This window comes from Mycobacterium sp. IS-1556 (assembly GCF_001499985.1).
In the GTDB taxonomy this organism is placed as follows: domain Bacteria; phylum Actinomycetota; class Actinomycetes; order Mycobacteriales; family Mycobacteriaceae; genus Mycobacterium.
This window is the reverse complement of sequence record NZ_LQIM01000001.1, coordinates 399891-513676: the sequence shown is the minus strand read 5'-3', so window position 1 is coordinate 513676 and position 113786 is coordinate 399891. Positions and strand designations below refer to the sequence as shown.

Below are 113786 nucleotides of genomic sequence, written 5' to 3'. Positions count from 1 at the left end.
CGGAAAGGAGGTCATCGACGGCCTGCTCAGCGCCGGCGACGTCGGCCACTTCGACGAAACCGGACGACTCTACGTCGACGGCCGGGACGACGACATGGTGATCTGCGGTGGCGAGAACGTATATCCCCTCGAAGTCGAGAACCTGATCTGCGGCCACCCCGACGTCGACGAGGTCGCCGTGATCGGCGTCGACGACCCCGATTTCGGCCAACGGCTGAACGCGTACGTGGTGCCCGTCGAGGGCAGCGCCATCAGCCCTGAGGACATCAAGGACTACGTGCGCGCGAACCTGGCTCGCTACAAGGTGCCCCGCGACGTGGAATTCCTCGATGCACTGCCCCGCAACGCCACCGGCAAGGTGTTGCGTGCCCAGCTGATCGGCGGTGCCGTGAAATGACCGACACCCGGACCATGCAGCGCGAAGTCGCGGGCCGCATGAGTGCAGCCTTCTCGTCGATCCTCACCGGCAAGGGCAACGCCGTGGAGGTCCGAGCCAGCCTCAAAGCCAGCCGCAGACCTCCGCTACCGAACCCGGTCGCCCGAATCGAGGAGCGCGGCATTCCAGGACCCGACGGTGGCGACGGACCTCGGGTTCGCATCTACTTTCCGTTGGAGCCGGACGGATCCGCCGACGGAGTACCGGTGCTGATCTACTTCCACGGCGGCGGGTTTGTCCTGTGCGACCTGGACTCGCATGACTCGTGTTGCCGCAAGCTCGCCAATGGCGTTGGCGCGGTGGTGGTCTCGGTTGACTACCGGCTTGCGCCGGAGTTCCCGTTCCCTGCCGCCGTCGAAGACGCGTGGGCTGCCACCAAGTGGGTGGCCCACCATGTGGGCGACCTCGGCGGCGATCCCGCGCGTCTGGTAGTGGCCGGAGACAGTGCCGGCGGCAACCTGGCAGCGGTGATCGCAATGATGGCCCGTGATTGCGGTGCACCGTCGATCGCATTCCAGGTGTTGATCTATCCCGTGGTCGACCAACGGCGAAAGACTTCGGCGAAGAGCCGGCACGCCGCCAAAGGTGTACTCACCGCTGAACACATGCAGTGGTTCACGGAGCAATACCTTGGGAAAGACGGCGACCGGACGAATGTGTTGGCATCGCCCATCCTCGGCGAATTCGATGGACTGCCGCCCGCGCATATTGTCACCGGTGATCTGGATCCACTGTGTGAAGAGGGTGAGGAATTCGCTCAGCGGCTTCGTGCTGCCGGGGTTCCGGCCACGGTTCGGCGCTACGAGGGCGGGTTCCATGGATTCTTCAACTTGGCCGACCACCTGCCGGCCGCCCAGAAAGCCAACGATGACGTGTGCGCAATCCTGCGTGACGCTTTGAGAGGGGAACCGCAGTGCAATTGAGAAATACCCGCGCACTCGTCACGGGCGCCAGTCGTGGTCTGGGCAAGAGCATTGCCGAGGCGCTCGCGCAGCGCGGCGTCGATGTCGCACTGGTGGCGCGAAACGGCGATTCGCTCGCGATCCTGGCGAAAGAACTCGACGGCAAGGCTTATCCGACCGATCTTGGCGACCCCGACGCGGTCGGCGGCCTCATCGAGCGCGTGGAAGCCGACGGCCCGATCGACGTGCTGATCAACAACGCCGGGATCGACCAGGTCGGCCGGTTTTACGAGGCCACCGCCCAGGAGGTGCGAGATCTCCTGCAGGTCAACCTGAACGCGCCGATGGAGCTGTGCCGTCAAGTGTTGCCGCTCATGCTGGCGCGACGGCGTGGTCACATCGTCAACGTTTCGTCCATGGGTGCTATCTCGACCGGCCCGGGCGTCACCCTGTACGGCGCCTCAAAGGCAGGACTGAGCCACTTCACAGCGGGTATCCGTTCGGAACTGCGGGGCAAGCCGGTCGGTACGACGCTCGTCCAGATCGGCGAGGTCAAGACCGACATGATCGACCACATTCGCCAGTTCGGTCCGGCACGGCGCACCATCGAGCGGTCATTGAAGTGGAAAGCGCTCCCGTCGGAGGCTCTGGAACCTGACGAAGTCGCCAACGCGATCGCGGTGGCGATCGAGCGCAACCAGCGGCATGTCATCCTGCCGAAGCGGATCGCCGTGATGGCCAACTTCACCGAGTTCCCTCGCCGCGTTTCCGAGCTCATGCTGACAGGCATCGACCAGGATTCGGACTAGGCGATGGTGGGTCTGGTAGACCTTTCCGGGAAGGTCGCGATCATTACCGGAGCGGCCCGCGGACAGGGAGCCGCCGAGGCCCGCTTGTTCGCCTCCCTCGGCGCCCGAGTGATGCTCACCGACATCCTCGCCGACGAAGGCAAGCAGGTTGCCGCATCGATCGGGCCGTCGGCGCGCTTCTTTCGCCACGATGTCGGCGATGAGAACCACTGGCGCGCAACAGTTGATGCGGCCCTCGACGCATTCGGCGGGGTCGATGTCCTCGTCAACAACGCGGCGATATGCGTCAATCAGCCCATCGTCGAGCAACCCACGGACGGGTTCGAACAGATGCTGCGGGTGAATGTGATCGGCCCATTCCTCGGTATCCGGACCGTGACAGAACCGATGAAGGCGGCCGGCGGCGGGTCGATCATCAACGTCTCGTCACAGGCGGGCCTGCAGGGCCTTGCAGGCTACAGTGCCTACGGCGCCTCGAAATGGGGGCTGCGCGGGATGTCCAAGGTTGCGGCAATCGAACTGGGTCCGTTCGGCATTCGGGTCAATACCGTTTATCCGGGCATGATCGACACGCCGATGATTGCGCACTTGTCCGTTAGGCGCGGCCCGGGCGGGCATCCGGGTGCGCCACTGACCCGAGTAGGGACACCGGACGAAGTCGCCGACGTCGTCGCCTTCCTGGCCTCAGACGCCTCCTCCTACATCACCGGGGCCGACCTAGCTGTGGATGGCGGCGCCAGTGCCGGTCGAATTCCGGTCACCTCCCCGGCCCGAGAAGACGCAAAGGCACCCTGATGCGGATGCATCTCGCTGAGCGAGACTGGTCCACACGAATCGCAGTCGCCCAAGTAGAAACATCTTGTGTGAATGTCAACGCGTCGCTAAGTGGGATCCACCCCGACAGCCGATAATTCCATGGGGACCAACGGAATTCCACTGGACCGAGAACTGCGGCAGCAACTGCAGCCTTTCGCGGCGACGATCGAGAGGTGAGGAAACAGTGGAATACTCCGGTGCTATCGCGCTATTTGTCATCATCCTGTTGCCGCTCCTGCCGGCACTATTGCACCTGGCCGTCAACGTCGTGGAGCGAAGCTCAGAACGCCTGCGGAGGTCGGTTCGGAAGCAGGGCAACGGCATCAGCCTCGATCACTGACTGACGTTCCCGGAAGTACAATGCCACGCCAGGACTTCATCACGTCGTAAGCGGCACCGCGAGCGGGGGAACCGCTCACCGTTCGGTGACGGCGGTTTCACCCTGATTCCGTTATCGCGTCGCCACGCTACGGCGCCCTTTGCGACGGGTGGCAGCCATTAGCTCATCCAATTCCGCTGACACCAATCCGGTCAATGCCCAAGGGTCTTCGACAAGAACTGGGTCGACCTGTATGCCGACGTCGACCACGTCCCGATAGCTGAAGACGGTGAGGTTTATCCCCATCCCCATCGTCAGCGGACCGACGGGGATTATGTGTTCGATTCGCGCGCCCGCGAGGTACAGCGTCGATCGGGGACCGGCCACATTCGAAATGATCAGGTTGGTGGACAACGGGCCCTTCTGTTCGAGTCCCGCTGCCTGGATCCCTCGAAACAATAGGGTGACCAGCCAAGGCGGAGCCACCTCGTTGATTCCGAGGTTCTGCTTCTTCGTCAGATCCTCCGCCAACTCCTTCGTGCTGTCCATATTTCGATGAATGGCCGAGAGCCTCTCGACCGGATCCTCGACGTCTGAGGCTATCGAGGCGACCATGGGATGCACCGCGTTGCCAAGGTGCTTGTCGTCCCCGACACGGGTGGACATCGGGACGGTCGCCAGCAGGCTCCGCTCCGGAAGGTCGTCGCGATCAAGGAGATAGCGACGAATTGCGCCCGAAACGACACTGAGAATCACATCGTTCACCGTCGCGTCGAAGTGCTTCTTCACGTGCTTGATGTCGTCGAGCGACAAAGAGCAGTAGACGAATTCCCGACGGCGCCCGATGGCGCCATTGAACGATGTTCTAGGTGCACTCATGGGTCGCGGAGGGGGATCGTCGCGTCGCAGGTGCCCGATGGTCGTCACCGCATCGCCGAGTGCATTCCGAGCCAGTTGGACCACCCTGGGCGGCGATCTGAGTGCCGAAAGCGCTCCCCTGGCAACGAGCTCGAGAGCCGATCGTTCCGGATCCGATTCCTCCTCGACCACCTCCGCCGGCAGATGCGTCGGCCGCTCCTCGAAATCGCAGATGATGTCGGACAAACCAGCTCCAGAAACTCCGTCGACCATCGCGTGATGCTGTATCAGCAGGACCGCGACGCGATCGTTCTCCACCCCCTCCAAGTACCACGCCTCCCATAGCGGCCGCGATCGATCGAGCGGATGCGCAAGTAGGTTTCCGACCAGCGTGCCCAATTCCTGCGGACCACCCGGAGAAGGAACCGCCGCACGGTGTACGTGTGCCTTGAGGCTGAAACGATTGTCATCCACCCACACTGGACGGTCGAGCCGCAGCGGCACCTGCTGGACGCGACGTCGGAATTCGGGCAGATAGCGAATGCGATCCTCGAGGTGCGCCCGAAACGTGTCGAAGTTGAACCGGGCATTCGACGACGGGTCCAGAATCACAAGGCCCGCAGTGTGTTGCGGCCATGCCGTGTTTTCCAGGGCCAGGAAGAAGGCATCAGTACCCGCCACTCGCTTCATTCGAGATGCACTCCGCTCACAAGGCTTTACATTCTTTGGATGAACTATGTCCGACTCCCGGCGTCAAAACTATTGAAGTCTCGGTGAGTAAGACATCCGATCTGCCTTTACCGCCGCCCGCTCTAGGGTCAAACCCGAACGACTGACCGATCGTCTGCACGTCGCGACGGCCAGTGTTGCGTTGAACGGAGAAGGAAACACCGGATGTTCTCAACTGGTCCCATCACCCACGTGTTACTTGACATCCGGCGGCAGCGGTGATGAAACACTCGGCGCCGCAGACGAATTGGACACGCCGAGCGGCGATGGCCCCGCACGTTGCGCTTGACGAGGCCATCTTGTCCGTAATCCGCACACGGCAGCCGAAAACACCGACTCTGGCAGAGGCAGAACGAACTGTCGCGGAGATGGCGTCAGCGTCGGATCTGTTCGAGGAGCGTGGTTGGGTGGATAGGCCGGCGACGTATCACCGCCAGCCACCGCCGCTGCGCGATAACGACATCCTTGAATTGCGTTGCCGAACAGGGCCACTACGTCACGAGACGCTGACATTTCCGTCGGGATTTCGCCCCCGGCTCATAGAACCGGGCGCCGAGCGATGGTCCAGAAATAAACGGAACGAGACCGTCCTCGTTCGGTTGCTGCGCCACCAGCAGACCAACGCCCCGTGGGTGATCTGCCTGCACGGTTTCGGTATGGGATCGTCTCGTTTCGATCTGGCCACCCTGTGGGCAAGCTACCTGCACGCCAAGTTGGGATTCAACGTGGCACTGCCAGTCGCTCCTCTGCACGGCTCACGGCGATCATCTGACGACGGACAGCTCTTGTCCCTGGATCTGACATCGATGTTGCATGGGATAAGCCAGGCGGTCTGGGACGTACGCCGGCTGGTGAGCTGGCTGCGAAGTACAACCGGAACAGCTATAGGTGTGTACGGGCTGTCTCTCGGTGGCTATCTCGCTGCGTTGCTGGCCGGCATCGAGGAACTCGACTGTGTGGTCGCGGCTCTTCCGTTCGCCAACGTCCTTGGTTTGATGGAGCACCATGGACCGCCGCCGATGTATCTGGATGTGCTGCGGTCCGGTCCTGCACAGAAATCCTTCCGCGTTACGTCCCCCCTTGCGATGCAACCACAACTGCCGCCAGAACGGCTCACACTCTTGGCCGCACGTGGTGACCGGTTGATTCCCCAGGACCAAACGCACGCTTTGTCCGCGAGGTGGCAGACGTCCCATGTCCATTGGACCAACAGCGGCCATGTCGGGTTTACGTGGTCCCGTCAAGCCAAACGCCTTGTGGGCGAGCAATTGAGCGCCGGGTTGTGTAGCTCGATCCAACATTGACCGTACTACGGTCGCGGCCACCGCTTCACCCTGCGCCCTTGACATATTGTTTCTGCACCATGGCTGCAGAAATCGCGCTGGGGTGCGTAAGGCGTTAGCCCACAACCGACTTCAGTCCATCTAGCGGAGCAGCACGGTCTTTCCCACGGTCCTACGGTCGCTGATGGCGCGGTGCGCATCGGCTACCCGCTCGAGTGGGTAGCTACTGCCGATCACCACCGTGATCGCGCCGCGCGCCAGCCACGTGAGCAACTGCTGCGCCGTCTGCGCGGCCTTCTCGGGCCGATGGCGCAGCCAATCGGTCAGCGAGTAGCCGACGACGGTCGCGCCGTGGTTCATCAACTCCGTGCTGAGGTAGTCGGCTGGTGCACCGCTGGCCGCGCCGAACGTGACGATCCGCCCGAACGGCGCCAAGCATTGAACGCTTTGGCGGGCAATGTCCCCGCCGACCGAGTCCAGCACGAGATCGACGCCGCGGCCGGCCGTCTGTTCGAGCACCGCCTGGGGCCAGGAGTGGTCGGAGTAGTCCACTGCAATGTCAGCCCCGTGGCGCCGAAGGTGAGCGAACTTCTCGGGCCTGCTGACCGCACCCACCACGGATCCGGCGCCGAGCACTTTGGCGATCTGGGTGGCCAGCGTCCCGACTCCCCCCGCCGCCGCGTGCACCAGAACCGTCTCTCCTTTCTGCAGGCCGCCGGCTTCCACAAGCGTCTGGTAGGCCGTAACGCCATGGATCCACACCGCCGCAGCGCTGGCGTCATCGACGTCCGCGGGTACCGGGACCGTCAGCGAGGCGGGCGCCACCGCATACTCGGCGTATCCATGCTCCACGAGCGCGGTGACCCGCGAACCAATCGCCGGCCCGTCGACGCCCGAACCAAGCGCAGCGACGGTCCCGGCCACCTCCTGGCCCAGTCCGCTTGGTAGCGGCATGTCGGTGCCAAATGCGCCCTGGCGCTTCATGATGTCGCCGAAAGCCACCCCGGCGGCCTGCACGTCGATGAGAATCTCGCCGGGTGCCGGGGCCGGAGTCGCCACTTCGGTTATCCGCAACATGTCGGGCCCGCCGAATCCGGTCATCCATACCGCCTTCAACGGTTGGCCCCCTTCTCCTCGGTGAACATCTGTGTGAGATGGCGGCGCAGTGGCGCTGCATCGCGGCTACCGCTGAGGTAGCCCACATAGCCGTCGGGCCGGATCAAGACCAGACCTCCGCCGTCCAGGCCGAAGCACGCCGCGACGGCTAAATCGTCGATCGGCACCGAATGGATGAGGTCGGCGAATCCGCTGATCGTCTTCGTGAGATCGCTGGCGGCTGAACCCAAGCCGAACAGCGTGTGCCTGTCGCGATGTAGCAGGTCGAACAAGCGGGTCCTGCCACCGCGTCGTTGTGCAACCTCGACGTCAGGCGCACGGTCACCGACGGCGACCCTGCCGCGCGGACCGGCTCCGGTGGCGTCGTGATAGGAGACGTCGATCTGGGAGATCGCTCGGGTGAGCTTTCGCTGGACAGCGTCGCGGCCCAACACCACTGGAGCGACCCGACGGCGCACGGCGGTAGATACAGGATTGCGCAGCAACGTCATCCGAGTGATGCGCCGGGTTCCCCTGACCAGCCGGTCGGCCACCGGAGCTCGTTCGGCCGCGTAAGTCTCGAGCAACTCTGGCCGCGCAGCCCCCCGCACCACGGCTGCCAGTTTCCACCCCAAGTTGAAGCTGTCGGCGATTCCGGTGTTCATTCCTTGCGCACCTACCACGGAGTGGATATGCGCGGCGTCCCCTACCAGGAAAACCCGTCCCCGAGCATGAGTTTCAGCGCGGCGCTGGTTGATTCGGAAACGGCCGGCCTGTCGGATCTCGGCGATCCGGGCGCCCGGGGGCGCACAGATATCGACGGCAGCCTGCAGCTCCTCGTGGCTGACCGGGAGCTCCGATGACGCTGCGTCAGGCGGTTGCGCGACGGCGATCCGGTGCCATCCGCCGAGCATCGGGAAGTACGCGACGAAACGTCCTCGGTTCAGGTACGCGAAGAACTGGTCGTGCGGTAGCGACCAGTCCATCCGCAGATCGGCAACGGCGAAGTTCTCCTCGAATGCGCCGCCGAGAAAACCGATCCCGAGCGCGTGCCGCACGGTGCTGTGTGCGCCGTCAGCGCCGATGAGCCACGACGCCGTGGCTGTGTCGACGGTGCCGTCGGCACACCGCACCTGCACATGGACGTGTTCATCGGTCTGGTCCAACGACACCAGTTCCGTGTCGCGGTCCACCTCGACCCCTAGCGTGGCGAGGTGCTCGGCGAGAACCTCTTCGGTGTCGTTCTGCGGAATCATCAGCAAGAAGGGAAAGGGACTGTCAAGGCCGGCGAAGTCGGCGCGCAGGATCTGGCGGTTCTCGCTGAAGACGTTGAAAACCCGGGCCCGCAGACCCCGGTCGAGCAGGGGCTGGACGACCCCGGGTTTCTCGAACAGTTCCAGCGTTCGGGCTTGCATGCCAAGTGCCCTCGTGTCGGTGGCCGGACCGGCCGCGGCGTCGATTATTCGCACCGCGACGCCGCGTCGTGCCAGCTCGATCGCCATCGTCAGCCCGGTTGGACCGGCACCCACGATCAGCACGTCGTTCATCGGGTCTCCCCCTTCGTGGCCGGCATGTCCACCGATTCCGGCAGTTGCGCAACGAGCATGCGATCGAGCAGTTGAAGAACACCTCGCCGGTGCGCTGCGAGGTCTAGTTCGGCGCGGAAGACATAGGCGTTGTGCAGGTTGTTCAATGCGCCGAGGACGGCCACCGCGGTCATCTCGGGATCGGTGACGACGAAATCGCCGACGGTGTCCCCTTCGTCGATCAAGGACGTGACGCTCGGCAGCAGTTGTGCGGCAACTGTGTTCGACACCCGATGGTCTAGATCGGCGACCGCGGTAGGCTGCGGTGAGCGCAGGAAACCATCCGGATCATCCGCCAATCCGTATGTGTAGTCGAGGAACGCCACCAGGCGTTCGGCCGGCCGCGCGGCGGGGTTCTCGAGAATGCCGCGATAGTCGGCGAGCAACCGCTCCGAAACGATCTCCGCACACGCCCCGAAGAGGTCTTCTTTGGACCGAAAGTAGTGGTAGAAGCAACCCTTCGCGACACCCAACTCCCCGATGATCGCCTCGACGGTCGTCTTCTCGTAACCCCGGTCGGCGAATAGCCGTAGCGCGGTATCGACGATCTCGCCTCGGCGTACTTCTGGCTTTTTCAGCTGCCGCACGGCTGCTAGCCTAATAGACCGACGGTCGGTCTGTCACGTGCAGGCCGGTGTCCGACCCACTATCAGGAGAAACTGGAGCGACCTGTGGAACTCGAGACGGTCAGGCTCATCGGCGCACAAGAAACCACGCTCGCCACGCTGTACGGCAAGGCCATGGAGAGCCGCCGACCGAACACCGTCCTGGCCGATCGCGAAGCCGATAAGGCGCTTCAGCGGATCGACTACGACTTCAGCCGGCTGCGGATTCGTCGCACCGACCACACGTCACTTGCGGTGCGCGCCAAGGCTTACGACACCTGGGCCCGGCGGTTTCTCGACAGCAATCCGCACTGCACCGTCTTGCACCTTGGCTGCGGCCTGGATACCCGGGTGTACCGGGTGGACCCGCCCTCCACGGTGCGGTGGTACGACGTCGACTTCCCCGATGTCATGGAGTTGCGCCGGCGGCTCTTCCCCCCGCCACCCGCCGGCACGCACACGGTCGCCATGTCGGTCACCGATCCGCAGCTGCTCGACGAGGTCCCCGGCGACAGGCCGGTTCTGGTGATCGCCGAAGGTCTCACGCCATACCTGCCTGCCGACGAGGGCGTCGCGTTGCTATGCCGGATCACCGAGCACTTCCCCTCCGGTGAACTGCTGTTCGACGGCTATGGCCGCGGAGGCTTGTGGTTCCTGCAGCGCTACGGGTGCGTGAAGGCCTCCGGCGCGAGACTGGGCTGGGCCATCAACGATCCGCGCGAGTTGGAGCGCGCGGTGCCCGGCCTGGTCTTCGACGCCGAACTCTGGTACACCGACGCGCCGGGGATGGACCGTCACTTTTCGCCGCTTCACCGAAGCCTGTTGCGTGCCATGTACCGCGTGAGCGCGACCCGGCGGCTGGGCCGACCCCTGCGCTATCGCTTCGATCGACGCCGCGAGGCCGGGTAGTTGTCTAACCGTGCGCGCCGGTCGTCACCACGAGACGGCCGGTGGTCGCGCGCGCTTGCATGCGCTCCAGGGCGGTCGGCAGTTCCACCCACGGCACCTCGGCGCCGACGACGGTCCGGATCGTCCCGGTCCGAATCATTTCGAGGATCTTGGTATGGGCGTCGAGTCCGTCGGAGCGCGCCGGCCAATTGAAGCCCAGGGTGCGACGGACGGCGAGTGGATCGGTGACGTAGACCAAACACACACCGCACACGTCGAAGTTGCCGTATGCGATCGGCCGCGGCGAGAGATAGTCGCCGTCCTCGAGCGCGATGTCCTCGGCGAAGCCTGCCATCAGATGACGTCCGTTGAGCCCCATACACCGGAACGTCTGCACGGTCACGTCGCCACCGACGGCATCGAAGGCGACGTCTACGCCACGGCCGTAGGTCAACTCCATGACTTCATCGACCCAGTCGCCGCGCCGGTAGTTGATGGCGTGATCGGCGCCGAGTTCCTTGCAGAAGGCGACCTTCTCGTCGCTACCGGCCGTCGCGATGACCCGAGCGCCCAGCGCTTTGCCGAGAACCAAAGCGCCTGAGCCGGTTCCACCGGCAGCGGCGTGGACCAACAACGTCTCACCGGGTTGCAGTCGGCCCCGTTCCCGCAGCGCGAACCAGCCCAGATGGAACGGGTAGTGCAGCGCCGCGCCATCGGTGTCGCTGATCCAGTCCGGCAGCTCCAGAGCTGTCGCCGCGTCGACGATCGCGTAGGAGGCATAGCCGCCGAACGCCATCACCGGAATGCCGACGATTCGTCGACCGACAAGATGCTCGGCGCCTAGACCCGCACTTTCGACGACTCCGACCGTCTCCATGCCCGGTACGAACGGTGGTTGCAGGGGCAGTGTCGAGTAGCGCCCTCGAATGATGTCGATGTCGTTGAAGTTCAGACAGAAGGCGCGGACAGCGACTCGGACCTCGTTGGGCCCGGGCGGCCGCACGTCCACCGTCTGTTGCTCGAGCACCTTGGCGGGGTCACCCAGGCTCGTGGCCACCCATGCTCGCGACGAGATAGATTGAGGTGCAGTTTCATTCATCGTTCCTCCAGGTTCAATCGGTGAGAAACCGGCTGCGATAGGCGCTCAGTCGGCTGTCGATCTCGTCGGTGTCCAACCCGAGGTCGGCGGGCTGATAGAGCACGCCGCCATAGCGGCCGCGTGGGTGATCTGACCGGAACTGCGCCATCGCAGCGCGCGAGTTCGCCTCGAAGGGCTGATCGGCGAGTTCGTAGATCGCCGCGATGGTGCCTTCCTCGTCGGCCATGAATTCCTCGAACCGCACGTCGACCGATTGTGCGGCGGGCAGCGCGTCGCGGTCACGCACACAGCCGTTCAGCAGGTCCTCGACACGCTCGAGCCAGTAACGCGAGATCTCTTGTGGGTTCGGACGGGCACACGCCATCCGCGCCGCGTAGCTGACCATGGTCGCCATCGACTGCGTCACCTCGACCGGATCTCGATGCGTCACAACGAAGATGGCGTCCGGGAACGTGGAGACGAGCGTCGGGAACTGCTCGAGGTGCTGTGGCGACTTCAGCACCCACCGGGTTCCGCCGCGCAGCCACTGCAACGCCTGCAGGCTGCGCTTCAGGTACGCGTACGACGGCGCCTGGTCGTTCGCCTTGTAGTGCGCCGCGAAACTCGGTACGTGATAGGTGGTTTCGAACAGCATGCCCGAGATGTCGTTCACCAGGAGCTGGATCTCCTCGTGCGCATGGTCGACCGTCATGTCATGCATCCGCTTGAACTCGGGCATCGACGTGTTCACCAGCTCAAGGCCGGTCGCGCATCGATCCCGCCGGGGCTGCGAATCGTGTTCATCGGGCGCCGGGAACGGCTCGAGGCTTTCCCAGTACGGCAGATAGCGGATCGCGGGGTCGGCGGCGATCAAGTTGTGCAGATGGGTCGTTCCGGTGCGCGGAAGTCCGCAGATGATGATCGGACGTTCGATCGGGATGTCCTCGATCTCCGGGTGCTCGGTGATCAAGGCCGCCAACCGAAGCCGATTGACCAGGTTGCCCACCAACTGCTCGAACACGACGGCGGTGCCGGTGTCGGAGAGCCCGGCCTCTTCGACGAGCGCGCCGCACAGCACGTCGAGGCGGTCCCGAAAACCCGGGTCGCCCCACTCGGCGAGGCCCGTGCGCTCGGTCGCCGCCGCCAGCAACGCCTGCGGTGACAGTTCCAGCGTTGCGCCGTAGGCGGCCAGCGCTTGACGCATCGGTTGTGCCTCCGCCGGATACACCGGATCGGCAAGGTCCGTCAGCCTGATCGACGCCGGCCGCGTCACTCCGTCGATCACGCGCGCAACTCCGCGACATCCACCACGCGACACTGCGGACGGGCCGGGGTGTCCTCCGGCAGGAACCAGCGCAGCCAGATCAAGCCCTTGGACCTACCGGCGGTCGATACCCAGTTCGGGTGCCCCGGATCCTGATCGCTGATGACGATCCGCCACGAACCGTCGTCCTCATAGCTGACCTGGGCGCCGTTGATGGTGACCCGCTCGTGGGTGTAGTCGTAGGTGTGCAGGAAGGGGTTCCACAGACAGAGATTCCAGAAAACGCAGTCCGGTGAGGTGCCCTCGATGATGAGCGCCTGGTGCGGTTCGAGGTGGTAGGCGCCCATGGCGTATGCGGCGTCGCCGGCCGCCCATCCGTAGGTCTGGGTGGGCACCGGGAACGGTTCGTGAATCTCGTTGGGCGGCTCCACCCGAACGGGCAGCATCTTGCACTGCTCGTTGAGCCACGTTCGCGCCGCGCGCAGGCGCCGGGTCAGATCGGCACGGTCGTCGTGCCGACGGGCCGGCGGATCGATCGCCTCGATCTTCCATTCCGGGCGCCGACCGTCCTCGGGCGCTTCCATGTAGTCGCGGGTGAGGGCGAACACCGCGTCGGGCTCGAGTTTGAGCCACGCGCCGGCTTCGGGTGGGGTTGCGCTGAGGGTGAACTCGAAGTTGCCGTCGGCGTCGAATTCCAGGGCGCGGTCATTGATGGTGCCGACGATCCGGTCGCTGTAGCGTCCGTCGTCGGGGCCGCCGTAGACCGTCATCGACAGGTAGACGGCGTCGCCACGGTTGCCGCTGACGCGATATCGGCGGTCGGGGTCGATCGGCGAGAGTTGGTAGAAGGCATCGGAATTGTCGCCACCCCATTTCAAGTAGGGGCTGATGACATCGACCAGGATGGGCTTTTCCTTGTCGCCCCAGACATAGGCGTCCACGGCGACGCGCAGCAGGCTGAAAGCCAGTCGGTAGCCGTCGAGGATGTCCGGTTCGTCCAACGGCGGATCGGCGTCGCGCACCCGTTGTTCGACGGCGCGGACCTCGTCGAGCAGGTCAGCGAACGCTGCCGAAAGGTCGTCGGCCGGTTGCACATTGCTCACGGGTTCTCCTCATTTGTGGTTGCGGCTCCCTGCATGATTAGTGAGCAGAGTCTGCTGACCACGTCGTCGCTGTCGTCGCGCTGCAGCACCTGCGCGGCGTAGAACGTGGTGCCGACCAGCACGTCGTAGACCATCTCGACGTCGAGGTCGGGCCGGACCAGCCCCTGCTCGATACCCGACCGCACCAAAGCCGCGAAGTCGTGGCGGGTCTGCTCATCGAGAAGTTGCTGGGTACGGATGACGAGTGCGGGGTCGCGGTGTCGGTCAGCCAGGATGCCCATGGTGGCGCTGGCCACCACGGGTTCGCGCCAGAACCTGAACACGCCCTCCACGAATTGCCTTAGGTCTGAGTGGAATTCACCCGATCCCGCCAACACCTCGGCGCTGTCCGCGGGACCGAACACGGCATCGAAGACGACGTGGGTCTTCGACGGCCAGCGCCGGTACACCGTCGGTCGGCTCACCTCGGCTTCGCGCGCGATCGACTCGATGGACACCTGCTCATAGCCGTCACGCGCCAGCAGTCGACGCGTGGCCGCCATGATGGCCTGCTGAGTGCGCGGATCACGTGGACGACCGCGCGCCGGTTCTGCCCTCGTCACCGACGACGCCGGGTCGTTGTCGGTCGCCACATGCGCATTATCTTTACAGGACGTAATGTAAACATGTCAACGGCTCACGGGTCGATCATCACTAGGCCCGCCCCGAGGTCCGAGTTCTCCGACATGCTGCATAAGCGCGACGACGACGTCAGGGTGGTAGTCATGGCACAGGGGTTCTCCAGTGCACCGGGGACCGAGGGACCGCTCGCGGAGGTTCCGGCCGCGGGACTGCGAAGGATTTGGTCTTGGGCGATCCTGATCGCGGTCGGCGGCTTCCTGTTCGGCTTCGACACCGGCGTCATCTCCGGCGCGCTGCTGTTCGTCAAGACCGATTTCGAACTGAACGCCTTCCAGCAGGGCAGCGTGGTGAGTGTCCTTCTCTTGGGCGCGATGGCCGGCGCGCTGGGGTCGGGACGCATCGCCGACCGAATCGGCCGCAAGAGAATCTTCGGGCTGCAGGGCGCGGTCTTCCTGCTCGGCACGGCGGTCGCGGCCTTTTCGACCGGGTACTGGACACTGCTCGCCGGCCGACTGGTGCTCGGCCTCGCGGTGGGTGCCGCCTCGGCAACCGTTCCGGTTTACCTGTCTGAGATTGCTCCGTCAGAGGTTCGGGGCCGGATGCTGACCCTCAACCAGCTGATGATCACGACCGGGATCCTCGTCGCGTATCTGGTCAACGTGGTGTTCTCCAGCGCTGAGAATTGGCGCGCGATGATCGGGTTCGGCGCGGTCCCTGCCCTGGTGATGGTGGTCGCGGCGGTAGGGGTCCTGCCCGAGTCTCCGCAGTGGCTGTTGACCCACGGCCGCGCCGACCAGGCCCGCCGGTTGATCGCGTCGGTCACCAACGAAGCGACTGCAGATCGATTGCTGCAGCGACGTCAACAGCGCCTGGGGCGGGCCTCCGATGGGCAGGACGACGATCGGGACACGAATGGATGGCGTGCACTGCTCGCCGCGCGGGTCCGCCCGGCGCTCGTGGTAGGGCTCACGCTGGCTGCCATCCAGCAGTTCGGCGGAATCAACACCATCATTTACTACGCGCCGACCATCATCTCGCAGTCCGGGCTGACCGCGTCCAACGCCATCGTCTATTCGGTGGCCATCGGCGTCATCAACCTGGTCATGACGCTTGTCGCGATTCGTCTGATCGACCGGCTGGGGCGCCGCCCTCTGTTGATCGTCTCGCTGGCCGGCATGGCCGTCATGCTCGCGTTGCTCGGGCTGTCGTTCGTCGCCGGGATGAGCGCCGAGCTGTCGCTGGTGTTCATGGTTGTCTACATCGCCGCCTACGCGGCGGGCTTGGGCCCGATCTTCTGGGTGCTGGTCGGCGAGCTCTTCCCACCACGCGTGCGCGCGTCGGGCTCGAGCGCGGCGACCGCGGTGAACTGGACGTCGAACTTCGTCGTCAGCCTCGTCTTCCTTACCGTGGTGAACGCGCTCGGACAGGGCCAGACATTCTGGCTCTTTGCATTCATCTGCGCGTTCGGACTGTGGTTCGTCAAACGCTATGTGCCGGAGACCAAGAACCGCGACTACGACCAGGTCGACGCCGACTTACAGCACCGATTTGGGCGATAACCAGAGCAACTCAGCTGGCGGTCAGGCCCAGAAGCGGCGGGACGAGATAGCGGCGCGCGAAGGCCCGCGCAGCATCGTCGTCGCCGAGTGCGATGTTCACCGACGGTGTCAGAAAGAACGACAAGATGATTCGCACCGTCACCTCCGAGACCTCGAGCAGTTCCAGCTGCGTGCGGTCGTCCTCGGGTAGTTCCACCGCCAGCTGGTATGCGAGAAATGATGACGCCGTCTGGACGACGCCGTCGCCTTCGACGGTCAGGAACGGCAGCACGGTTTCGGGTTCGGTGGCCAGTATCCGCTGCAGCAACGTGTGCTGACGCAGGGTGTTGAGGGTGAAGACGAACCCTTCGACGAGCTTGTCTTCCTTCTCGGAATAGCGGGCGGCTTCGTCTCGCAGGTCGGCAAGGAACCGCTCGAGCTCGCGCAGGAGAACGGCCTCGATGATCTCGTCCTTGCTGGGGAAATGCCGGTAGAGGGTGACCCGGGCGAGTCCGGACCGACGGGTGATGTCTTCGACGGTCGAACGATTGATGCCGAACAGCTCGAACTGTTTCAACGCGGCGTCGAGGATGCGTTCGCCGGTGCCCTCCACCGCCGGCGAGCCGAATCGCTGCACGGCCTTTGCGAGCAAACCGGTGTACTTCACGGCCGGCACCTCCCCCATTGAAACAAATACACTAAATATGTACCTTCGTTCTTCATGGAACGCAATGGAGCTTCCAAGGTTTCTGCGCCAGCGACGTCCGGGGCATTCGCCGCGCCGAGCGTGGCCAGCAGGGCACTGTTCGCGCTGAGCTCGGCGGTGATGCGACCTGTCACTGCACTGCTCCCGTCCAACGCGGTCGGAGTCTGCGGCCTCGATGTCATCCTGCGGGCGTTTCTCGCCGCGGCCTCCGCGCCGCGCCGCGGACTGACGGTCACGCCGGTCGACGCCGCGTTCGGCGGCCGACGCGTCCGCGGGGAGTGGGTGTGCGCCCCCGGCGTCGACCCTGACGGGGCCGCGGTGCTCTACATCCACGGAGGCGCCTTCGTCGCGTGTTCACCACGTACTCACCGGGGCCTGATCGGCGAGCTCTCGGCGTCCTCCGGTCAGCCGGTGTTCGCCGTCGAGTACCGCAAGGCGCCGCGTCACCGCTTCCCGTGTGCCGCCGACGACGCACTGGCCGCCTACGAATGGCTGGCGTCGACCGGACGGGCCGTCGCGGTCGCGGGCGACTCGGCCGGTGGTCAGCTGGCGGTCGCCACGACATTGGCCGCGCGCCGACACGGCCTGCCGGATCCCGCGGCGGTGCTGCTGTACTCACCGGCGTTGGATCTCACCGGCGCGTTGGCTCTCGCGCTGGACGGGCGACGACGCGATGCGTTCGCGCCGGCGCGACGCGTAGCGCCGACATTCGCCCTCTACGTCGGCGACGCCGACCCCTGCGAAGAACTGCTGTCGGTGCTCGACGCCGACGTCGCCGGTTTCCCGCCGACGATGATCCACGTCGGCAGCACAGAGATGTTGCTCGACGACTCGCGCCGTCTCACCCAGTGCCTTCGCGACGCCAACGTGACAGTGCACCTGCACGTCGCCCGCGGACAGATCCACGTCTTCCCCGCGATGTTCCGCTTCGTTCCCGAGGCACGCACCGCAATCCAGCAGAGCGGCACGTTTCTCGCCGACCACCTTGCCTCCGGCGCGGCCCGAGAACCATTCACCGCCTGAAAAGACAACGACCACAGAGGAGTTCGCCATGGCCATGGACCTTTCCGACATGCTGGCCAAGATCAAGGACCGGCAGTGGGCGCTCGGCGACATCGACTGGGACGCCCCGGGTGCCGAACTGATCACCGACGAGCAGCGCCCCAAACTCAAGGAATTCATGTCGGACCTGGTGTGGATCGAGCAGGTCGGTGCCCGCGGATTCGCCGCGCTGGCCCTGAAGGCGTCCGACGACACCCTTGCCGAGATCTACCGGTATTTCCACGCCGAAGAGCAACGCCACGCCAATGCCGAACTGGCCCTGATGCGCCGGTGGGGCATGCTCGAAGAAGACGAGATCCCCGAACCGAACATCAACATCCGCCTCGCGATCGACTGGCTCGACACCTACGCCGACAAGGCATCGCTGAGCATGCTCGGCACCATCATCCCGATGCTCGAGGTGGCGCTGGACGGCGCCCTGCTCAAGTTTCTCCTCGACGAGGTCCAAGACCCGGTGTGCCACGAAGCGTTCAAGCTGATCAACGCCGACGAATCCCGGCACCTCGCAGTCGATTTCCACGCATTGGAGTTGCTCGGCAATGCGCCTGCCCGCAAGCTGCTGATCAACACCGTCGGCGCCGTGGCCAGCCCGGCCTTTCTGATCGGGGTGCTCATCTACACCCCGCTGCTGTCGAAGATGCGTGACAACGTGGTCGCGATGGGACTGAAGGAGGAGAGCCTGTTCGCGGCCATCAAACGGTTCTCCAACGTGGGCGACCGCAGCGAGTACACCAGCCGCAACCCCATGTACCGCATCGTGCGCGGCCACGGAAATCTGGTCGTCGAGAGCAACGTGCGGTTCCGCCGGTTCATCGCCGACCCGCTGATCGCGCTGTCGGCTCGCTACCCGAAGCGGATGCTGCGGCCGGTGCCGTCCTGGATCCGCGAGCTCACCCCCGAACCGGTGGCGTCATGACGGCCTCAGTGGTGATCATCGGCGCCGGCTTCGCTGGGCTCGGCGCGGCAATCCGGTTGCGCCAGAGTGGAATCGAGGACTTCGTGATCCTCGAGCGTGCCAGCGCAGTGGGTGGCACCTGGCGCGACAACGCCTATCCGGGCGCCGCCTGTGACATCCCGTCGCTGCTGTACTCATACTCGTTCGCGCCGAAACCGGACTGGCCGCAAGGCTATTCGGGCAGCAACGACATCCTCGGCTACATCGAGTGGATGGTCGAGAACTTCGACCTGCGCCGGTTCATCCGGTTCGACACCGAAGTCACCGCGTTGTCGTTCGATGAGTCCGACGGCGTGTGGTCGATCGCCACCGCCGCCGGACACACCTATTCCGGTGCCTCGGTCATCATGGCTCAGGGGCCGCTGTCGAACGCGAGCCTGCCGCCGATTCGCGGCCTCGAGACGTACACGGGAGAGAAGATCCACAGCGCCCGTTGGGATCACGAATACGATTTCAGCGGCAAGAGGGTCGCCGTCGTCGGAACCGGCGCCAGCGCGGTGCAGATCATCCCCGAGTTGGTCAAGACCGCCGCGCAGGTGAAGGTGTTTCAGCGCACTCCGGGCTGGGTGCTGCCGCGGCTGCAGTACCGCACTCCGGAGTGGAACAAGCGGCTCTACCGGCAGCTTCCGGTCACCCAGAGCGCGGCGCGCAAAGGTGTGTTCTGGGTCCATGAGTTCATGGCGCTCGGCTTGGTGTGGCCGACGGTGATGACGCGCGCGCTGCAGGGAATCGCGAAGATGCAGTTGCGCCTGCAAGTCAAGGACCCCTGGATGCGACGCCAGCTCACCCCGCGATTCACCGCAGGCTGCAAACGGCTACTGATCAGCAACGACTACTACCCGTCCCTGGCCAAAGAGAACTGCAAGCTGATCACGTGGCCAATCGCGACATTGTGCCCCAACGGGATTCGCACTTCCGACGGCATCGAGCACCAGGTCGACGCGATCGTCTTCGCCACCGGCTTCGATGTGTGCAAGGCGGGCACGCCGTTCCCGGTCACCGGGCTGGGCGGACGGTCACTCGGCGACGAATGGTCCTCCGGCGCTTACGCATACAAGAGCACAAGCGTCGCCGGCTACCCGAATCTGTATCTGACCTTCGGTCCGAACTCGGGTCCGGGCCACAATTCGGCGCTTGTGTACATGGAGGCCCAGATCGAATACGCGGTGCGGGCGATCCGGACGCTGAACCGATGGGGTCTGAAGTACCTCGACGTCCGCGTCGATGCCCAACGCCGCTTCAACGAAGAGCTCCAGCAGCGGCTGGCGAAGACCACCTGGAATTCGGGTTGCCGCAGCTGGTATCTGACCGAAGACGGCTTCAACGCCACCATGTATCCCGGCTTCGCCACCCAGTACCTCAACCAGATGGCCGACCTGCACTACCCCGATTACCACGCTGTCCAGAAAGTGACGACATGACCGCATACCGCTCCAGCTGGCTCGACGACGACCTCGACGCGCTGCGCGAACTAGCCCGCTCGTTTTGCGAGAAGGAGATCAAGCCCAACGCCGAGAGGTTCATCGATCAGCATCACGTCGACCGCGAGCTGTGGACCAAGGCCGGCGAGCTGGGCCTGCTATGCATGTCGATTCCCGAGGAATACGGCGGCGGCGGAGGAACTTTCGCGCACGAGGCGGTTCTCATGGAGGAGCAGGCGCGCATCGGCGACACGTCGTGGGGCCAGTCGGTGCACAGCGGGATCGTCGCGCACTACCTCAACGCGTACGGCACCGACGAACAGAAGCGGCAGTGGCTGCCGAAGATGGCCAGAGGCGAGGTGGTCGCGGCGATCGCGATGACCGAGCCCGGTACCGGCTCAGATCTGCAGGCCGTCAAGACCAAAGCCATCCGCGAGGGTGACGAGTACGTGGTCAACGGTTCGAAGACCTTCATCACCAACGGTGCTCAGGCCGATCTGATCGTCGTTGTCGCCAAGACCGACACCTCCGAAGGGGCGAGCGGGATCTCGCTGGTGCTGGTCGAGGCCGACCGACCGGGGTTCCGGCGCGGGCGCGTGCTGGACAAGATCGGCCAGAGGGGCCAGGACACCTCCGAACTTTTCTTCGAGGACGTCCGGATTCCGACATCGAACCTGCTCGGCACCGAAGAGGGCCAAGGGTTCGTGCAGCTCATGCTCCAACTGCCGCAGGAGCGATTGATCATCGCGGTCGGTGCGGCCGCGGGCGTCGAGGAGGCGTTGGCGCAGACCGTGCAATACACCAAGGACCGGCACGCGTTCGGCAAGCCGCTGTTCGCGTTCCAGAACACCAAGTTCAAACTCGCCGAAGTGGCCACCGAGGCGCGCATTGCGCGGGTGTTCGTCGACGACTGCGTGTCGCGGCATCTGCGCGGCGAACTCGACATCCCCACGGTCGCGATGGCGAAATGGTGGACCACCGAACGCTCGATGGCCGCGCTCGACGAATGCCTGCAACTCCATGGTGGCTATGGATACATGACCGAATATCCGATAGCGCGGGCGTGGGCCGACAACCGCGTCCAGAAGATCTACGCCGGCACCAACGAGATCATGAAGGAAATCATCGCGCGCTCCCTCTAACGGTTATGGTCGCGCCCGGGGGATCTTCGTATCGCCGGCCGCGTCATCAGCCCCCAGGCAGCAGGGCCGCATCGAAGAACGCCAGCTCCAGCCGCATCGCCCGCCGGTAGGCAGTACGCGCGGAGGGGACGTCATCGGCGTGCTGATCGAGCAGTCGTTCCAGCAGTGCAGCCACGTCCTCGAAGCCCGGATCGGCATAGGTCTGCACCCATTGGGCGTACGGTCCGGCGGTGTCGGCGTCCAACGTGGTTCCGATGTGCGCGTAGAGCCGCATGCACGGTGTCATCGCCGCGCACACCACCCCGAGATCACCAGTGGCGGCGGTGGCCAGCAGGAACTCGGTGTAGGCCAGCGTCGCCGCGGCAGGCTCGACGCCAGCCATGTCGATCCCCCACGACGCCGCATACGACGCGTGCAACCCGAGTTCCTCACGCACCCCGGCGAGCAAATCGGCGAACGTCAACAAGGTGGCCGTGTCCGAGCTGCGGGCTAACGCCAAACCATAGGCACGGGCGAACGATGCGAGGAAAAACGCATCCTGTGCGATATAGCCCGCGAAGAGATCGCGGTCCAGTGAGCCGTCTCCGATACCCCGTACGAACGGGTTGGCCAGCACCTCGGCCACCACGTCAGCGTTCTCCGTCCACAACTGCGTTGCGAGCGTCATGCCGCCTCCCACGCCGTCTCGCAGAACCCGAGCACCTTACGAACTCTAGTCGTGCGGCGCTTGGCGATGGTTGGGGCCGAGGCGCGTAGGTCTCAAGTCGTGATGCGCATCTCGGCGCCCGGATGGGAGCTGAGCGTGACGACCACCGTGCCGCTACCCGTCTCGAACGTGGTGCTGGCGTAGCCGATGAAACCGTAGTGCCCGTCGATCGTCGACACGGCGGTGATGTCGCGGCTTCCCGACGCACCAGTGTCGAGATTCACCCAGTCGGCGCTCACGGTGAGTGCGCACGAACCGTCGTAAATGGCGGCGTCGTAGTGGATGGCAACGCGGACACCATCCTCGACACGATCGCCGACCTGCACAGGGGCCACTTGGGCCTCGGCGCTGACGGTACCGGCACACGTCGGGGAAGCCACGACCGGAACACGGTCGAGTTGCGCGAAGCCCTCCGCGTGCGCCGTTGCCACCCACAACCAGGGCGCAGTCAGCGCGACAGCGAGCGCGCCGGCAGCACGAAACAGAGGCATGTCCCTGTAATCGTCGGCGCCGACGGCCGTGTTAGCGGATCAGGAGAACTTGCATACCAACGCCGGCGATGACTCTGCCCGCGGCCGCGAGTCTATTTGTTGATAGTGACCACCGACGTATCAGGAGTCCGCGCATGGGCCTCATCTACCTAGAACTGTTCGCCACCCTCGATCTCGTGGGGCAGGCACCCGGCGGTCCCGACGAGGACCCGGCGGGGTTTCCGTTCGGCGGATGGCAGGCGCCGCTGATGGACGAGGCCACCGGCGCCCAGATCGCGGATGCATACGAGGGCACGGACGCGCTGCTGCTCGGCCGGCGCACGTACGACATCTTCGCCGCCCATTGGCCGCACCAACAGGGTGAGATCGCCACGCTCTTCAACCGTGTGCCGAAGTACGTCGCCTCGCGCGGCAAGCCCGACCTTTCGTGGGCAGGGTCTACACAGCTGGGTCCCGACTTGGGGGACGCCGTGCGCGAGGTCCGCGACCGGCACGAGAACGTGAAGGTCGTCGGCAGCCTGAACCTGGTGCAGACCCTGCTGCGGGAGAAGCTCTTCGACCGTGTTGACCTCTGGGTGCACCCGCTCATGCTCGGCGTCGGAAAGAAGGTCTTCGACGACGGCACTGTGCCCACGAACGTCACGCTCCTCGAACCGCCCGCAATAAGTTCCAAGGGGACCGTGTACTTGCGTTACGGCCTCGCCGACGGCATCCCGGCGACTGGGGACATGAGTGCGACGGATTGAAGGGAGCTGTCGACACTGAACCCACCTTCGGTTGGCCCGAACACGCCGTCACCACGCACAGCGCATGACAGGCTGGTAGGTCGAACGAAAGGCCAGTGATGTTCGACCCGAAGACGGTCGTCGCCGAGATGACGCTTGCGGAGAAGGCCGCGCTCGTCACCGGCGGCGACATGTGGTCGACAGTGGGAATCGATCGGTTGAACGTGCCGTCGCTGACCTTGACCGATGGACCGCACGGCGTGCGGCGGATGGCCGAAGGTGCTGCGCCGCAGAACTTCTACGAGTGCGAGCCGGCGACGGCGTTCCCGACCGCAGCGGCGACCGGATCGTCGTGGGACCCGCAACTGCTCGAGGAGATCGGCGCCGCACTCGGCGCAGAGAGCCGCGCATTGGGAGTCGACGTCCTGCTCGGCCCGGGCGTGAATATCAAGCGGAGCCCGTTGTGCGGACGCAACTTCGAATACTTCTCCGAAGACCCGGTGTTGTCCGGCGAACTGGGCGCCGCATGGGTACGGGGCCTTCAGCGCTGCGGTGTCGGCGCGTCGGTCAAGCACTTCGCGGCCAACAATCAAGAGACCCATCGCATGCGGGTCAGCGCAGAGGTCGATGAACGAACACTGCGTGAAATCTACCTGCCGGCATTCGAGCACATCGTCCGGGACGCAAACCCGGCCACGGTGATGGCAGCCTACAACGCCGTCAATGGTGTTCCGGCAGCCCGGAATCCGTGGCTACTCACCGAGATTCTTCGCGACGACTGGCAGTTCGCCGGTGTCGTCGTGTCCGACTGGGGCGCGGTGGTCGATCCGGTTGCATCCCTGCAAGCCGGGCTCGATCTCATCATGCCCGGGACCGGCGGCGGTGCGGCAGCGGCGACTGTGCTGCAGTCCGTCGCGAGCGGAACTCTCGAGGAGTCGGTTGTCGACCGAGCCGCCGAGCGGATCCTGGCGATGGCAGCGCGTCTGCTCAACGACCGCGACACAGACGTCGGGGTGGTCGACCGGGATCGTCATCATCGCCTGGCTCGCCGGGCTGCCGCCGAGTCGGCGGTGCTCCTCACCAATGACGGTCTGCTTCCGCTTGATCCGGCGCGCCGCGGGCCTGTGGCGGTCATCGGCGAGTTCGCCCGGACCCCGCGCTACCAAGGCGGCGGAAGCTCCCACGTGCGCCCAACCCGTATCGAATCAGCACTGACCGAGTTGACTGCCATCGTCGACGGTCGGTGCGAGATCCGATTCGCGCCCGGGTTCACCCTCGACGACTCAGCTCCCGAAGCGTTGCTCGCCGATGCCATGGCGGCGGCGCGGGGTGCCGAGGTCGTGCTGATGTTCCTCGGCCTACCTGAGGTCGCCGAATCGGAGGGCTTCGACCGCACGACGCTCGAACTGCCCGCCGATCAACTCCGACTGCTGGGCGCAGTGGCCTCCGTGAATCCCAACATCGCGGTGGTCCTGAGCAACGGCGGTGTTGTGCTGACAGCCGGCGTCGAGCAGCACGCCCGCGCCGTCCTCGAGATGTGGCTCCCGGGACAAGGAGGCGGGGGTGCGGCCGCCGACATCCTGTTCGGGCTGGCCGAGCCGGGCGGGCGGCTCGCCGAGACGATTCCCTGGGTATTGACCGACACCCCGGCCTACTGCAACTTCCCGGGCACCGCGCAGCGGGTGCTGTACGGCGAGCGGCACTATGTCGGCTACCGCTGGTACGACACGACACATCGCGCCGTCGCCCACCCATTCGGACATGGCCTGTCCTACACCACCTTCGACTACAGCGACCTTCGTGTCGACGTGCCGGATCCCGGGCGAAGCGAGGCGACGGTGTCGTTCACGGTCACCAACACCGGCGGCCGAGCCGGAAGCGACGTCGCACAGATCTACGTCAGCGACCTGGCCGCGTCGGTCGACCGGCCGCAGCGTGAACTCAAGGCATTCCGCAAGGTGCATTTAGCGCCCGGGCAAAGTCAACAGGTCGAAATAGGCTTGAGTGAACGTGATTTCGCGTTCTGGGACGACCAGCGCGGGGCCTGGACCGTCGAACCCGGCACGTTCCGGATTGCTGTCGGCGCGTCCTCACGTGACCTGCGTTTGGCGTCCGACATCGATCTCACCGTGCCCGTTCCCGCCTTGCCCCTGACAGTCCACTCGTCGGTCGGGGAGTGGATGGCCAGGCCGGACGGACGCGAGGCGTTGCTGAAGTTGATGGCGGAAGGCGACAATGCTCAGGCATCAACGCTGCAGCAGCACCCCGAATTACTGCGCATGGTGGCGTCGATGCCGTTGAGCCACGTGCTCACCCTCTCGGGGCGAACGCTCCCGTCGGCCGCCACGGCGGCGCTGCTCAACGCGGTGAACAACACCGACGATGGGCCGTAACGCCCTGTAGACGGTCGTCACTGTTCGCGGGTTCTTTCGGTCTACCGGAAATATCGACCGCGAGCTAAACGGGGTTCTCGTTCGCGCTATGAGCGACCGTCGACGAGCCAGAACACTGCCCGCTCGATTGACGGCACGACGTCGGTGACGTCGATGGCGTCGCTGGCGAGTTGGCCGAGCACGCCATACACGAGGCTGGTGAGGATCCGCTCGAGATCCTGAGCGAACTGGGGATCAGCGTGGGCGAGGACATCGCGTGCCGGCGGCGTGACCGCGTCAATCCCGAGCTTGGTGAGGCGATCTCCCCCCGGCCCCGACAACGCCCGGAAGTAGGACTTGAGCAGTTGCGGATGGGTTTCCCACGGCTCGAACACCGTTCGGAATATGTGCATGAGCCCGCCGTACAACGTGGCGTCATCCGCCGGTGCGAGGTCGGCGTAACGGTTGGCGGTCAACCACCATTCGAGCGCGGCGATGATGAGTTCGTCGCGCGTGCGGTAGCGCTTGTAGATCGTCGACAGTGACATGCGCGCGCGGCGTGCGACCTCCCTCAGCTGAACCGCCTCGTACCCTTCGGTGTCGAGCAGTTCCACGACGATGCCGATCAGAGGGTCCGACGCAACTGTCTCCAGTCGACCCTCGGTGGGTGCCGTTTGCATAACGCCTCCCGCGGACACGGTAACGATGTTACTGTGCGCTCGAGAGTAACGCCGTTACACCACGACGGCGCGGAAAACTTCAGCCGAAATCGCAACGAAGCGAGGACAACAATGGGCAGATTGGACGACCAGGTCGCCTTCATCACGGGCGTGGCCCGCGGCCAGGGCCGCAGCCATGCGGTGCGGTTGGCCAGCGAGGGCGCCAACATCATCGGCGTCGATATCTGCGCAGACATCCGGTCGAACGGATATCCGATGGCGACCGGCGATGAGCTGGACGAGACAGTCGCGCTCGTCGAAGCCGCCGGCGGCAAGATGCTGGCGACCGTCGCTGATGTCCGCGACTTCCATCAATTGCAGTCCGCCCTCGACGCCGGTGTTGAACAGTTCGGCCGCCTTGACATCGTGTGCGCCAATGCCGGGATCGCGACGATGACGTTCCGCGAATTGACGATCGATGAAGAGCTCGAGCAGTGGACCGACGTGCTCGACGTGAACCTTGTCGGCGCCTTCCACACCGCCAGAGCCGCAATTCCACACGTGATCGGCGGACAGCGCGGCGGGTGCATCATCTTCACCAGTTCGACCGCCGGACTTCGAGGCTTCGGCGGCATCCAGGGCGGTGGGCTGGGCTACGCGGCGTCCAAACACGGAATCGTGGGCCTGATGCGCACACTCGCCAATGCCCTTGCTCCACATAGCATCCGCGTGAACACCGTCCATCCGACCGCCGTGCGCACCATGATGGCCGTGAATCCCGCGATGACCGCATTCCTGGAGGCCTACCCCGACGGCGGACCACACCTACAGAATCCGATGCCCGTCGACATGCTCGAACCCGAGGATGTCAGCGCGGCCATCGCTTACCTCGCTTCCGATGACGCCAAGTACGTCACCGGGGTCACCTTTCCTGTCGACGCCGGCTTCTGCAACAAGCTCTGATGACCACAACTGATGCCGTCCACACCAGCCGCCGCGAGCGCGGACTGCGCGCCTTCACCGAGGTGATGACGGTCGAACCACCCACCGACACCACTCCCGCGATCGCCGAGGGACTGATCGACTTCGTCTTCGCCGACGTGTGGACGCGCTCGGTGCTCAGCCGGCGGGACCGCCGGTTCGTCACGCTGGCATGTGTGGCAGCGGCCGACGCCGACGCACCGCTGGAGCAGCACATCTACGCCGCCCTGAAAAGCGGTGACATCTCGATCACCGAAATGCGCGAAGCGGTCCTGCATTTCGCTGTCTACGCCGGATGGCCCAAGGCGTCGCGGTTCAACATCTTCGTCGACATTCAGTGGCAACGAATTCACGATGAACGTGGCGAGGCGCCTCCCCCGCCAGAACCACTTCTCCCGCTGCCCACCGAGAGCGACCCCGAGAAGCGCCTCCAGGGCGGGGAACAGGCGTTCGTCGACGTCAACTGCATCCCATTCGCGCCCCCCAGAGACGACCCCTATCAAGGTGCGGGCATCCTCAATTTCGTCTTCGGCGAGATGTGGCGGCGGCCGGGCCTGGGCATGAAGGAGCGGCGCCTCATCACCGTGGCGTGCGTGGCGTTCCAGGACGCCGATATCCCCATCCTGTCGCACGTGTACGCGGCGCTGAAGAGTGGCGACATTTCTTTCGACGAGATGGACGAAGTCGCATTGCAGTTCACCGCGTATTACGGCTGCGCCAAAGGGTTCCGGCTGAACCAGGTCATCGGTGAACAGAAGCGGCGCGTGCTCGCCGAGGCCGCCGACGCGCAAGGTTGACGGAGGCCGCGGACGTGGAGTCATTGCGTGACAAGGTTGCAGTCGTCACCGGCGGGGGCAGCGGCATCGGCCGCGCGGCCGCACTCTCGCTGTCCCGCCGCGGCGCATCGATCGTCGTCGCCGACGTCAACCCGGATCGCGCGGCTTCGGTCGCCGAAGAGATCCGGGACCAAGGTGCACGATCGATCAGCGTTCCGTGTGATGTGGCCGACGAGGACAGCTTCGAGTCGCTCAGGGATGTCGTGCTCGACCAGTTCGGCCGGGTGGACGTCGTGATGAACAACGTCGGCGTGCTCACCCGCGGTCTACCCGAGCACCTTCCGCTCACCGAATGGCAGCGCATCATGAACATCAACCTGATGTCCTACGTGCGCAGCAACATCGCCTTCTTGCCGACGTTGCTCGACCAGGGCAGCGGGCACATCGTCAACACCGCTTCCTTCGCAGGCCTTTTCACCTACTCCTACGACCGACTGCCGTACGCGGTGTCGAAGGCGGGCGTCATCCAACTCTCCGAAGGACTGCGGCTCTACCTGGCGCCGCGCGGGATCGGCGTGACGGTCCTGTGCCCGGGACCGGTGATCACCAACATCATCGAATCGCTTCCGCCGTCCTTCGGCCCCGAACCCGAGATGCGTGGGCCCGGAACGCAATTCGCACTACTGACGCCCGAGGAAGTCGGTGAGCAAGTCGCCGAGGCGATCCTCAGTGACACGTTCATGGTCTATACCCACCCGCAAGTGCGTGACGTCCTCGTAAGCCGCGCGTCGGACTGGAATGCGTTCATCGACGAACGGACACGCACCATATGACCCGCACAGACCGGGTGTTGGTCGTCATCAGGCGAGCAACCTTCTCGACCTGGAGGGGCCGATCACTTCAGGAGAGCTCGCACGCCGGCTGCGGCTGACCACTGGCGCGACAACCCGGGTGGTCGACCGGCTCGTGAAGGCGGGTCTCGCTCGCCGTCAGGACGATCCAGCCGATCGGCGCCGAGCGCTGGTCGCGCACACCGGTCACCGGCCAGCCGGTCTCGACGAGATACTCGCTCGCGTCCGTGAGCCGATTCAAGAGGCGCTGCAGGATTTCAGTACTGAGCAACTTGCGGGCGTCCAGCGCTACCTCGAGGTGGCTACGCGTGCTTACGCAGACGGCGCTCGCACGCTGTCCTAAGGTCTCTGCCCGCTGAGGACGGAGACGACCTTCTTTGCCGTTGCCTTGGCCGACGCGGGATTCTGTCCCGTCACCAGGCGTCCATCGACGACGGTGTACGAGACGAAGGGAAGCAGGCCCTTCTCATACCGTGCGCCGCGCTTCTTGACTTCTTCCTCGGCGTTGTAGGGCACCAGCTTGTCGACGCGGGCGAGGACCTCCTCTGACCAGGCGAATCCGGTCAGCTTGCGGCCATCGACCAGCAGCGATCCATCCGACAGTCGGGTATTGAGCAGACCGCAGTAGCCGTGACAGACCGAGGACACCACGCCGCCTTGCTCGAAGATCTCCCGGGTAATTCGTTGCAGACCTTCACTATCGGGGAAATCGAACATCACCGCATGCCCGCCGGTGAAGTAGATTGCATCGAAGTCCGCCGAGTCGATCTCCTCGGGCGAGGCGGTGTCGGCCAGCAGCGCCATCTTCCCTTCGTCGGCTTTCCAGGCCTTCGCGGTCTTGTCGTAGTTCGGAAATTTCAACGACCGCGGCTCCAACGGTGACGGCCCCCCTTTTGGGCTGACGATCGTCTGCTCGTACCCCGCTTCGGCGAACACGTGATAGGCGTGCGTCAGCTCCGAGAGCCACAGTCCAGTCGCCTCGGAGGGATCCTCATAGTGCGCGACGTTGGTGACGACGTCCAGGATGCGCTTGGTCATGCTCTAAGGATCACGCCGATCACTGATCGACACCAGTGTCTGGCGCTCCTTATTACGTGTCGCGGCCAGGTTGAGGATCAGTCACGGTCGTAGTGACACACGGCTTCCAGCATGATCCCGAACGGATCGAGCCAGAACGTCGCGTAATACGGCGGCGGGTACTCCGGAAAGAACCGCGGCGGATGGATCACGCTCCCGTTTCGTGACAGCACGTGGCGATGTACCCGATCGACATCGCTCCGCGTCTTCACCATGAAAGCCAAGTGCTGCAGACCGGTCCCCTCGCGCGAGTACGGCGTCGGCTGTGCGGCCGGATACAAGAACAGATACGTCCCGGGCTTTCCGCCGGCGGGCTTGTAGGCGCACTGATCATCCGCAGCGAGGAACACCTCAAAATCCAGCAACGGCAACAGTTCGTCGTAATACGCCTGCGCGCGTGCAAGATCCGTAACGTTCAGCCCAATATGACCGAGCACGCCTCGTATCGTGCCACAGCAATCGCCCAGCCAAAGGCGCACAACGTCGCGTCAATCAGGCCTCGTGTCCCGGTGTCAGGTCGCGAACGTCCGCGAAGGTGATCCAGTCGTCGAGTGCATCGGGCGATTCACCGGCCACGGGTTCAAGCAAGTGTCCGACGTGATCGCCGAGATCGAAGCGACGACGTATCGCCCCGACGAACCACGCATCGGCGTCGTCGAGAACCGGTAACCCTTCGGGCCCGCCGTGCCATGCGCAGCGGTCGAATTTGTTGACGCGATCGCCGGTCTCGCTGCCGAACAGCTGCGCCAACAAGAGCTGCCGGCGAGCTACCACGTGGACGGCCAAGTGTGTCGCGTTCCGCGCCACTCGAAATGTGTGGTTCTTCTTGGATAGGCCGATCATGAAACGGGGCGGGTTGATGCTGGTTTGACTGGCGAACCCGACCAGACATCCTGCTGTGTCGTCACCGGCGCGCGTCGTGACCAAAAACATCGGGTAGTCCAATCTCGCGACCAGTGCCTCGAACGACCCGCTTCCCGATTCCGACATCGTCAGCATTATCTCTGCCCCTACGTCCGTTGAGGGCGCAAATCAGCGAAGCGGCAAGGGGGAAGCCCGCTCGTTTCGTCACCCTCACTGATGAACGACATGCGCGCAGATAACAACGAGCTGGACTGCCTGCTCGCGGTCGGATCGCAAGGCAGATTTTCTCAGCCAATTCGGGGTGGAGGGTCCTCGTTGGATCGACCATGCTCTTCCCCGGCTGCGTCGAGAAGATGAGCGTACGGGTCACCGTCCGGCCCAACGTGTTCAGGCATCGGATAGTAGGTCTTGATCAGCAGGTTGCCGGCCTCATCCCACGCGAAAATCTCGATACTGTAGGCAGTCTGGACGTCGGGCTCAGTGCGGAAGACGTTCTCACACACCCATGCCATCTCGTCGCCATTGACCTGGACGGTGATCATCTTGATTCTCAGGATCGACTGGAACATGTCGAACGCGTCCGACGTGGCGGCCGCGACGCCGCGCTTCTCCTCGGTGCCGACCGGATCGAACATCCGCACCTCGCCTGGGCAGATGGTGCGCCACGACGCGACCCATTCGTCTTTCTTGCCGGCGTTCCACAGCTCAGCGTGCTTTGCGGCGTGCGCCAATCGCGCGCGCCGACTCGGAACGTTGCTCATCGTCTGCTCCATCAATGTTGGCGATACTGCGGTGGTAGAAAAATAACACGTGTAATCTTTTGGCGTGTCCGTCCGAAAGGTATCGCCGACGATGCACCACGTGGTGATCGCTGTAGCCGGCCACCGGATCGAGCGCACCGTTGCTCTGTTCACCGACCTGGGCTTCCGATTCTCCGAGTTCGAACTGGATGACGTGGGGCTGCGCGTGCTCCTGGACTGGGACGGCGGCGTCGAGTTGGTGACCCCACTCGAGGATCGATCCAGTCTGGTAGATGACTTCCTGGCGCGCCACGGAGACGGCGTGTACTCCCTGGTGGTCCGGGTCGCCGATGCGCCTAGCGCGGAAGCTATCGCCGCTCGGTACGGGGCAACGACAAAGTTTCGCCAACATCGCAAGGGTGAGGGCTGGACGCTCGACGAACTCGAACTGTCGGTACTCGGACTGCCCATCACCCTGCTGTCGACCGACCTTCCATGACCACAGAGACGAGTTTTGAAATGGCCGAATTACAAGGAAAAGTCGCGATTGTCACGGGCACGAGCCGAGGTGTCGGAGTGGGGATCGCGCACGAACTCCTTCGCGCCGGAGCGACGGTCGTCGGCTGCTCGCGTGCGTCACTGGACGCATTGCCCGGCACCGAGACCAACCCCGACTGGTCCGGCCGGTCCGCTCAAATGGTCTGTGACCAAGCGGATTACCAGGTAATCGACGCCTTAGTGAAACGAGTGGTCGACACCTACGGGCGCGTCGACATCCTGGTCAACAACGCCGGCGGGACCGTGCCCTCACCATCGGTGGACGCCGTGCCCAGTCTGGTCTCGCGCATCCAGGGCGCACCGACGAGTGACGACGAGTACGAACGCAGCGTGCTCTTCCACGCCTTCGCCGTGCAGATGAACCTGATCAGTCCGTTGTGGTTCGCGATCCGGGCGTACCGGCAGATGAAAACCCAAGACAGCACGGGTTGCATCATCAACATCTCCAGCGGAGCGAGCCATCCCGCCGGCTCCCCTACGCTGGTGTCCTACGGCGCGGCCAAGGCCGGCCTCAACCACATGACGCGATCGCTGGCCCAGGAATGGGGCCCGACAGTCCGAGTGAACTGTGTGGCGCTCGGGCCCACCATCACCGACAACTTCCGGTCCTTCGTCCTGCCCAAGGATGACCCGGGCGGCAAGAAATACTTCGACCCGATTCCCCTCAAACGCGGCGGCGAGCCTGCTGAGGTGGGACGCACATGCGTGTTCCTCGCCTCCGGCGCCGCTGATTACATCAACGGCACCACCATCGAGATCGACGGCGGCATGCTTCCCGGCGTCCTCTACGAAGCGGGACTCAAGACCATCACCGACCTACTCTGAAGGAAACACCGTGAGCCGCCGCATCATTCAATTCTCCACCGGCAACGTTGGTATCCACGCACTGCGCACCATCATCGGGCGTCCAGACCTCGAACTCGTCGGCGTGCACGCCGCGTCGCCGGGCAAGATCGGGCGGGACGCCGCAGACCTCTGCGGCCTGCCCAGTCCGACCGGAGTGATCGCCACGTCGGACATCGAAGAACTTGTTGCGCTGCAAGCGGACTGCGTCGTCTACACCTCCCAGGCCGAGACACGTCCACACGAGGCACTGGCCGACTTGATCCGCTTCCTGAGCACCGGGACGAACGTCGTCGGGACATCCTTCGTCTGGTTGGTCGCCCCCGACTTCACCGACGCATGGCTGCGTGAACCGCTTGAGCGGGCCTGTCACGACGGCAACTCAACGCTGTACGTCAACGGCATCGATCCTGGCTTCTCCGGCGACACCCTCGTATACGCAGCACTGAGCCTCGCCGGCCGGGCCACCGCGATCACCGTCCAAGAGATCTGCGAGTACGGCAGTTACGACGACGCCGAATTCACCGGTGTCAGCTTCGGTTTCGGTACCGACCCCAAACACGAGCCGATCCTCTTCGCGCCCGGAGTGCTGGCGTCGATGTGGGGAACCCAGGTGCGCAGCCTGGCCCGCGACCTCGGCGTGACACTCGACGAAGTGCGCGAACGGCACGAGAAATGGGTGACTCCCGAACCGGTCTCCACGACCATGATGGACGTCTCCCCCGGCCAGGTGGCCGCAGTCCGATTCGGCGTGGAAGGCATCCGCGACGGCGAGGTTGTCATCACCATGGAGCACATCAACAGACTCACCCCGGCCGATGCGCCGCACTGGACCTATCCGCCGGATGGCAGGCCGGGCGTGCACCGCGTCACCGTCGCCGGCGATCCCGGCATCACAATCGACACCCACGTCGGTGGATCCGGCATCGACCACAACATCGGCGGTGTTGTCGCCACCGCCGCGCGGGCCGTGAATGCCGTCGAAGCGGTGTGCCGGGCGCCCGCCGGCATCCTCGCCGCCCACAATCTACGACCGCTCGACCATCTCCGCGGCACCATGTGGTGACATGGGTCGCATGGCAGGGTCACCAGCACCCCGGCGGCCGCCGAGCGGCAACCAGGAACGCGCCGAACGCACCCGCCGAGCCGTCATCGACGAAACCGTGCGGTACATCCTCGACGAAGGTTTCGCGGCACCCAGCGTGCGTCGCATCACCGGGCGTGCCGGGCTCACCTGGGGAGTGGTGCAATACCACTTCGGAGACCTCGGCGGCCTCCTGATGGCGGTGGTCGACCAGGGACTCGCCGAACTCACCGACGCCCTCGAAGGTCTGCGTGAGCAGACCGTGAGCCTGCCCACCGATCGCCGCACCGAGCTGGTCGTCGACGCGATGTGGCAGGCGTTCTCCAGCCCGACATCCATGGCCGCGCTCGAAGTCCTCATCTCCACCCGCGCAGCGCGCGACAGTAAAGTCAACGCTCGATTGTCCGACACCATGCGACAATTCACCGAGCTCGGCAGGCATCTCGGCGAAGATCTGGACGCACCGCAGGCCATGGAGATCGGCAACCTCATCTGGGCGACGCTACGGGGAATCGTTCTCGCGCAGATGGTGTCACCTCAACCGCTCGACACCAGCAGAGACCGAAGAGCGCTCATTGATGTGCTCAACACCTACATCCGAGCACGGGGAGCGCACCGCGATGTCCGCAGCTGATTTCCGCCACGGGCGGGGCATGTGAACCGTCGGCACTGTCTCTCGTCGTGCGCAAATTCAGATGACGGCTTTCGTATGCCGCCCGGACGCGCAGCCTCCACACGACCCTCATCGTGTGCTCCTGGTTAGTGGTCGGGCGCTGTGTTTGTTCGCCGACGAATAGTGGCGCGACCCGTCAACGGACAGTCGGCACAGTTGTCTTGGTGCCGCGTGCGGTACCAAAGGCAGCAGCTGCGCCGTCGAACTTCGCTGTTGGCGGTTATGGCAAGCCGGTTGGCCAGCGGTGAGCGCGACAGTATCGCCGCGGTCACGGCGGTGAGTCGCACGTTGGGCCGTTTCTCGGTGACGATTTGAGGGGCCGAAACCAGCGCTGAGGCCGCGTTACCCCACAGCAGCCCGTCGGCAATCCGGACCACCCGGTGCAGCGCCGTGTGCAAGCTGCCCAGCGGGTGGGCGATCACCGCGTCGGCGATGAGGGCTGCCGCCTCGTCGACAGACACGGATGCGCAGTCCCATGCGCGTAAATCACCCATCGCCAATGCGATTGACCCGGGCGCGGTTATGACGAGCTCGAGTTCACGCGTGTCGATCAGCAACCCTGCGTGGTGCCACACTCCGAGCACCACCGACCAGCACCGGGCAGCAAAGCCGTACTGCAGTGTGGATGCCGCGACGCGTCCTTCGTCGGTACCGATGTCCTCTGCGACGTCACTGAGTAGCGACTGAAGCCGTCGCCGCTGATACATCTGCTGTGGCGGCAGCGGAATTCGGGTCGCATCGCGGTGCAGGGCGAAGTATGGGCCCAGCTCGGCGGCATTCGCCAGCGCCGTTTCGACCCGGCGCCGATCCGCCCACGGCTGCGCCCGTGTACGGCTATCCGTGCCGTGCGTCCGGTGACATTGGTTGTAGCCCAAGGTGGTCGACGTCCTAGCTGGCCGTCGCCGCCAGGCCGAATCCGGGTGTGTCGACGAGGTCGGCGAATTGCTCGGGATACAGGTTCGCGGCGAGCGCTTCGATTCCGTCGACGATACGAATACCGGGGTTGACCGCTTCCTGGGGCAACACGAGGAAGCGGTTGTCGCGAACCGCAGGCACCGTGCCGACACCGTCCATCGCCTTGAGCATCTCGATTTTCTGCTGCCCGGTCGGCCCGTCTCCGTAGTCGGTGACCGCGATCAACTCGGGGGCTCGCTGGACGAACGCCTCGAACGAGACGTTCTCCCACATCTCCTCCAGGTCGGCGAAGACGTTGACCGCGCCGGCCCGCTGGTAAAGCTGCGGGACGATCGTCAATCCTGCGCCGGTGCCCAAAGTGTCGGTGCCCCAGTCCCAACAGAACACCCGTACCGGCTCTGCGTCGGCCGGAATGCGGTCAGCGACCCGAACGAGCCGCTGCTGCCAGTGCGCGATCAGAGCCTCGGCGCGTTCGGGCACTCCGAAGATGGCGGCGATGGCACGCACGTCACCGAACCACTCGTCGATGGTGGCGGGGGCGAGCGTGTCGTCGACGCGTCGGCATGACTCGGACAGCACATAGCTGGGAATGCCCAACTCGGCGAGGCTGTCGGGGTTGATGCCTCCGGTATCGAATCCATAGTTCCAGCCCGCGAAGACGAAGTCCGGCGCGACGCCCAGCAGCGGTTCGAGAGCGAAGTAGTCGGGGCCGAGCGAGGTCGCGGCGGCATAGTCGTCGATGAACACCGCTAACCGCAGGCGCTCACCAGCGCCGGCATAGCCGGCCATTCGATCGGTCAGACCCAGAGCGAACATCAACTCGATCATGTTGTCGTCGTTAACGACAGCGCGGTCCGGCGCTTCGTCGAAGGTCACCGGCTCACCGCAGGAGGACACAGTTACCGGGTAGTGGTCCGGCGGCGTGTTGGCCGGCGGCCAGCTGAACTCGGCGGTGACGGGTGGCAGATCACCGGCAACAGTGATGCTGTGTTCACCCGACCGGGGCGGGTCTACAACCGCATTCGGTCCGTCGCCGGCGCAGCCGGTGATGGCGACCGCGACGGCGGCGAGCACCGGGCATATGGGTCGAATTCCGTTCATGGACAGTGCTCCTGGGTCGCGGTGGTAGATGAGACGGTGCTCGGAACTGCGTCCGGATCGTCAATGCCGTCGGGTGCAGACAGGAGCAGCCGCAGCGCTCCGGTGCGTGGGTGCCGGATGTGGTCGACGTGCACGCCGAACACCGGAAGCACGATCTCGTCGACGAGCACTTCGGCCGGGGATCCTGCGGCGACGACCGCTCCCTGCTGCAGGACGACGACGTCGTCGCAGAACTCGGCGGCGAGGTTGAAGTCGTGCAGCGCGGCGAGGGTGGTCACCCCGAGGCCACGAATAAGCCGCAGCAGGTCGAACTGGTGGCGCACGTCAAGGTGATTGGTCGGCTCGTCCAGCACCAGCACCCGGCAGTCTTGGGCCAGAGCGCGGGCCAGCAGCACACGCTGCTTCTCACCGCCTGACAACGTGGGCCAAGCCCGCTCTGCGAGGTCGGCGGCGCCGACGGTGGCCAAGGCGTCGACGGCGGCCGCACGGTCGGCCGATGAGGTACGGCTCAGTGCGCGCTGGTGAGGAATCCGGCCGAGCATCACCATGTCGGTCACGCTGAGTCCGACGTCCATCGGCGCTTCCTGCGCCACGACAGCCAGAGTGCGAGCGAACGCCCTCGGGTTCAGCGAGGTGGCGCGGACACCGCCGATGCTGATCTCGCCGCGCTCGGGGCGCAGCACCCGGTAAATCGCCTTGAGCAACGAGGATTTTCCGCTGCCATTCGGACCCACCAGCCCGACGAACCGGCCGGGTCCCACGTCGATGCTCAACCCGTCGATCAGCAGCCTGCCCCCGACCCGCACGGCGAGCTGATCGACGTTGACGTCTGCGGCGTCGCTCATCGAAGGCCGCCCTCCAGTCGGTCACGACGGGACATCAGGAAGAGAAACAACGGGCCGCCAACGATGGCGGTCAGAATGCCGACCGGTATCCCTTGCGGGCTGGCCAGCGTGCGCGCGGCCAGGTCCACCCAGATCATGAAGACCGCACCGAACAGCGCGCTGGCGATCAACACCGGTCGGTGCAATCCACCGACCAGCAGCCGCACGATGTGGGGCACCACCAGCCCGACAAACCCGACCGCTCCGGACACCGCAACCATGACCGCGGTCAACGCCGCGGTGGCCACAAACAACTCCAGGCGCACCCGCGCCACCGCAACGCCGAAGGTGACGGCGGCCTCGTCGCCGGCGAGTAGCGCATCCATCGGCCGGGCGCGGGCGACGAGCCACACGAGAACTAGTGCCAGCGCGATCGCCGGAATCGCCGATGTCGACCATCGCGCGCGCTCGAAACCCCCTAACAGCCAGAACAACACCTGCTGGGCGCCGCGCGGGTCGCCGAGAAACACCAAATAGCTTGTCAGCGCGGAGAGCACGTAACCGACGACCACGCCGGTGAGCACCAACCGCAGCGGACTGAGCCCGAGGCCGCTGCGCCTGGCGACCAGATAGACCATTGCCATCGACAGACAGGCGGTCGCGAACGCGGCTCCGCTCAGTCCCAAAGCGCCGAGCCCCAATGCGCTGCCGTACACGATGACGGCCGCCGCACCGATGGAGGCACCCGACGAGACGCCTAGCACGTACGGGTCGGCGATCGGATTGCGCACCAGCGCCTGCACCGCAACTCCCACCACACTGAGACCCGCGCCGACGAGCGCGGCGAGCGCAACGCGGGGAACCCTTAAGTCCCAGACGATTTGGACGATGTGCGAAGCTACCTCGCCGCTCGCCGATCCGAGCGTCTTCGCCCAGATCACCTCCACCACCGTTCCCGCAGGGATGCGTACCGACCCGATGCCGACCGCGATCACCGTCGAGGCGAGCCCCAGTACGAAAAGGCCAAACATCAACACGACGAACCACGTTGCCGACAGCGATCCCCTCGATGGTGATCGTGACGTGGAGGTGAGGTGGCGACACAGAGTGGCCGCCACTGGCGTCATGTCAGAACTGCAGGGCCGCTCGGCATTTCACGCATCGCCTGTCGACGGGCGATGAACCTTCGGCAATTTCGGGCACGCGTGTGCATGAGCGATCTCCGTCCCGGGGTTTCCACGCCCCGTCATCCCGGCCCGCGGCGGCGCAGTGTCCTGACTCCCGGATCACCGCTCGCCCCGCCCTTCCAGCCCGCAGGCCGTGGTCACGCGTGGGGTCCGCTCCCCGGTCACAGTGGCGGGACCGTGCCGGAATCACACCGGCTTCCTAGCCCCACCGCGGCTATAACCGCTCACACAATAACCCGTGCGCACAGGCCCTGTGCGGTGCCTCCGCTGCGCGGCCGCAGCTGTGATCGCGATCCCGGAGGGCGAAAGCGCCGCTCTCGCACGGCTTCGCGACACCGGCAACTCGCCCGGCGTGGCTACACCGTTAACAGGAGTCTCATTGTTAACATCCTGCCGTGGAGGGCCCGCCGGAGACATATAGCCTTCGGCGTTCATGCCCGGTCTCCCGGCGTGATGCATTGCGGTATGCCGCAGCCGCTTCGGCGCTGGTCGGGTTGGGTGCGGCATCGGCGAGTGTCGGCAGTCCGACCGCAGAGGCCGCCGCTCCAACTCTTATCGACTACGCCATGCGCCAGATCCCGGCCCAAGCCATCCGAGCCGCCGGCCACTCCGGGGTGATCAACTACGTATCCACGTCGCGGCCCGGCTCGTCCTTCGGCGCCAAGCCGATCACCCTTCCGTACGCCAAGTCCCTGACCGCCGCCGGTCTGGTCATCGTCAGCAACTACCAATACGGAAAGCCGGGCGGGACAGCACCATCGGACTTCACCCGTGGGTACGCCGGCGGCGTCGCCGACGCGCGTACCGCTTGGCAACTGCACACCGCGGCCGGTGGTGGCCGGAGCGCACCGATCTTCTTCAGCGTCGACGACGACATCGACCGCACGGCGTGGAACGATCTGGCGCTGCCGTGGTTTCGGGGAATCAACTCGGTGCTCGGCGCGCAGCGCACCGGTGTCTACGGGGGCATCAATACCTGCCAGTGGGCCGCGGCCGATGGTGTCATCGGGCGGTCAAAATCGCCCGGCCACGTCTGGGCGTGGCAGACGCGGTCCTGGTCGCGCGGTCAGATCTACCCCGCGGCGGTTCTGTACCAGCGCATCATCGACACCGCCTCGAATCCGGGACCGGTGGTCGGCGGCATCCGCGTCGACGTCAACGACGTCCTGGCCAGCGATTGCGGCCAGTGGAACCTACATCCGTGAGGGCAGGAATACAGCGCCGCGGTCGAGAGGGTGCGGCGTGACGCGACTCGTCGGTCAGCGGCGTGGTGTCGTGGTGACGTGCACGTGGTCAAAGTGACCGTAGCCCGATCCTGCAGGACCGCTCGGTGTGTAGTAGGTGCCGCGCCAGATCACATCTTGCAAACCGAATCGGCTCGCGTTGCTCATCATGAACGCGAGGATTTCGTCTCCGAGCGCGATGCCCTCGGGGCTTTCGGGATTGGGGATCATGATGTCGATCGCCAGGCCGCTCGGATGCCACGGCTTGGAGTCGGGGCGCACCCCGTCGATGTCGGCAATCTGGGGGAACCTGTGGCTGACGGCGCGGGCAGCCAGGATGGTGTTGGGCTGTAGGCCGGCCTCATAGGCGACTCCGACGGGCAGCGCCTCCGGGATGTCCGCGGGGGCCGCGGGTGGAGGGACAGCGGCAGGGGGAGGTTGGCCGGGCATCGCGTTGAGTAGGGGGTTGGCCGGAGGGGGCACAGCCTGCGGTGGCGGCGGTGCGGCCGCGTTGTCGACAGCCGCCTGTTGAGCGGGTGTCAACGCCGCGTACTGGGCCTCCGCGGCGGCGATCTGACGCTGCAGTTCTCTGAATTTTGCCTGCAGGTCTGCGCGCACTGCAGCAGACTTCTCCGCCGCGGCGCGGGCGTCAGCGGCCGATTTCTCTGAGGCGTTGGCGGCGACGGCCGCGCGCTCACGGGCTATTCGAAAGGCCTTCAACTGATCGGCCGTTACAGCGGCTACCGCCCGCTGCAGAGATAGCCCGTCGATCAGCTGTTGCGGGGAGCTTGCGGTCAGCAACGCCGCCCACTGGCCGGTGCGTCCACTCACGTACGTCATCGCCGCCACCCGGTCGGCCGCGGCTTGATGGGGAGCGAGCTGGGAGTTCGCGGCGTCGAGGGTTGCCTGGTCTGCGCGATGCCGGTCTTCGGCGGCGGTCAGGGCGGCCAGTTTTGCGGCGGCATCGCGTTGCGCGACTGTGACGGCTTCACGACTCTGCAGCGCCTGACGGGACAACTCGTCGAGCCTGGCCAGCGCGTCCGCCGCCGGGTCGGCATTTACGTCGCCCGCCAAGGACATGGCCAGCACCAGTACCGCGGCAGCAAACCCGCCCACTGTTCGTCGAAGAGAGTGGCCCGCCCGACTCATTCGGATTGTCAGGATCCTTCGTTGCAGGGACCGACCTTGGCCCGGCTACATGTGTCTCGGACAGGTTAGAAACTTGCAACGGCGATGTCTATTCGTCCCTTCAACGAGATCGTCCGTCGCGACCATCGGCACCAAGGCCACCCCCACTTGCTTCCGTTTTCACGCGCGTCAGTTGAGGGCGACGCTTTCCGATGCGATCGTCAGCGGAGAATAATTCGCCAGTACAGTCCGACCAGGAAGTCGACTCCTGGAGCAGCATGTCAGACGTAACCACCCACGTGCGCGGGCCGTATTTTGACGAACTCAAGGTGGGCATGGAGTTCGCAGACTCGCCCGCCGTAACCCTTACCGACGGCCTGGTGGCGGCCCACCATGCCATCGTCGGCAACCGCCTCCGACTGTTTCTGGACGACACGCTCGCCGAGGATGTGACAGGGCACCGGGGCCTGGTCCCCCCGGCCGTGGTGTGGGACACCTCGATCGGCCAATCCACGACGGTGACTCAACATGTCAAGGCCAACCTGTTCTACCGGGGTCTGGCGTTCCGTCGGTACCCCGTGGTCGGTGACACTCTTTCGACGGTCACCACGGTTGACGGGCTCAAGGAAAACACCCGGCGTGAAGGCAGGCGGCCGACGGGACTGGCCGCATTGCATATCGTGACCACCGACCAGCACGGCCAGGTGGTGCTGGAGTACTGGCGCTGCGCAATGCTGCCGCTCTCCCCCAACGATTCCGTCGAGGACGGGCCGCGAGACGACCTCGCCGTCATCGGGCGTCAGTCATCGCTCGCGGACCTGACCGCGGGTATCGCCGACTGGAACCTCGCCCGTTTCAAGGAGCGCGTTGCCGGCCCGCACTTCGCGGATCTGCAGGTGGGCCAGACGTGGAATGTCGAAGGGGCCGAACTGGTTTCGTCCGCCCCGGAGTTGGCGCGGCTGACCGGCAATCTCGCAACGGTGCACCACGACGCCGTCGCAGCCGGCGGTTCTCGTCTGGTTTATGGGGGCCACACCATCGGTCTGGCGTTGAACCAGTCGGTCCGAGCACTGCCGGCGATGGTCACTGTCGGTGGCTGGGCCGGCTGCGATCATGTCGGCCCCGTGCACGAAGGAGACATGATCAACTCGGTGGTTACCGTGCAGGGACTGGATCCCCTTCCCGATGGTGGCGGGCTGGCACATTTGCGCGTCACGGCCGATGCCAACTCCGGCGGCGCTGATGGACGCCCGGTGCTGGATTGGACCTTCAGCGCGGTCCTGGCGTGAGCGGACACCCGGAGGTCCTGCATGGGCAGCCTGCTCTTTGTGCCCGGCGACCGACCCGAGCGCTTCGGACGGTGCCGAAGAGCGTGAGCACCTCCATGTTGCCGGTGTCCGGTGCGCTGCAGTTGCACGCTTCAGGAGCAAGGTGGCTGCGGCCCATGATTTCGGCCAGCGGTTCGTATTCAAGGTTGGTCAGCCCAGGCCCCCAGTCGCGCCGCGATTTCGGCACCGAATTCGCTGGGTCTGCATTCTGAACTCAGCATGTTATGGTCTTCCCATGTGCCATATACGAGCTTGGGACAGGGTTACGTTGACGGGTTCGGCCAGTGACCGGTCGGATCAGTCGCCAGGTCCATCTCGCTTCGCGACCGGTCGGCGCCCTGAGCGCCGCGAGTTTCACCGTTGCGGAGGTGCCGGTGCGGAAGCTCGCGAAGGGTGAAACCCTCGTCTGGAACCGGCGTATGTCGGTGGATCCGTACATGCGGCGGCGAATGAACGTCGGAAAGTTCGACCTACCGCCGTTTGAGGTCGGTCGTGCGTTGTCCGGCGAGGTCGTCGAGTCCCGGTCGACGACGGCATCAGTGGGTGCGTATTTGCAGCACCACGCCGGATGGCGCGACCTGGCGGTGGTTCGTGACACAAACGCCCTGGTCGTCGACCCGGGCATCGCACCGCTGAGCGCATATCTGGTAGTGCTCGGCATTCCCGGCCTGACCGCTTATGTCCGGTTGCTCGACGTTGCGGGCCTGTACCCCAGAGACACGGTGATTTCGTCCGGTCCCGCAGGCGCGGTCGGCGGTCTGGTGGGTCAACTTGCGCATGCGCGCGGTCACCGGGTTATCGGCAGCGCCGATAGCGCTGCTAAGCATGAATGGCTGTGCAACGAACTTGGTTTCGAGGAGGCGTTCGACTACCACGGCGGCGACGTAAGCCGCCTACTGAGCGCTGCCACCCCTGACGGTATCGACGTGCACTTCGACAATGTGGGATACAAACACCCTAAATCGACAACGCCAATGACAGAGCTGATCCGCGCTGTGGGGCACCATCGCCGATTACAACCAGTCCGTACCGAAGCCAGGCCTGTCGAATATGTTCGAACTTGTCTCGCGTCGCATCGCCATGCAGAGCTTCGTCATTACCGATCACCTCGACCGAAGGAAGCAGGTCCTCGACGATGTTGCGCCGTAGGTGCGCGACCGTGCGATCGGCTATCTCGAAACGATTCGGGTCGGACTCGCGCAGGCGCCGAAGGCGTTTATGCAACTTTCCGGCGGCGGCAACATCGGCAACGATGATAAGCAAGTTGTCCTGACAGATTCGACCGCGCCGCGCGCCTGGGTCGAGGCGGGTGCTCTGGCTCTTCGAGTAGCGAATACAGATGTGCAGGAGGATTAATGAACGCGACCGGGACCGGCGTGGAGACCGGAAATCTGGTGACTGCCGCAGAGTTCGACGATTACGGCGGCTGGGTGCTCGATTCTCAGTTCGAGTCGCAGATGGGTGCACCGTATCTTCTTGCGCACGGATTGGGCACGCCGGTCGCGGACGCGAGCGCGGTGATCGAGGTCGCCGTGTCCGGCTCCTACTACGTGTGGGTCCACACCAAGGACTGGGTTCCGTCGCATCACCCGGGTCGATTCACGCTGTCGGTCAACGGCTTCACGCTTGCCACGGAGTTCGGCGCCAGCGGCCGGGACTGGTCGTGGGAATCCGCCGGAATGATCGATCTGGCCGCGGGCAGCGCCCAGTTGGTGTTGCACGATTTGACCGGGTTCGACGGGCGTTGTGACGCGTTATTGTTCACCCGCGACGACGGGGCGCCCCTAAACGGCGCCGGACCGGACGCGCGGTCGTGGCGACGACGGTTGCGCGGCCTGCCGGAGACACCTGTCGAGGGAGGCGACTTCGACGTCGTCGTCGTCGGCGGCGGTGTCACTGGGTCAGCGGCCGCGCTTGTAGCGGCGCGATTGGGGTGTCGGGTGGCGTTGATTCAGAATCGGCCCTGTCTCGGGGGCAATGCCAGTGTCGAGATCGGTCTCACCCCGCGGGGTGAAACCGGCCCCCTCGTTGACGCGCTCGCCGCTCGCGGGACTGATGGTGATCTGCGGGCCCTTACGCTGCTGCAAGCAGAGCCGACCGCGACCGTACTGCTCGAACACACAGTGTATGACGCCGAGGTGTCCGACTCGCGTATTGTGTCCGTCGATGCCCGCGACGCGCGTACCGGGCGCGAAAGCCGTTATATTGCACCGGTGTTCATCGACTGCAGCGGCACTGCGATCCTCGGTCTGCTCGCCGGCGCCGACACCCTGTTCGGGCACGAATCCCGACACGAGTTCGGTGAACCGACCGCACCGGAGCAGCACCTGGACTCTCACCACGGGCACACCCTGTTCTTCCGCACCCGCATGGCCGAGCAACCTGTCTCGTTCCCCGACGTGCCCTGGGCAACTGAGGTCGCCAAAGATTACGCCAACCTCGGCGGTCAACTCGAGCGACCAGGCATTGACAACGTTCCCGGCCCGGTCGCGGGACCCGGGAAAACCCCCGACCCGGCGATCAGACGCCGGATGCTGCTGCCGCTCACACACTTTTGGGAATACGGTCAGACGCTGAACCCCTACACCGAGGGCGAACATATCCGCGACCATCTGCTGCGCGCGCTCTACGGCACCCTCGCCAATGTCAAGCGTCTCGAACCCGACACCTACGCGAATCTCGAATTCGATTGGGTCGCTTTCGTTGCGGGGCAGGGGGAGTTTCGCCGCTACCGCGGCGACTACATTCTGACCGAGAACGACATCCGCAACCACACACAGTTTCCCGACGCGGTGGTGCGCAACTCAGGACCGTTCTGTCTGCACTACCCCGGCGACGAGAAGTACGACTTCCGGCTCAAGGACTGGAAGTGGGACCGGCGCGACGATCAACCCTTCGACGTACCGTTCCGCTGCCTGTTCTCCGCCGACATCGACAATCTGATGATGGCCGGCAAGCACATCAGCGTCACTCACATCGCTGGGTCAGCAACGAAATTCATGGGCAACGGCGCCCAGCACGGCATCGCCACTGCGGCCGCTGCCTACCTGTGCGGAAAGTACGACACGACACCGCGCGGGATTTACGAAGCGCATCTCGAGGAGCTGCAGGACCTCACCGCGATCTTCACCGGACACAACGTGCGTGCCGCCGCTGTGTGACGAAACAGGTGTCACCTGTTGTGGTGCACGGTAATTCCGCGGCCGGTGTCAGGCAGCACGTGCCCGTGCTCGCAGCGAAGCGTCGCGCGCACCGCCGCACCGCAATCGGTATGGGTGACCGTCAACGGCGGACCCGCCGGACCAGCCAAATGCTTGTCGCCCCACTGCATCAACGCGGTCAACACCGGTTGCAGCTCCTGGCCGGCGGCGGTAAGCCGGTATTCCTGCCGGGTCCGCGACCCGGACGCTTGGTAATCCACTCGCTCGATCACCCCCGCCTCGGTGAGCGCGCGCAGCCTCATACCCAAAATGCCCCGTGAGGCACCCGTCGCCTCCTGAATCGCGTCGAAGCGGCGTACCCCCAGGAACACCTCGCGCAAGATCAGCAACGACCACTGGTGGCCCACCACTGTGAGCGCGGCCGCAACCGAACATTCCCTCGCCATGTTCTCAGAGTACCTGAGTATCGATTCAGGACTCAGCATGCGTACGGTCCGAGGAGGGCCCAAACTCTGACGGCCGCGGCGATGCGCGGTCGCAGTGGTCAGTGGGGCGGGTCGTTGGTGCCTGCTGTCGCGGACGCCCCGGTTAGGTTGATTGCCACCGAGGGCGCGAGAAGGCTCTTTTCAAGTGCTACTTGACGGTATCTAGCTGAGTGGCGGCAGTTCGCCTTCCCATGACGGTAAACAGATTTAGGCGACGTCTTTTTGTTCTTTGCATCGCAGCATCTCGCTGAGTCGGTGCGGCCGCGCGCCAGCGCGTATTTCAACGTCTGGCACTGTCATTCCTTTCCGTCGACAAGTTCAGATCCCCGCAGCGCCGGCGATCTCCAGAGCTTTGTGCACCAGCGTGTCGATCCGCTCGAGGGTCGGCGTTCCTGCTGCGCCCTGGTTCTGCGGCTCCTCTATCGCCCGGCGCATCACGCCTTCGGCGATGATCGCCAACTTCCACAACCCGAGAACATGCCAGTACTGCAGGGTGGCCGCGTCGCGGCCGCTGGCTTCGACATAGAGCCTCGCCATCTCCGCACGATCGGGAAATCCCAGCAATGTGGACGGCGCGAAGTCACCACCCATTGTCTCGCCGGGCTCTGGCCAGTAGGTGAGCAGGGTACCCATGTCGGCGAGCGGATCGCCGAGCGTGGACAGCTCCCAGTCCAGCGTCGCGACCACCTCGCCGGTCTGCGGGGAGGTGACCAGGTTGCGCAGATGAAAGTCGCCGTGTACCAGCCTGATCTCGTGTTGCTCGGGAATGGCTGCCGTCAGCCGTCGGGTGAGCTCATCGAGCTCGGGTAGCTCCCGAGTCTTGGACAGTTCCCATTGCCCCGCCCATCGCTTGAGCTGTCGCTGCGCGTACGGTTTGCGGCTGGCCAGATCCTCAAGCCCCACCTTCGCGAGGTCGACGGCGTGGATCTTGGCCAAGGTGCGCGGTAGGGATAGGGCGATCTGACGACGCTGGCTCGGCGTCAACGCGCCGGCGACCTCCATCGTGTCGACGACCAACCCATCGACGAACTCCATCAGCACGAGCGGCACCGCGGAGGACTCTGAAGCCGCTGTGACGCCCAAGATTCGGGGGACGGGCACGTCGGTGTCCTCCAAGGCGGCCATGATTCGGGCCTCACGCTCGACGTCGTGAGCTGATGCCAGTAGAGGACCCAACGGCGGGCGACGTAGCACCCATGCGGAACCAGCTTCGTCGGTGACCCGGTACGTCAGATTTGACTGGCCGAGGCCGATCCGATGAAAATGCAGGGGCACAACGAATTCCACGCCCAGCCTGGTGAGCATCCGCGCCACCGCATCGGCGTCGACACCGATCACCTCCACGGTTTCAGTCAATTGACGGCGCCGTTCCGGAACAGCCTGGCGTCACCGAGGCGCTGACCGCCGTCGATCACAAAGGTTTCCCCAGTGACCCAGCTCGCCGCGTCGGAGACGAGGAACGCGATCGCCGACCCGACGTCGTCGGGTTCACCGATGCGCGCCAGAGCAGTGGCCGAAGTCAGCTGCGCTTCATGCGCTTTCCACAGCGCCTCGGCCAGTTTCGTGCGCACCACGCCCGGCGCGACAGCGTTGACACGCACCTTCGGTGACAGCTCGAGTGCCAGTTGCTTGGTGAGGTGAATCAGCGCTGCCTTCGATGCGTTGTACAGTCCGAGGTTCGCTTCGAAACCCAGCCCGCCGATGGACGCTGTATTGACGACGGCTCCGCCGTGCTCGCCCATCCATGCCCGTGTCGCCAACGACGTCCACAGGATCGGCGCCCAGAGGTTCACGTCGAAGGTCTTGGCGAAGCGGGCATGATCCTGGTCGATCACCGGACCGAAAGACGGGTTGGTGCCGGCATTGTTGACCAAGATGTCGACACTCCCGAACCGTTCGAGCGTCAGGTCGATGCAGCGTTGGGCGGCTTGCTCGTCGACGGCATGCGCGGCTACGCCGAGCGCGTTGCCGCTCACTTGGTCGGCTGCGGCATCCGCTGATTCCTGGTTACGCGACGTCAAGACGACGTTGCCGCCCGCTACCGCAATTGCTTGCGCTGCAGCCAACCCGATGCCTCGGGAGGCGCCGGTGATGATCGCGGTGCGCCCCGTGAGATCAAGGTGGGTCATGTCGCCGCTCCGTCTCGATGTTTGCGCAACTCCTGTTTGGCGATGGCGCGCTTGTGTACCTCGTCCGGGCCATCGGCGAGTCGCAGCGTGCGTAGGTGTGCCCACGCCGTCGCCAGCGGAAAGTCGTCGGTGACGCCGCCGCCACCATGCACCTGGATAGCCCGATCGACGACTTGCAGCGCGATCTTCGGCGCGGCCACCTTGATCGCCGCGATCTCTGTACGGGCCTCCTTGTTGCCGACCGTATCCATCAGATGAGCGGCTTTGAGGGTGAGCAGCCGGATCATCTCGATCTCGATGCGGGACTCGGCAATCCAGTCCCGAACGTTGGCGTTTTCGCTGATCGGTCTGCCGAAGGTGACACGCGACTGGGCTCGTCTGCACATCAGCTCGAGCGCCCGCTCGGCCATGCCGATCGCGCGCATGCAGTGGTGGATGCGACCAGGGCCCAGACGGGCCTGGCTGATCGCGAAGCCCTCCCCCTCACCCTTGAGCACATCTTTCGCAGGTACCCGGACATCGTCGAAATCGATTTCGGCGTGCCCTTCGCGGTCGTGGTAGCCGAAGACCGGCAGGTTGCGCCTCACCGTGATACCGGGGGCGTCGATCGGCACGACCATCATTGATTGCTGACGGTGCACCGCAGCGTCCGGGTCGGTCTTGCCCATCACGATCAACACCTTGCAATTGCGGTGCATCCCGTTGGAGGCAAACCACTTTCTTCCGTTGAGGACATACTCGGCGCCGTCACGGACCATCGACATTTCGACGTTCGTCGCATCCGAGCTCGCCACCTGGGGCTCGGTCATCGCAAACGCCGACCGGATAGTGCCCTCCAGCAACGGTTTGAGGTAGCGCTCCTTGTGTTCCTCGGTGCCGAAGAGCGTGAGCACCTCCATGTTTCCGGTGTCCGGTGCGCTGCAGTTGCACGCCTCGGGAGCAAGGTGGCTGCGGCCCATGATCTCGGCCAAGGGCGCATACTCGAGGTTGGTCAGCCCCGGCCCCCAGTCGCGATGTGGGTGGAAAAGATTCCACAGACCACGTTTTCGCGCCTCTGCCTTGAGTTCCTCCAAGATCGGCGGGTGGAAGTGCGGATCGCCCGACTCCCGCATCTGCTCGTCGTAAACGGCCTCGGCCGGGCAAATATGCGAATCCATGAACTCGAGCAGATCCGCCTGGTACTGCTGGGCACGCTCGGAAACATCAAACAGGGACATGAGCCCACCTCTGATTAGTCGAACTGACAACACGCGTCTGGTGTCAACACCGGGACGGCTAGGAACGCGTCGCACGGCGTCGGCGCTGCGGACGCGACGCCTTAGGGGACTTCGGAACGGACTCACTCCCGTACACAGCCGACACCCAAATGCTGTAGAGCACCTCCGCGACGCGCTTCGGGTCTGCCTGCGGCGCTCGACCCAGCGCCTGGGTCAGATAGCGTTCATCCATCCAGACGAGCGCCCGCGCGGTTTCCTCGATGTCGATATCGGCTCTGATGAGTCCCTCGGCCTGATCCGCGGCGAACCGTTTGGCCGTCGCATCGATGAATCGTTGGACCATCTGCCCGTAGGCGGCCTCCACCTGCGCGTCGCCGCCGGCCGCGTCGGCCAACGCGCTCAGCACCGCGCCGTGCCTCTGATACACGTCAGTCAGACCCTCGAACGCCGCCCGTGCGTCGTTGTGTAGGTCGGTACCGACCAGCCACCGATCGACCATCTCGGAGAGTTCCTGCCCGAGGTCTTCGACGACACGGAGCGCGAGGTCGTGGCGGTCGCGAAAATGCACGTAGAACGCGGGTCTTTTGAGCCCCGTCCGGCTCATCACCGCTTCGACGGTCATCTCGCGAAATGGCCTCTCCCGCAAAAACTGTTCGGCCGCGTTGAGGATCTCGCGTTCCGACTCCTTGGGATCATGCTTCGGGCGTCTGCTCATGTGTCCTCACAAGTCCACGACGATAGCGATGCTCGTCAGTTGCTATGTCAGCTCGTCTGCCGTGACAGGTCCCCGGCGAGGTTCGTTGCGTTCGTTCGTTGATTGTGATCGTGCAGTGCGCGATAGGCGAAGTAGTAGACGGTCAGCTGGAGCCCCCAGGTCGCCAGCGCCGCGATATAGAACAGCGTCCGGTTCTCGTCGTCACCGGGTATCCAATAGAAGTCGTATGTCGCCGCAATAACGGTGCCCATGGCTGTCACGAGAGCCACCCGCACTGCATGACCCCGCTCACCGATATTCCACAGGCGCGCAGCGAAATAGAGCAGGAATATGCTGGTGAGAACATTCACTACGACGTAGAAGACTGCGCCGGCGAGCCCGATGTGATGCGTGACGGGATCCGCCGTCCGCAGGGCGTAGACCGTCAACAGCAGCCCGACCACCCCGCCGAGCGCAAAGACACCGATATCGACTGCGCGCGAAGGCTTGTAGCAATGCGTGACCGCCATCAGACCCAAGACCAAGATCAAGGTGATTCCCACCGACCTGGAGAACGCATCCAAGAAGATTGCGAGGCGAAAACTCGCACTGTCCTGGCTCAGTTTGAGCATCCCGAAAATCAAGAAGTTGACCCCGGAGCTCCCGACGATGATCCATTCGAGTCCGAGCAGATAATTCTTGTACTTCCGAATGAACTTCCACCCGAACGTCAACCCGGCGACGATCATGAGGATATCTGCGAGTGCGAAGAGCACGCCTCTGATGTCCATGTCTACTCCCTGATGGTGGTGGGCTGTTATACGCGGGCCAGCCGATCGAAAACCCGATCGGCGAACCACCCGAGGGTCAACGCCGGCTGGCTGACGAAGCTGGGCCAGAATGCGCCGGTGTGCCAGATGGTCTGCAGGTCCGCAGGCATCGATTCCCCGGAGATTTTTCCGGCGAGCAGGTGGCCGACGTATTGAGCTTGGGCGAATCCGTGCCCGTTGCACGCCAACGAATACAACACATTGGGCGACGCCTCGCCGGCCACGGGCAACCAAGTGGAACTCATTCCGATCCAGCCGCCCCAAGCCTGTTGCGGCGAGACGTCGTGAAGCCCGGGAAAGCGCTCACGGAAACCGCGGACAAGGTCGTTGACGACTGGCGTGGACGGGGTGCGCGCGAGAAGCGGTCCCTTGGTGGTCTCAAGGCGCCGGGTGCCGAACACGATCGTATTCCGCGAGGTAACCCGGTAGCTCTCCAAGATCATGTGTGCGGTCACCATCGGTGCGCGACTGGTCCAGCCGATGGCGTCCAGGCGTTCGGGGGCGATCGGCTCGGTTTCCACCAATGAGGTCCACACCGGGGACACCAGCCGACGAGGCGTGATCGAGAGGTTCTTGTTGTAGGCGTTGGCGGTGAGCAGCGCCTGCTTGGCGTGCACGCGACCGTTGGTGGTCTCGATGGTCACGCCGGTGCCGCTGTCGGTGACGTTTCGAACGGGACTGTGCTCGAATACGCGCGCGCCCGAGGACAAGACGGCGTCGCGCAGTCCGAGGACATATTTCGCCGGGTTCAAGATTCCGCCGACGCCCTCTCGCATGCCGCCGAGGAAGCCCTCGGGGAGGCCCGCGTCTCGTCCGTCGACGAACTCGGCCGACGACCCTGCTTCCGCCATGATCTTTGCGTTGCGTCGCGCCTTGCGGAGCTGGCCCTTCGAAACCGCGGCCTGCACGATGCCGACCTTCTCGAAATCGCAAGCGATGGAATGCTTCTCGATCGCATCCTGGGTGAATTCCACCGCGGCTTCGGCAAATTGGAACAGCGCGCGGACCTTACTGCGGCGGAACAGCAGTGCCAGCAGTGCCGGGTCGGCCGCGATCGAGTTGGTGACGTAGCCCGCGTTGCGTGAGCTCGCGCCCCACCCGCAGGTCTCGGCTTCGAGCAGCACGACGTCGGCACCGGACTCGGCCAGGCGCAGCGCTGCGGTCATCCCGCCGACGCCGCCTCCGATGACGGCGACGTCACACGTCACGTCCTCGGCAAGCGCAGGCTCACCCCTGGTGGGCAGCTCGGCCCAACCGGTTTCCGTCAAGAGTTCCATGATTGTCACGAACCGGTGACGCTCGCCCGCGGCGAGGTCACTGCTGTGCTCGGTGTGACCACTGCCTCGACGACCTCATGCAGTGGTGACCCGCCAGTGGCTGCGAGTGCCTCGTAGAACGTCTCCGGGTTGGCCCAGTCCTCCGGCGCCAAGACTCCTGACTGTCCGCCCAGTTCGTCGATCGCTAACGCCATGAACGCGGCGGTAGCCGCACCAGTGAGCGATGCCATCGTGGTCCAGGCGGTACCGGGCCCACTCACAGGTGCGCGCCGCACCGAAACCACCTGCTTCCCATCGCGTTTGCCGGTCACTCGCACATAGTTGGTCCCGCGGAACGGGGGGTGCTTGCGAGCCGCCGACGTCGCCAGAAACTTCACCACCTCGGCCGCGCTGATCTCTCCACGGCGAATCGTGCCCCACAGCCCCGACAACGCGTGCCTCCACACCTTGGGTGAGCCGGTCTTGTCGGTCAGGAGGTCGTTGATGAAGTCGATGGCTTCGTCCATCGAAATCTTGCCCTCCTGCACGGCCACTGCGACGCCACGCATGATGCCGTTGGTGGGGGGCGGATCGAGCGCACCCAGCACCCGAATCCGGTCTGCGCCCGGCCAGCGCCGCGGCATCGTGACGGGCTCCGGATGCGCGCACTCGTAAAGACGATAGGAATCGCCAAGGGTATTGCCCAGCGCGAACACATCCGTCTCCAGAAAGGTCTGATGGGTGACCGCGCGCCCGTGCTCCCAGGTCTGGCAAGGACCGGCAAACCCCCGAATCGCGTGATCGAGGACCGCACGCCCAAACGGGACCGGGCCCTCATCACCCGTCACCCAGCACACATCGATGCGTTCGACTGTGTCGACATCGCGTGCCGCATCGGCCGCCATCACATTGGTAAACCCGGGTGACGCACCGCAGCCGATGAGGATCGGCACGCCGGCGTCCTTCGCCCGGGCATCGAGCTCCATCGCCGCACGCGTGCTCGCCTCGTCGTCATCGAGGTCCAGATAGGGCACCCGCTTCTCGATGCACGCCTCCATGACCGGCTCTGCGGTGCGGTTGTACGGGCCGGCGCCGAGCACGACGAGTGCGGCGCGGTCGATCGCGTCACGCAGCGCCGCGCCGTCGAACAGGTCGAACGAGCCTACTGTCGCCGACCCGGCGGGCAAACCCTTGACCAGGGCGTCGAGGGCTTCTGGCCGGATGTCATACAACTCCAGCTTCCAGTCCATGGCGCCGGCCGTCTTCGCGAAACGGTCAATCGCGACACGGCACATCTCACCGGCCGCTCCAATGAACACGATCCTCTTTGCAGTGGGCATGGCACTATCCTATTGGCTGTACTTACACGGTGTCAATGACTTTGTGTAACCGAATTGTCGAGGATCTCGTCGCGGGGGGTGCCGACACGTTGCAAGGCCTTGTAGAACTGCTCCGGCTCAGCCCATTGCTCGGGCGTGAACACACCTGCACGGGTTCCCGGTTCCTCGTCGAGGGCCACCAACATGAATGCGGCGCAAGCTGTTCCGGTCGCGGCGGCCATATCGGTGAACAGGTAGGTGCCGGGCCCGCTAACCGGGGTACGACGGCTGACAACCGTCGGCAGGCCGTCGCGGAGGCCGGTCACCTCGACCTTCAGACCGGCCTTGTAGCGGAAGGTGCGGCCTGCCGCCGACAGGGCAAGGAACTTGATCAGCTCGGTACGCGTCACCTCCCCCGTACGCACCAGATTTCGCAATCCGGCCAAGGCGTGTCTCCAGCCTTTCACGCTGCCGAACTTGTTGGTCAGCAGGTCTTCCAGGAAGTCGATGGCTTCGTCCATCGGCATCTGGCCCTTCTGCACGGCCAGCCCGACACCGCGGACAAGGCCGTTGTAGGGCGCCGGGTCCAAACCACCGAAGCAGCGAATGTTTTTGGCGTTCGGATACTTTCGCGGCAAGGTCACCGGCTCCGGGTGGGCGGTCTCGTGCACCATCGTCAACCCGAGACCGCCACCCAGCTCGGTCCAGCGGGTTTCCACGAAGGACTGGTGCATTACCGGTCCACCGTTCTCCCAGGTCATGCAGGGGCCGGCAGCGACGCGCAGCATATGGTCGAGAACGGCGCGACCGATGGATCCACGCTCGTCGCCGACGACCCAGTACACATCGATGTTCTCGACGGTGTCCAGCTCGTCGGTCGCGTCGGCGACCAGTACGTTGGTGATACCGGGCGATGCACCGCAGCCGATGTACATCGGCACACCGGCGGCTCGGGCATCGTCATCCAACGACAGTGCATGCAGAGTGCTCTCGATGTCGTCGTCGAAATCCAGATACGGCACCTTGGCCGCCAGACACGCCTCCATCACGGGGCCCGCGGTCCGGTTGTACGGACCGGCACCGAGCACCACGAGCGCGGCGCCCTCGATGGCATTGCGAAGCCCCTCGGCGTCGTAAAGATCCAGCCGTGCGGCGGTCGCCAGCCCGGACGGCAGCCGCTGCACCAGCCGATCGAGGAGCTCGGGACGAATGTCGTAAAGTGCCAGCTCCCAGTTCCCGCCGGCGACGGCGAACCGTTCGATGGCCAGCCGGCACATCTCTCCTGCCGCGCCGATGAAGACGATTCGTTTGGTGGCCATGGCCTCTGTTTCCGGCATTGTGCATTCTCCTCGAGTGACTGGTTGCTGACTAGCGCAGCGCAGCGCCCCACTGGACGTGGTCGCGTAGTTGGTTCTTCAGCAGCTTGCCTGCGGCGTTGCGCGGCAACGCGTCATCCACGACTACCGCGTACTGCGGAACCTTGAAGTCAGCCAGCTGGTTTCGGCAATGAGCGATCACCGCCGCGATGTCGATGCCGGAGCGGTCCGCGGACAGTACGGCGCCGACCTTCTCGCCCATCACCTCGTCGGGCACGCCCAGGACGGCGGCGTCAGCAACACCGGGAGCCGACAGCAGCACCGCTTCGACCTCCACACTCGACACGTTCTCTCCGCCACGATTGATGATGTCTTTGGTCCGATCGATGATGTGTACGCGTCCGGCCTCGTCCACGCGAACCACGTCGCCGGTGTGCAGCCAGCCGCCCACGATCGCTTCCGCCGTGGCGTCGGCCCTGTTCCAGTAGCCGGTGGTCACGTTGGCCCCGCGCACCACCAATTCGCCTGTGCTCGGGTCGTCGCCGATCGGTATCACGCCGATATCCACCGAGGGCACCGCGTATCCGACGGAATCCGCGTGCTCGGCCGCATCCTGGTCGGGAAGGACGGTAAGCAATGACGCCGTCTCGGTCATGCCGTAACCGTTCATGACCTTTGCCTGTGGGAACGCCGCCTTCAACGATTGCACCAGCGACGGTGCGATCGGGGCGCCACCGTATGCGACGGCACGCACCGAGGACACGTCGGCGGCGGCGAAACTCGGGTGCCGCAGCAGCATGGCGTACACCGCGGGCACCGTCACGAGCAATGAGATCTGCTCTGCCGAGAGCGTTTCGACCAGCTTCGCCAAGTCGAGTGCGGGCATGATCACCGACGCGCCGCCGACGTAGGCGGCGACAAGCAACTGCGAATTGCAGCCCGTCACATGGAAGAGCGGCACGGAGATCAGCGTGCGCAGACCCTGCCCGACATCGCTTGGCATCCCCAGGCAGCGGATCATGTTCTCGGCGTTGGTGATAAATGCTTAGTGGGTGGTCGGGACGCCTTTAGGTCGTCCGGTGGTTCCCGAGGTGTAAAACATGGCGGCAACGTCTGTGGCGGTGAGGCCGTCGGCGACGTAGGGGTCGCCGTCGGGCAATGCGGTGTCAGCGCTGAGATCGGCCTTCACACCGGCGTCGCTGAGGACGTAGTCGACTTCAGGCTGGGCTGATCGCGTATTGACCAGGACCGCGATGCCCCCAGCCAGGACGATGCCCCAGAAAGAAAGCACCCAGTTCACGCCCGCGGGATATCGCACCGCGACCCGATCCCCGCGCTCTACGCCGTGGGCGCGCAGTCCCCCGGCCACCCGCGACGCCTGCTGCCACAGCTGCGCGTAGGTCAGCCGGGTCCCGCCGAGTTCGACGACGGCTTCGGCGTCGGGTCGCGCGTCGACATGCACACGCAGCATGTCCAGAAGCGTTGCAGGCACATCGATGTAGTGTGCGATTCCATTCGTGTCGCGCGTCAGATTCGACTGCGGAAAGGTATTGCGCGCGCGCGGTATTTCGATGACTGGGCCGGGCATGGCGTCACTGAGTCCGTCCCGCGAGCCGGGGGCGATTGCCCTCACTCGATCGCTCAGCGCGCTTCCTTGCGCCAGCGCCGGCGTGTAATGCGCCGATCATCAGCGGTATGAGCACCGGAGACAGCACCAGAAGGAGGATTGCGACAGGGGCGACATATGGCATGGTTTCACCGACCTTCTGTCCGTGTACGAACAATTGTCGTTGTTTTGGATTGTTGAAACTCTTTGTGCACGAACGAGCGTTCGGGAGAACGGCATTCTTGGTCGCCCAGCCGCGGCGCGGTTCTTTGACTCTGGGCCAATCTCGACTCGGGTTCGAGTTTAGGGGCTTCGATCACCGGTGTCAATCCCCCTCGAAAGCCGTAGATGTTTCGCTTCAGCGCAGTAAAGCGCGCGACATCACGACACGCTGGATCTGGTTGGTTCCCTCATAGATCTGGGTGATCTTGGCGTCGCGCATCATGCGCTCGACCGGGAAGTCGGTGGTGTACCCGGCTCCGCCGAACAGCTGCACCGCGTCGGTGGTCACCTCCATGGCAACGTCGGAGGCAAAGCACTTGCTCGCTGCGGAGATGAAGCCCAGATTCGACTCGCCCCGCTCGGCGCGCGCCGCCGCCGTGTACACCATCAGCCGGGCGGCCTCCACCTTCATCGCCATGTCGGCCAGCATGAACTGCACTGCCTGAAAATCGCTGATGGATCTGCCGAACTGTTTGCGGTTGCCGGTGTATTCCAGCGCCGCATCCAATGCGCCCTGCGCGATGCCGACCGCCTGCGCACCGATAGTCGGTCGGGTGTGATCAAGGGTGGCCAGTGCGGTCTTGAAACCGGTGCCTGGCTCACCGATGATCCGATCCCCAGGCACCCGGCAATTCTCGAAGTACAGTTCGGTGGTCGGGCTGCCCTTGATGCCCAGCTTCTTTTCCTTCGGCCCGACGGCGAAGCCTTCATCGTCTTTGTGCACCATGAACGCCGATATCCCGTTGGCGCCCTTATCCGGCTCGGTGACTGCCATCACCGTGTACCACGTCGATTGGCCGCCGTTGCTGATCCAGGACTTGGCACCGTTGAGAATCCAGTCATCGCCGTCGGCCTTGGCGCGGGTGCGCATCGAGGCGGCGTCGCTGCCGGCCTCGCGTTCGGATAGCGCGTACGACGCCATCGCCCCGGCCGCGACCTCCGTGAGAACCTGCTTCTTCAACTCCTCGGAGCCGCGCAGGATCAAGCCCATGGTGCCCAGCTTGTTGACCCCCGGGATCAGCGAGGCCGAGGTGTCAACACGCGCAATCTCTTCGATGACGATGCAGGCCGCCACCGAATCCGCTCCCTGCCCGCCATATTCCTCCGGGACATGGACTGCGTTGAAGCCGGCGGCGTTCAGTGCGTCGTGCGCCTCGTGTGGGAAGCGGGCGTTCTCGTCGACATCGGCAGCGTATGGTGCGATTTCCTTCTCCGCCAATGCGCGAATCGCCGCTCGCAGCTCTTGATGCTCCTCAGGCAACTGAAACAGATCGAACATCGAATCTCCTTGTGTAGTCATTGTGGACAGAGGGTGCTGTGCGCCGGTCGCGACTCTCGGTAGGTGATCCGTCGGTCGCCGTGGACGATGGCAGACTTGTCAGGGAACATCCGCGCTGATCGGTGCAGGAACGTGAGCGGCGTTAGTTCGGCGAATGAAACAGCGTTGACGTCAGCCATGTCAGTGAACGATGACGCCGCGAATGTTCTTGCCGTCGCGCAAGTCCTGGTAGCCCTGGTTGACGTCCTCGAGGCGGTATTTCGTCGTGATGAGTTCGTCGAGCTTCACCTGGCCGGCGTCATAGAGTCGCAGCAGCCGCACGATGTCATATTGCGGATTGGCGGACCCGAACAGCGTTCCCTTGATGGTCTTTTCGTTGAGGGTCAGCATCATGCCGGAGACGTGGATCGTCAGCTTCTCGGGGTTGGCCAGGCCCGCGACGACGACCGCGCCGCCCTTGCCGGTGATGTCGAATGCGGCCGTAACGACCTCTTCGTCGACGACGCCGACGGTGACGATGGCCTGGTCCGCGCCTTGGCCCCATGACAATTCGTTCACCTTCTCGGCGGCCTCTGAAGCCGTGGCGAATGCGTGTGTCGCTCCCAGCTTCAGTGCGGTTTCGCGCTTGAACGCCACGGGGTCGACGACGATGACGTACTTGGCGCCGGCGTGTGCGGCCCCTTGGACGGCATTGATTCCGATGCCGCCGATGCCGTAGACGACGGTGATGTCCCCCGGACGAACATTTCCGGCGTAGGTCGCGCTTCCCCACCCCGTCGGCACACCGCAGCCGACCAGCACCGCGGTCTCCAGCGGTAGCCAATCGTCGATCTTGACGACCGAATGCTGGGAGATCGTGGCCTTCTTGGCGAAGGTTCCGAGCATGCACATCGCACCGAAATCCTGGCCACCGCCGTGAAATCGGAATGTTCCGTCGGGCATGCAGCCCTCGAGGATCGTGGCCCCCATGTCGCACAGACTCTGTCTGCCGGTCGAGCAGTACCGGCAGTGGCCGCAGCTCGGGATGAAACTGCACACGACGTGGTCACCGGGTTTGACCTTGGTGACACCGGGGCCGATGTCTTCGATGATGCCGGCCCCCTCGTGCCCGCCAACGATCGGGAACCGGGGTGGTAGGTCACCATCGGTGAGATGCAGGTCGGAGTGACACAGACCGGCGGCGGTGTAGTTGATCAGTACTTCGCCTTCACCAGGACCGTCGAGCTCGAGCTCGATGATCTCGAATGGCTTGCCCGTCTCTAGAAGTACCGCGGCTGTGGTTTTCATTGGAATCTCCTTCGTGCAAAGATCAGAGGGCGACGTTGACGGCTTTGGTCTGGGTGTACAAGTCGATCGCGGACGCACCTAGTTCCCGTCCCCACCCGGACTGCTTGTATCCACCGAAGGGCATCGCGGTGTCGAAGCCGTTGTACTGGTTGACCCAGACTGAGCCGGCCTTCAGCAGGCGAGCCGCCCTGTGCGCCTTGGAGATATCGCGGGTCCACACCCCCGCGGCCAGCCCGTAGATCGAATCATTCGCTGCTGCGATCGCTTTCGCGATACTGTCGTCGGCGTTGAATGGCATGGCCGCCACGACGGGGCCGAAGATCTCCTCACGCACGACGCTGAATTCCGGTCGCACATCAACGAATACCGTCGGTTCGACGAAGTAGCCCGTCTCGCCCCAACGCTTCCCGCCCGTGAGTGCCCGTGCCCCGTCGGCAAGGCCCTCCAGCAGGTAGCCGGTGACTCTGTCGAATTGGTCCTGGTCTACCAGTGGGCCGAGCTGCGTAGTCGGGTCGAGGCCAGGCCCGATCGTCACCTGGCTTGCGGCCTCGGCGACGGCACCGGTGAACTCGTCGAAGATCTTGTCTTCCACAAGCAGCCGGGTCCCCGCGACGCAGCATTGGCCGTGGTTGAACAGCCATGCGTTCACCGATCCTTCGACAGCAGGGCCAAATTCGGCGTCGGCGAAAACGACGTTCGCACTCTTGCCGCCCAGTTCGAGGGACACCTTCTTGAGGTTGCCCTTCGCAGCCTCGAGGACACGCTTGCCGACTTCCGCCGATCCGGTGAAGGCGATCTTGTCAACGGCGTCGTGCGCGGCAAGTGCGGCACCGGCGTCACCGAAGCCGGTGACGATGTTGACTACGCCTGGCGGGAATCCTGCCTCGGTGAAAAGCTCGCCGAGCAGCAGCGCCGTCAACGGCGTCTGCTCAGCAGGTTTGAGCACCACCGTGTTGCCCGCGGCGAGGGCCGGCGCCAGCTTCCACGTGGCCATGAGGAGTGGGAAGTTCCACGGCACGATGAGCCCGCACACACCGACCGGCTCCCGCAGCGTGTAGGCGTGGAACTGCGCACCGGGCGCGAACGGCATCGACACGCTAGGTGTCGATCCCTCGATCTTCGTCGCCCAACCGGCGTAGTAGCGGAACACATCCGCCGACCAGCTCGCGTCCACGGTCGTCGCAATGCCCGCGGACTTGCCGTTGTCCAAAGCCTCGAGCTGGCCGAATTCCTCGGCGCGCGCTGAGATCATGTCGCCGACCCGCCACAGCAACCGCTCGCGTTCGTTCGGCTTCATCCACTGCCACGGACCCACGTCGAATGCGCGGCGAGCGGCCCGCACGGCCCGATCGATGTCTCCACGTTCTGCGTGGGCCACCTCGACCAGCGCATGGCCGGTGGCGGGGTCGTAGGTCGGAAAGGTTCGGCCCGAAACCGCATCGACCCAATCGCCGTCGATGAGGAGCTTCTTCGGCCCGCCGTTCAAGAACGATCGGATGTCATCGTGGATTGGATAGTCGGCGAGCGATGTCATGTGCGGCCTTCCGTCTCGAATCTCACCCGCGCCCGGGCAACGATCCGGCTGAGTGCCCCCCGGTCACCCGCGCCGAGTTGTCCAGTCACGTCATCAACCGTTCATGACCGAACCGGCGTCCAGCGGGGGTGTTCTATATCGATGTCGAATCGGGATCGAGTTTATGCCGCGTGCTGAATGATGTCAATGCCCGCCCGTTCCACATTCGGTCAACGATCGATTGAGTCGGAACAACCTGCAGCCCAACGGGTTAGGTGGGGAAGCTCCGGCGGAATCCGATTACGACGCCGCGGTCTTTCGCCGACGCTGCTTCGCGTACGTCTCCAGATAGGCGGTGATGAGACGTCGCGCTTCATCGATCGTCTCATCGTCGCCGGCCGGGGTGAACCGGAACGCAACGTCGAAAAGTCGGTTGCCGGCCTCGAATGCCAGCTGCGCGACGAGCTCCGGCGTATCGGCACGAAGGAGGTTCTGGTCTATGAGAAAGGCCCAGAATCGCTTCGCCTGCGATTCGTCGAATGCGAGTGCCAGTTCGTTGAGTATCGGGCCGCGACCTGCGAACCACAACTGGAGAAAGGCCGGATGCTCACGGAAGTAGTCCAGGTACGTATCGACGCCCGCGTCGACGGCTTCGCGCAACGTGCGCAGCTTGGGCTTGTCCATCGCTGCGGCAAGACGCGCGTCGAGCTCGCTGAGATGGCGCTGCACGACTTCGGCGTCGACCTGATGACGGTCGGCGAAGTAGTGGTACACCGACGCGATCGGGATACCGGCCCGATCGCTGATCGCCTTGAGCGTCGCGGCCTCGTAGCCGTGCTCTTCGAGTAGCGACTCGGCGGCGTCGAGGATCGCCTGCACTCGCTCGATCCCTCGCCGCTGCACCGGCGCTGGCCGGGCGGGTATCTGAACCGGCCGCCTAGTCTCGAACATGATTCGAGATCGTATCACTTTTCCTCTTCCGTTCGGCGGGATCGTGGCCTAAACTCGAATGCGACTCGAAATCGGATCGATGTTCGATATGTCAACAGAACGGAAAAACACCCTTGGCCGAAACTTATGACGTCGTGGTGATCGGCGCCGGCTTCGCCGGACTGATCGCAGCACGAGACCTCAGCGTCACCGGCCGTTCGGTGCTCCTCCTCGAAGCCCGCGACCGGATCGGTGGCCGGACGTATACCGGGGAAGCCTTCGACCGCCCGGTCGAGTTCGGCGGCGCCTATGTCCACTGGACCCAGCCGACCATGTGGCACGAACTCGAGCGCCACAACATTCCCCTGGCGGTTCCTCTGGAACCACAGACGGTGTACTGGCTCGCCGACGGCGCCACGCATGCCGGCACCCCGGACGACTACGCCACTGCCGTCGATCCCCTGATGAGTCGGTTCTTCGCAGACGCACGAGTCCAGTTCCCGCTGCCCTTCGACGTCAATGCAGTCGATGCCAGTGCCATCGAGAGCGAGACGCTCGAGGACCGGATGGCCTCGCTAGAGCTGTCCGCATACGAGCGGGATCTGCTCGACGGGGCGATCGCCAGCCTGGTCACCGCGAACAGGGAGCACGGCGTCGCGCAGTTCCTCTGCAGTGCGGCAACCTATTTCGGAAGTTATGCCGCATTCTTCGAGACCGCCGGTGTGTGGCCCATCGAGGGTGGCACCAAGCGGCTCATCGACGCCATCGCCGCCGAGTCCAACGCGCTACTGCGCCTGTCCACGCCCGTCGCTTCCGTCGACGATGACGGCGAAAGTGTCACCGTGACCACCCGCGCAGGCGAGAAGCTCCGGACGCGCGCAGCGGTCATTGCGGTGCCACTCAACACCCTGGGCGAGATCACCATCACCCCCGACGTTCCGCCGGCCGCGCGCACGATGATCGACCAGAAGAACCCAATCATGGCCTCGAAGATCTGGGTCAGAGCCAAAGGCGAGCTCGCGCCTTTCCAGGCAGTGGCGCCGGTCGGCAAGAATCCGATCAACGCCGCGAGGGTCGAGTACCACGCCGACGGCGACACCTTCATCATGTGCCTGTGCTCCGTGGCCGCGGCCATCGACGCCGCCGACCGGGACGCCGTACAGGCGGCGCTGCGGACATTCGTCCCGGACATCGAGGTGCTCAACACGGCCAGCCACGACTGGGCCACCGACGAGTTCTCCAAGGGCGGGTGGATGGTGCACCGGCCGGGACATTTCACCAATGGTGCTCCGCTACTGCGAAGGCCGCATGGGCGAATCCACTTCGCGGGAAGCGACATCGCAGGAATGGAAGCCGGCGCGATCGAAGGCGCCATGAGCACCGGGGCAAGCGCGGCGCGGACTGTTGTTGCGGCGCTCGACGACCGTCCTTAGTGAACAGACGCGAATCAGATGGGCATGCGAAGGAGAATGAATATGCGGGTGACCGAACAGATGAAGCGCGACTTCGCGAATGACGGCGCCCTCGTTGTACGCGAAATGTTCACGCCCGAACAGCTTCAGCGCGCACGCCAATGCTTTGACTACGGCATCGCCCACCCGGGCCAGGCCAGCAAGGTCTACGCGGGCACGGACGACGAGCACTTCAACGAGTACGGCAACCCTGCCAACGTCGAGCAGTACCTGGCGCTCATCAAGGAACTCGGGCTCGACGAGTTCGTTGCCTCCCTGTGGGACTCGCAGCACGTGTGGTTCCTCGGCGAAGAGCTGTTCATCAAGTCGGGAGGGAAAGCCGGACGGTCACCGTGGCACCAAGACACCTCGTACATGCCGGCGAACGGCCCGCACCTGCTGAACATCTGGATCAGTTTCGAGCGGCTTCCCAAGGAGAATGCGCTGGAAATCGTGCGGGGCTCACATCTCGGCACCCAATACGACGGCACCTCCTACCTCGATCCAACCGATCCCACGGCGCCGGCCTGGGGCGGCGACTTCTTTCCGCGGCTGCCGGACATCGAGGCCGAACGCAGGCAAGACCCGACGTCGTGGGACGTCGTCTCCTGGGATATCGCGCCGGGCGATGCGCTCGTGTTCCACTCTGGCACCCTGCATGGCGGCGCACCGGTGACGCCAACCTGCCCGACGCGCCACACATTGGTACTGCGGTTCTTCGGCGACAAGCTGTTCTACCGGCCACTGCCCGACAAGAAGCCGAACTACGGCGCCGATGCGAGCACGCTCAACGACCCGTCGCTGACCCCGGGCGACCCGTACCGATCCAGCTATTTCGCCCAACTGCGCTGACTGACGGAGACGCTGCCATGAAAGAAGTCGTCCCGGCATGGATGAAACCGATCTACGACGCCTACCACTTCGCGCCCGCGGTGATCGACGGCGACTACCTACGGTGCTCGGGAATGATCGGTCTGCGTCCCGATCTGACCGTCCCCCGGGATCCGACGCAACAGTTCACGTTGGCCTTCGAGAACCTGCGCGGGCTGCTGGAGGAGGCGGAACTCACGTTCGCAGACGTGACCGAGATGACGACTTACCACGTGGGGCTGCAGGCCCACCAACATGCGTTCGCCGCCGTCAAGGACGAATTCATGACCCCGCCGCATGCGGCGTGGACAGCCATCGGGATTTCCGAATTAGCCGTTCCGGGAGCGCTGGTCGAGATCCAAGTCACGGCCCGGATGAACCACTAGAGACCTCCAGGAGTGCCCCAATGCCGACCACGACGACCAGCCATACGCAGACGACGGACTTCGACGTCCTCATTGTCGGCGCCGGGATCTCCGGCATCGGCGCCGCCTATCACCTCAAGACTCGCCGACCGGGCACCTCGTTCGCCGTGTTGGAGGGACGCGACTCGATCGGCGGCACGTGGAGTCTGTTCCAGTACCCCGGCATCCGATCGGACTCGGACATGCCCACCTTCGGCTACAGCTTCAAGCCGTGGACACACCGCAAGTCGATCGCCGACGGACACATCATCCTGGACTATTTGCAGCAGACCGTCACCGAGAACGGCCTGGCCGAGCACATCCGATTCGGCTATCGAGTGCTCAGCGCGGAGTTCGACTCGTCAGCGGGACGGTGGACAGTCACCGCTACGCAGTCCGCGAACGGCACAACGACTTTCACGGCGCAGTTCCTGTTCCTGGGCACCGGGTACTACGACTACGAGACTGGGTTCACACCCGAGTTCGCCGGTGTCGGGGACTTCGAGGGCCAGATCGTGCACCCGCAGCACTGGCCGGACGACCTCGACTACACCGGAAAGCGCATCGTCGTCATCGGCAGCGGCGCAACGGCTGTCACACTGATTCCGTCGATGGCCGACAAGGCGAGCCACATCACGATGCTGCAACGCTCGCCGAGCTACGTGTTCACGATTCCCGCCGAGGACCCGATCGCCAACAGACTGAACAAGCTGATCGGCCATGAGCGCGCGTACAACATTGTGCGGCGTAAGAACATCGCGCTGGCCCGCGGACTCTTCAAGGCTTGCAAGCGCGCACCGAAGCTGATGCGCCGTCTGCTGATCGCCAATGTGGCTCGCCAGCTTCCCAAGCACTTCGACGTCGACACGCACTTCACCCCGCGCTACGACCCGTGGGACCAGCGGCTGTGCATGGTGCCCAACGGCGATCTGTTCAAGACGCTCTCGACCGGGCGCGCCTCGGTCGTCACCGACCGGATCACTCGCTTCACCAAGACCGGCATCCTGCTGGAGTCTGGTCAGGAGTTGGCCGCCGACATCGTCATCACCGCAACGGGACTCAACATGGTGCCGTTTGGCAAGATTACGCTCAGCGTCGACGGACGGCATGTGCATCTGCCGGACACCACGATCTACAAGGCGATGATGCTTTCCGGTGTGCCCAACCTCGCATTCGCCGTGGGCTATACGAACATCTCCTGGACGCTGAAGGTGGACCTGGTCTGCGAACACTTCTGCCGGCTGCTCGACTACATGGATGCCCATGGCTATGGCACCGTCGAGCCGGTACTCGACGATCCGCACATGGAGCGCGTGCCGGCGATGGACATGAGCTCGGGCTATGTCCAGCGGGCGATCGCGAAGTTCCCGCGCGGAGGAACCAGCGGCCCGTGGGCGTTCAAGCACGCGTACGAAATGGACGCCGAACGGCTGCGTGAGGGCCCGGTCGAGGATGACGCGTTGAAGTTCACGCCCGCCAAGCCGGCAGTGCTGATGTCGTGAATGGGAGAACCACAATGAAGGATTTCACGTTTCCCAGCCACGGCGTCAGCTGCGCCGCCTGGCACGTACCCGCCACTACCGACGCACTGGCCGACGCCGACGGCCGGCCGTGCGTGGTCATGGGCCACGGCTTCGGCGGCACCCGCGACAGCGGCCTGCTGGACTATGCCGAGCCCTTCGCCGCTGCCGGAATCGACGCACTGGTCTTCGACTATCGCGGATTCGGCGACTCCGAAGGCTTACCACGCCAGGACGTTTCGGTCATCCGTCAGCGGCAGGACTACCACGCTGCCATCGCGGCCGCGCGGCACCTGCCCGGCGTCGACTCGGATCGCATTGCATTGTGGGGATATTCGTACGGCGGCGGACACGTCATCGCGGTCGCGGCGCAGGACCCACACATCGCAGCGACCGTTTCGATGAACCCCGCCATGGACGGGCGTGCGACGCTGGCGCGGATACTGCGGCAAGGTGGAGGCGGTCTGCTGGCACGGCTGACCGGACATGGATTGCGCGACATGGCGCGTGCCGTCACCAAGCGGTCGCCGCATCTTGTACCGGTGGTGGGGCAGCCTGGGACGACGGCGATGATCACGGCCCCTGGCGCCGAAGAGGCTTACTACGCGATGGCCGGGCCGACCGCGCGTAATGAGGTCTGCGCCCGCCACGCGCTCCAGGTAGCGCTGAACCGTCCCGTCACATTCGCCAGCCACCTGGCCTGCCCGATGCTCATGCAGGTCGGCACCAACGACGCTGTGGTACCTCCCCGCGCGGCGCGCCGCGCGGCCGAAAAGGCCGGATACTGGGCACAACTGCGCGAATATCCCATCGACCATTTGGACGTCTTCGGCGATCCGTGGCGCCAGCAGGCGCTGGCCGATCAACTGGACTTTCTGACGCGCGTTCTCGACCCGTCGCGTGCATCCGACATTCACCTTCGAGCAGTGGCCCAGCCGCAACGGAGTGGCCGTCGGGTTCTGAAGCTTCCGTGGCTGGTTTCGTGACCGCGCCCGAAGCGTCGGCCGGCATCGACGTAGTCCTGGCCGCCTCCGCTTTCGAGACAGTGCGCGACCGTATCCCGGCCGCGGAACTGCTTCGAATGGCTGGGGCCATCGTGCGCCGCCCCGGTCCGGCGGCACAGGAAGTCACGGAATTGGCCCGTCGCCTCGCATCGATCACCCGCGGCTCCGACACGCCGGCGGATCGGCGATTCACCGACCGCGCTTGGCAGGACAACCCTTTGATGCGTCGGCTGGCGATGAGCTACCTGGCCTCGTGTGCGGCCGTCGAGCGCATCGTCATCGACGCCGACGTGGACTGGCGCACCAAGGAACGCGTTCGCCTATTCGTCGACAACGTGCTCGCGGCCGCTGCCCCCACCAACAATCCGCTGGCCAATCCATCGTCACTCAAACAGGCAATTGACACCGGAGCCACCAGCTGGATTCGCGGACTGCGCCACCTGAGCGCCGATATGCGGTCGCGGCCACGGATTCCCGCGCTGGTCGACTCCACACAATTCACTGCCGGCGAGAACATCGCGGCCACCCCGGGCAAGGTTGTGTTGCGCAATGACCTGTTCGAACTGATTCAGTACCAGCCGACCACCGAACGCGTCGACGAGGTACCCGTCCTTATGGTGGCCTCCCCGGTCAACAAGTACTACCTGCTCGACCTGAATCCGAAAACCTCAGTCATCGCGGCCGAAGTCGCCCGCGGCCGACAGGTTTTCGTCGCCTCCTGGGTCAACCCCGACCCGCAGCACGCCGACGCCGACCTGGACGCCTACGTACGCAGCGTCATGACGATGCTCGATGCCATCGCCGACATCTGCGGTTGCGCCCGGTCGCACCTCCTCGGCTTGTGCGGCGGCGGGCTGATCGCTTTGGCAGCCGCCGGCTACCTGGCGGCGTGCGGCCAACAAGACCGGCTGGCCACGCTGACCCTCGGCATCGCCGTGATCGACTTCGAGCGCGGCGGCCTGCCGGGAGCCCTGCTGGATCGAAAGATTGCCGACCGTGCGATCAAACGCGCGGAGCGGGCCGGCTACTTCGACGGGCTGAACACGGCCGCCGTCTTCGCGTGGCTTCGACCCAACGAGGGCATCTGGGCCAACGTCGTCAACAACTATCTGCTCGGCGAACGTCCCCCCGCGATCGAGATGCTGTACTGGGCGGCCGACCAAACCAACCTGACCGCCGCGCTTGGCCGCGATCTGCTCGAGATCACGCTGGGCAACAGCTTGACCGTTCCCGGCGCGGTCGAGGTGCTCGGGCTGCCACTGGACCTGAGCAAGATGACCGTCGACACCTATGTGCTGGGCGCGTCGACCGACCACATCACTCCCTGGCGCGACTGCTACCGCACTCGCTCGGTGGTGGGCGCGGCGACGACGTTCGTGCTCGCCCGCGGAGGTCACGCTGTGGCGATCGCAACCCCACGCGGCGCGCCGAAGGGCAGCTATCGCACCGGGGATTCCTCGTCGGCCGAACCCGACGAATGGCTGAGCGGCTCGACCGAGACTGCCGGCAGCTGGTGGGACCACTGGAACGACTGGATCGCCAAACGTACGCCCGAAAAACGCCCGGCTCCTGCCGTACTCGGCAGCCACACCCATCCGCCGCTCGGCGACGCACCTGGCGATTACGTGAAGCGCCGACTCGAGTGACGGACACTCCTGTGCCTCAACAGGTTTGGTGGGGACATCCGTTGCGCGAACTGCGCTGGTACGGCGAACTCGCTCGGCTGCTGTCCGACCCGATCATGCGCGGACGCGGCGTACCGCACGGCGACGGCCGGGCCGTGGTGCTGCTGCCCGGCTTCCTGGCCTCCGATCAGTCGCTGGCGCTGCTGGCGCGCTTTCTGCGCCGAATCGGCTATCAGCCGATCGTTTGCGGCATCCTGTTCAACTCCGGTTGTGGACGCACATTCGATCAACGAATGATCGCCCGTGTTATCGGCGCGCACCAGCGCACAGGCAGACGCGTTGCCGTCATCGGGCACAGCCGCGGTGGCCAATACGCACGATCGCTGGCTGCGCGCTATCCCGAGCACATCTCCCATGTCATCACCCTGGCCGGCGCCGTCGCAGACCCGCTGGATGTGGCGGTCCTGACCAAACGAGCCGCAGCGATGATGCGCCACACGCTCACCCGACGCGACGCCGAGCGCCGCACTCTCGGATGCCTCAGCCTCACCTGCCAATGCGAGTTCGCCCGCGGATACCACCAACCGTTCCCCGAAAACGTCCGATACACCTCGATCTACTCACGCACCGACGGGGTGGTGCGCTGGCAGGCATGCGTTGCCGACGACGTGACCTGCGCCGAAGTCCCGGGCACACATCTCGGCATGGCCTTCAACCGGCACGCCTACCGCGAAATCGCACGCGCACTGGCATAGCCGCGGTCAGGTGGCCCTGGAAAACGCCTTCAGCGCCGGCCCCGGCGTCTAGCGAATAGAGTTTTACGGCATGGCGGCAGACGCCGAGTTCGAGGCGCTGGGCCTGCTCGACGGCCTCGAGGGCGCCGCGCGGCAGGACCGCGCTGAGCTGATCTCCTGGTTACTCGATCAGGGCTTCAGTCTCGCGCAGATCCGGGAGTCAATTGCAGCGCCCGTGATGTTGCCCGCGCACCGCGCACTTGGCGATGACGGGACCTCTGTGTCCGCGCGCAAAATCTCCGAGTCGACCGGGATAGAGCTGCGTTTGGTGCAGCGCCTGCAGCGTGCCATTGGCATGCCGAGAATCGACGACCCCGACGAGCCTGTTCTGCCACGCGCGGACGCCGATGCGGTGAGGCACGCAAAGACCTTCTTGGATCTCGGATATGACCCCGACGACGTGGTTGCCGTCATGCGGGTGCTTGTGGAGAGCCTGGGGCATGCCGCGGCGATGATGCGGGAAGCTGCCCTGAAAACCTTGCTGCGGCCTGGGTCTTCAGAGATCGAGTTGGCGCGGGCGACCGAGCGACTGGCCGAGGTGGCGGCTCCCCTGATCGGACCGATGATGGACGACCTGTTACGTCTGGAACTACGACATTCGTTCGCGTTGGAGGCCGTCAACGCAGCAGAACGCGCCGCCGGCTCCCTGCCCGGTGCGCGACCAGTCACCGTCGCCTTCGCCGATCTCGCGGGTTTCACATCGCTCGGCGAGGCTCTACCGGCCGAGGAACTCGAACGCATAGCCAGCCGGCTCGCCGAACTCGCCCACGAGGTGGCGATCACACCGGTGCGGTTCGTGAAATCGATTGGCGACGCTGTGATGCTGGTCTGCGCGGATGCCGCGCCGCTGCTGCAAGCCGTGCTGGACTTGGCTGATGCAGCGAAAGCAAACCGATTGCCGGACTTGCGGATAGGCCTGGCGTCCGGATCAGCTGTCACCCGCGCCGGCGATTGGTTCGGCAGTCCGGTCAATCTGGCCAGCCGGGTGACAGCCAGCGCCCAGCCTGGGACCATACTCGTCACAGAATCGACGCGCGACGCCGTCGACAGCCTGCCCAACCTGAATTGGGTTTCGGTAGGCGCGCGACGGCTCAAAGGCGTCAGCGCCGAAGTGAAGCTCTTCCGAGCCGAACGCAGCAGCTAACCGGCTCTCCAGTGAGCGTCCCTAGAATTGCTGTGCTGCACTGTATCTCGCCACGGAACCCGGTCACTCAACGGCTGTCCACCGACGCTCGTCCCGGCAGGCACTTCGATAGAGCTTCGATGACCTCGTTGGCTGCGCGCAAGCCCGATTCGATGGCCCCGTCGAGGTAACCGGGGTGGTGACTGGCTGTCTCGGCGCCGGCCCAATGGATGTCACCGACAGGTGCGGATGGCACGGGGGCCAGCCCTTCGGTGCTTCCCGGGCAGGGCAATGCGACGTAACCGCCGCCGACGTTTTCGTCGAGGTGCCAGGATTTCTCGTGCCAGCCGGCTGGCTCGAGCACTTCGGATCCAAGGTGTCGGGCCACCGCGTCAAGTACCGCGGTGCGACGCCCGGCTGCATCGAGCCCATCGAGTTCGCGTGCCTCTGGTCCTGCCACGAGCACACACAGGTGTCCGGGCCCATTGGGCGGGGTGGTGTCGAAAACGGCCCTGCCGGGGTTGTCGAGGACGATCAACTCACCGCGACTGCGTTCTCGCCAGAAGGGTCGGTCGTAGACGGCGATCGCCTTGTAGACCGAGCCCATGTAGGTGTTGCGGGACAGCGCGACCCGGTCGGAGGGAAGCGGTGGTTCGAACCTGATGCGTCCGGCGATCGGCGGCGGAACGGTGACGATGACTTTGGCGGCTCGGATGTCGCCGGAGGTGGTGCGGACGGTGACGCCGCGGTCACCTCGGTCAATCGCTGTGACGCGGCGGCTCAAGCAGACTCGCGGACCGAGCTCGGCGGCCAACCCGTCGACCAGTGCCCCTGCCCCTTCGGCGAGCAACGATTCTTGAGCGCCACCGGTGGTTGACAGCATGGTCTTCAGACCGCCCTGTTGGCGGATCGTGTTCACCATGGCGTGGATCGAGAAGCGATCCAGGTCGGCGGTCCAGGAGATCAATGCGATGACTTCGAGTAGCCGTCGCGCCGTGCGCCCCGGGAGCCTGCGCAGCCACGCGTCAACGGTCACCGTGTTCCATCGCTGCGACGCTCGGCTGCGCGACAACAGCTCGACGCCGCCAAGGACGAGACCGGCCAGAAGCATCGACGGCGAGATCGGCCGTATGCGGCGGGATCCCGCGATCACGTCCGGTAACGGGCTTGTGTGCATCCGGAACTGGGTGAGGCCCAGCTCGGCGGCCAGGTCCACGATGTGGTGGTGGTTGTGGCCGATCCACTGCCCGCCCAGGTCCACCCGCGAGCCCAGAGCGGTCGTTTCGGTCATCGCTCGTCCGCCCAGCCTGTCGGCCGCCTCGAGCATGAGGACGTCGACGCCTTGTCGGTGCAGCTCGCGGGCTGCCATCAGTCCGGACAATCCCGCACCTACCACCGCCACCGTTGTGGACCGCGGCGTTTCCGTCGTCGGTGCCGGGTGTTGAGTCATCTGTAGTCTTCCGCCCGCCGCCCGAGCACGCAGGGAGGCGTGCTTCGGCAATCTAAATATAAGTCGGTCGACCGACCGAGACTTTACGGTAACGCACCGAGGGGCGTGAGCGCAATGGCCCGGCGATCCGGTCACAGTCGCTTGGGGCGGTTAGCCGCGGCGCTTCGCCCGTTTGGTGACCGGTTGCGGGTCAGCGAACGCGACGATCATGTCGAGTGCGCGGTTGAGGTCGCGATGGGCGCGATCGGGATCCGGATTGGCCACGTACTGCACGATCAGGCCATCGACGACGGCGAGGCAGAGGCGGCCGAGGGTGTGAAAGTCGATGGAGCAGCGCTCGCCAGCGGACCTGGCCGCTTGCTCGCACAATTCGGTGATCAATGACGTGTACTGCTCGTATAGCGCCAGACCGCCCGCCGCTTTGGTTCGCGCTGAGTACATAGCCAACTCGTATTGCATGATCTGCACACCGACATCACCTTCGACCAAGGCGTCCCAAAAGCGCAGGGCGCCTTGCCGGATCGCGTGCTCCACACCGCGATCAAGCTCTAGATCGACTGCCACCGTATCCACGACCTCGCCGACAACCGCGGCGATCACCGCCTGCAACATCTTTTCTTTCGACGGGAAGACGTAGTGCAGTGTGCCCAACGCGATGCCGGCCTCGGCCGCGACCGCACGCAACGTCGTCGCCGACACGCCCACGGCCGCCAGCACCCTTCTGGCCGCCGCGACGATCTGCTCCTCGCGCTCAGCCGCCTTGACGTAAGCCATCTAGACCCTCACTCGCGCCGCCGATGAATGTTAAGCACTTGAGCGCTAGCTTAGGTCGGACAACCGACCTAATACACGGCACGCAAAGGGTTGGCGCTGTGCTGGGGTTCTGACCTGTCTCACAGCACGTCCACCGCCGTATGTCTCACAAAGCGATTCCTTCGACGTGCGCTGTTCCTAACGCACCGCCGAATGGTCCCGAGCGTTCAGTGATGCGACCCCCAGGCCGGCGAACAACGCGGCGCCACCACCGGCGACGACGGCGCCGGTGGTCGACAGGGTGCGGGCACGGACCCCGCGCACGGCAGCGATGACGTCCAAGACGTCGGTGAGGAGTCCAAGCTGAAGTGCACGCTTCTGCAGTCGCGGTGACGCGGCGTCGGTGATCGCGACTGCCAACGTCAGTTCACGTGAGCCAAAGAGTTGCGTGGTGAACGGTTGGTCGCGACCGGAACTGAGTCCCATGAGCCGGCCCGTCGTGCTCGGAGCCAACCATGCGGCGATGCCGGTAATGAACCGCAGTGCGGCAAAGGTGCGAATGAGCACATTACGTTGCATGCCACCACACTCCAGGAAAGCCGGGGGGCACTTCAAGGGCATAACCAGCTGGGTCACGGCTTGCGCGTAATAGAGCGGCGCTGCTTGCGAGACGCGGCGGCGATAGATGCGCCGCCCGCTGCGCCAGACCAAGCCGATGTCCTGGACGCAATGGCCCGGCCCCGCTGTGGTGGCGTGGAACTTCTCAATTGAGAATCTCTCCACGCTCGCTTGAGAGGACCGCAGACAAACGTTCCCGCCACGTCTGCAACTGCTCAGGCGTCAGTCGCGTCCACTGGGTGATCTCGCAAACGATCCGCAGTGGGGCCGTACTGCGGTACGACCGAGTGGGGTTGCCGGGGAACTTTTTGTCGGTCACGTTCGGGTCATTCTCGAACTCCCCGGTTGGCTCTACTTCGTACACCCTCGGAAAGGCTTGGCCCTCAGCGAGTTCTGCGGCGATCTCCGCAGCAAGGCCAGCCCCATCAACGAAAGCGGTGAAGTAGATGTGGTTCATCACGATTTCGGGCCGGTAGTTCGATCGATGACCCGCGGTGAGGAACTCACCCACCTTCAACTCCGCGGTGGTGCCATGGAAGAACGGACCTTCATCAAGCGGCTTGGACACTGGAATCCTTTGAACGAGCTGCTGAGACACGCAAGCATGCAGCACCACCCGGGCCTTGCCGCAAGCCCCCCATCCGGCGTTATCCTGAAAGTGGAAAGAGCGCCGCGGATCTTGTATGCGGGAAGCTGCCGGGCGGTACTTCGGCTGGCAGCGGCAGACTCGGAAGCCTGGCCGCGTAAACGTCAGACGTCAATTGCCCGAATCACTCTGATACCGAAGCTATTTAGCACGATCACGCATGTGCCAGCGCCGCCGCTCACCACGACCGAAGGCTTCCAGCCGTCCTTTACCCCTCGATACCGACATCGTGCCCCGCGCGAACACTGGGCCACGGAACCGCCGCGCGAGCGCTCACTCGTCCCCGAAGTCGATATTTACCGGTTCCGTCACCTGCGGCACGCCCGTCACGGGGACACCCGGGTCGACTTCTTCGAACTGAAGTCTCATGACGTCCACGGATCCCGTTCCAGAAAGCAGCACCCCGAAAGCGATTGCGGTCGCGTGCTCGTCGACATCGAGGACAACCTCTTCACGCGACCAATCAGTCGAACCCCGGACCGGGCGGTCCTGCATATTGTCAAAGGCCGACGGAGCGCCCTGCTGACTGTCGACCCGCAGCCAGAGGCCTGCCCACCCTTCAATACCGTTGCCCTTCAACGAACCAGACAGCCGGACACGGGTTCCGAGATACTTTGTCGGGGCGATCGTCTGCATCATTGTGCCGAATCCTGTCGCCTTGTCGTTTACGGCTCGCAGCCGCACCACAACGTTGTTGTCGATCTTCTCCCCCGTGGGTTCGAACTTGTAGTCAGCGGGATGACTGCCCGCCATCGTCCAACCCTTCACTGCCGATCCTCCCGTCGCTCCGACACCATTCGTGGGCTCTCCCTCGTTCCGTGGGACGACCGTTTCAAGATAAGCCACCGGCAAATACCGCTGGCGTAACGGGCTGTACCGATGGCGGGCCGCCCTGGCACCGGCTGATCGGCCCCGTAAGCTCCGCAGGGCCACAGGACGGTTACGTACAGCGTCGGGCTGAGCATGGGCGAGCGCTAGGTATGGGTCCGGTCCATCACCGGGTGGTCATGATCGTCACATGGCCGTCGACGCGCCTGTGGGCTGAACAATCACGTGTGACAGAAATATCGTGGGTCCGCGATCACTTCGCCGTCACTCATGAGATTCCGCCACGGTCCGTGAGAACCGACGGGATGCGGACGACGTCGGTTCTCACGCTCGGCGTCGTATGTACCGCAGCGATCTGCCCAGTTCGACGTGTCGCTGTCGCCAGTATTCCTGCCACTGCGCCCGCCGTGAGCTCGGGGTTCCGTCCCTTCGGTGTGTCTTTCCCGTGTCGGCTTCGGGTTGAATCCTGCGCAGCGGCTATCACGTGGATTTGGCCTGACAACCCATCAGGTCGGCTAGGCCAGCGGCATATGACTCGGGGGTGAGGTCTTCGAAGAACAGTCGCTGCACCATGAAGCCGGGGATCAGTCCGATCAACGCGTGAGCGGTCCGCACCGGGTCAGCGTGTCTCGGCAGGTGCCCGGCGGCGATCGCGCGCTCGACATAGGTAGTCCACGCAGCACGACCGCGGTTACCTTCGCGGCGGTAGATCGCGGCGATCTCGGGTGCCCGAGCGGCCTCGGCCCAGGCCTGCAGCGCCACCCGATGTAGTTCGACCCCGCGCTCCTCCCCTAATGCGATGATCCGCTCCAGCACCGCCGCGAGCACCTCATTTGGCGGAGGGACCTCGGCGGCCGCACTATCCAGCACGATTGACAGTCCCTCGCCGGCCACGGTCTCCGCGATTGCCCGGATCAGGTCGTCTTTGTCCTTGAAATAAAGGTACACCGCGCCCGCTGACAGGCCGGACTCCGCGACCACGGCGGCCATGGTCGTCTTGTGAAAGCCGTCGCGAGCCACACAACGCAGCATCGCGTCGATGATCTGCTCCCGGCGTGCGGCCCGATGCTCCTCGCTGACCTTAGGCATAGCAACACCATGGCATAAAAATGAACGTCCGTTCTTGACATTCTTCGGCGTGACGCTGCAACCTGTCCATACTGAATGAGTATTCGTTTTAGGAGAGGTAGATGACTGGCATCCCTGCCACCGCCGAGCCCTCAGCGCGCCCCGATATCCCCGGGACCATCCGCGCCGCGCTCGGTCTGGTCGCCTTGCTGACCGTGTTGCTCGCAGCGTTCGCCTGGCCCACGAGCGATCTCGAGCCGCGCTCTGTCCCGCTAGCTGTCGCGGCACCATCGGCCGAGGCCGCGACCGCCGTAACGGCCCAGCTCGAAGAGGCGTTCGGCGAGGGCGGCATCGACATCATCGAGGTGTCCGACCGCAACGCTGCCGTCACGGCGATCGAAGACCGAGAGGCATACGGCGCCTTCGTGTTAGGCCCGCATGGTGCACAGCTCCTGACAGCCAGCGCCGCGAGCCCGCTGGTCGCCCAGCTGCTCGGCCAGGCCGCCCAAGGCATGGCCGCCCAGCAGGGCTCACCGCCCCCCTTGGTGATCGACGTGGCGCCCGCCGCCGACGGCGATCCCCGAGGCGTGATCTTCAGCGCGGGCGCACTGCCTCTAGCGGTGGGGGGACTCCTGGTCGGCGTCATATCGTCCCTGCGGCTACGCCGAATCCGCGACCGCATCGCGACCGCGCTTTTGGCCAGCGTAGGTGCCGGGCTTGCGCTCGCCGGCGTGCTCCAGGGCTGGTTCGACGCGCTCGGCGGCAACTATTGGGCGAATGCCTCGGTGATCGCGCTCGGCATGCTGGCCGTTGCCCTACCGGTCATCGGACTACATCGATTGATCGACCGCGCCGGGATCGGCATCATGGCCGTGCTGATCATGCTGGTCGGCAACCCGAACTCCGGCGTCGCCTCCGCCCCCGAACTGCTGCCCCTCGGCTGGCTCGGCCAACTATTCCCACCGGGTGCGACAGGCACCGCCCTGCGTGGGACCGCCTACTTCGACGGCGCCGGGATCGGTACGGCACTTGTCGTGCTGCTCTGCTGGGCGGGGGTCGGACTCGCGCTCGCGCTGGTGCGCCGTGCGGAGTCAACGGACGTAGCAGGCCACCGTTCGGCGCAAGTGCGGGCGGTGGCTCGATGAAACCAGGAACGACGACCGCACATGTTGGCCGGCTCTGGCAGTACCCCGTCAAATCGATGGTGGGCGAGGAAGTTCGGGAAGTCCTGGTCGGCCCTAACGGGGTGGTGGGAGACCGCGCGTACGGATTCCTGGACATCGAGGCGGGCAAGGTGGTCAGCGCCAAGCGCCCTAAGCGCTATGGCGCGCTGATGGGGTGCCGGGCGCGCTTCTTGTCGCCGCCGCGTCGCGACGCGCCAGCCCCGCCGATAGAGGTCTCCTTCCCCGACGGCGCGGTCGTGCGGGATGACCCGTCTGAGCTCGCGCGCCGCGTGTCGGCGCTGATGGGCCGCGACGTGCGCCTGCTCACCGGCGCGCCGGAGGGAGCATCTTCGGAGTTGGCTATGCCTGGCATCGCGGATGTCGAACCAGGCGCAATGAGGCCCCTGTTCCGCGACGAAGACGGTGAGCGGGTGAGGGACTTCGCCGTCGGAATGGCAGCACCTGGCACCCTGCTGGACATCGGCCCGCTGCATATCCTGGCCGCCGGCACGCTGCGCGGGTTGGCCGCCGAATACCCGGCCGGTGACTGGGATCCGCGCCGGCTGCGGCCGAACATCCTCATCGACGACGGCGGCGAACTCGGCGAGGAAGACGACTGGCTGGGCTGTCATCTCCACATCGGCACCGAGGTGGTCATCCATGTCGTGCTGCCCGTGCCGCGTTGCGTGATGACGACGCTCGCACAACCCGGCTTGCCGAGGGACCTGGGGGTGCTGAAGGCGATCGCTCGAGTCGGCCGGAAGCAACTGGGTCCGTTGGGCCAAGTCGCCTGTGCCGGAAGCTATGCAAAAGTAATCAGGACCGGCGTGGTTCGCGTCGGCGATCCGATTGGCATCCAACGCGTCGAGCCCCCAGAGGAGGCGGTCGCGGCCATGATCGGGACGCCGCCCGCGGGAGAAGCCAAGCGACGCTAGGCCGGGCCATCTCCACCACGACGACATGCTTCTGCGTAATTGTCGAAGTGTTGTGCAGCTGGGAATAGGTGAGAATCCAGATGCGCCATACTCTCCACGCGAAACGACGATGAAGCTGTGGCTCGGACGGAAGGGCCCAAGGTCAGTGTGTGGACTGACGCTCGACCCGAGCCAGTGTGCGAGAGGTCGAGCAACCGGACGTACCGTCGCCAGCTCATCGAGCTGCTCAAGAGGATTCTCGCGGCTCAGTTCGCCTGACCTGAAAGGACTCTCATGGGAACCACCCTCGTACAGTTCGACTCCGGCGGGACCTCATGCGTCGGGCAGGCCTATCTGCCCCACGCTGAAGGCCGGCGCCCGTGCGTCATCCTGTGCACTGGTTTCGCCGGAACTCAGGACACCCCGTCGCTGGTGTTCACCGCCCGCGCCTTCGCCGACGCCGGGTTCGTCGCGATCACCTTCGACTATCGCAGCTTTGGTTCGAGTTCCGGCGAGCCACGGCAGTTGGTGGACATCGTGGGTCAGCTTGCCGATATCCGGTCGGCCATCGGCTACGCGCGCCGCCGCCCCGATGTCGACCCCGAGCTCGTGACGCTGTGGGGCACCTCGCTGGGCGGCGGTCACGTCGTCACCGTTGCGGCCGAGGATCCCCGAATCTGCGCCGTGGTCGCCCAGGTGCCATTCAACGGATTCCCCAAGAAAGTCGAGCAACGGTCGACGCCGACGACCCTGAGGCTGCTGACCGCAATTCTGTTCGACAAGCTGCGCGGCACGCTCGGACTCGCCCCGTACTACATCAAAGTGATCGGGACTCCGGATGAGGTCGCTGTCATCGGGAGTTCCGAAGCAGTACAGGCGACCTCGGAGATTGCGAGTGAGTCGTGGCGAAACCTGGTCGCCCCGCGCGGATTGCTGGACATGATGCGGTACAAACCCGGGCGGTTCGCGGAGCGATTGCAGATGCCGGTGCTGGTCTGCCTCGCGGACTTCGACCGGGAAACGCTCGGCGCCGACAGCATTGAGCTCGAGCAGCGGGCACCACGCGGCCGAGTTCGCAGGTATCCGGTGAGCCACTTCGGCATCTACCGCCCCGAGAACCGAGGCAACGTCGTCGCCGATCAGATCGCGTTCGTCGCCAGCGTGCTCGAAAACACTGAGCAAAAGAAGGATTCATGATGTCAAGCGGTACTGCCCGCCGACTCCTTTAGAGAATGTTCGACGCCAGTTCGACACTCGCGCAGGTAGTTTCGATCCGGTCATCCCGAAGGTGCGTGCACAGCCCGACTTCAGCGTTTCATGTCCTACGAGCGTTTCAGTCGAGGTGTCGATCGACATCCATCCGCTTGTGGAGGATGCGCACCACGTCAATCAGGTCGTCGCCAGCAATCCGGTAGTACAGCGTGTGCGATCCGACCGCGTACCTCCGGTAGCCCTCGCGTACCTCGTCGCACACACGCCCGATCAGAGGATGGTCCATTAACCGCTCGATCGCTCGCTGGATCTCACGGATGTAGGTCTCAGCCTGATCTTCGCTCCAACGCTCGGAGGTGTAGTCCCAGATGTCACTTAGGTCCGCCTGCGCGGCAGGTGAGAGTACATAGCGACTCACCGCCCACGCGGTTCCTCGGCCCGCTTTCGCGAGACAAATTCATCGAAGTCGAATGCTGTCGACGCGCCACTGCGTTCACCGACAATCAAGGACTGACGCAGTGCGCGCAATCGCGTCTCGCGATCCTCGAGTAGTCGCAATGCGGCCCGCACGACATCGCTGGCTGAGCGATAGCGGCCCGATGCGACCTCATCCTCGATGAACGCGTTGTAATGGTCGTCCAGGCTGAATGAGGTGTTCCTTCCCATGCAACTGACTGTACCAACTATTGGTACACATGCCTTCGATGCTCGGCGGTCCCACCGTCCCCAAGCATCCCGATCGCCGAGAAGGCGGTCACATCGCTTCCATCGATGTCGTGCCGGTGAGGTCTTGGCGAAGAAGAGCGCGGTGGACCCGGCGGAGTCGATCCGGCGACATGGGGCATTGTTCCTCGGGTTCCTGTTACTCGACATCAGCTCGTGGTGTTCATCAACTTGACCACGCCTCGCATGACCGTGCGACTCGCGGTGCCGCGCGCGCGTTCCAGTCGGCTCTGCGGAATCGGGCCAGTGACCTTACCGAGCCGAGGAAACAGACTCAGGACATTGTCCCGGTCAATGGCCTGGCGGGTTCGGTCGTCGAGGCCGACGTAGGTGTCCAGTCCGGCGGCGAACAGCTGCGAGGCTGCGATAGGGGCGAACGGCCAGTCCGAGCCGAAGGTGATGTGGCCGGGTTTGGCGAACGCCAGCAGGGTCGGTAGCGCGGCGGCGCTCGAAGACAGGGCGGTGTCGAAGTAGAAGCTGGAGAAGTCGTCGAGGCTGTCTGCCGGGTTGCGGCCGGTGTCGCCCATGATCGCGACTGCCATGCGGTGGCTGGCGTACGGCACGAACCCGCCGGCATGGCTGAGGATGAAATTGATATTTGGGTACTTGCGACGAATACCGTTGCGCACCAACAGGTACGCGGCACGGGTGGTGTCGAGCAGGAAGTCCGCGGCGAAGGGCAGCACTCCGGGCACGGTCGGCCCGGGCAGGTCGGCGGGATGGATGAACACCACCGCAGAGCGTGCGTCGAGCGCGGCCCACAAGTCGTCCTGTCCGTCCTGCCCGAGATACGTACCGGCGTTGTTGGCGAGCAGCACGACACCGTCGGCGTGCAGCTCGTCGAGCGCTCGCGTGGCCTCGGCGACCGACTCGTCGACGTGGGGCATGGGCACGGTGGCGAAGAAGCCGAAGCGGTCGGGTTGCGCGGCGACGAGCGCGGCGGTGTGGTCGTTGAGGTCGCGCGCCAGGGCTGCGGCGTCGGCCGCTGCGGGCAGGAACGTGGTGCCCGGCGTAGACACCGACAGGATCGACGTGGTGACCCCGAGTGTGGCCATGGTTTTGAGGGAGTCTTCGGTGGACCAGTCCGGCAGTGGCCGTCCGCCGGCGTCGCTGATGCCGGCGTTGTGAAGCGCCTGTCGGTAGAGGTCGGGGATCAGGTGGTGGTGGGTGTCGATGCGGCCCATGGCTGCTCCTCAGTTGTCCGGGATGCCGGCGCCGGCCAGTGCGGGAACCGGGTCTTCGCGGTGGAGCAGCGACTGCGCGCCGACTTTGAATTGGTTCAGCTTGTCGACGATGGTGTGGCCCTCCGGGGTGTGTCCCCAGATGCTGATGCCCTGATAGGTGGTGGGTTCCCACGTCGTTTCGTCGATGACGATGGGGTTCCACCCGACTTCCCATTCGAACCCTGAGGGGGTCATCGCGTAGAACGACAGTTCCTTGTCGTTGGTGTGTTGCCCGACGCTCAGCGCCATGTCAAAGCCAAGCTCTTTGACCCGCTGATAGGCGGCGGTCATGTCGTCGAGGTCGGCGACCTGGATGTTGAGGTGTTGGACGCGGGCGCGAATCGGGTTGAGCGGGAACTTGTTCACGGCGGCGATCGCCACGGAGTGGTGGCGCTCGTTGACCCGCAGGAACCGGATCTTGAGTTTGACGCCGCTGATCGTCTCGTCGATGTAATCGGTGAGTCGGGCGTCGAACACGGTGTTGTAGTACCCGCGCATCTGATGCGGCTTCTTGCTGGTGATGGCGACGTGGCCCATGCCGGATTCGCCGGTGACGAACCGTCGAGCGATCATGTCCAGCGGGGCATCACTGGTGTGGGCGCGGGTGAACAGCTCCTGAGCCAGGCCGTTCGGCCCGGGAATGCGCACAAGGCGCTCCACTCCGCGCAGGGCCGCCTCCTCCGGGGCGCCGTCGGTGACGGGGACGCCGTGGCGGGTGACGCGCGCGAGGATCTCGTCGAAGGTGTCGTGGTCGTCGAGTTGCCAGCCGAGCGCGGTGACGTCCTCGGCGGGCCCGCGCTGCAGCAGGAAGCGGCATTCGTTGTCGTCGAGGCGGAAGCGCATGGCGTCGGGCAGGGTCTCGTCGAGGTGCATGCCGATGGCGTCGCGGCCGAAGCGGCGCCAGTCGGCGAAGCGCTCGGTTTCGATGACGATGTAGCCGAGGTGGACGTTGCCGAACACGTCGTTGACGGTCATGACGCGAATGCTCCTTGCGCGCTGAGGAATTCGGCGACGAGCTGGTTGAAGAGGGTGGCGCGTTCCCACTGCATCCAATGACCGGTGTGCGAGGTCATCACCAGCTCGGCGTTGGGCATGGTGTTGAGCAGTGCCGGACCGCCGGAGGGTTTGTTGACCTTGTCGTCGCGTCCCCACAAGATCAGGGTCGGCGTCTGGAGGTTCTTCAGCCTCGAGTCGCGGGTGAGGTCCATGCGCCACAGGGTGCGCAGGGCCAACGGACCCGACGGCCGGCGCAGCGGCGGATTGGCCACCACCTCAGGGTCGATGGAGGCCTGATGGCGCCGGGTCGATGAGGTCATCAGGCACCGAGGCGCCGTCATAGACGAGGTAGGTGCGGATGAACGCCTCGAGTTTGTCGCGGCTGGGTCCGTCGCCGCCGTAGTAGCCGAGCAGGGTGTTCAGCCCCGCGGTGGGCAGGCCCTTGGTGGTGCCGATCCCGCCGGGTCCCATGAGGACGAGCTTGTCGACGCGGTCGGGGGTATCCAGCGCGAGCCGCAGCGCCGCGGCGCCGCCGTAGGAATTGCCGATGAGGTGCGCGGTGTCGATGTGAAGTGCGTCGAGCAGTCCGCGGATCATGTCGGCGAGATAGCCGAACGGGTCGGACTGGTCGACGCCTTTGACCGACCGCCCGTAGCCGGGCATGTCGGGCACGATGACGCGGTAGTGCTGGGCGAGGGCGTCGATGTTGCGTGAGTAATTGGACACCCCGGAGGCCCCGGGCCCGCCGCCGTGCAGCATGACCACGGCGGGGCCCGTGCCGGTCTCGGCGTAGAAGATCGGCTTGCCGTTCACGGTGACGGTGTGTTCGGTGAGGTTGGCGGTGGTCATGCGATGGCTCCCTGTTCGATGTGGGTGTCGGCGGCGGTCGGTGCGTCGGCGGTGAAGCCGGTCGGCGGTGGCGGGAGTGGCTGGCCGTATTCGGCTGCGGCGTAGATAAATCCGTCAGGGCGCAACACGACCACCCCCGCCTTCTTGTGCGACAGCCATCGGATCAGCGTGCCGTCGCGGTCTTTGAGGTCGTGGCCGAGGCGGAACGCCGGCACCCCGCGCTGTGTCCACGCCGAGGCTCCCGGGCATCGTTCGGTGGTGTGCAGGAGGGCCCATCGGCCGGCAAGCACGTCGTCGAGACGACGGGATTCGCCGGTGGAGTCGGTGACCCAGGGCTGTGGGATGAGCCATCCGACGGCTTGGTGGCCGCCGGCCAGGAAGCCGTCAGCGTAGTGGGCGCCGGGGATCCAGAACAGCTTCTGTCCGCCCGCGAAGACGCCCGGAATCTTCGTGATGACCCGCAACGAGTGGTTCCGCAACCCTGCGATAAAGGGGTGTCGTTCGGTGATGACGCGTCCGACGCGCACCGCCCGTCGTGTCACCTCGGTCACATGTGGTTTGCGTTCTGTCTCATAGGAACCGAGAAGTTTCTCCGGTGCCTGGCGCCGCAGTACTGCGGCGATTTTCCAGCACAGGTTGGCGGCGTCACGGACGCCGGCGGACATGCCCTGGCCGATCCAGGGCGGCATGGCGTGGGCGGCGTCACCGGCGAGGAACACTCGCCCGACCCGCCACCGGTCGGCCAGGCGGACGTGGTGACTGTAGACCACCGCCCGTAGGATTTCGACGTTCTCACGGGTGATGCCCTGGTCGTTGAGGACCCGCCACACGTAGTCGTCGCTGACGAGCACCCTCTCGTCCTCTTCGGCGCGAGCTGGGAACTCCCAGCGGTGATGGCCCAGCGGTGTCGGACAGTCCACGGTGGGCCGCTCGGGGTTGCAATGAAATCGCAAGCGGTCGTGGGCATCCCACTCCTTGAGCACCTTGGTGTCGATCACGACCCAGCGCTCACCGTAGGTCTTGCCGGAGTAGCCGATGCCCAGCAGCCCCCGCGTCGGTGAGGAGCCCCCGTCGGCAGCGATCACGTAGGAGGCGTGGATGCGCTTGAACGAATACTTCTGCATGTCGGCGACGAGCAGTTCGACGTGGTCGCCCTTGTTGAGCGCTCGCAGGCACTCGTGTTCGAGCCGCACCTCGACGTTGGGAAACCGTGCGACACCCTCGCGCAGCACGTGGTCGATGGCCGGTTGGTAGATGAATTGCTGCGGCGGATGCCCGCACCCCCGCGCGGTGATGGTGGTCTCGATGAAGGGCCTGCCGTCTGCATCGACGAAGGCCACCGGCCGATCGGGCAGCATGTCCTGTTGCAGTCGATCCGCCAAGCCGACGGACTGCCAGGTCCGCAGCACTTCCTCGTCGGTCGAGATAGCCCGCGCCCGCCCGTACACGTCGGGGTCGCGTTCGACGACGACCACGTTCAGTCCGAGTTGCCCCAGCAGATTGGCGGCGGTGGCGCCGGTGGGTCCGTAGCCGATCACTGCCACGTCATAGGCGTCCACCGGCCCGGCCGGCGCCTGCGTCCCTGTCTCGCTCACTGATGACCCTCAATCGTTGCGCACCGTCACCGGCACTTGTCCTGTAGCGATCACTACGCTAATGTAGCGATCACTACGGAGTCAAGGTCCACAGGAAGAGACGCCATGACGAGCGAAGACCCACGAACTACTCGGCGCCGCCGCGCCGACGGTGAGATTTCGCGGAACCGGATTCTCGACGCGGCCACGGAGATCGCCAGCGAACGCGGATACGAAGGAACCAGCATCGCGGCGGTGAGCACCAAGTGCGGATTGCCGGCCAGCTCGATCTACTGGCACTTCAAGGACAAAGACGACCTTCTGGCCGCCGTGATCGAGCGCAGCTTCGGCTCCTGGCTGTCGGCCTGGGAGATGCCCGCCGACGGCGAAACCGTCGACCGCGCCACCGCGGTGTCCACCCAGATCGCCAAGGCGCTGCTGAACTCCCCCGACTTCATCCGCCTCGGCCTCATGCTCGCCCTGGAACGCCGGCCCGTGGAACCCCGCGCCCGAGCGATGTACCTCCAGGTTCGCGAGCAGGCGCACGGCCAACTGCAGGACACGGTGTCCCAACTTGCGCCGGAGTTGACCAGCGCCGACGCGCGCCAGCTGGCCACCTACGCCTTGGCCGGCGCGGACGGACTGTTCATCGCCAAGGAAGTAGCGGGCGACGCACTCGACCTCATCGCCATGTTCGACATGCACGCCCGCGCCGTGGTGGACACCGCCCGGCGCCTGATCGAGGAGGCCGCCCAGTGACGGCGATCATCCGAGAGGCCGCCGAACGGCTCTGGACCGCCCAGCATGCCCGCACCCCGATCGCTCCGCTGACCGAAACGCACCCCTGCCTCGACGTCTCCGACGCCTACGGCATTCAGCAGATCAACCTCGGCCGACGCCTGGCCGCCGGCGCCAGGCTCGTCGGCCGCAAGATCGGACTCAGCTCCGCACCGATGCAAACCCTGCTCGGTGTCGACGAACCGGACTTCGGATTCATCGTCGACGACATGGTCATCGCCGGCCAGAGCGTGGCCACCGAGCGGTTCTGCGCACCACGGGTAGAACCCGAGGTCGCCTTCCTCCTGAAGCGCCCACTACGGGGGCCGGGCGTGGACACCTCCGCGGTGTACGCCGCCACCGAATCGGTGGCGGTGGCACTGGAGATCGTCGACAGCCGCATCGCCGACTGGAAGCTCACCCTGCCCGACACCGTCGCCGACAACGCCAGCTCCGGCGACATCATTCTCGGCGACTGGGTGCCCTACACCGCGGCCCTGGCACTCCCCCGTGCCGCAGCGACGCTGACCCTCAACGGCGTCGACATCGACTCCGGCACCGGCGACGCCGTCATGGGCGACCCCGCGGCCGCCGTCGCCTGGCTGGCCAATGCGCTCGCCGAGTTCGGCACCGAGCTGTCGGCCGGACAGTTCATCATGTCCGGCTCGTTCACCTCCGCGGCGTTCGTCCACGTCGGCGATGTCGCCACTGCGACCATCGCCGGCCTGGGCACCGTATCGCTCACCTTCACCTAGAAAGAAGGACCATGGCACAACAGATTTGGCCTGTCGCCATCATCGGCTCGGGCAATATCGGCACCGACCTGATGATCAAGATCCTGCGCAGCGACGGACCGCTGCGTGCGGCGGCGATGGTCGGCATCGACCCCGCTTCCGACGGCCTGGCCCGCGCGGAGCGGATGGGCGTGCCGGTCACCGCCGACGGCGTCGACGGTCTGCTGGGCATGCCGCAGTTCGACGAGATCAAGCTGGTCTTCGACGCGACGTCCGCCTCGGCGCACCGCGCCAACTGGGCCAAACTCGAGCCCACCGGCGTGCGGATGCTCGACCTCACGCCCGCCTCGATCGGTCCCTACTGCGTGCCGGTGGTCAACCTCGACGAGCACCTCGACGCGCCGAATCTGAACATGGTTACCTGCGGCGGCCAGGCCACCGTGCCGATCGTGTCCGCGGTCGCCCAAGCCGGCATCGTGTCCTACGCCGAGATCGTGTCCTCCATCTCATCGAAGTCCGCCGGAGCCGGCACTCGGGCCAACATCGACGAATTCACCGAAACCACCTCGGCGGCACTGGTTTCGGTCGGCGGTGCCCGACGCGGCAAGGCGGTGATGATCCTCAACCCCGCCGACCCGCCCATCCTGATGCGCAACACCGTGTACTGCCTCATCGACGGTGACACCGACCACGCAGCGGTCGAAGGGTCGATCGAGGCCATGGTGGCCAAAGTCAACGGCTACGTCCCCGGATACCGCCTCAAACAGCGCGTCCAGTTCGAAACCTTCACCGCCGACAACCCGCTGTACATCCCCGAAACCGGCAAGTTCACCGGCACCCGCGTCACCGCCATGCTCGAAGTCACCGGCGCGGCACACTACCTGCCCGCCTATGCCGGAAACCTCGACATCATGACCTCGGCGGCCAAGGCCACCGCCGAACGCATTGCCAGACACGCCCATGAAAACGCCGGAGCGACACGATGACTCACGATTTGTACATCAGCGACGTGACGCTGCGCGACGGCATGCACGCCATCCGTCACCAGTACACCGTCGACCAAGCCAAAGCCATCGCCACGGCCCTCGATGAGGCCGGCGTGGATTCCATCGAGGTCGCTCACGGCGACGGCCTGTCCGGGTCGAGCTGCATCTACGGCTTCGGCGCCCACACCGACCTGGAATGGATCGAAGCCGTCGCCGGCGTCGTGCACCGCGCGAAGGTCGCCACCCTGCTGCTGCCCGGCATCGGCAGCGTGCATAACCTCAAAGACGCCCACCGCGCCGGCGCGACCATCGTGCGCGTCGCCACCCACTGCACCGAAGCCGACATCTCCGCCCAGCACATCGCCGCGGCGCGCGACCTGGGTATGGACACCGTGGGCTTCCTGATGATGAGCCACATGACCACCCCCACCGCGCTGGCCGCGCAGGCCGAACTCATGGAGGACTACGGAGCCACCTGCGTCTACGTCGTCGACTCCGGCGGGGCGATGACCATGCGCGACGTCGCCGATCGCATCGACGCCGTGCGCCAAAAACTGTCCGCCACAACAGAAATAGGGATCCACGCGCACCACAACCTTTCACTAGGTGTGGCGAACTCGATCGTCGCGGTCGAACACGGCGCGAACCGGGTGGATGCCTCGCTGACCGGCATGGGCGCGGGCGCCGGTAACGCCCCCCTTGAAGTGTTCATCGCCGCCGCGGACAAACTCGGCTGGCACCACGGTTGCGACCTGCACACCCTCGAAGACGCCGCCGACGACATCGTCCGGCCGCTGCAAGACCGCCCGGTACGGGTGGACCGCGAAACGCTCACCCTCGGTTATGCCGGGGTGTACTCCAGTTTCCTTCGCCACGCCGATACCGCCGCCGCGCGCTACGACGTCGATGCCCGCACGCTGCTGGAAGAGGCCGGCCGGCGCGGCATGGTCGGCGGCCAAGAGGACATGCTCGTCGACATCGCCCTGGACCTCACCAGCGACTGCGGGGCTAGCCGGTGAGCACGGCCGTGTCAGCGGCGGGAAGGGCCGGCATCCAGGACGTGCTGGCCGCCATGTGCCTGTCGCTCGTCTTGGTCGTCGCATCGGTGTCGGCGCTCAATCTCGCGCTACCGAACTGGCCGTCGGGGCAATTCGTTTGGCTTCGTCGATGACCGTGATGCGCACCCATCCCTTATTGAGGTGATCACTACATCAAGGTGGATGAGAGGATGGCGTCGAATGGGTTGCCTCCCGAAAGGGGTGGACATGACGGCTGGCGACGCAAGGACCAAGAGACGCAGAGTGAATGGCGAGGAATCGCGTCAGAAGATCTTGCTGGCGGCCACCGAGATCGCTACCGAACGCGGGTACGAAGGTACCTCCATCGGCGCGGTCAGCCAGCGTTCCGGGTTACCAGCAAGTTCGATTTACTGGCACTTCAAAGACAAGGATGCGCTGCTCGCTGCGGTGATCGAGCACAGCTTCGGACTCTGGCTGGCCGGCGCAGGCGGCTTTTCTCCTCGCCCCGAAAACGAGACTGTGGAGCAACGCCTGGCCGCGATGATGGAACGCACCCTCAAGTCGTTGCGCGACTCCGCGGACTTCCTACGCTTGGGGTTGATGCTGGCACTCGAGCGGCGGGCCGAAGAACCGTCCGCGCGGAAGATGTTTCTTTCGGTGCGAAACGAAGCACTGCGCCGCACGATCGACTCCTACACCGAGCTCTTTCCAGAACTCGACGCGCGCGCCACGCGACAACTGGGCGCGTTAACCATGGCGATGGCCGACGGACTTTTCGTCGCCTCTGAGATCAATGGCGACCGGGCGGACATCACCGTCGAGGCTGAGGTCTTGGCTGCCGCCCTGATGGCCGCCGCCGAACGCCTTGCGTCTCGCGGGAGTCGCTCAAAGCAGTCAACGCGGCGTTGATCGGGTTTCCGAGAGAAGCCTGCGTGCCGTCAAGCGCCATGGGAATGCAGGGTGCGCTCACTTCACCTGGGAACCTCGGACATGAACGTCACCTGAGCCCGCCGGGCGTTGATGAAGTTGGATTCGTCGTCGCGGACGTGCTTGAGGTAGCCGCAAGAGCCGTACGCACGTGCAGCGTCCAGGACCGAGTCGAACCACTGCTCGATGACTCCGTCGTACTGAACGTGTTCGGGAACGGGCCGGCCGTCCAGATAGCGCGCGGTGCCGGGCACCGTGTGATTCTGGACGTAGCCCCGGAGGAACCTGGCAAACCGTTCCTGCCCCAGGACCACATCCCTGTGAGTGGTCGCCCAGTGCTCGCTGAACGTGCTCGTGTCCACGTCCGGCCGGCGCCGCAGGCCGATGACGAGCTTGACCTGTCCGCCACGTTCCTGGCGTGGCACCACGACGTTCTCGACTGCGTCGAAAGTGACGCTGCGTGCAGGATCGCCGCTCGCCGCCAGAAGGGACCGCCCAGGCGAGGTACCCCCATCGCCCCACCAGACCTCTTCGATGGCATCGAAAGGAAACCCCAGTCCCAGAACCGTGGCGCGCGATGTCGTACTCCGTTCCGTTCTCCGGCCCTCGGGAAGGGAAGCTCGCCCAATGTTGCTGCTGAAGTCGGACCTTCTCAGTTGAGAAGCCCGGCGGAGAAACGTGTAGGTCTTAGTCGCGCCTTCCACTGCGAGGGTCATCGCTCGGCCTCCGAGTTGACTGCACGGATCGCCGGCACGGTCCGTTCGACGCTGAACGCGCGGGCAGCGCGTCGATGTTGCGGGGCGTAATTGGACGCGCCGGCCGCGTCGGCTCCCCCGCGGTGGAGGAGGACTTTAGGCCCGGTACCGGCTTCGGTGACGAAGATTTGTCGGTCGTGGACCTGAACGGCTCGTTCGGTTCGTGCTGCCTGCGCTACGTCCATCTTGGCCTCCTCGATAAGTTGCTGATTAGGCAATCAGCTGCACGTTTGCTGGTCTACAACTTGTAGGTTCTCCTCCCCGGGCTGCATTGGTCGATGCGCGTGACCTGGGCCTTTCCAACTTGTCTCACGGCGACTGCACGCAGCTTTGTCTCACGAAACGGTGTCCGGGCCGTCCTGACGCAGTCGGATCAAGTTACTCGGGAATGGGGAGCGGCGGGAGCGGAAGGGCCACCAGCCGGTCAGCCTCCCCAGCATCCAGGCCGAGCATGAGAAGCACGTGTCGTACGTAGTCGTCGGACACCTGCGCGCTGTCGAGGTCGGCGTCGGCGTCAAGGAGTTGCATGAGTCCGAGCAGGGCCCCACCCGACATCATCAACCCCATGTCGGCGTCGGGAACACTGAACCGTCCGGTCTCGATACCCCGTTGCAGGTCGACCAACGCGCGTGGCCGCAGTCCACGATCGGTCAGCAACACGGACATGCCTTGGTTGAGCACCACCCGAATGAGTTCAGGAAGTTCTCGTTGCATGCGGCCGAGCATCCGGAAGCTGGTGGCGAACACTTCTGCAGGGTCGTGGATGCCTTCAACAACGAGATCGCGCATCTGGCCCCAGGCGTCGAGGGTGCTGGCGACCGCCTCGGCGAAGAGTTCCTCCTTGCTGTCGAAGTGGTTGTAGAAGCTGCCGAAACCCACGCCGGCCTCGTTGGTGATCTCTTGGACGCTCACCGCGGTGCGCCCTTCGGCGAGGAGTCGGCGACCGGCGGCGATCAAGGCTGCACGAGTGCGTGCTTTGCGCGGGTCGGGCCGGCGCGTGGACTGTGTGGAGACTTCAGCGGTCATGGTTCCGGTCTCTCCGTTGGCCTAGCTGTTGGATGAAGTTATCAGAAAATCTTGACATACCCGGCCCGTTCTTGTGATGATTTCATCAGAAAATCTGACTACGGGAGGACCCCGCGGCTCGGGTCCACCCCATGAGCCAAGCGAGCCTCACCGCTCTGTCTGCGATTCATCCGCCCGACAAGGACACGCCATGCCCCCGACACCGTCGATCACCCCCACCAAGACCCTCTCAGGGATCTACCCGGTCCGATTCCGGGCCGACCTTCCCCGAGAGGTCGCCGATGACTACTGGGCAGGACCGCACGCCGAACTGGTCAAGCGCGGCGGGCACATCTACGAGTACAACCAGTACCACTTCTCTGCGACCGATCACGGCTACTGGCCCGCCACACCGACTGTCGGAACACACCCCCCTGACCTGTTTCGCTGGGACGGCGTGACCGAAGTGCGACTGCGCAACTTCCCCGAAATGGCGCGTGCTGCCTACGGAATGCTCGGCACGATCTTCCACGACGAGCAGAACGTCTTCGACAACGTGCTCGGCCATGTCTGCGGCCCCGGCGGCGGCACCCGGTGGACCAACCACCATGAGCCCGCGGTCGGCCATCGCACCGTGTTGTTGCTACGCCGCCGGCGCGGTGTCCCACTGCGCAAGTTCCGCGCCTTCGTCCACCGACGTTTCGGCCAGGCCCTCCACGACGTCGGCGCGCTCGACGTTCGCTCCTACAGTTTCCTTCCCATCACCGGGATCGCTCACCGCACGCCCGGCCTGTCCCACACCTATCCACCCGGCCACCGCCACGACGGCGCCATCGTCTTCGGGTTGCCGAGCCGCGAGGACGTCAACGATCTCCTGGCCAGCACCGAACTGAAGGCCATTGTCGACGAGCAGTCCGAAACGCTCACCGCTGTCCATGCCTACGCCGTCGACCACACCGTGCCCGTCATCAAGGAGCCCCGATGAACCACCTGTTCTCCGCCTCCCGCGGGACCTTCGCCAACAAAGTCACCGTCGTGACCGGTGCCGGCTCCGGCATCGGCCGCGCGCTCGCCACAAATCTGGCCAAGGAAGGCGCCACGGTGGCGATCACCGACGTCGACGAGGCCGGACTAGCCGAGACCGCAGACCTCATCCAGGCCGCGGGCGGCTCGATCGCCAGCCACCGGCTCGACGTCACCGACCACCTCGGTGCGTTCACCTACGCCGAGGAGATCCATGCCCGCTTCGGCGCTGTGCATCAGCTCTACAACAACGCGGGCGTCGAGCACCACGGCGACCTCGAACACTCCGATCTGTCCCAGATCCGCCGAGTGATGGACATCAACTACGGCGGTGTCGTCAATCTCACCAAGGCATTTCTCCCCTACCTCATCAAATCCGGGGATGGCCACATCATCAACGTCTCCAGTCTCTTCGGCCTTCTCGGAATGGCCGGTCAAAGTGCCTACAGCGCTTCGAAGTTCGCGGTCCGCGGACTCACCGAATCACTGCGTCAGGAGATGCTCGCAGCTGGACACCCAGTCCAAGTGACCTGCGTGCATCCCAGCAGTGTCAAAACCGCTATCGCGCGCAACACCAGCGTTGCCGCAGGCGAGGACGCCGCTGCCGTGGCAGCACTCTACGACGACAAGCTCGCCCGCATCTCCTCCGACCGAGCGGCCCAGATCATCCTCCGTGGGGTCCGGCGTAGGCGCCCTCGGGTCCTGATCGGTACGGACGCCTACGCCCTCGACATCCTCGTCCGACTCCTCGGTCCCGCATATCAACGCGGAGCAGCGGCACTCGCTGCGCGCGTTCAGCCCGGCCTCACCGCCAAGGACGCGCGATGATCCAGAGCATCCCCCCACCATCACCACGTCCCTGCAGATCGGCGCCATGACTCCTCTCAACGGCCCCTATGCGGCGAGCAAGCCCGGTGTGTGGCGGACTGGTCCTGGCCGTGGCACAACAGCTTGTCGATCAGGACCTCACACCTGACCAACTCGTACTCAGCGCGCCGACCAGGGTCGATGCCAGGTCAGATCTAGCCGCGGGCAAATGACACGAATTCGACACGGGGACACGGATTTTGGGTCCGACGGTTCAACGGCGCCGCCGCTGTAGGTTCTCGCCTTCGGCTGCATCAATCCGTTCCGTGGACCTGCGAGTTTGCGATCTGTCTCACGGCTACGGCACCGGGGTTCTGTCTCACGGAAAGATTCATTTCCTAGCAGTCGGCAAGTTGGCTTCGATCGGGAGTTTCACCACCGCCGACACCATGCCCAGGTGGTCGTGAAGTTTGCCGTTACGGATTGGCCCCGTGCGGGCCGATCTGGACTCAACCGTTATGAGCTACAGCTCCCAAGGTTAATGCACCCCAAACTCCGTGAGGTGCCTCAAGTTTGGCGTCACGACGAGAACTTCGGCGGACTCTGCAACCGCGCACGCGCAGAGCAAACACCACGTTGGTGTCCAGGACGTACCCAACGGGTCGGGAGCGCGTGCCGCGAGGTTCAGCCGATCAGGTTCGAACTCGATCGCGGAACCTTCGTCGCTGCACAGCATGTCGACAATCGTGATGGCCGGTCGTTCAAGACCCCTATAAGGATCGCCCGGGCCTCCGCTTCAACAGTGCGGCAATGCTGCTCGGCGCGTACACGCAGCGCGCCGCTTTCCGGCGGACACCCGCAGTGCAGCATGGTCGAGATGGTGATCCGACGTCATGAGGACGCCCATCGCAACATTCCTGATGCCGTGAGTCGCAGAGTGGCTAGCTCAACACCGCGGTGTCGAACCAATGGCAGAGCAGCACAGCGACTTCCACATCGAGTCGGTCGTCGGTGATTGGTTCGCCACGACGTTCGAGCGCGCGCTGCACGCGGTATTTCACCGAGTTGACGTGCAGGTGCAACTCGTCGGCGGTTGCCTTGAAACTGCATCCGGTGCGCAGGAAACTCCGCAGTGTTTCACGCATCCGCTCGTCGCTGTCCGTCGCCGAAGCAAGCGGTCCCAGAACGTGGCGGACCCATGCGCGGGTGTGCTCGAGGTCAGCGCAGAACTGGGCGGCCACCACGAGGCCGGGATCGTTGTACATCGTCACCGCGGGTGGACGTGATCCCGACGCGAGCACCACAGTGCGCGCGGTCTGAGCCTGCCGATGCGATCGGCGGAAGCCGTCGATACCCGGCGCCGGATCACCGGCCGCCATCCACGGCGCATCCGTGCGCGCGTTGGCAAACTCGCGAATACGGCGCGCCGCATCCTCTGCCGTACCGGCGCTAAGCGGTATCCATGCCCACCCGGTGACACGGTCCGCGGCGACGAACAAGGGGCGCTCATCCGAACCCAGTGCCTTCGCAAGTTCGGCGGTGAATCGCTCCATCCCGACGAGTTCGTTTCCATCATCGGACTCGCCGCACCACACGATGACGGACAGGTGAATCCTGTGCAGCGGGTAGCGGATGGAAGTCGTCAGCTCGTCGATGTCGATTTCGGCCCCGCCGAGGACCTCGCGCACCCGCAACGCCCGCACCCGGTTCTGATTCGCCAGCCACCGATCCCGTTCATTGTGGTAGTCGATCAACACCAACCGCGACACTCGGTCGATATACCGAAACGACCTTGATGTGATCTGTTCGAACACGTCGAGCGCGAGGCGGGTGTCCAACTCTGCCGCACGAATTTCGTCGATCACGAATCGCAGCAACCCTTGGTGGCCGAGCCGGTAGGTCCGCACCAAGAAGTCCGCATCCACCTCGCGTTGCGCCAACCGCCGCGCGTGCTCGATCGCGGCGGGCGGGGGCTCGATGCGGTCGATGGAGATGCCGTGGCGAATGGCCGGGAGGAAGGTGTCGAGGTTTCCCTGCACGGAGTCGTGCACCAACGCCAGCAGTTCGCCGTCGCCACCAATCTCTGGCAGCTCGCTGATCAACACTTCCTGCAGCGATCGCGTGATCTCCGCCAGCCTGTCATCGAGCCGGCCGACGATCATCGCTGTCGACTTGGCGACCAGCGCCTCATCTTCGCGGCTTCGCTGCGCCACGACTCGACTCTATGGCGCGCGGTGCCCGAACTCCATGGAATGACCCGTGTGTCAATTTGTGGGTGGTCGACAAAGGCCCGCCGGATGCAGGACGAAAGTTGGTCGACGGACGACGTATCTGCACCACGTCGCCGTCCGTAACGTTTCCGGCGACGGCGACATTCGAGCGGACAAACCCATCGTTCGAACGCCAAATTACCGACAATACGACCCGCTTTCGCGGAGAAAGTGAATGAACTGTGTTCACCGCCATCCTCATTCTCACACTGGCCCTGGCGCCGGTACTCCTCCCGGCCGCCATCTCTGCATTCCACGCCCTGGTTGGCCTTCGACAGCGCCGAGCCGCCCGCCTCGACGTTGGACATGCCGCCGAGCCGATCCCGGCGTCGGCCTGATCGGCGAAGGACGGCCATGTTTCCCGGAAGCCACGCGGCATCCGCCCCGAACCGTCCGGCCGTTGTGATGGCCGGCTCGGGCAAGACAGTGACCTATCGCGAGCTCGACGACAACTCGGCGCGGCTCGCGTCGGCGCTGCACGCGCTCGGGCTGCGCCCGGGCGACGTGGTCGCCCTGGTCTCGGACAATTCGGCGGAGGCCTTTGAGGTGTATTGGGCCGCACTGCGTTCCGGTCTGTACATCACTGCCGTGAACTGGCATCTGGCGCCCGAGGAGTCCGCATACATTCTCCGCGACAGCGGTGCTCGCGTCGTGATCGTCTCGGCCGGAGTCCGGGCCGTGGCCGAACCCGTTGTCTCATTGGTCCCTGAGGTCCAGCATTGGTATGTGTTCGGCGGGGCGGTGCCCGGCTATCGGTCGTACTCCGAGTTGTTGGCGACCGCGGGGCCGCGACTGACCGACCAGCCTCGCGGTTCGGAGATGCTGTACTCGTCGGGCACGACCGGCCGCCCCAAGGGCATCAAGCCACGCTTGCTGCCCGGGCAGGTAGACGAACCGGGTGATCCGTTGGTCGCCCTCCTCGGCAACGTATTCGGCATTGGCGAGCAGGACGTCTATCTCTCGCCGGCACCGATATACCACACCGCCCCGCTGAAGTGGTGCGCATCGGTGCAGGCGTTGGGCGGAACCGTGGTGTTGATGGAGCGGTTCGACGCCGAGGAGGCACTGGCCGCGATCGAGCGGTTCCGGGTCACCGTCACCCAGGTGGTGCCCACCATGTTCGTCCGAATGCTGCAGTTGCCCGAGGAAACCCGAACCGCATACGACGTGTCGTCTATACGGCTGGCGGTGCACGCCGCCGCGCCGTGTCCGCCCGAAGTGAAGGACGCGATGATCTCGTGGTGGGGACCGATTCTCGTGGAGTACTACGGCGCCACTGAACAACACGGCACCACCGTGATCACCACGCCGGAGTGGCAGAACAAGCGGGGTTCGGTGGGCAGGGCCGCGATGGGCGTGCTGCACATCTGCGACGACGACGGCAATGAACTTCCCGCCGGCGAGATCGGCAGCATCTACTTCGAACGCGACATCGCGCCGTTCGAGTACCACAACGACCCGGAAAAGACGACCGCTTCACGGCATCCCGCGCACGACAACTGGTGCACGGTCGGCGATATGGGCTATGTCGATGAAGACGGCTATCTGTTTCTGACGGATCGCAAGGGCTTCATGATCATCTCCGGCGGCGTCAACATCTACCCCCAGGAGATAGAGAACGTCCTGGCCCTGCATCCGAAGATCTTCGACGTCGCCGTGATCGGCGTGCCGGACCCCGAAATGGGTGAACAGGTCAAGGCCGTCGTACAGCTGCGGGACGGCGTCGCGCCGTCCGACGAGCTGGCGGCCGAGATCATCGCCTACGTCCGCGACCGCATCGCGCGTTACAAGGCCCCCAAGTCCGTGGACTTCGTCGCCGAATTACCCAGGTCGGCAACCGGAAAGCTCCTCAAACGAGTCCTTATCGACAGCTACACAAAAGGAAGCACGCATGTCTGAGTTCGCCACCAAGCGCTTCGTCGTCACCGGCGCAGCCTCCGGGATCGGCCACGCGGTGGCCACGAAGCTGCTCGCGGCCGGGGCCGAGGTCTACTCGCTCGACCGCAATAGCCCGACGGCCACGGTCACCGGCCACATCTATGTCGACCTGTCCAATCCGCGCAGTATCGACGCGGCGGTGGAGCAACTCCAGGGCGAGTTCGACGGGTTGATGAACGTCGCCGGTGTTCCCGGCACCGCACCCGCTGACGTGGTGCTGGCCGTCAACACGCTGGCCGTGCGGCACTTGTCTGAGTCGATGTTCGAGCGGCTCAAGCCAGGAGGCACGGTGACGATTGTGTCGTCGACGGCGGGTTTCGGCTGGCCCGCGCGGCTCGACACGATCAACGAAATGCTGGCGACGGATTCCTTCGAGGAGGGGCTGGCCTGGTTCAAGGCGCACCCGCAGCAAGGAAACGCCTACAACTTCTCCAAGGAAGCCACCACCGTGTATTCGATGGCGATGGGTCTGCTGGCCGCGCAGAACGGGTTCCGCATCAACGCGGTGCTACCCGGCCCGGTGGAGACGCCCATCCTGGCCGACTTCGAGGACACCATGGGCAAGGACACCCTCGACGGCCTCAAAGCCCTCCTCGGGCGTCATGCGACTCCGGGCGACGTCGCGGGCGCGATCGTGTTCCTGGCATCCGATGCGGCGCAATGGATCAACGGGCATGCCCTGGTCGTGGACGGCGGGGCGACCGGCGCGGTTCTCACCGGCGTCATCCCGGCACCGGAGATCTGACATGACAAGCCAGACAGCGTCCGTCGATGCGCCTACTGTGCTGAACGAGCTACGAGGGGTGTTCAGCAGCGGGCGCACCCGCGGATTGTCGTGGCGCCTCGAGCAGCTGCGCGGAATCGAGCGGCTGTGTGACGAACGGGAATCCGAGATCGCTGCAGCGCTCGCCGACGATCTGGGCCGGGGGCCGGTCGAGGCGTGGCTCGGCGACGTCGCATCGACCAAGGCCGAGGCGGTCTATGCGCGCAAGCACCTGAAAAGGTGGATGCGCCGCCGTCGGGTTTCGCTGCCGCTGAACCAGCTGCCGGGACGAGGGTGGGTGCAATACGACCCGCTCGGTGTGGTGCTGGTGATCGGGCCGTGGAACTACCCGCTATACCTGAGCCTGGCACCGCTCGTGGCGGCGGTGGCGGCCGGAAACTGTGCCGTGGTCAAGCCGTCCGAACTCGCGCCGGCGACCTCAGCTCTGCTGGCGCGGCTGATTCCGGAGTATCTGGACCCAGCGGCGGTGCGGGTCGTCGAAGGCGACGCAGCGGTCACGCAGGCGCTGCTGGCGCAGGGTTTCGACCACGCCTTGTTCACCGGCGGCACCGAGGTCGGCAAGAAAATCATGGCCGCCGCCGCCCCGACGTTGACGCCGGTCACGCTCGAACTCGGGGGCAAGAGTCCGGTCATCGTCGCCGCCGACGCCGACATCGACGTGGCCGCGCGGCGCATCGCATGGGTGAAGCTGCTCAACTCCGGCCAGACCTGCATCGCTCCCGACTATGTGCTTGCCGAAAAGTCGATCGCCGATGACCTCGTCAACAAGATCGTCGCGAACGTGCGTGAATTCCGTTCCGCCGAAGGTGATCCCTCGATGCAGATCGTCAATGCGCGCCAGTTCGATCGTCTCGTATCCCTGATCAGCGCCACCGACGGCAAGGTCGTCACTGGCGGCGGCTCGGACAGCTCCGCGTTGCGCATCGAACCCACCGTGGTCGTCGATCCGTCGCCGACCGACCCGGTAATGGCCGATGAGATTTTCGGGCCGATCCTGCCCGTGCTGACCGTCGATTCGCTCGATTCCGCGGCGGATCTCGTCAACAGCAAGCCAAAACCACTAGCGCTGTATCTATTTACTCAGTCGCGCCTGGTGGCGAAGGCACTGATCGACCGGATCCCGTCGGGTGGTGCGGTCGTCAACCACGTCGCGATGCACTGCATGGTGCCGCAGCTGCCGTTCGGTGGCGTCGGCGCCAGCGGAATGGGCGCCTACCACGGTCGCTGGGGGTTCGAGGCGATGAGCCATCGGCGGGCCGTCCTCGCCAAGCGGGCGCGACCCGACCTGCGTGTGGTGTATCCGCCGTACACCGAGAAGGCCGTCAACGTCATGCGAACGATCTTCTGATGCATCGCCTTTCGAGCCTCGATGCGCAGTTCTTGGCCGCCGAGAGCGGCAATGCCGTTTCGCACTACTGCGGAATCGCGATCTATCAGACCGGCAACAAGCGACCAATCACGGCCGCAACAATGCGGGAACGGTTCGCGAAGCGACTAGCCCATTGTCAGCCCCTGCGGTGGAAGGTCGTCACGGTGCCGCTCGGCCTCGACCGACCGGTATTCGTCGACACCGAGGTCAATCTCGACGATCACATCTCCGAAACAACTCTCGAGGCGCCCGCCGACGACGAGGCGCTGGCCGGCGAGGTGGCGAAGATGCTCGCGGCACCGCTGGATCGGGACAAGCCGCTGTGGAATCTGCGGGTATTCCACGGACTAAGGGGCCGTACCGCGGTGGTCATGGCGTTGCACCACGCCGCGGCCGACGGCATCGCGGCAGCCGAGATATTCGCGACTCTGCTCGACCAGCCCGCCGACGCGGCCTCCGAAGACCATGACGTCGACACCGGCGCCCTTCCGAACCGTGCAGTGTTGGCGGCGCGCGGTATTGCGGCCTTGCCGGGCAGGCGAATCCGCGCCCTACGGTCTGCCCCCGGAACGCTCGCGCATCTGGATCAAGTTCCCGTCTTGCGGTCCCTGCCCGGCGCTCACACCCTGTCGCAGATCGCCAGGGGCGACCTCAGCGCCAAGCGGCTCGACGCACCCCGGACGCGGTTCAACGCAAAGCTGTCAGCGGAGCGCTCGGTGTCGTTCGGCACCGTCTCGTTGACCGACGTCAAGGCGATCAAGGACAGGCTGGGCGTGACCGTCAACGACATCGTCATCGCCCTGTGCGCCGGGGCCCTGCGTCGCCGGATGACCGCGACGGGCGATCTGCCGGCAGACCCGCTCGTCGCCTACATCCCCGTATCAACCAGGCTGCCGGACGCCAAAGACCGCTACGGCAATGCGATCTCCTCGATCATCGCACCGATCCCGACCCACCTGGCCTCGGCCCGCGAACGACTCACGTTCACCCACGAAACGTTGGAACGCGGGAAGCAGCGAGCACGCAAGGCGCCGCCGACGCTGATGAGCGACATCAACGAGCCGATCCCGGTGCCGATGTTCGGCATGGCCGCCAGGGGGCTGATGGAACTGGTGTCGTCGCGGTTCGTGCGGCCACCGGTGAACCTGATCATCTCGAATGTGGCGGGTTCACCGGTGGAGCTGACCTGCTACGGCGCACCACTGGTGGCGCACTACCCGACGAGCCTCGTGTTCCACGGTTTCACCCTCAACATCACGGTCATCAGCTACCAGGACGGGCTCGATATCGGGATCGTCGGCGACGCCCAAACATTGCCTGACGCATGGGAATTGATGGACGACATTCGTCTTGAGTTGGCCGAGCTGTCCGAACTAGTCACCGCAGAAGGGAGTCGCGACCTATGACTTCGACTCGAGTAGCACCGACTGTGCAATCCGCCGCGAAGGTGCACGAGTTCACCACCGACCTGGTCGTGCGCCGCCGGCATGCGGCCGCTGACGGTGTCGTAGCGCTGGACTTGGCGGACCCGGAGGGCGGTGATCTGCCGGGTTGGGAGCCAGGGGCCCACATCGACTTGCTGCTCGAGGAGGGGCTGGTTCGCCAATACTCCCTGTGCGGCGACCCCCGCGATGCCACAACCTGGCGCGTCGGCGTCCTGCTCGACCCCCAGAGCCGCGGCGGCTCGCGCCACGTTCACGACAACCTCGTCGAAAGCACGGCGGTGCGAGTCCGGGGGCCGCGCAACCATTTTGCGCTCGTCGACTCGCCTCGATACCTGTTCATCGCCGGCGGGATCGGCATCACTCCGATCATCCCGATGATCGACACCGCGCAGCAGGCAGGCAGCGAGTGGACATTGATCTACCTCGGACGACGACGGACCACCATGGCGTTCGCCCAGCCGCTGGTCGACACGTACGGGGACCGCGTCACGCTGTGGCCGCATGACGAGAGAGGACAGTTCGACCTCAACGCCGCGCTCAGCGAGCCAGCGGACCAGACACTGGTGTATTGCTGCGGACCCGAACAACTCCTTTCCGCGGCCGAGGAACACTGCCGGCACTGGCCAGAGGGCAGCCTGCACATCGAGCGTTTCGCGGCGAAGGTGCCAGTCGCCGAGCCCGGGGTCGAGGCCTTGGAAACCTTTCAGGTGGTGTGCCAGCGCTCCGGTGTGGCCGTCGAAGTGTCCGAGGACATCTCGATTCTCGAAGCGTTGGAGGAGGCCGACATACCGATCATGTCGTCGTGCCTGGAAGGAATCTGCGGGACCTGCGAGGCGACCGTCGTGGAGGGCAAGCCGGATCATCGGGACTCCATGCTGACCGATGCTGAACGCGCCTCTGGCAACAAGATTCTCACGTGCGTATCCCGTTCCTGCAGCGAGAAGTTGGTGTTGGACCTATGACCGCGAACTATCCCACGAAGTGCTGGTATGTGGCCGCCACGTCCGCCGAGCTGGTCGACACTCCACTGGCCCGAAGGTTGCTCGGCCGAGATGTCGTGCTGTGGCGGCCGTCAGGCGGCCCGGCCGTCGCATTCGACGACCGCTGCGCCCACCGTGGCTTCCCGCTGTCCGACGGCCATGTCGACAACGACCGGCTGGTCTGCGGATACCACGGTTGCGCCTACCTGGCAGACGGGTCCTGCGTACACGTTCCGACACAATCCGCTGTTCCGGCGGGGATGGGTGTGCGCGCGTTCCCCATATTGGAAGAGCCGCCGTTCATTTGGATCTGGCTGGGGCCGCCCGCTGCCGCCGCCGGAAGTCGCCCACCGCGTACTCCGTGGCTGCACGATCCGGGATGGTCCACGTTCACCGATACCTGGCATGTCCGGGCCAACTACCTGATGGTGCACGAACACTATCTCGACTTCTCCTATGCCCCAGTGGTGTACCGCGAGGACCTGCCGCCGGGAACGGAACAGATTCCGGCGTTCAACGATATCGAAGTGACCGAGACGACCGTCTCCTACACGCGGTCCCTGCCGCAGGCCCCACTCGCGGCCTGGGAGGCCGAGGCCACCGGGTTGGATCCCGCGGGGTTGTATGCGCGGCGGGAAAGCGGGAGGTTCGCCTCCCCCGCAATGCATGTTCAGAGGTGGGAGTTGGAGGCAAACGGCACGACGTACGCGAACGTCCGCACTCATGCGATCACGCCCGAAAGCGACACAGAAACGCATGTTTTCATGTTCGCGTCGTACAACTACGCCCCGAACGACGAGTCAGCGGCCGCGACGCTGCAGTCGTTCGTCGGCCGACTCGTCGATCGTGACACGGCCATCCTGGAACGAGTCGCCGCGCATACCGGCTACGACCGCTGGCGGTCCGGTGTGGAGTTCCAGGCCGACGCCGCGGCATTGCGCGCGAGACGCATCGTCGCGGTCATGCTCGCCAAGGAAGCCGGCCGCTCGGCGCTTCGCCCCGGCTGGTCACCCGTGAGAACCGCTACCACCAACTGAGTCTGACGTTCCACCTGAAAGGAGTCCGAAATGACCACCCAGCCAGTTTTTGCCGATGTCGACTTGTCCGAAGTTGACCTCACCGACCTGTCGTACTTTGAGGACGGCCCGCCCTACGAACTTTTCGCGCGCATGCGCTCGGAGGCCAGCCCGCACTGGAACGCGCTCTCCGGCGACGAGCCGGGGTTCTGGTCGTTCACCAAGGCCGCCGACATCGCGACCATTAGCCGCAATCCCGCCATATTCTCCTCCGCCCGTGGCGGCGTGTTCGCGAAAAGGCAAGGCGCGGTGCCACCCGAGGCGCTGGCGGAGGTCATCCTCGGCATGGATCCACCCCGCCATACGAAACACCGCAACATCGTCCAGGCCGTCTTCACGCCCAAGTTGATCCGTCAGAAGGAGGAGAACGTTCGCGCCATCGTCACCGCCCTCATCGACGACGTGATCGAAAGGGGCGAGTGCGATTTCGTCGACGACATCACCGTCGAACTGCCGCTGCGGATCATCGCCGACATGCTCGGCGTACCACAGGACGACCGTCGGCAGTTGTTCGAATGGACGAACATGCTGTCTCGGGCCGCGGCGACCACCGACCCGCAGGTGGGTCTTGGAGCGCTCGTCGAAATCGGCGGATATATGACTGGACTCATCGCCGAACGGAAGGCGAATCCCGCTGACGACCTGGTATCCCGGATGCTCGCGGCCGAGGTCGACGGCGAACGCCTCACCGATCAGGAGGTGACCTTCTTCTTCGCCATCTTGATGTTCGCCGGCAACGACACCACACGTAACACCGCATCTGGCGGCATGCGCGCGCTGATTGAGCACGACAGCGAGCGCCAGAAGCTGATCGGCAATCCGGACGGAATTCCGAACGCCGTCGAGGAGATGCTGCGATGGGTGACTCCGGTCATCTACTTCACCCGTACCGCCCAAGAGGACACCGAAGTCGGCGGACACCCGATCCGCGAAGGCGAACGCGTCGCAATGTGGTACCCGGCCGGGTCGCGTGACCCGGAAGTAGTCGACGACCCGGAGCGGTTCGACGTGTCGCGGGAGAAGCCCCCCCATCAGGCCTTCGGCGGCGGCGGAGCGCATTTCTGCCTGGGCAACGGGCTGGCCCGGCTCGAGCTGCGGGTGTTGTTCGAAGAGCTGATGCACCGCACGCCCGACATGCAATTCGCCGGACCGATCACGCGCTTGACGTCGAACTTCTCCAACGAGCTGACGTCAATGCCGGTCACGTTCACACCGGGCAAGCGCGAGCAGAGCGCGTGACGAGTTCGTTCGCATGGGAAGGGGACGAGCACGCAAGCCTGCTGACACTCAGCGACATTCGAACCCTCGGCGGTCTCCGCGACGCTGCGTCCCGCGTCGCGGCAATCGCCGACATCCTGGCCGAACGTCGCGATCCGCGTGGTGTCTTCCCGCTGATCTATCGCATCGGTCTCGAAGCCGTCGCGGCGGCTGTGGAGGACGGTCGGTTTCGTGACCCGGACTGGGTGCAAACCTTCGACGTCGCCTTCGCCGGCCGATATCTGGACAACCTGCATCGTCACCTGTGCCAGGCCAGGACGACACCGCCTTGGGCGGCAGCGAACCGCCACGTCGACACCGACCCGGCGGCCATCGCGGGAGCAGTGGCCGCCGCGCTCAACGCCCACCTGATCAGCGACCTGCCCGAGGCGCTGCACGCATCGAGTGTCCGTGCCCGCCATGTCTTCGACTACCAAACACTGAGCCGCCTGATCTGGCAAACGGCGCCCGCCGCAATCGCCGAGATCGAAAGGCGGTATGGGACCGACCTTTCGCCGCTCTACTACGCGCCGCCACTGACATGGCTGGACACCGCCCTGCCTGGCGGGGTTCCGGACAGCCAAGAGCGGTTGTTCCACAGCATCACCGGCCTCGCATTCGCCCAAGGCCTGGCCCTGGCTAATCCGCTGGCGCGGCCGCTGATTCGCGCCCAGATAGCGGCCGGATCGCAGACGCTGATCGTGGCGGTCGATCAACTGACACGAAAGTTGCGCCCACGGAGTGTTCGGGCGTGATGGATCGATCCAGGACCAGGTCGCCGGAGGTCGCTGCGCTGCTGGCCGATGCCCGATTCGACGCCGCGCTGCAGTTGCTGGCTGAAGAGCTCGACCGCGATCCGCACGAGGTTCGCAGAGAGGCGGCCGGCTACCTGCAAGAGTTGTCGTCCAGACACGACCCCGCAGTTGGGGCCGCATGGAATCGCTTCGGCCGCTGGCTGTTACGGGCCTACGATTTGATGGTCGATGAAGCCGAGCTCGCGGGCCTGCGCGCGCTCGACGCGCATCACTCCTTGATCTTCCTTCCGTCGCACCGCTCGTATTTGGACGCGTGGATTCTGCCGCGGGCGTTGTCGACGTGCGGACTGTCTCCAGCGTTCGGATTCATCGGGGCGAACCTCAACTTCTTCCCGTTCGGAACCCTGGCCCGCCGCGCGGGCCACATCATGGTCCGCCGCAATACCAAGGACTCACCGCTCTACCGATTGGCCCTGCGCTCGTACATCGGCCAACTCGTGCATCATCATCAGAACCTGGCCTGGGCCATCGAAGGCGGCAGAACCCGGACAGGAAAATTGCGTCCCCCGATGTTCGGCATCCTGCGATACGTTCTCGACGCGGTCCACGCGGTCGATGGGCCGGAGGTGTTCGTCATCCCAGTGTCGCTCGACTACGACCAACTCCACGAGGTGCCGATGATGACCGCCGAACTAGGCGGCGGCGCAAAGTCTCCGGAGAATGCGCGCTGGCTCATCGGCTTTGCCCGTCAGCAGGGTCGGCACCTCGGAAACGCGTACGTGAACTTTGGCGAGCCAATACCCGTGCGGAAACAAACCGCGGCGCTGCGCGTTCAAGGCGCCGACCGCATCATCGAACGCGTTGCGGTGCAGGTGTGCCACCACATCAACCGGGCCACCCCGGTGACTGCGACCGCGTTGGTGTGCTTGGCGCTGCTGCCCGCCGACCGGGCGATGACGCTGCCCGAAATACAACAGGGCGTGCGACCGCTGGTTACCTACATAACCCGTCGCGGATGGCACATGGCGGGTCGCACCGACTTGAGTGACCCCCGCGCGCTGACACGGACCTTGGGCGAGCTGGAAGACTCGGGCGTGGTCGAGGCGTACGACGGTGGCACAGACACCGTATGGCGCATCCGTCCAGCGCAACATCTGGTCGCTGCGTTCTACCGAAATACCGCCATCCACATCCTCGTTGACCGCGCGATCGGTGAGGTCGCCCTTGTGGCGGCCGCCGAAAGCGACGCCCCACCGCGCCGCACCGCCCGCAACGAGGCGCTGCGGCTTCGCGACTTACTCAAGTTCGACTTCTTCTTTTCGCCACGCGAGACGTTCGACGCCGAGATGCGTACCGAGCTTGCGCTATTGGAGAATGCCGAAGGCGGCTTGGCAGAACCCGCCGACGCGTTGCGGTTGCTGCGTCACGCCGATCTCCACCTGGCGCCGCTGGTACTGCGGCCGATTCTCGACGCCTATCACGTGGTCGCCATTCGGCTCACGCAGTGGAGCGGACCAGAGTTCGACGAGAAGGCGTTCCTGCGTGGATGTCTCGGAGTCGGCAGGCAGTGGGAGTTGCAGGGCCGGCTGGGCAATGCGGAGTCGGTGTCACTGGAATTGTTCAAGACGGCACTGCAGCTTGCCCGGCACCGTGGACTGCTGAATCCGTCGACCCCGGACGGCGCGGATAGACGCCAAGAGTTTGCAGAAGAGGTCGCCGACGCGCTGCGCCGCATCGAGGTGATCAGAGACTTAGCCAGACGGATCGAAGCCCCGCAGTGACAACAGTCTAAGCTAAGAGAGTCATTTCCTACCTGTAATTTCACGCTCCATCCCTACCTGCGTTGGGACGCAGCGCGTCATAAGCCGCGACCGCCTTACAGCCCAGCTCTGTCGTCGCTATCGGCCGGGTCGACGTCCAACGTTCGAGCAGTGGTCCGCCGAAATCCTTTGTCAAATAGCGAATTTGTGAGTGTAAGGTGGAACGGTTGATGCCCAGGTGCTCCGCAGCCTCGCTAACCGACCTGTATTCCGTGACGCCTACGAAGTTCCTCAGGTGGATCAGTCCTGCTGGGCGACTGAGGGTCTGATGGAGGATCTGCGTACAGCAGCCGCGCCAATTCCAAACGAGACTCATAGATCACATGCGAACGTTCGGTCGACGACCAATAGGTGCCCGAATAGTGCTTTTGCCCGCGATGCCACCTGAATGTGCGCCACGGCATCGCCGCACTGAGCAGATCAGTGGTCGCGAGGCCCCAGTCGGTCGAATACTCGGCCAGGGTCTCCTTGCTACGGACGGAAACCGTCGCGTCGGCGGCCCGTCCACCACCGGACACGCCTAGACCTCTCACCTCACGGACACGATCCCGTGCAGGCTTGCGCGGCGTGTCTCACGCTCACTGCACAAGTGCAGCGGTGGTGCAGCCAAACTCGAGAAAGTGCAGTCAAACTTGAGAACCTACAGCCGCCGTTATTGCTTGGCCATGTTCGCGAAGCGCGACAAATGTAGTTGATGCGCAACGGTAATCGTCTTCGTCGGACCGTTACGGTGCTTGCCAAGAATGAGGTCTGCTTCTCCACCGCGTGGGTCGTCGCGCTCGAACGCATCCGGCCGGTGCAGAAGGATGACCATATCCGCATCTTGCTCTAAAGATCCCGACTCACGCAGGTCCGACACCATCGGCTTCTTATCAGTTCTTTGCTCCGGACCACGGTTCAACTGGCTGATCGCCACCACCGGGACGTCGAGTTCCTTGGCCATCAGCTTGAGGCTTCGCGAAAAGTCCGAGACCTCCTGCTGCCGCGACTCGTACTTCTTGCCCGACGTCATCAACTGCATGTAGTCGACGACGATCAACCGCAGGCCAGCCTTCTGCGATAGCCGGCGCGCCTTCGCGCGGATCTCCATCATCGTGAGGTTCGGCGAATCGTCGATGAACAGCGGCGCCTCGCTGATCTCACTCATCCGACGCGCCAAGCGCGTCCAGTCGTCGTCGCTCATCCGGCCCGACCGCATATCGGACAGCTTGATCTTCGCCTCCGCCGACAACAGTCGCATCACGATCTCGGACTTACTCATCTCCAGCGAGAAGATGACGCTTGGCATCTGATGCTTGATCGAGCACGACCGCATGAAATCCAAACCGAGCGTCGAGTTGTGCGTCGGCACCATGTCGCGGCCGGCCAAGTACAGATGATCAGAGTTCCCGACCTCCACACACCGCACCGGCACACTCTCGACCCGTCGCACCGAGTCGATCCCCCAGGCGGACTGCCGCCGTCCCCCCGACGTCACAAGTGCCGGAACTCGCGCGGCACTGATCACGTCCACGCCGGGCCGCAGCGCCGTGGTGATTTGCACACCCCGGCTCGTCGGCCACTGATGAAACGCATCCGCGACCAGTGCCGTGCCATCGCCGAATTCGACCTCATAGCAAGGACGCCCAAGCATGACCTCCGTCGCGGCCACCACGCGCGTCGGCTCCCCGTCCGCACCAAGCAACCAATCCCCGACCGCGACGTCGCCCATCGTCGTCCAGCCCGTCGGCGTCGGCAGCGGCGTATCCAACGCCAGCGCCTTCCCGACACCGGGCCGCGCCGCGATGATGATCATCTGACCGGGATGCAGACCGTTGGTCACGTCGTCGAGTTCGACGAAGCCCGTCGGCACGCCACGCGCCAATCCGCCTTGCGACGCGATCGCGTCGATCTCGTCCATCGTCGGCTGCAGCAGTTCTTCGAGCGGAACGAAATCCTCGGATGTCCGGCGCTCGGTGACGTCGTAGATCTCCGACTGTGCGCGGTCGACGATCTCGTTGACATCCGCGCCCTCGGCTCCCGCGTAGCCGTACTGCACGACCCGCGTGCCGGCTTCGACCAGCCGGCGCAGCAGCGCTTTCTCTGCCACGATGCCCGCGTAGAACCCCGCATTCGCAGCCGTCGGCACCGTCGAGATCAGTGTGTGCAGATACGGCGCCCCACCGATGCGGCGCAGCAGCCCGCGCCGATCCAACTCGGCGGCCACCGTCACCGCGTCGGCCGGCTCGCCGCGGCCGTAGAGGTCGAGGATCGCGTCGTAGACGTTCTGGTGCGCGGGACGGTAGAAGTCACCCGGACGCAACTTCTCGAGCACGTCGGCGATGGCGTCCTTGCTCAGCAGCATCCCGCCGAGGACCGCCTGCTCGGCCGCTTGGTCTTGAGGGGGTTGGCGCCCGAAGTCTTCACTGGGCGGCGGTGTGTCCATGCCCGGGTGGCCCGCGCCATGACCCAGGTCGTCCACGACAGCCACGAAGCGTCTCACCCCCTCTATTCACTATCGAACGTACATTCGATACCCGCTTATCGCGACTGTAAGCCAGACCGCCGACAATCCGCTTCCGCAGCGCCGGACCTGTCCCGCCGAGCGCCTACGCTAGACGTTGCTGGCGGGGGCGCAACCAGCCCTTGTTCATAGACCTGTGGATGGGGTGTGGATAGCGCTGGACAACCATGTTGAGTCGTTGGGGAGAACCTGTTAACTAACCACTTCATGCACTGCGTCTGTGCAGATAGCCGCACCATAAACCGCTTGGGATGCTGTGGATGAGAATTGCTTCGGCGTGTCGGCCGGGGTTGCGAAGTCGGGCGTGTTGTATTGCGGCCCGGGGCCAAGCAGGTTAACAGCAGGTTAGCTTCGCTGGGATCCAGCCCACGCGACGAGTTCGCCAGCGCACACAGCAACGGCCGGGTGAAGATCGATCATGGCTTCACCCGGCCGTATTTGACGCTGTTGCTACTTTCCGGCGACGACTTCCAGCGACACCGAGGCGGCGATCTCCGGATGCAACCGGACCGCGACCGGATGCGTGCCCGTCGTCTTGATGTGCGCCTTGGGCAACTGGACGGTGCGCTTGTCGAGATTAGGGCCGCCGGCGTTCTTGATCGCCGCGACCACGTCGGCCGTCGTCACCGAGCCGAACAGCTTGCCGCTGTCGGCAGCCGCCTTGACGGGCAGCTGCACCGGACCGAGATTCTCGATCGCGGTCTTCAGCTCGACGGCATGCTCGCGGCCCTTGACGGCCTTCTGCTCGCGCGCCCGGCGGATCTCCTCGGCCTGGCGCTCGGCACCCCGGGAAGCCGTGACGGCCAGTCCGCGCGGCACCAGATAGTTGCGGCCGTAGCCGTCCTTGACCTCGACGATGTCGCCCTGCACACCCAGGTGTTCGACGTCGGCGGTGAGAATCAGTTTCATCGTCTGTTCCTCCCTATCGCGTCGACGAGCTGAACGGCAGCAGCGCAACCTCGCGCGCGTTCTTCACGGCGATCGCGATGTCACGCTGATGCTGCACGCAGTTACCGGTGACGCGGCGGGCGCGGATCTTGCCACGCTCGCTGATGTAGGTGCGCAGCAGCGCGGTGTCCTTGTAATCGATGGTCTGCCCCTTCTTGGAGCAGAACACGCACTTGCGGGTCTTGACCGGCTTCTCGGGAGCCGGCCGACGCTTGGTGGCCTTGGCCATGTGTCTTTCTCTTTCTTACTTCTTCAATCGCTGATCAGTTGAGGTCAGAAGGGTGGCTCGTCGTCGGCCCCGGAGAACGAACCCGACGCAGGAGCGCTGCCCCACGGATCGTCCTTCGGCTGCTCGGTGGGACGCGAACCGCCACCGCCGCCGCCGCCGAATCCGCCACCGCCACCGCCGCTGCGGCTGGCCTTGTTCACCTTCGCGGTGGCGTACCGCAGCGACGGGCCGATCTCGTCGACCTCGAGCTCCACGACGGTGCGCTTCTCGCCCTCACGGGTTTCGAACGAACGCTGCTTGAGCCGGCCCTGCACGATCACTCGCGAACCGCGGGTCAGGCTCTCGGCCACATTCTCGGCGGCCTCGCGCCAGATGTTGCAGCGCAGGAACAGCGCTTCGCCGTCCTTCCACTCCCCGCTCTGGCGGTCGTAGATGCGCGGTGTCGACGCCACGGTGAAGTTGGCGACGGCCGCACCCGACGGTGTGAACCGCAGTTCCGGATCGGCGGTCAGGTTTCCGACGACGGTGATTATGGTGTCACCAGCCACGATGTCCTCCTGGTTTGGCGGTGTAGCTCAGGCGAGTGGTCGCAGGCGAGCCTACGGAAGCACTCCGACGCGTACAGCCTGTTCTCGGGACTAGTGCTTGTCCGTCCGCATGACCTTGGTCCGCAGCACGGACTCGTTCAAGTTGAGCTGGCGGTCCAGCTCGGTCACAGTCGCGGGTTCGGCCTTGACGTCGACGACGGCGTAGATGCCCTCGGCGTGCTTGGCGATCTCGTATGCCAGCCGCCGGCGGCCCCAGATGTCGACCTTGTCGACGCTGCCGCCGTCCTTGCGGATGACGTTGAGGAACGTTTCCAGCGACGGAGCCACGGTGCGCTCGTCAAGGGTGGGGTCGAGGATGACCATGATTTCGTATGGACGCATGAAGACCTCATCACCTCCTACGGTCTTGTCGGCCACGGTCGTTCCGTGGCAGGAGGGTCGCCTGCGTCGGCAACCGGCCCAGGCTACAGGAAACCGCGCTGATCTGCGAAATCGCGCTGTTCGGCGTCCCTAATGAACTCAAGGGCGTACCCAGTCGCGCTTGTTCGCCGTCACCCCCTGACGCTTCACCGATTGTGCAACTGGCTGCGCTTCGACGGCGTGTCGCGCAGGTGGTTTCACAATCGAAGCGGCGGCGGTGCCAAACAGCGGGCCGTCTATCTCGAAACTGCAGTCAGATCGCGATCTTCCGCGGATTCGCGATCTGTGCGCAGTCTCGACGCGTCCGGCCGCAGCCAGTCGGGCAACCAGCGCGGTGGCGCGTCCGGCGCCCCGTCGAACACTCCCCCCGCCGGGTCGTCGACAACCCCGCGGGCCCGCACGAGGTCCAGTTCCGGACGATAGATCTGGCGGATCACCAACGCGCACAGCCCAACCACGGCGATGTCGCGCAGCAGCACGGTGATCGTGAACGGCTGCTCGGGCAGGCCCCGGTTCGCCTCCCCGTAGAGGTACAGCATCCGCGGCACCCACACCAACGCGTCGATCGTCATCCACGCCAACAGGATTCGCCGGTGCGGCAGCGCCAGCACCGCCAACGGCACCAACCACAGCGAGAACTGCGGACTCCACACCTTGTTGGTCAACAGGAACGCCGCCACGACCAGGAACGCCACCTGCGCCACGCGCGGCCGCCGCTTGGCGGTCAACGCAATGTAAGCGATTGCGATGCAACACGATACGAACAGGATCGCGGACACTGTGTTCGTCACCGTCGGCGGCTGCCAGAAGCCGAGGTCGGGATCGAAACCGCGCCAGCCGGTGAACGACTTGATGACGTTGTAGATCGAGTCCATGTCGTCGCCCCGACGGGTGTTGAGCCGGAAGAACTCCGACCACCCCCTCGGGAACAACACCATGATCGGCAGGTTGACCACCAGCCAGGCCAGCACTGCGCCCGCGGCGGTCTTGCCGACCTCCCTCAGCTTGCCGGTGCGCACCGCCAACACCGCCAGCGGCGCCAACAGCAGTAGCGGATACAGCTTGGCCGCCACGCCGAGCCCGATCAGCGCGCCAGCCAGCACCGGTTTTCGCCGTGCCCAGGCCAGCAGCGCGCCGGTCGCGAAAGCCGTTGCCAGCGCGTCGAAATTCGTGAAGATCTGAAAGATCACCAACGGTGACGCCGCCACCAACGCGGCGTCCCAGACCCGTCGCGGCCCGGCCAGCCGCGACGTCGCCCACACCGTGATCAGCCACGCCAACGCCAGCCCGAACGCGGCGATGTTGAAGAACATCACCACCTCGGCGATGACCGGCACCGCCCCCAGTTTGGTCAGCGCGGTGTAGGTCTTGGCCAGCGACATCGACAGGTACTGGTAAATCCCCGTCAGCACCGGATATTCCATGTACCGCACCGCGATGTTGCCGTCGTACTGGATTCGCGGCGCTCCGGTGGCGTCCTTCTCCACCCAGCTCGACTTGTACGGAAACTTGCCGAGGTTCAGCAGTTCGGCGGTGTAGAGCGGAACCGTGTCGGAGTAGCACAGCTGGTAATACGCTCGCTGGTTGTCCCAGTTGCCGACCCGCTGATCGGCGGTGCCGGTGCCGGTGGTCTGCAGGCATGCGGCCTTCGTCGAGTACCCGAGCGCCAGGAACACCAGCGCGATGATCAGCATCACCCGCAACGGGGTGAGGAACCGTTGCCTGCCGATCAGCGCGTGCCTGCCGACCGGGCCGCCGATCACCTCGGATAGCGCGGAGCCGATCGCGTCGGTGCGGCTCGGCAGGTCGCGGTCGTCCAGGCTTCTGAGGTCGCGCGCCGGCGTGCCGGGCGACACGGTCGACGGTTCGCCGGTCTCCTCGCCCCCCACCTCGGTCACGGAGGCGGCAGGGGCGCGCCTGGCGCTACGGGTGCTCCGACCGGTCCCGGTGGCGGTACTCCCGGCGGCGCGGGCACGGGCGCGCCGACCGGTCCGGGCGCGGGGGCCGGCGGTGCCGGCGGTCCGACGGGCACCGTCGTCGGCGGGCCCCACGGAATCGTGATGCCCGGCGCGACTTCGATCGTCGGCTGGATGACGGTTTGCGACGGTGGCGTCGGCGTCGTCGGCGGGGCAGCCGTCGTCGAGGGTGGGGCGGGTGCCTGCGGTACCCCCGCGTAGCCGCCGATCTCCTCGGGCTCGGGGAACTCCTCGACGTCGGTGCCCTCCAGTGCGCCGTCCATGGTGGCTTTCCAGATGTCAGAGGGCAGACCGGAACCGTAGATCGGCGCACCCCACTTGTTCTCCAACGGCTTGGTGCCCTCGGTGGTGCCCACCCAGACCGCCGTTGACAGCGATGGGGTGTAGCCGACCATCCATGCGTCGCGGTTGTCGCCGGTGTCGCCGAGCTGGTTGGTGCCCGTCTTGGCCGCCGACGGCCGCCCGCCGGCCAGCGCATGACCGTTGGAGTACGCGGCGATCGGCTGCATCGCGCTGGTGACGTTGTCGGCCACCTTCTTGTCGATGCGCTGCTCGCCCGAATTGTCCTGCTGGGACGCGTCGAACAGCACCTCGCCCTCGGAGTTGACGACCTTCTGCACGAAATGCGGCTTGTGGTACACCCCCGAGGCCGCCAACGTCGCATACGCCGACGCCATGTCGATCACCCGAGACTGGTACTGGCCCAACACGATCCCGTTGTTGGGCGGACCACCTTTGCCGTCCTCGGACAGCGTGTGTTCGACACCGGGGAAGCTCTCGGCGATGCCGGCCTGATGGGCGGCCTCGGCGACGTCCTCGGGCCCGTTCTTGAGCTTCAGCATGAGGCGGTAGTAGCTGGTGTTGAGCGAGCGCTTCAGCGCCTCGGCGATGTTGCAGGTGCCGCAGCCGCCGCCCTCGACGTTGGTGATCTTGATGCCGTTGACTTCCAGCGGCGAACTGTCGATCTGCGTGCCCAGCCCCATGCCCTGTTGCAGCGCGGCGACCAATGCGAACACCTTGAACGCCGAACCCGTCGGCAGGCCGGCCTGGGCGAAGTCGAA

110 protein-coding genes, 4 pseudogenes and 1 riboswitch (2 of these 115 cut by a window edge) are annotated in these 113786 nt (G+C 64.9%); of the genes and pseudogenes, 53 read left to right on the top strand and 61 right to left on the bottom strand.

Annotation, left to right across the window (positions count from 1 at the left end):
- The 5 genes from AU187_RS02475 to AU187_RS25335 all read left to right on the top strand — a co-directional run.
- On the top strand, nucleotides 1-397 hold the final stretch of the coding sequence (locus tag AU187_RS02475) for an AMP-binding protein (RefSeq protein WP_059100755.1). It extends 1232 nt beyond the left edge of the window; only the last 397 of its 1629 coding nucleotides appear in the window; its start codon lies beyond the left edge, outside the window; the stop codon is at nucleotides 395-397.
- The gene (locus tag AU187_RS02470; protein WP_059100396.1) at nucleotides 394-1359 is read left to right on the top strand and encodes an alpha/beta hydrolase; all 966 of its coding nucleotides are present in this window, start codon (nucleotides 394-396) and stop codon (nucleotides 1357-1359) included. Before AU187_RS02475 ends, AU187_RS02470 begins: the two co-directional genes overlap by 4 nt.
- The gene (locus AU187_RS02465) at nucleotides 1350-2147 is read left to right on the top strand and encodes an SDR family NAD(P)-dependent oxidoreductase (RefSeq protein WP_059100397.1); all 798 of its coding nucleotides are present in this window, start codon (nucleotides 1350-1352) and stop codon (nucleotides 2145-2147) included. The genes AU187_RS02470 and AU187_RS02465 overlap by 10 nt, the downstream gene beginning before the upstream one ends.
- A gap of 6 nt (nucleotides 2148-2153) precedes the next feature.
- Nucleotides 2154-2942: a glucose 1-dehydrogenase gene (locus AU187_RS02460; RefSeq protein ID WP_502687724.1), complete on the top strand. Its 789-nt coding sequence runs from the start codon at nucleotides 2154-2156 to the stop codon at nucleotides 2940-2942.
- A 205-nt stretch (nucleotides 2943-3147) separates the two neighbouring features.
- Nucleotides 3148-3303 (top strand): hypothetical protein, encoded by a 156-nt coding sequence (locus tag AU187_RS25335; protein WP_156425345.1) that lies wholly within the window; start codon nucleotides 3148-3150, stop codon nucleotides 3301-3303.
- Between the two features lie 111 nt (nucleotides 3304-3414).
- Here AU187_RS25335 and AU187_RS02455 read toward each other — a convergent pair whose 3' ends face one another.
- Nucleotides 3415-4821: a WS/DGAT/MGAT family O-acyltransferase gene (locus AU187_RS02455; RefSeq protein WP_216636046.1), complete on the bottom strand. Its 1407-nt coding sequence runs from the start codon at nucleotides 4819-4821 to the stop codon at nucleotides 3415-3417.
- 416 nt (nucleotides 4822-5237) lie between these two features.
- Between AU187_RS02455 and AU187_RS24850 the strand changes: the two genes are divergently transcribed.
- Nucleotides 5238-6173, top strand: coding sequence for an alpha/beta hydrolase family protein (locus tag AU187_RS24850; RefSeq protein ID WP_231740362.1), 936 nt, complete (start codon nucleotides 5238-5240; stop codon nucleotides 6171-6173).
- 120 nt (nucleotides 6174-6293) lie between these two features.
- On the opposite strand, the gene AU187_RS02450 is transcribed toward AU187_RS24850, so the two are convergent.
- Genes AU187_RS02450 through AU187_RS02440 form a run of 3 tightly spaced genes read right to left on the bottom strand, consistent with a single transcriptional unit; the run spans nucleotide 6294 to nucleotide 9420 of the window.
- Entirely contained in the window at nucleotides 6294-7253 is a 960-nt protein-coding gene (locus AU187_RS02450) for a quinone oxidoreductase family protein (RefSeq protein ID WP_059100399.1), read from the bottom strand.
- Between the two features lie 11 nt (nucleotides 7254-7264).
- The gene (locus AU187_RS02445) at nucleotides 7265-8794 is read right to left on the bottom strand and encodes an FAD-dependent oxidoreductase (RefSeq protein ID WP_059100400.1); all 1530 of its coding nucleotides are present in this window, start codon (nucleotides 8792-8794) and stop codon (nucleotides 7265-7267) included.
- On the bottom strand, nucleotides 8791-9420 hold the full coding sequence (locus tag AU187_RS02440) for a TetR/AcrR family transcriptional regulator (protein ID WP_059100401.1): 630 nt from the start codon (nucleotides 9418-9420) through the stop codon (nucleotides 8791-8793). The genes AU187_RS02445 and AU187_RS02440 overlap by 4 nt, the downstream gene beginning before the upstream one ends.
- A gap of 84 nt (nucleotides 9421-9504) precedes the next feature.
- On the opposite strand from AU187_RS02440, the gene AU187_RS02435 reads away from it, so the two are divergent.
- Nucleotides 9505-10347 (top strand): class I SAM-dependent methyltransferase, encoded by an 843-nt coding sequence (locus AU187_RS02435; RefSeq protein ID WP_059100402.1) that lies wholly within the window; start codon nucleotides 9505-9507, stop codon nucleotides 10345-10347.
- A 4-nt stretch (nucleotides 10348-10351) separates the two neighbouring features.
- On the opposite strand, the gene AU187_RS02430 is transcribed toward AU187_RS02435, so the two are convergent.
- From AU187_RS02430 to AU187_RS02415, 4 genes are read right to left on the bottom strand one after another with little or no spacing between them, the layout of a single operon-like run.
- Nucleotides 10352-11383, bottom strand: coding sequence for a zinc-binding dehydrogenase (locus AU187_RS02430; RefSeq protein WP_059166202.1), 1032 nt, complete (start codon nucleotides 11381-11383; stop codon nucleotides 10352-10354).
- A gap of 55 nt (nucleotides 11384-11438) precedes the next feature.
- Nucleotides 11439-12689, bottom strand: coding sequence for a sulfotransferase family protein (locus AU187_RS02425; RefSeq protein ID WP_059100404.1), 1251 nt, complete (start codon nucleotides 12687-12689; stop codon nucleotides 11439-11441).
- Nucleotides 12686-13771 carry a DUF1214 domain-containing protein gene (locus AU187_RS02420; RefSeq protein ID WP_059100405.1) on the bottom strand — a complete coding sequence of 362 codons (1086 nt, stop codon included), beginning with the start codon at nucleotides 13769-13771 and terminating at the stop codon, nucleotides 12686-12688. The genes AU187_RS02425 and AU187_RS02420 overlap by 4 nt, the downstream gene beginning before the upstream one ends.
- On the bottom strand, nucleotides 13768-14403 hold the full coding sequence (locus AU187_RS02415; RefSeq protein ID WP_059100406.1) for a TetR/AcrR family transcriptional regulator: 636 nt from the start codon (nucleotides 14401-14403) through the stop codon (nucleotides 13768-13770). The genes AU187_RS02420 and AU187_RS02415 overlap by 4 nt, the downstream gene beginning before the upstream one ends.
- Before the next feature lie 132 nt (nucleotides 14404-14535).
- On the opposite strand from AU187_RS02415, the gene AU187_RS02410 reads away from it, so the two are divergent.
- Complete coding sequence (locus AU187_RS02410; protein WP_059100757.1) at nucleotides 14536-15951, top strand: sugar porter family MFS transporter; 1416 nt, start codon at nucleotides 14536-14538, stop codon at nucleotides 15949-15951.
- Between the two features lie 10 nt (nucleotides 15952-15961).
- Here AU187_RS02410 and AU187_RS02405 read toward each other — a convergent pair whose 3' ends face one another.
- The gene (locus tag AU187_RS02405; protein WP_059100758.1) at nucleotides 15962-16597 is read right to left on the bottom strand and encodes a TetR/AcrR family transcriptional regulator; all 636 of its coding nucleotides are present in this window, start codon (nucleotides 16595-16597) and stop codon (nucleotides 15962-15964) included.
- Between the two features lie 54 nt (nucleotides 16598-16651).
- Between AU187_RS02405 and AU187_RS02400 the strand changes: the two genes are divergently transcribed.
- From AU187_RS02400 to AU187_RS02385, 4 genes are read left to right on the top strand one after another with little or no spacing between them, the layout of a single operon-like run.
- A complete protein-coding gene (locus AU187_RS02400; protein ID WP_059100407.1) occupies nucleotides 16652-17659 on the top strand; it encodes an alpha/beta hydrolase in 1008 nt (335 codons plus the stop codon).
- Between the two features lie 28 nt (nucleotides 17660-17687).
- Nucleotides 17688-18614, top strand: coding sequence for a hypothetical protein (locus AU187_RS02395; RefSeq protein ID WP_059100408.1), 927 nt, complete (start codon nucleotides 17688-17690; stop codon nucleotides 18612-18614).
- Complete coding sequence (locus AU187_RS02390) at nucleotides 18611-20074, top strand: flavin-containing monooxygenase (RefSeq protein WP_059100409.1); 1464 nt, start codon at nucleotides 18611-18613, stop codon at nucleotides 20072-20074. Before AU187_RS02395 ends, AU187_RS02390 begins: the two co-directional genes overlap by 4 nt.
- Nucleotides 20071-21216, top strand: coding sequence for an acyl-CoA dehydrogenase family protein (locus AU187_RS02385; RefSeq protein WP_059100410.1), 1146 nt, complete (start codon nucleotides 20071-20073; stop codon nucleotides 21214-21216). Before AU187_RS02390 ends, AU187_RS02385 begins: the two co-directional genes overlap by 4 nt.
- A 46-nt stretch (nucleotides 21217-21262) precedes the next feature.
- On the opposite strand, the gene AU187_RS02380 is transcribed toward AU187_RS02385, so the two are convergent.
- Both AU187_RS02380 and AU187_RS02375 read right to left on the bottom strand, forming a co-directional pair.
- Nucleotides 21263-21883, bottom strand: coding sequence for a TenA family protein (locus AU187_RS02380; protein ID WP_059100759.1), 621 nt, complete (start codon nucleotides 21881-21883; stop codon nucleotides 21263-21265).
- 92 nt (nucleotides 21884-21975) lie between these two features.
- On the bottom strand, nucleotides 21976-22413 hold the full coding sequence (locus tag AU187_RS02375) for a hypothetical protein (protein WP_059100411.1): 438 nt from the start codon (nucleotides 22411-22413) through the stop codon (nucleotides 21976-21978).
- A 134-nt stretch (nucleotides 22414-22547) separates the two neighbouring features.
- Between AU187_RS02375 and AU187_RS02370 the strand changes: the two genes are divergently transcribed.
- Together AU187_RS02370 and AU187_RS02365 are read left to right on the top strand one after the other, a co-directional pair.
- A complete protein-coding gene (locus AU187_RS02370; RefSeq protein WP_059100412.1) occupies nucleotides 22548-23159 on the top strand; it encodes a dihydrofolate reductase family protein in 612 nt (203 codons plus the stop codon).
- A 98-nt stretch (nucleotides 23160-23257) separates the two neighbouring features.
- The gene (locus AU187_RS02365) at nucleotides 23258-25531 is read left to right on the top strand and encodes a beta-glucosidase family protein (RefSeq protein WP_059100413.1); all 2274 of its coding nucleotides are present in this window, start codon (nucleotides 23258-23260) and stop codon (nucleotides 25529-25531) included.
- A gap of 86 nt (nucleotides 25532-25617) precedes the next feature.
- On the opposite strand, the gene AU187_RS02360 is transcribed toward AU187_RS02365, so the two are convergent.
- Nucleotides 25618-26190 (bottom strand): TetR/AcrR family transcriptional regulator, encoded by a 573-nt coding sequence (locus AU187_RS02360; RefSeq protein ID WP_156425346.1) that lies wholly within the window; start codon nucleotides 26188-26190, stop codon nucleotides 25618-25620.
- A gap of 111 nt (nucleotides 26191-26301) precedes the next feature.
- Here AU187_RS02360 and AU187_RS02355 point away from each other — a divergent pair, with 111 nt between their 5' ends.
- From AU187_RS02355 to AU187_RS26105, 4 genes are read left to right on the top strand one after another with little or no spacing between them, the layout of a single operon-like run.
- A complete protein-coding gene (locus AU187_RS02355; RefSeq protein WP_059100414.1) occupies nucleotides 26302-27132 on the top strand; it encodes a mycofactocin-coupled SDR family oxidoreductase in 831 nt (276 codons plus the stop codon).
- Nucleotides 27132-27947, top strand: coding sequence for a carboxymuconolactone decarboxylase family protein (locus AU187_RS02350; protein ID WP_059100415.1), 816 nt, complete (start codon nucleotides 27132-27134; stop codon nucleotides 27945-27947). Before AU187_RS02355 ends, AU187_RS02350 begins: the two co-directional genes overlap by 1 nt.
- Before the next feature lie 14 nt (nucleotides 27948-27961).
- Nucleotides 27962-28759 carry an SDR family NAD(P)-dependent oxidoreductase gene (locus AU187_RS02345; RefSeq protein WP_059100416.1) on the top strand — a complete coding sequence of 266 codons (798 nt, stop codon included), beginning with the start codon at nucleotides 27962-27964 and terminating at the stop codon, nucleotides 28757-28759.
- Complete coding sequence (locus AU187_RS26105; protein ID WP_082683669.1) at nucleotides 28725-29120, top strand: MarR family winged helix-turn-helix transcriptional regulator; 396 nt, start codon at nucleotides 28725-28727, stop codon at nucleotides 29118-29120. Before AU187_RS02345 ends, AU187_RS26105 begins: the two co-directional genes overlap by 35 nt.
- Here AU187_RS26105 and AU187_RS02335 read toward each other — a convergent pair.
- The 4 genes from AU187_RS02335 to AU187_RS02320 form a co-directional block, all read right to left on the bottom strand.
- Nucleotides 29117-29815, bottom strand: coding sequence for a type 1 glutamine amidotransferase domain-containing protein (locus AU187_RS02335; protein ID WP_059100418.1), 699 nt, complete (start codon nucleotides 29813-29815; stop codon nucleotides 29117-29119). The two genes, AU187_RS26105 and AU187_RS02335, sit on opposite strands and share 4 nt — an antisense overlap.
- Nucleotides 29816-29892: 77 nt before the next feature.
- Nucleotides 29893-30291, bottom strand: a complete 399-nt coding sequence (locus AU187_RS02330; protein ID WP_059166201.1) for a VOC family protein — start codon at nucleotides 30289-30291, stop codon at nucleotides 29893-29895.
- A gap of 55 nt (nucleotides 30292-30346) precedes the next feature.
- Nucleotides 30347-30844, bottom strand: a complete 498-nt coding sequence (locus tag AU187_RS02325; protein ID WP_059100761.1) for a flavin reductase family protein — start codon at nucleotides 30842-30844, stop codon at nucleotides 30347-30349.
- Nucleotides 30845-31005: 161 nt separating this feature from the next.
- Nucleotides 31006-31479 (bottom strand): hypothetical protein, encoded by a 474-nt coding sequence (locus AU187_RS02320; protein WP_156425347.1) that lies wholly within the window; start codon nucleotides 31477-31479, stop codon nucleotides 31006-31008.
- A gap of 64 nt (nucleotides 31480-31543) precedes the next feature.
- Here AU187_RS02320 and AU187_RS02315 point away from each other — a divergent pair, with 64 nt between their 5' ends.
- From AU187_RS02315 to AU187_RS02300, 4 genes are read left to right on the top strand one after another with little or no spacing between them, the layout of a single operon-like run.
- Nucleotides 31544-31957 carry a VOC family protein gene (locus tag AU187_RS02315; RefSeq protein ID WP_231740363.1) on the top strand — a complete coding sequence of 138 codons (414 nt, stop codon included), beginning with the start codon at nucleotides 31544-31546 and terminating at the stop codon, nucleotides 31955-31957.
- 20 nt (nucleotides 31958-31977) lie between these two features.
- A complete protein-coding gene (locus AU187_RS02310; RefSeq protein ID WP_059100422.1) occupies nucleotides 31978-32841 on the top strand; it encodes an SDR family NAD(P)-dependent oxidoreductase in 864 nt (287 codons plus the stop codon).
- A 10-nt stretch (nucleotides 32842-32851) separates the two neighbouring features.
- Complete coding sequence (locus AU187_RS02305; protein ID WP_059100423.1) at nucleotides 32852-33925, top strand: NAD(P)H-dependent amine dehydrogenase family protein; 1074 nt, start codon at nucleotides 32852-32854, stop codon at nucleotides 33923-33925.
- 10 nt (nucleotides 33926-33935) lie between these two features.
- A complete protein-coding gene (locus tag AU187_RS02300) occupies nucleotides 33936-34577 on the top strand; it encodes a TetR/AcrR family transcriptional regulator (RefSeq protein ID WP_059100762.1) in 642 nt (213 codons plus the stop codon).
- Between the two features lie 125 nt (nucleotides 34578-34702).
- Here the strand turns inward: AU187_RS02300 and AU187_RS02295 are convergent, their stop codons facing one another.
- Genes AU187_RS02295 through AU187_RS02280 form a run of 4 tightly spaced genes read right to left on the bottom strand, consistent with a single transcriptional unit; the run spans nucleotide 34703 to nucleotide 38487 of the window.
- The gene (locus AU187_RS02295) at nucleotides 34703-35491 is read right to left on the bottom strand and encodes a (2Fe-2S)-binding protein (protein WP_059100424.1); all 789 of its coding nucleotides are present in this window, start codon (nucleotides 35489-35491) and stop codon (nucleotides 34703-34705) included.
- 13 nt (nucleotides 35492-35504) lie between these two features.
- Nucleotides 35505-36632, bottom strand: coding sequence for an ABC transporter substrate-binding protein (locus AU187_RS02290; protein ID WP_082683670.1), 1128 nt, complete (start codon nucleotides 36630-36632; stop codon nucleotides 35505-35507).
- The gene (locus AU187_RS02285; RefSeq protein WP_082683671.1) at nucleotides 36629-37477 is read right to left on the bottom strand and encodes an ABC transporter ATP-binding protein; all 849 of its coding nucleotides are present in this window, start codon (nucleotides 37475-37477) and stop codon (nucleotides 36629-36631) included. The genes AU187_RS02290 and AU187_RS02285 overlap by 4 nt, the downstream gene beginning before the upstream one ends.
- The gene (locus AU187_RS02280) at nucleotides 37474-38487 is read right to left on the bottom strand and encodes a FecCD family ABC transporter permease (RefSeq protein WP_231740378.1); all 1014 of its coding nucleotides are present in this window, start codon (nucleotides 38485-38487) and stop codon (nucleotides 37474-37476) included. Before AU187_RS02280 ends, AU187_RS02285 begins: the two co-directional genes overlap by 4 nt.
- A 237-nt stretch (nucleotides 38488-38724) precedes the next feature.
- Nucleotides 38725-38844, bottom strand: a riboswitch (cobalamin riboswitch).
- 194 nt (nucleotides 38845-39038) lie between these two features.
- On the opposite strand from AU187_RS02280, the gene AU187_RS02275 reads away from it, so the two are divergent.
- Nucleotides 39039-39848, top strand: coding sequence for a DUF1906 domain-containing protein (locus tag AU187_RS02275; RefSeq protein WP_059100427.1), 810 nt, complete (start codon nucleotides 39039-39041; stop codon nucleotides 39846-39848).
- Between the two features lie 54 nt (nucleotides 39849-39902).
- On the opposite strand, the gene AU187_RS02270 is transcribed toward AU187_RS02275, so the two are convergent.
- Entirely contained in the window at nucleotides 39903-41015 is a 1113-nt protein-coding gene (locus AU187_RS02270; protein ID WP_059100428.1) for a coiled-coil domain-containing protein, read from the bottom strand.
- Nucleotides 41016-41272: 257 nt separating this feature from the next.
- On the opposite strand from AU187_RS02270, the gene AU187_RS02265 reads away from it, so the two are divergent.
- Nucleotides 41273-42283 (top strand): MaoC family dehydratase, encoded by a 1011-nt coding sequence (locus AU187_RS02265; protein WP_059100429.1) that lies wholly within the window; start codon nucleotides 41273-41275, stop codon nucleotides 42281-42283.
- A gap of 70 nt (nucleotides 42284-42353) precedes the next feature.
- On the opposite strand, the pseudogene AU187_RS25830 reads toward AU187_RS02265, so the two are convergent.
- A pseudogene (locus AU187_RS25830) lies at nucleotides 42354-42491 on the bottom strand (acyl-CoA dehydrogenase); the annotation flags it as partial.
- A 115-nt stretch (nucleotides 42492-42606) separates the two neighbouring features.
- Between AU187_RS25830 and AU187_RS24835 the strand changes: the two are divergent.
- The gene (locus AU187_RS24835) at nucleotides 42607-43578 is read left to right on the top strand and encodes an MDR family NADP-dependent oxidoreductase (RefSeq protein ID WP_082683674.1); all 972 of its coding nucleotides are present in this window, start codon (nucleotides 42607-42609) and stop codon (nucleotides 43576-43578) included.
- A gap of 99 nt (nucleotides 43579-43677) precedes the next feature.
- The gene (locus AU187_RS02250) at nucleotides 43678-45483 is read left to right on the top strand and encodes an FAD-dependent oxidoreductase (RefSeq protein ID WP_059100432.1); all 1806 of its coding nucleotides are present in this window, start codon (nucleotides 43678-43680) and stop codon (nucleotides 45481-45483) included.
- A gap of 11 nt (nucleotides 45484-45494) precedes the next feature.
- On the opposite strand, the gene AU187_RS02245 is transcribed toward AU187_RS02250, so the two are convergent.
- From AU187_RS02245 to AU187_RS02180, 14 genes and pseudogenes are all read right to left on the bottom strand, one after another.
- Complete coding sequence (locus tag AU187_RS02245) at nucleotides 45495-45929, bottom strand: winged helix-turn-helix transcriptional regulator (protein ID WP_059100433.1); 435 nt, start codon at nucleotides 45927-45929, stop codon at nucleotides 45495-45497.
- A 357-nt stretch (nucleotides 45930-46286) separates the two neighbouring features.
- Nucleotides 46287-47273 carry a phosphotransferase family protein gene (locus AU187_RS02240; protein WP_059100763.1) on the bottom strand — a complete coding sequence of 329 codons (987 nt, stop codon included), beginning with the start codon at nucleotides 47271-47273 and terminating at the stop codon, nucleotides 46287-46289.
- A 47-nt stretch (nucleotides 47274-47320) separates the two neighbouring features.
- Nucleotides 47321-48097 (bottom strand): SDR family oxidoreductase, encoded by a 777-nt coding sequence (locus AU187_RS02235; RefSeq protein ID WP_059100434.1) that lies wholly within the window; start codon nucleotides 48095-48097, stop codon nucleotides 47321-47323.
- Complete coding sequence (locus AU187_RS02230; protein ID WP_059166200.1) at nucleotides 48094-49314, bottom strand: acyl-CoA dehydrogenase family protein; 1221 nt, start codon at nucleotides 49312-49314, stop codon at nucleotides 48094-48096. The genes AU187_RS02235 and AU187_RS02230 overlap by 4 nt, the downstream gene beginning before the upstream one ends.
- A gap of 58 nt (nucleotides 49315-49372) precedes the next feature.
- The gene (locus tag AU187_RS02225) at nucleotides 49373-50029 is read right to left on the bottom strand and encodes a TetR/AcrR family transcriptional regulator (RefSeq protein WP_059100436.1); all 657 of its coding nucleotides are present in this window, start codon (nucleotides 50027-50029) and stop codon (nucleotides 49373-49375) included.
- Between the two features lie 47 nt (nucleotides 50030-50076).
- Nucleotides 50077-50799 carry a hypothetical protein gene (locus AU187_RS02220; RefSeq protein WP_059100437.1) on the bottom strand — a complete coding sequence of 241 codons (723 nt, stop codon included), beginning with the start codon at nucleotides 50797-50799 and terminating at the stop codon, nucleotides 50077-50079.
- A gap of 26 nt (nucleotides 50800-50825) precedes the next feature.
- Nucleotides 50826-52115, bottom strand: a complete 1290-nt coding sequence (locus tag AU187_RS02215) for an NAD(P)/FAD-dependent oxidoreductase (protein ID WP_059100764.1) — start codon at nucleotides 52113-52115, stop codon at nucleotides 50826-50828.
- A 5-nt stretch (nucleotides 52116-52120) separates the two neighbouring features.
- Nucleotides 52121-53434, bottom strand: coding sequence for a saccharopine dehydrogenase family protein (locus AU187_RS02210; protein WP_059100438.1), 1314 nt, complete (start codon nucleotides 53432-53434; stop codon nucleotides 52121-52123).
- 32 nt (nucleotides 53435-53466) lie between these two features.
- Complete coding sequence (locus tag AU187_RS02205) at nucleotides 53467-54750, bottom strand: saccharopine dehydrogenase family protein (protein WP_286131844.1); 1284 nt, start codon at nucleotides 54748-54750, stop codon at nucleotides 53467-53469.
- Between the two features lie 31 nt (nucleotides 54751-54781).
- A pseudogene (locus tag AU187_RS02200) lies at nucleotides 54782-56317 on the bottom strand (class I adenylate-forming enzyme family protein).
- Between the two features lie 376 nt (nucleotides 56318-56693).
- Entirely contained in the window at nucleotides 56694-57857 is a 1164-nt protein-coding gene (locus AU187_RS02195; RefSeq protein ID WP_059100441.1) for an acyl-CoA dehydrogenase, read from the bottom strand.
- Nucleotides 57858-58016: 159 nt separating this feature from the next.
- Nucleotides 58017-59123, bottom strand: a complete 1107-nt coding sequence (locus AU187_RS02190) for an NDMA-dependent alcohol dehydrogenase (RefSeq protein ID WP_059100442.1) — start codon at nucleotides 59121-59123, stop codon at nucleotides 58017-58019.
- Nucleotides 59124-59145: 22 nt separating this feature from the next.
- Entirely contained in the window at nucleotides 59146-60657 is a 1512-nt protein-coding gene (locus AU187_RS02185) for an aldehyde dehydrogenase family protein (RefSeq protein WP_059100443.1), read from the bottom strand.
- 279 nt (nucleotides 60658-60936) lie between these two features.
- Complete coding sequence (locus tag AU187_RS02180) at nucleotides 60937-61587, bottom strand: TetR/AcrR family transcriptional regulator (RefSeq protein WP_059100444.1); 651 nt, start codon at nucleotides 61585-61587, stop codon at nucleotides 60937-60939.
- Nucleotides 61588-61700: 113 nt separating this feature from the next.
- On the opposite strand from AU187_RS02180, the gene AU187_RS02175 reads away from it, so the two are divergent.
- The 8 genes from AU187_RS02175 to AU187_RS02140 all read left to right on the top strand — a co-directional run bounded on the left by AU187_RS02175 (nucleotide 61701) and on the right by AU187_RS02140 (nucleotide 70378).
- Nucleotides 61701-62999 (top strand): flavin monoamine oxidase family protein, encoded by a 1299-nt coding sequence (locus AU187_RS02175; protein WP_059100445.1) that lies wholly within the window; start codon nucleotides 61701-61703, stop codon nucleotides 62997-62999.
- A 42-nt stretch (nucleotides 63000-63041) separates the two neighbouring features.
- Nucleotides 63042-63869: a phytanoyl-CoA dioxygenase family protein gene (locus tag AU187_RS02170; protein ID WP_059100446.1), complete on the top strand. Its 828-nt coding sequence runs from the start codon at nucleotides 63042-63044 to the stop codon at nucleotides 63867-63869.
- Between the two features lie 17 nt (nucleotides 63870-63886).
- Nucleotides 63887-64273, top strand: coding sequence for a RidA family protein (locus AU187_RS02165; RefSeq protein WP_059100447.1), 387 nt, complete (start codon nucleotides 63887-63889; stop codon nucleotides 64271-64273).
- Nucleotides 64274-64293: 20 nt separating this feature from the next.
- Nucleotides 64294-65793 carry a flavin-containing monooxygenase gene (locus tag AU187_RS02160; RefSeq protein ID WP_059100448.1) on the top strand — a complete coding sequence of 500 codons (1500 nt, stop codon included), beginning with the start codon at nucleotides 64294-64296 and terminating at the stop codon, nucleotides 65791-65793.
- A gap of 14 nt (nucleotides 65794-65807) precedes the next feature.
- Entirely contained in the window at nucleotides 65808-66797 is a 990-nt protein-coding gene (locus AU187_RS02155) for an alpha/beta hydrolase (protein ID WP_059100449.1), read from the top strand.
- Nucleotides 66794-68461: a PHA/PHB synthase family protein gene (locus AU187_RS02150; RefSeq protein WP_059100450.1), complete on the top strand. Its 1668-nt coding sequence runs from the start codon at nucleotides 66794-66796 to the stop codon at nucleotides 68459-68461. The genes AU187_RS02155 and AU187_RS02150 overlap by 4 nt, the downstream gene beginning before the upstream one ends.
- 11 nt (nucleotides 68462-68472) lie before the next feature.
- Nucleotides 68473-69195, top strand: coding sequence for an esterase/lipase family protein (locus AU187_RS02145; RefSeq protein WP_172800127.1), 723 nt, complete (start codon nucleotides 68473-68475; stop codon nucleotides 69193-69195).
- 70 nt (nucleotides 69196-69265) lie between these two features.
- Nucleotides 69266-70378 (top strand): adenylate/guanylate cyclase domain-containing protein, encoded by a 1113-nt coding sequence (locus tag AU187_RS02140; protein WP_059100452.1) that lies wholly within the window; start codon nucleotides 69266-69268, stop codon nucleotides 70376-70378.
- A gap of 67 nt (nucleotides 70379-70445) precedes the next feature.
- On the opposite strand, the gene AU187_RS02135 is transcribed toward AU187_RS02140, so the two are convergent.
- The 6 genes from AU187_RS02135 to AU187_RS02110 form a co-directional block, all read right to left on the bottom strand.
- Nucleotides 70446-71807, bottom strand: coding sequence for a flavin monoamine oxidase family protein (locus AU187_RS02135; protein WP_059100453.1), 1362 nt, complete (start codon nucleotides 71805-71807; stop codon nucleotides 70446-70448).
- 150 nt (nucleotides 71808-71957) lie between these two features.
- A complete protein-coding gene (locus AU187_RS02130; protein WP_059100454.1) occupies nucleotides 71958-72581 on the bottom strand; it encodes a TetR/AcrR family transcriptional regulator in 624 nt (207 codons plus the stop codon).
- Nucleotides 72582-72758: 177 nt separating this feature from the next.
- Entirely contained in the window at nucleotides 72759-73271 is a 513-nt protein-coding gene (locus tag AU187_RS02125; protein WP_286131842.1) for a hypothetical protein, read from the bottom strand.
- Between the two features lie 52 nt (nucleotides 73272-73323).
- Nucleotides 73324-73746, bottom strand: coding sequence for an NAD(+)--rifampin ADP-ribosyltransferase (gene arr, locus AU187_RS02120; protein ID WP_059166199.1), 423 nt, complete (start codon nucleotides 73744-73746; stop codon nucleotides 73324-73326).
- A 351-nt stretch (nucleotides 73747-74097) separates the two neighbouring features.
- Nucleotides 74098-74592, bottom strand: coding sequence for a hypothetical protein (locus AU187_RS02115; RefSeq protein WP_059166198.1), 495 nt, complete (start codon nucleotides 74590-74592; stop codon nucleotides 74098-74100).
- A 540-nt stretch (nucleotides 74593-75132) separates the two neighbouring features.
- Nucleotides 75133-75741, bottom strand: a complete 609-nt coding sequence (locus AU187_RS02110) for a TetR/AcrR family transcriptional regulator (protein ID WP_059100458.1) — start codon at nucleotides 75739-75741, stop codon at nucleotides 75133-75135.
- 101 nt (nucleotides 75742-75842) lie between these two features.
- Between AU187_RS02110 and AU187_RS02105 the strand changes: the two genes are divergently transcribed.
- The 3 genes from AU187_RS02105 (at nucleotide 75843) to AU187_RS02095 (ending at nucleotide 78994) form a co-directional block, all read left to right on the top strand.
- Nucleotides 75843-76865 (top strand): hypothetical protein, encoded by a 1023-nt coding sequence (locus AU187_RS02105; RefSeq protein WP_172800126.1) that lies wholly within the window; start codon nucleotides 75843-75845, stop codon nucleotides 76863-76865.
- Nucleotides 76862-77818 (top strand): MOSC domain-containing protein, encoded by a 957-nt coding sequence (locus AU187_RS02100; RefSeq protein ID WP_059100459.1) that lies wholly within the window; start codon nucleotides 76862-76864, stop codon nucleotides 77816-77818. The genes AU187_RS02105 and AU187_RS02100 overlap by 4 nt, the downstream gene beginning before the upstream one ends.
- A 273-nt stretch (nucleotides 77819-78091) precedes the next feature.
- The gene (locus AU187_RS02095; RefSeq protein WP_059100460.1) at nucleotides 78092-78994 is read left to right on the top strand and encodes an alpha/beta hydrolase; all 903 of its coding nucleotides are present in this window, start codon (nucleotides 78092-78094) and stop codon (nucleotides 78992-78994) included.
- 136 nt (nucleotides 78995-79130) lie between these two features.
- Here AU187_RS02095 and AU187_RS02090 read toward each other — a convergent pair whose 3' ends face one another.
- The 6 genes and pseudogenes from AU187_RS02090 to AU187_RS02065 all read right to left on the bottom strand — a co-directional run bounded on the left by AU187_RS02090 (nucleotide 79131) and on the right by AU187_RS02065 (nucleotide 84395).
- A complete protein-coding gene (locus AU187_RS02090) occupies nucleotides 79131-79427 on the bottom strand; it encodes a type II toxin-antitoxin system RelE/ParE family toxin (protein WP_059100461.1) in 297 nt (98 codons plus the stop codon).
- Complete coding sequence (locus AU187_RS02085) at nucleotides 79424-79675, bottom strand: type II toxin-antitoxin system ParD family antitoxin (RefSeq protein ID WP_059100462.1); 252 nt, start codon at nucleotides 79673-79675, stop codon at nucleotides 79424-79426. The genes AU187_RS02090 and AU187_RS02085 overlap by 4 nt, the downstream gene beginning before the upstream one ends.
- Before the next feature lie 206 nt (nucleotides 79676-79881).
- The gene (locus tag AU187_RS02080) at nucleotides 79882-80916 is read right to left on the bottom strand and encodes an amidohydrolase family protein (RefSeq protein WP_059100463.1); all 1035 of its coding nucleotides are present in this window, start codon (nucleotides 80914-80916) and stop codon (nucleotides 79882-79884) included.
- A gap of 9 nt (nucleotides 80917-80925) precedes the next feature.
- Nucleotides 80926-81930, bottom strand: a complete 1005-nt coding sequence (locus AU187_RS02075; protein WP_059166196.1) for a VOC family protein — start codon at nucleotides 81928-81930, stop codon at nucleotides 80926-80928.
- Nucleotides 81927-82800, bottom strand: a pseudogene (locus tag AU187_RS02070) (alpha/beta fold hydrolase). Before AU187_RS02070 ends, AU187_RS02075 begins: the two are co-directional and overlap by 4 nt.
- The gene (locus AU187_RS02065; RefSeq protein WP_059166195.1) at nucleotides 82797-84395 is read right to left on the bottom strand and encodes a bifunctional 3-(3-hydroxy-phenyl)propionate/3-hydroxycinnamic acid hydroxylase; all 1599 of its coding nucleotides are present in this window, start codon (nucleotides 84393-84395) and stop codon (nucleotides 82797-82799) included. The pseudogene AU187_RS02070 and the gene AU187_RS02065 overlap by 4 nt, the downstream one beginning before the upstream one ends.
- A gap of 105 nt (nucleotides 84396-84500) precedes the next feature.
- Here AU187_RS02065 and AU187_RS02060 point away from each other — a divergent pair, with 105 nt between their 5' ends.
- The 5 genes from AU187_RS02060 to AU187_RS02040 all read left to right on the top strand — a co-directional run bounded on the left by AU187_RS02060 (nucleotide 84501) and on the right by AU187_RS02040 (nucleotide 88799).
- Nucleotides 84501-85133 carry a TetR/AcrR family transcriptional regulator gene (locus AU187_RS02060; protein WP_059100467.1) on the top strand — a complete coding sequence of 211 codons (633 nt, stop codon included), beginning with the start codon at nucleotides 84501-84503 and terminating at the stop codon, nucleotides 85131-85133.
- The gene (locus tag AU187_RS02055; protein ID WP_059100468.1) at nucleotides 85130-85906 is read left to right on the top strand and encodes a 2-keto-4-pentenoate hydratase; all 777 of its coding nucleotides are present in this window, start codon (nucleotides 85130-85132) and stop codon (nucleotides 85904-85906) included. Before AU187_RS02060 ends, AU187_RS02055 begins: the two co-directional genes overlap by 4 nt.
- An 11-nt stretch (nucleotides 85907-85917) precedes the next feature.
- Nucleotides 85918-86871, top strand: a complete 954-nt coding sequence (locus AU187_RS02050) for an acetaldehyde dehydrogenase (acetylating) (protein WP_059100469.1) — start codon at nucleotides 85918-85920, stop codon at nucleotides 86869-86871.
- Nucleotides 86868-87890 carry a 4-hydroxy-2-oxovalerate aldolase gene (gene dmpG, locus AU187_RS02045; protein WP_059100470.1) on the top strand — a complete coding sequence of 341 codons (1023 nt, stop codon included), beginning with the start codon at nucleotides 86868-86870 and terminating at the stop codon, nucleotides 87888-87890. Before AU187_RS02050 ends, dmpG begins: the two co-directional genes overlap by 4 nt.
- 246 nt (nucleotides 87891-88136) lie before the next feature.
- Nucleotides 88137-88799, top strand: coding sequence for a TetR/AcrR family transcriptional regulator (locus tag AU187_RS02040; protein WP_059100766.1), 663 nt, complete (start codon nucleotides 88137-88139; stop codon nucleotides 88797-88799).
- A 62-nt stretch (nucleotides 88800-88861) separates the two neighbouring features.
- Here the strand turns inward: AU187_RS02040 and AU187_RS24830 are convergent, their stop codons facing one another.
- The gene (locus AU187_RS24830) at nucleotides 88862-89533 is read right to left on the bottom strand and encodes an EthD domain-containing protein (RefSeq protein ID WP_082683675.1); all 672 of its coding nucleotides are present in this window, start codon (nucleotides 89531-89533) and stop codon (nucleotides 88862-88864) included.
- A 417-nt stretch (nucleotides 89534-89950) separates the two neighbouring features.
- Nucleotides 89951-90598 carry a TetR/AcrR family transcriptional regulator gene (locus tag AU187_RS02025; RefSeq protein WP_059100473.1) on the bottom strand — a complete coding sequence of 216 codons (648 nt, stop codon included), beginning with the start codon at nucleotides 90596-90598 and terminating at the stop codon, nucleotides 89951-89953.
- Nucleotides 90599-90788: 190 nt separating this feature from the next.
- Here AU187_RS02025 and AU187_RS02020 point away from each other — a divergent pair, with 190 nt between their 5' ends.
- Both AU187_RS02020 and AU187_RS02015 read left to right on the top strand, forming a co-directional pair.
- Nucleotides 90789-91562, top strand: coding sequence for a hypothetical protein (locus AU187_RS02020; RefSeq protein ID WP_059100474.1), 774 nt, complete (start codon nucleotides 90789-90791; stop codon nucleotides 91560-91562).
- Nucleotides 91559-92428: an SDR family NAD(P)-dependent oxidoreductase gene (locus AU187_RS02015; protein WP_059166194.1), complete on the top strand. Its 870-nt coding sequence runs from the start codon at nucleotides 91559-91561 to the stop codon at nucleotides 92426-92428. The genes AU187_RS02020 and AU187_RS02015 overlap by 4 nt, the downstream gene beginning before the upstream one ends.
- A 663-nt stretch (nucleotides 92429-93091) precedes the next feature.
- Here the strand turns inward: AU187_RS02015 and AU187_RS26180 are convergent.
- A complete protein-coding gene (locus AU187_RS26180) occupies nucleotides 93092-93277 on the bottom strand; it encodes a FitA-like ribbon-helix-helix domain-containing protein (protein WP_502687723.1) in 186 nt (61 codons plus the stop codon).
- Between the two features lie 71 nt (nucleotides 93278-93348).
- Nucleotides 93349-94620: a PucR family transcriptional regulator gene (locus tag AU187_RS02010; protein ID WP_231740365.1), complete on the bottom strand. Its 1272-nt coding sequence runs from the start codon at nucleotides 94618-94620 to the stop codon at nucleotides 93349-93351.
- Between the two features lie 411 nt (nucleotides 94621-95031).
- Between AU187_RS02010 and AU187_RS02005 the strand changes: the two genes are divergently transcribed.
- Genes AU187_RS02005 through AU187_RS01965 form a run of 9 tightly spaced genes read left to right on the top strand, consistent with a single transcriptional unit; the run spans nucleotide 95032 to nucleotide 106062 of the window.
- Nucleotides 95032-96576, top strand: a complete 1545-nt coding sequence (locus AU187_RS02005; RefSeq protein WP_059100476.1) for an acyl-CoA synthetase — start codon at nucleotides 95032-95034, stop codon at nucleotides 96574-96576.
- Nucleotides 96569-97360: a coniferyl-alcohol dehydrogenase gene (locus tag AU187_RS02000; protein WP_059100477.1), complete on the top strand. Its 792-nt coding sequence runs from the start codon at nucleotides 96569-96571 to the stop codon at nucleotides 97358-97360. The genes AU187_RS02005 and AU187_RS02000 overlap by 8 nt, the downstream gene beginning before the upstream one ends.
- A 1-nt stretch (nucleotide 97361) precedes the next feature.
- On the top strand, nucleotides 97362-98747 hold the full coding sequence (locus AU187_RS01995) for an aldehyde dehydrogenase family protein (protein WP_059100478.1): 1386 nt from the start codon (nucleotides 97362-97364) through the stop codon (nucleotides 98745-98747).
- Nucleotides 98747-100174, top strand: coding sequence for a wax ester/triacylglycerol synthase family O-acyltransferase (locus AU187_RS01990; protein ID WP_059100479.1), 1428 nt, complete (start codon nucleotides 98747-98749; stop codon nucleotides 100172-100174). The genes AU187_RS01995 and AU187_RS01990 overlap by 1 nt, the downstream gene beginning before the upstream one ends.
- Nucleotides 100171-101175 carry a PDR/VanB family oxidoreductase gene (locus AU187_RS01985; RefSeq protein ID WP_059100480.1) on the top strand — a complete coding sequence of 335 codons (1005 nt, stop codon included), beginning with the start codon at nucleotides 100171-100173 and terminating at the stop codon, nucleotides 101173-101175. The genes AU187_RS01990 and AU187_RS01985 overlap by 4 nt, the downstream gene beginning before the upstream one ends.
- On the top strand, nucleotides 101172-102230 hold the full coding sequence (locus AU187_RS01980; protein ID WP_059100481.1) for a Rieske 2Fe-2S domain-containing protein: 1059 nt from the start codon (nucleotides 101172-101174) through the stop codon (nucleotides 102228-102230). Before AU187_RS01985 ends, AU187_RS01980 begins: the two co-directional genes overlap by 4 nt.
- A 30-nt stretch (nucleotides 102231-102260) precedes the next feature.
- Nucleotides 102261-103508: a cytochrome P450 gene (locus AU187_RS01975; RefSeq protein ID WP_059100482.1), complete on the top strand. Its 1248-nt coding sequence runs from the start codon at nucleotides 102261-102263 to the stop codon at nucleotides 103506-103508.
- The gene (locus tag AU187_RS01970; protein ID WP_059100483.1) at nucleotides 103505-104281 is read left to right on the top strand and encodes a DUF5995 family protein; all 777 of its coding nucleotides are present in this window, start codon (nucleotides 103505-103507) and stop codon (nucleotides 104279-104281) included. The genes AU187_RS01975 and AU187_RS01970 overlap by 4 nt, the downstream gene beginning before the upstream one ends.
- On the top strand, nucleotides 104281-106062 hold the full coding sequence (locus AU187_RS01965) for a lysophospholipid acyltransferase (protein ID WP_082683676.1): 1782 nt from the start codon (nucleotides 104281-104283) through the stop codon (nucleotides 106060-106062). Before AU187_RS01970 ends, AU187_RS01965 begins: the two co-directional genes overlap by 1 nt.
- A 40-nt stretch (nucleotides 106063-106102) precedes the next feature.
- Here AU187_RS01965 and AU187_RS26100 read toward each other — a convergent pair whose 3' ends face one another.
- The 9 genes and pseudogenes from AU187_RS26100 to AU187_RS01930 all read right to left on the bottom strand — a co-directional run.
- Nucleotides 106103-106417, bottom strand: a complete 315-nt coding sequence (locus tag AU187_RS26100) for a helix-turn-helix domain-containing protein (protein ID WP_082683677.1) — start codon at nucleotides 106415-106417, stop codon at nucleotides 106103-106105.
- A pseudogene (locus AU187_RS25825) lies at nucleotides 106377-106562 on the bottom strand (TnsA-like heteromeric transposase endonuclease subunit); the annotation flags it as partial. The gene AU187_RS26100 and the pseudogene AU187_RS25825, both read right to left, overlap by 41 nt.
- A gap of 191 nt (nucleotides 106563-106753) precedes the next feature.
- Nucleotides 106754-108571, bottom strand: a complete 1818-nt coding sequence (gene dnaB, locus AU187_RS01960) for a replicative DNA helicase (RefSeq protein WP_059100485.1) — start codon at nucleotides 108569-108571, stop codon at nucleotides 106754-106756.
- A 483-nt stretch (nucleotides 108572-109054) separates the two neighbouring features.
- A complete protein-coding gene (gene rplI / locus AU187_RS01955; protein WP_059100486.1) occupies nucleotides 109055-109513 on the bottom strand; it encodes a 50S ribosomal protein L9 in 459 nt (152 codons plus the stop codon).
- Nucleotides 109514-109526: 13 nt separating this feature from the next.
- Complete coding sequence (gene rpsR / locus AU187_RS01950) at nucleotides 109527-109781, bottom strand: 30S ribosomal protein S18 (protein WP_059100487.1); 255 nt, start codon at nucleotides 109779-109781, stop codon at nucleotides 109527-109529.
- Nucleotides 109782-109825: 44 nt separating this feature from the next.
- Nucleotides 109826-110329: a single-stranded DNA-binding protein gene (locus tag AU187_RS01945; RefSeq protein WP_059100488.1), complete on the bottom strand. Its 504-nt coding sequence runs from the start codon at nucleotides 110327-110329 to the stop codon at nucleotides 109826-109828.
- Between the two features lie 90 nt (nucleotides 110330-110419).
- Nucleotides 110420-110710, bottom strand: a complete 291-nt coding sequence (gene rpsF, locus AU187_RS01940; RefSeq protein ID WP_014818429.1) for a 30S ribosomal protein S6 — start codon at nucleotides 110708-110710, stop codon at nucleotides 110420-110422.
- Nucleotides 110711-110985: 275 nt separating this feature from the next.
- The gene (locus AU187_RS01935) at nucleotides 110986-112605 is read right to left on the bottom strand and encodes a glycosyltransferase family 87 protein (RefSeq protein ID WP_059100768.1); all 1620 of its coding nucleotides are present in this window, start codon (nucleotides 112603-112605) and stop codon (nucleotides 110986-110988) included.
- 38 nt (nucleotides 112606-112643) lie between these two features.
- Nucleotides 112644-113786, bottom strand: the 3' end of a protein-coding gene (locus AU187_RS01930) for a transglycosylase domain-containing protein (RefSeq protein ID WP_082691734.1). It continues 1389 nt past the right edge of the window; 1143 of the gene's 2532 nt are visible here — the last part of the coding sequence; its start codon lies beyond the right edge, outside the window; its stop codon occupies nucleotides 112644-112646.

What these genes read in the sequence shown, in the direction of transcription:
- AU187_RS02470 (WP_059100396.1), top strand. Translation starts at nt 394, where the DNA reads ATGACCGACACCCGGACCATGCAGCGCGAAGTCGCGGGCCGCATGAGT.
- AU187_RS24850 (WP_231740362.1), top strand. Translation starts at nt 5,238, where the DNA reads ATGGCGTCAGCGTCGGATCTGTTCGAGGAGCGTGGTTGGGTGGATAGG.
- AU187_RS02450 (WP_059100399.1), bottom strand. Translation starts at nt 7,253, where the DNA reads ATGACCGGATTCGGCGGGCCCGACATGTTGCGGATAACCGAAGTGGCG.
- AU187_RS02445 (WP_059100400.1), bottom strand. Translation starts at nt 8,794, where the DNA reads ATGAACGACGTGCTGATCGTGGGTGCCGGTCCAACCGGGCTGACGATG.
- AU187_RS02410 (WP_059100757.1), top strand. Translation starts at nt 14,536, where the DNA reads ATGGCACAGGGGTTCTCCAGTGCACCGGGGACCGAGGGACCGCTCGCG.
- AU187_RS02400 (WP_059100407.1), top strand. Translation starts at nt 16,652, where the DNA reads ATGGAACGCAATGGAGCTTCCAAGGTTTCTGCGCCAGCGACGTCCGGG.
- AU187_RS02395 (WP_059100408.1), top strand. Translation starts at nt 17,688, where the DNA reads ATGGCCATGGACCTTTCCGACATGCTGGCCAAGATCAAGGACCGGCAG.
- AU187_RS02390 (WP_059100409.1), top strand. Translation starts at nt 18,611, where the DNA reads ATGACGGCCTCAGTGGTGATCATCGGCGCCGGCTTCGCTGGGCTCGGC.
- AU187_RS02385 (WP_059100410.1), top strand. Translation starts at nt 20,071, where the DNA reads ATGACCGCATACCGCTCCAGCTGGCTCGACGACGACCTCGACGCGCTG.
- AU187_RS02380 (WP_059100759.1), bottom strand. Translation starts at nt 21,883, where the DNA reads ATGACGCTCGCAACGCAGTTGTGGACGGAGAACGCTGACGTGGTGGCC.
- AU187_RS02375 (WP_059100411.1), bottom strand. Translation starts at nt 22,413, where the DNA reads ATGCCTCTGTTTCGTGCTGCCGGCGCGCTCGCTGTCGCGCTGACTGCG.
- AU187_RS02370 (WP_059100412.1), top strand. Translation starts at nt 22,548, where the DNA reads ATGGGCCTCATCTACCTAGAACTGTTCGCCACCCTCGATCTCGTGGGG.
- AU187_RS02365 (WP_059100413.1), top strand. Translation starts at nt 23,258, where the DNA reads ATGTTCGACCCGAAGACGGTCGTCGCCGAGATGACGCTTGCGGAGAAG.
- AU187_RS02360 (WP_156425346.1), bottom strand. Translation starts at nt 26,190, where the DNA reads ATGCAAACGGCACCCACCGAGGGTCGACTGGAGACAGTTGCGTCGGAC.
- AU187_RS02355 (WP_059100414.1), top strand. Translation starts at nt 26,302, where the DNA reads ATGGGCAGATTGGACGACCAGGTCGCCTTCATCACGGGCGTGGCCCGC.
- AU187_RS02350 (WP_059100415.1), top strand. Translation starts at nt 27,132, where the DNA reads ATGACCACAACTGATGCCGTCCACACCAGCCGCCGCGAGCGCGGACTG.
- AU187_RS26105 (WP_082683669.1), top strand. Translation starts at nt 28,725, where the DNA reads ATGCGTTCATCGACGAACGGACACGCACCATATGACCCGCACAGACCG.
- AU187_RS02335 (WP_059100418.1), bottom strand. Translation starts at nt 29,815, where the DNA reads ATGACCAAGCGCATCCTGGACGTCGTCACCAACGTCGCGCACTATGAG.
- AU187_RS02325 (WP_059100761.1), bottom strand. Translation starts at nt 30,844, where the DNA reads ATGTCGGAATCGGGAAGCGGGTCGTTCGAGGCACTGGTCGCGAGATTG.
- AU187_RS02320 (WP_156425347.1), bottom strand. Translation starts at nt 31,479, where the DNA reads ATGAGCAACGTTCCGAGTCGGCGCGCGCGATTGGCGCACGCCGCAAAG.
- AU187_RS02310 (WP_059100422.1), top strand. Translation starts at nt 31,978, where the DNA reads ATGGCCGAATTACAAGGAAAAGTCGCGATTGTCACGGGCACGAGCCGA.
- AU187_RS02300 (WP_059100762.1), top strand. Translation starts at nt 33,936, where the DNA reads ATGGCAGGGTCACCAGCACCCCGGCGGCCGCCGAGCGGCAACCAGGAA.
- AU187_RS02290 (WP_082683670.1), bottom strand. Translation starts at nt 36,632, where the DNA reads ATGAACGGAATTCGACCCATATGCCCGGTGCTCGCCGCCGTCGCGGTC.
- AU187_RS02285 (WP_082683671.1), bottom strand. Translation starts at nt 37,477, where the DNA reads ATGAGCGACGCCGCAGACGTCAACGTCGATCAGCTCGCCGTGCGGGTC.
- AU187_RS02280 (WP_231740378.1), bottom strand. Translation starts at nt 38,487, where the DNA reads ATGTTTGGCCTTTTCGTACTGGGGCTCGCCTCGACGGTGATCGCGGTC.
- AU187_RS02270 (WP_059100428.1), bottom strand. Translation starts at nt 41,015, where the DNA reads ATGAGTCGGGCGGGCCACTCTCTTCGACGAACAGTGGGCGGGTTTGCT.
- AU187_RS02265 (WP_059100429.1), top strand. Translation starts at nt 41,273, where the DNA reads ATGTCAGACGTAACCACCCACGTGCGCGGGCCGTATTTTGACGAACTC.
- AU187_RS02250 (WP_059100432.1), top strand. Translation starts at nt 43,678, where the DNA reads ATGAACGCGACCGGGACCGGCGTGGAGACCGGAAATCTGGTGACTGCC.
- AU187_RS02245 (WP_059100433.1), bottom strand. Translation starts at nt 45,929, where the DNA reads ATGGCGAGGGAATGTTCGGTTGCGGCCGCGCTCACAGTGGTGGGCCAC.
- AU187_RS02240 (WP_059100763.1), bottom strand. Translation starts at nt 47,273, where the DNA reads ATGCTCACCAGGCTGGGCGTGGAATTCGTTGTGCCCCTGCATTTTCAT.
- AU187_RS02235 (WP_059100434.1), bottom strand. Translation starts at nt 48,097, where the DNA reads ATGACCCACCTTGATCTCACGGGGCGCACCGCGATCATCACCGGCGCC.
- AU187_RS02230 (WP_059166200.1), bottom strand. Translation starts at nt 49,314, where the DNA reads ATGTCCCTGTTTGATGTTTCCGAGCGTGCCCAGCAGTACCAGGCGGAT.
- AU187_RS02225 (WP_059100436.1), bottom strand. Translation starts at nt 50,029, where the DNA reads ATGAGCAGACGCCCGAAGCATGATCCCAAGGAGTCGGAACGCGAGATC.
- AU187_RS02220 (WP_059100437.1), bottom strand. Translation starts at nt 50,799, where the DNA reads ATGGACATCAGAGGCGTGCTCTTCGCACTCGCAGATATCCTCATGATC.
- AU187_RS02215 (WP_059100764.1), bottom strand. Translation starts at nt 52,115, where the DNA reads ATGGAACTCTTGACGGAAACCGGTTGGGCCGAGCTGCCCACCAGGGGT.
- AU187_RS02210 (WP_059100438.1), bottom strand. Translation starts at nt 53,434, where the DNA reads ATGCCCACTGCAAAGAGGATCGTGTTCATTGGAGCGGCCGGTGAGATG.
- AU187_RS02205 (WP_286131844.1), bottom strand. Translation starts at nt 54,750, where the DNA reads ATGCCGGAAACAGAGGCCATGGCCACCAAACGAATCGTCTTCATCGGC.
- AU187_RS02195 (WP_059100441.1), bottom strand. Translation starts at nt 57,857, where the DNA reads ATGACTACACAAGGAGATTCGATGTTCGATCTGTTTCAGTTGCCTGAG.
- AU187_RS02190 (WP_059100442.1), bottom strand. Translation starts at nt 59,123, where the DNA reads ATGAAAACCACAGCCGCGGTACTTCTAGAGACGGGCAAGCCATTCGAG.
- AU187_RS02185 (WP_059100443.1), bottom strand. Translation starts at nt 60,657, where the DNA reads ATGACATCGCTCGCCGACTATCCAATCCACGATGACATCCGATCGTTC.
- AU187_RS02180 (WP_059100444.1), bottom strand. Translation starts at nt 61,587, where the DNA reads ATGTTCGAGACTAGGCGGCCGGTTCAGATACCCGCCCGGCCAGCGCCG.
- AU187_RS02170 (WP_059100446.1), top strand. Translation starts at nt 63,042, where the DNA reads ATGCGGGTGACCGAACAGATGAAGCGCGACTTCGCGAATGACGGCGCC.
- AU187_RS02165 (WP_059100447.1), top strand. Translation starts at nt 63,887, where the DNA reads ATGAAAGAAGTCGTCCCGGCATGGATGAAACCGATCTACGACGCCTAC.
- AU187_RS02160 (WP_059100448.1), top strand. Translation starts at nt 64,294, where the DNA reads ATGCCGACCACGACGACCAGCCATACGCAGACGACGGACTTCGACGTC.
- AU187_RS02155 (WP_059100449.1), top strand. Translation starts at nt 65,808, where the DNA reads ATGAAGGATTTCACGTTTCCCAGCCACGGCGTCAGCTGCGCCGCCTGG.
- AU187_RS02140 (WP_059100452.1), top strand. Translation starts at nt 69,266, where the DNA reads ATGGCGGCAGACGCCGAGTTCGAGGCGCTGGGCCTGCTCGACGGCCTC.
- AU187_RS02135 (WP_059100453.1), bottom strand. Translation starts at nt 71,807, where the DNA reads ATGACTCAACACCCGGCACCGACGACGGAAACGCCGCGGTCCACAACG.
- AU187_RS02130 (WP_059100454.1), bottom strand. Translation starts at nt 72,581, where the DNA reads ATGGCTTACGTCAAGGCGGCTGAGCGCGAGGAGCAGATCGTCGCGGCG.
- AU187_RS02110 (WP_059100458.1), bottom strand. Translation starts at nt 75,741, where the DNA reads ATGCCTAAGGTCAGCGAGGAGCATCGGGCCGCACGCCGGGAGCAGATC.
- AU187_RS02105 (WP_172800126.1), top strand. Translation starts at nt 75,843, where the DNA reads ATGACTGGCATCCCTGCCACCGCCGAGCCCTCAGCGCGCCCCGATATC.
- AU187_RS02100 (WP_059100459.1), top strand. Translation starts at nt 76,862, where the DNA reads ATGAAACCAGGAACGACGACCGCACATGTTGGCCGGCTCTGGCAGTAC.
- AU187_RS02095 (WP_059100460.1), top strand. Translation starts at nt 78,092, where the DNA reads ATGGGAACCACCCTCGTACAGTTCGACTCCGGCGGGACCTCATGCGTC.
- AU187_RS02085 (WP_059100462.1), bottom strand. Translation starts at nt 79,675, where the DNA reads ATGGGAAGGAACACCTCATTCAGCCTGGACGACCATTACAACGCGTTC.
- AU187_RS02080 (WP_059100463.1), bottom strand. Translation starts at nt 80,916, where the DNA reads ATGGGCCGCATCGACACCCACCACCACCTGATCCCCGACCTCTACCGA.
- AU187_RS02075 (WP_059166196.1), bottom strand. Translation starts at nt 81,930, where the DNA reads ATGACCGTCAACGACGTGTTCGGCAACGTCCACCTCGGCTACATCGTC.
- AU187_RS02060 (WP_059100467.1), top strand. Translation starts at nt 84,501, where the DNA reads ATGACGAGCGAAGACCCACGAACTACTCGGCGCCGCCGCGCCGACGGT.
- AU187_RS02050 (WP_059100469.1), top strand. Translation starts at nt 85,918, where the DNA reads ATGGCACAACAGATTTGGCCTGTCGCCATCATCGGCTCGGGCAATATC.
- dmpG (WP_059100470.1), top strand. Translation starts at nt 86,868, where the DNA reads ATGACTCACGATTTGTACATCAGCGACGTGACGCTGCGCGACGGCATG.
- AU187_RS02040 (WP_059100766.1), top strand. Translation starts at nt 88,137, where the DNA reads ATGACGGCTGGCGACGCAAGGACCAAGAGACGCAGAGTGAATGGCGAG.
- AU187_RS24830 (WP_082683675.1), bottom strand. Translation starts at nt 89,533, where the DNA reads ATGACCCTCGCAGTGGAAGGCGCGACTAAGACCTACACGTTTCTCCGC.
- AU187_RS02025 (WP_059100473.1), bottom strand. Translation starts at nt 90,598, where the DNA reads ATGACCGCTGAAGTCTCCACACAGTCCACGCGCCGGCCCGACCCGCGC.
- AU187_RS02020 (WP_059100474.1), top strand. Translation starts at nt 90,789, where the DNA reads ATGCCCCCGACACCGTCGATCACCCCCACCAAGACCCTCTCAGGGATC.
- AU187_RS02015 (WP_059166194.1), top strand. Translation starts at nt 91,559, where the DNA reads ATGAACCACCTGTTCTCCGCCTCCCGCGGGACCTTCGCCAACAAAGTC.
- AU187_RS26180 (WP_502687723.1), bottom strand. Translation starts at nt 93,277, where the DNA reads ATGCTGCACTGCGGGTGTCCGCCGGAAAGCGGCGCGCTGCGTGTACGC.
- AU187_RS02005 (WP_059100476.1), top strand. Translation starts at nt 95,032, where the DNA reads ATGTTTCCCGGAAGCCACGCGGCATCCGCCCCGAACCGTCCGGCCGTT.
- AU187_RS02000 (WP_059100477.1), top strand. Translation starts at nt 96,569, where the DNA reads ATGTCTGAGTTCGCCACCAAGCGCTTCGTCGTCACCGGCGCAGCCTCC.
- AU187_RS01995 (WP_059100478.1), top strand. Translation starts at nt 97,362, where the DNA reads ATGACAAGCCAGACAGCGTCCGTCGATGCGCCTACTGTGCTGAACGAG.
- AU187_RS01990 (WP_059100479.1), top strand. Translation starts at nt 98,747, where the DNA reads ATGCATCGCCTTTCGAGCCTCGATGCGCAGTTCTTGGCCGCCGAGAGC.
- AU187_RS01985 (WP_059100480.1), top strand. Translation starts at nt 100,171, where the DNA reads ATGACTTCGACTCGAGTAGCACCGACTGTGCAATCCGCCGCGAAGGTG.
- AU187_RS01980 (WP_059100481.1), top strand. Translation starts at nt 101,172, where the DNA reads ATGACCGCGAACTATCCCACGAAGTGCTGGTATGTGGCCGCCACGTCC.
- AU187_RS01975 (WP_059100482.1), top strand. Translation starts at nt 102,261, where the DNA reads ATGACCACCCAGCCAGTTTTTGCCGATGTCGACTTGTCCGAAGTTGAC.
- AU187_RS01965 (WP_082683676.1), top strand. Translation starts at nt 104,281, where the DNA reads ATGGATCGATCCAGGACCAGGTCGCCGGAGGTCGCTGCGCTGCTGGCC.
- AU187_RS26100 (WP_082683677.1), bottom strand. Translation starts at nt 106,417, where the DNA reads ATGAGTCTCGTTTGGAATTGGCGCGGCTGCTGTACGCAGATCCTCCAT.
- rplI (WP_059100486.1), bottom strand. Translation starts at nt 109,513, where the DNA reads ATGAAACTGATTCTCACCGCCGACGTCGAACACCTGGGTGTGCAGGGC.
- rpsR (WP_059100487.1), bottom strand. Translation starts at nt 109,781, where the DNA reads ATGGCCAAGGCCACCAAGCGTCGGCCGGCTCCCGAGAAGCCGGTCAAG.
- rpsF (WP_014818429.1), bottom strand. Translation starts at nt 110,710, where the DNA reads ATGCGTCCATACGAAATCATGGTCATCCTCGACCCCACCCTTGACGAG.